Annotated in this window: 105 protein-coding genes and 1 pseudogene (2 of these 106 running past the window's edge); 48 read left to right on the forward strand and 58 right to left on the reverse strand. The window is 60.3% G+C overall.

All coding sequences use genetic code 11. The features are described from left to right. The 6 genes and pseudogenes from gmtY to ACRWA7_RS12040 form a co-directional block, all read left to right on the forward strand. Positions 1-255, forward strand: partial view of a gamma-mobile-trio recombinase GmtY gene (gene gmtY, locus ACRWA7_RS12015; protein WP_438391217.1) — the final stretch only. 1149 nt of this gene lie to the left of the window's left edge; the window shows 255 of its 1404 coding nt (coding positions 1150-1404); its start codon lies beyond the left edge, outside the window; the stop codon is at positions 253-255. Between the two features lie 6 nt (positions 256-261). Beyond that, positions 262-3333 carry a gamma-mobile-trio integrase GmtZ gene (gene gmtZ, locus ACRWA7_RS12020; RefSeq protein WP_438391218.1) on the forward strand — a complete coding sequence of 1024 codons (3072 nt, stop codon included), beginning with the start codon at positions 262-264 and terminating at the stop codon, positions 3331-3333. Positions 3334-3343: 10 nt separating this feature from the next. Then, complete coding sequence (gene gmtX / locus ACRWA7_RS12025) at positions 3344-4006, forward strand: gamma-mobile-trio protein GmtX (RefSeq protein ID WP_438391219.1); 663 nt, start codon at positions 3344-3346, stop codon at positions 4004-4006. A gap of 85 nt (positions 4007-4091) precedes the next feature. Further along, a pseudogene (locus ACRWA7_RS12030) lies at positions 4092-4409 on the forward strand (DNA/RNA non-specific endonuclease); the annotation flags it as partial. Continuing rightward, positions 4402-4662, forward strand: coding sequence for a hypothetical protein (locus tag ACRWA7_RS12035; RefSeq protein ID WP_438391220.1), 261 nt, complete (start codon positions 4402-4404; stop codon positions 4660-4662). The pseudogene ACRWA7_RS12030 and the gene ACRWA7_RS12035, both read left to right, overlap by 8 nt. Before the next feature lie 39 nt (positions 4663-4701). Then, entirely contained in the window at positions 4702-5205 is a 504-nt protein-coding gene (locus ACRWA7_RS12040; RefSeq protein WP_438391221.1) for a methylated-DNA--[protein]-cysteine S-methyltransferase, read from the forward strand. A 118-nt stretch (positions 5206-5323) separates the two neighbouring features. On the opposite strand, the gene ACRWA7_RS12045 is transcribed toward ACRWA7_RS12040, so the two are convergent. The 3 genes from ACRWA7_RS12045 to ACRWA7_RS12055 all read right to left on the reverse strand — a co-directional run bounded on the left by ACRWA7_RS12045 (position 5324) and on the right by ACRWA7_RS12055 (position 7600). Continuing rightward, positions 5324-6025 (reverse strand): OmpA family protein, encoded by a 702-nt coding sequence (locus ACRWA7_RS12045; RefSeq protein WP_438391222.1) that lies wholly within the window; start codon positions 6023-6025, stop codon positions 5324-5326. Positions 6026-6419: 394 nt separating this feature from the next. Further along, entirely contained in the window at positions 6420-6908 is a 489-nt protein-coding gene (locus tag ACRWA7_RS12050; RefSeq protein ID WP_438391223.1) for a DUF2968 domain-containing protein, read from the reverse strand. A gap of 413 nt (positions 6909-7321) precedes the next feature. Then, positions 7322-7600, reverse strand: a complete 279-nt coding sequence (locus ACRWA7_RS12055) for a hypothetical protein (protein WP_438391224.1) — start codon at positions 7598-7600, stop codon at positions 7322-7324. Between the two features lie 366 nt (positions 7601-7966). Between ACRWA7_RS12055 and ACRWA7_RS12060 the strand changes: the two genes are divergently transcribed. The 4 genes from ACRWA7_RS12060 to ACRWA7_RS12075 all read left to right on the forward strand — a co-directional run bounded on the left by ACRWA7_RS12060 (position 7967) and on the right by ACRWA7_RS12075 (position 10553). Beyond that, on the forward strand, positions 7967-9466 hold the full coding sequence (locus tag ACRWA7_RS12060; protein WP_060818549.1) for an ATPase domain-containing protein: 1500 nt from the start codon (positions 7967-7969) through the stop codon (positions 9464-9466). Continuing rightward, positions 9463-9819, forward strand: a complete 357-nt coding sequence (locus ACRWA7_RS12065; RefSeq protein WP_060818548.1) for a response regulator — start codon at positions 9463-9465, stop codon at positions 9817-9819. The genes ACRWA7_RS12060 and ACRWA7_RS12065 overlap by 4 nt, the downstream gene beginning before the upstream one ends. 105 nt (positions 9820-9924) lie before the next feature. Continuing rightward, entirely contained in the window at positions 9925-10179 is a 255-nt protein-coding gene (locus ACRWA7_RS12070) for a CsbD family protein (protein WP_060818547.1), read from the forward strand. Positions 10180-10319: 140 nt separating this feature from the next. Beyond that, entirely contained in the window at positions 10320-10553 is a 234-nt protein-coding gene (locus ACRWA7_RS12075) for a hypothetical protein (protein ID WP_060818546.1), read from the forward strand. A gap of 43 nt (positions 10554-10596) precedes the next feature. Here the strand turns inward: ACRWA7_RS12075 and ACRWA7_RS12080 are convergent, their stop codons facing one another. Further along, entirely contained in the window at positions 10597-10863 is a 267-nt protein-coding gene (locus ACRWA7_RS12080; protein ID WP_438391225.1) for a hypothetical protein, read from the reverse strand. Positions 10864-10940: 77 nt separating this feature from the next. Continuing rightward, positions 10941-12362: an AarF/UbiB family protein gene (locus ACRWA7_RS12085; RefSeq protein ID WP_438391226.1), complete on the reverse strand. Its 1422-nt coding sequence runs from the start codon at positions 12360-12362 to the stop codon at positions 10941-10943. A gap of 1031 nt (positions 12363-13393) precedes the next feature. Between ACRWA7_RS12085 and ACRWA7_RS12090 the strand changes: the two genes are divergently transcribed. From ACRWA7_RS12090 to ydiK, 4 genes are all read left to right on the forward strand, one after another. After that, complete coding sequence (locus ACRWA7_RS12090) at positions 13394-13951, forward strand: hypothetical protein (protein ID WP_060818543.1); 558 nt, start codon at positions 13394-13396, stop codon at positions 13949-13951. 226 nt (positions 13952-14177) lie between these two features. Beyond that, on the forward strand, positions 14178-14543 hold the full coding sequence (locus ACRWA7_RS12095; RefSeq protein ID WP_060818542.1) for a hypothetical protein: 366 nt from the start codon (positions 14178-14180) through the stop codon (positions 14541-14543). Positions 14544-14647: 104 nt separating this feature from the next. Further along, positions 14648-15487: an alpha/beta fold hydrolase gene (locus tag ACRWA7_RS12100; protein ID WP_438391227.1), complete on the forward strand. Its 840-nt coding sequence runs from the start codon at positions 14648-14650 to the stop codon at positions 15485-15487. A gap of 45 nt (positions 15488-15532) precedes the next feature. Continuing rightward, a complete protein-coding gene (gene ydiK, locus ACRWA7_RS12105; protein WP_244164008.1) occupies positions 15533-16648 on the forward strand; it encodes an AI-2E family transporter YdiK in 1116 nt (371 codons plus the stop codon). Here the strand turns inward: ydiK and ACRWA7_RS12110 are convergent. Continuing rightward, complete coding sequence (locus ACRWA7_RS12110; RefSeq protein WP_438391228.1) at positions 16645-18066, reverse strand: PLP-dependent aminotransferase family protein; 1422 nt, start codon at positions 18064-18066, stop codon at positions 16645-16647. The genes ydiK and ACRWA7_RS12110 overlap by 4 nt on opposite strands. Positions 18067-18210: 144 nt before the next feature. Between ACRWA7_RS12110 and ACRWA7_RS12115 the strand changes: the two genes are divergently transcribed. The 6 genes from ACRWA7_RS12115 to ACRWA7_RS12140 all read left to right on the forward strand — a co-directional run bounded on the left by ACRWA7_RS12115 (position 18211) and on the right by ACRWA7_RS12140 (position 25253). Next, a complete protein-coding gene (locus ACRWA7_RS12115) occupies positions 18211-18525 on the forward strand; it encodes a DUF2917 domain-containing protein (RefSeq protein ID WP_438391229.1) in 315 nt (104 codons plus the stop codon). Positions 18526-18584: 59 nt separating this feature from the next. Continuing rightward, a complete protein-coding gene (locus tag ACRWA7_RS12120) occupies positions 18585-19814 on the forward strand; it encodes a pyridoxal-phosphate-dependent aminotransferase family protein (protein WP_438391230.1) in 1230 nt (409 codons plus the stop codon). A 496-nt stretch (positions 19815-20310) separates the two neighbouring features. Then, on the forward strand, positions 20311-21594 hold the full coding sequence (locus tag ACRWA7_RS12125; protein ID WP_438391231.1) for an MFS transporter: 1284 nt from the start codon (positions 20311-20313) through the stop codon (positions 21592-21594). Positions 21595-21664: 70 nt separating this feature from the next. Continuing rightward, a complete protein-coding gene (gene guaD / locus ACRWA7_RS12130; protein WP_438391232.1) occupies positions 21665-23011 on the forward strand; it encodes a guanine deaminase in 1347 nt (448 codons plus the stop codon). Positions 23012-23185: 174 nt separating this feature from the next. Next, positions 23186-24199 carry a porin gene (locus tag ACRWA7_RS12135; RefSeq protein WP_438392770.1) on the forward strand — a complete coding sequence of 338 codons (1014 nt, stop codon included), beginning with the start codon at positions 23186-23188 and terminating at the stop codon, positions 24197-24199. A gap of 112 nt (positions 24200-24311) precedes the next feature. Further along, positions 24312-25253, forward strand: a complete 942-nt coding sequence (locus ACRWA7_RS12140; protein ID WP_438391233.1) for a LysR family transcriptional regulator — start codon at positions 24312-24314, stop codon at positions 25251-25253. 13 nt (positions 25254-25266) lie between these two features. Here the strand turns inward: ACRWA7_RS12140 and ACRWA7_RS12145 are convergent, their stop codons facing one another. Together ACRWA7_RS12145 and ACRWA7_RS12150 are read right to left on the reverse strand one after the other, a co-directional pair. Beyond that, entirely contained in the window at positions 25267-26211 is a 945-nt protein-coding gene (locus tag ACRWA7_RS12145) for a cupin (RefSeq protein ID WP_438391234.1), read from the reverse strand. 134 nt (positions 26212-26345) lie between these two features. Continuing rightward, positions 26346-27125, reverse strand: coding sequence for an IclR family transcriptional regulator (locus tag ACRWA7_RS12150; protein WP_438391235.1), 780 nt, complete (start codon positions 27123-27125; stop codon positions 26346-26348). Between the two features lie 105 nt (positions 27126-27230). Here ACRWA7_RS12150 and ACRWA7_RS12155 point away from each other — a divergent pair, with 105 nt between their 5' ends. After that, positions 27231-28415 (forward strand): fumarylacetoacetate hydrolase family protein, encoded by a 1185-nt coding sequence (locus tag ACRWA7_RS12155; protein ID WP_438391236.1) that lies wholly within the window; start codon positions 27231-27233, stop codon positions 28413-28415. A 31-nt stretch (positions 28416-28446) separates the two neighbouring features. Here the strand turns inward: ACRWA7_RS12155 and ACRWA7_RS12160 are convergent, their stop codons facing one another. Continuing rightward, positions 28447-28821, reverse strand: coding sequence for a hypothetical protein (locus ACRWA7_RS12160; RefSeq protein ID WP_438391237.1), 375 nt, complete (start codon positions 28819-28821; stop codon positions 28447-28449). A gap of 157 nt (positions 28822-28978) precedes the next feature. On the opposite strand from ACRWA7_RS12160, the gene ACRWA7_RS12165 reads away from it, so the two are divergent. Further along, a complete protein-coding gene (locus tag ACRWA7_RS12165; RefSeq protein ID WP_438392771.1) occupies positions 28979-29188 on the forward strand; it encodes an FmdB family zinc ribbon protein in 210 nt (69 codons plus the stop codon). Between the two features lie 303 nt (positions 29189-29491). Here the strand turns inward: ACRWA7_RS12165 and ACRWA7_RS12170 are convergent, their stop codons facing one another. Together ACRWA7_RS12170 and ACRWA7_RS12175 are read right to left on the reverse strand one after the other, a co-directional pair. Next, complete coding sequence (locus ACRWA7_RS12170; RefSeq protein WP_438391238.1) at positions 29492-29731, reverse strand: hypothetical protein; 240 nt, start codon at positions 29729-29731, stop codon at positions 29492-29494. A gap of 229 nt (positions 29732-29960) precedes the next feature. Continuing rightward, positions 29961-30833 (reverse strand): DUF72 domain-containing protein, encoded by an 873-nt coding sequence (locus ACRWA7_RS12175; protein ID WP_438391239.1) that lies wholly within the window; start codon positions 30831-30833, stop codon positions 29961-29963. 239 nt (positions 30834-31072) lie between these two features. Here ACRWA7_RS12175 and ACRWA7_RS12180 point away from each other — a divergent pair, with 239 nt between their 5' ends. The 6 genes from ACRWA7_RS12180 (at position 31073) to ACRWA7_RS12205 (ending at position 35213) form a co-directional block, all read left to right on the forward strand. Further along, positions 31073-31405: a BufA1 family periplasmic bufferin-type metallophore gene (locus tag ACRWA7_RS12180; RefSeq protein ID WP_438391240.1), complete on the forward strand. Its 333-nt coding sequence runs from the start codon at positions 31073-31075 to the stop codon at positions 31403-31405. 64 nt (positions 31406-31469) lie between these two features. Next, positions 31470-32351: an MNIO family bufferin maturase gene (gene bufB, locus ACRWA7_RS12185; protein WP_438391241.1), complete on the forward strand. Its 882-nt coding sequence runs from the start codon at positions 31470-31472 to the stop codon at positions 32349-32351. A 5-nt stretch (positions 32352-32356) separates the two neighbouring features. Continuing rightward, positions 32357-33334, forward strand: coding sequence for a hypothetical protein (locus tag ACRWA7_RS12190; protein ID WP_438391242.1), 978 nt, complete (start codon positions 32357-32359; stop codon positions 33332-33334). 136 nt (positions 33335-33470) lie between these two features. Next, positions 33471-34220 (forward strand): HvfC/BufC N-terminal domain-containing protein, encoded by a 750-nt coding sequence (locus tag ACRWA7_RS12195; RefSeq protein ID WP_438391243.1) that lies wholly within the window; start codon positions 33471-33473, stop codon positions 34218-34220. Continuing rightward, positions 34217-34717 carry a DoxX family protein gene (locus ACRWA7_RS12200; protein ID WP_438391244.1) on the forward strand — a complete coding sequence of 167 codons (501 nt, stop codon included), beginning with the start codon at positions 34217-34219 and terminating at the stop codon, positions 34715-34717. The genes ACRWA7_RS12195 and ACRWA7_RS12200 overlap by 4 nt, the downstream gene beginning before the upstream one ends. After that, on the forward strand, positions 34710-35213 hold the full coding sequence (locus ACRWA7_RS12205) for a DUF3331 domain-containing protein (RefSeq protein ID WP_438391245.1): 504 nt from the start codon (positions 34710-34712) through the stop codon (positions 35211-35213). Before ACRWA7_RS12200 ends, ACRWA7_RS12205 begins: the two co-directional genes overlap by 8 nt. 32 nt (positions 35214-35245) lie before the next feature. On the opposite strand, the gene ACRWA7_RS12210 is transcribed toward ACRWA7_RS12205, so the two are convergent. Continuing rightward, entirely contained in the window at positions 35246-36184 is a 939-nt protein-coding gene (locus ACRWA7_RS12210) for a helix-turn-helix domain-containing protein (protein WP_438391246.1), read from the reverse strand. Between the two features lie 293 nt (positions 36185-36477). Here ACRWA7_RS12210 and lpdA point away from each other — a divergent pair, with 293 nt between their 5' ends. Then, the gene (lpdA, locus tag ACRWA7_RS12215; RefSeq protein WP_438391247.1) at positions 36478-37878 is read left to right on the forward strand and encodes a dihydrolipoyl dehydrogenase; all 1401 of its coding nucleotides are present in this window, start codon (positions 36478-36480) and stop codon (positions 37876-37878) included. A gap of 14 nt (positions 37879-37892) precedes the next feature. Here the strand turns inward: lpdA and ACRWA7_RS12220 are convergent, their stop codons facing one another. From ACRWA7_RS12220 to ACRWA7_RS12310, 19 genes are all read right to left on the reverse strand, one after another. Continuing rightward, positions 37893-38573, reverse strand: coding sequence for a helix-turn-helix domain-containing protein (locus ACRWA7_RS12220; RefSeq protein WP_438391248.1), 681 nt, complete (start codon positions 38571-38573; stop codon positions 37893-37895). A 466-nt stretch (positions 38574-39039) separates the two neighbouring features. Then, positions 39040-40527 (reverse strand): MdtP family multidrug efflux transporter outer membrane subunit, encoded by a 1488-nt coding sequence (locus ACRWA7_RS12225; RefSeq protein WP_438391249.1) that lies wholly within the window; start codon positions 40525-40527, stop codon positions 39040-39042. Continuing rightward, positions 40520-42604, reverse strand: a complete 2085-nt coding sequence (locus ACRWA7_RS12230; RefSeq protein ID WP_438391250.1) for an FUSC family protein — start codon at positions 42602-42604, stop codon at positions 40520-40522. The genes ACRWA7_RS12225 and ACRWA7_RS12230 overlap by 8 nt, the downstream gene beginning before the upstream one ends. 9 nt (positions 42605-42613) lie before the next feature. Further along, positions 42614-43675 carry a multidrug transporter subunit MdtN gene (gene mdtN, locus ACRWA7_RS12235; protein ID WP_438391251.1) on the reverse strand — a complete coding sequence of 354 codons (1062 nt, stop codon included), beginning with the start codon at positions 43673-43675 and terminating at the stop codon, positions 42614-42616. Positions 43676-43688: 13 nt separating this feature from the next. Then, positions 43689-43979, reverse strand: a complete 291-nt coding sequence (locus tag ACRWA7_RS12240; protein ID WP_438391252.1) for a YtcA family lipoprotein — start codon at positions 43977-43979, stop codon at positions 43689-43691. Positions 43980-44485: 506 nt separating this feature from the next. Then, the gene (locus tag ACRWA7_RS12245; protein WP_438392773.1) at positions 44486-46552 is read right to left on the reverse strand and encodes a sigma-54-dependent Fis family transcriptional regulator; all 2067 of its coding nucleotides are present in this window, start codon (positions 46550-46552) and stop codon (positions 44486-44488) included. A 544-nt stretch (positions 46553-47096) separates the two neighbouring features. Beyond that, positions 47097-48734: a molecular chaperone GroEL gene (locus ACRWA7_RS12250; protein WP_438391253.1), complete on the reverse strand. Its 1638-nt coding sequence runs from the start codon at positions 48732-48734 to the stop codon at positions 47097-47099. A 45-nt stretch (positions 48735-48779) separates the two neighbouring features. Further along, the gene (locus ACRWA7_RS12255; protein ID WP_438391254.1) at positions 48780-49571 is read right to left on the reverse strand and encodes a metal-sulfur cluster assembly factor; all 792 of its coding nucleotides are present in this window, start codon (positions 49569-49571) and stop codon (positions 48780-48782) included. Beyond that, positions 49568-50587, reverse strand: a complete 1020-nt coding sequence (locus ACRWA7_RS12260) for an amidohydrolase family protein (RefSeq protein WP_438391255.1) — start codon at positions 50585-50587, stop codon at positions 49568-49570. The genes ACRWA7_RS12255 and ACRWA7_RS12260 overlap by 4 nt, the downstream gene beginning before the upstream one ends. A gap of 89 nt (positions 50588-50676) precedes the next feature. Next, the gene (locus tag ACRWA7_RS12265; protein WP_060818517.1) at positions 50677-51030 is read right to left on the reverse strand and encodes an MmoB/DmpM family protein; all 354 of its coding nucleotides are present in this window, start codon (positions 51028-51030) and stop codon (positions 50677-50679) included. A 43-nt stretch (positions 51031-51073) separates the two neighbouring features. Next, positions 51074-52159: a toluene hydroxylase gene (locus ACRWA7_RS12270; protein WP_438391256.1), complete on the reverse strand. Its 1086-nt coding sequence runs from the start codon at positions 52157-52159 to the stop codon at positions 51074-51076. 61 nt (positions 52160-52220) lie between these two features. Further along, positions 52221-53312, reverse strand: a complete 1092-nt coding sequence (locus tag ACRWA7_RS12275; protein WP_438391257.1) for an NADH:ubiquinone reductase (Na(+)-transporting) subunit F — start codon at positions 53310-53312, stop codon at positions 52221-52223. A 68-nt stretch (positions 53313-53380) separates the two neighbouring features. Continuing rightward, complete coding sequence (locus ACRWA7_RS12280; protein WP_060818515.1) at positions 53381-55051, reverse strand: aromatic/alkene/methane monooxygenase hydroxylase/oxygenase subunit alpha; 1671 nt, start codon at positions 55049-55051, stop codon at positions 53381-53383. A gap of 507 nt (positions 55052-55558) precedes the next feature. After that, positions 55559-55762 (reverse strand): hypothetical protein, encoded by a 204-nt coding sequence (locus ACRWA7_RS12285; protein ID WP_060818514.1) that lies wholly within the window; start codon positions 55760-55762, stop codon positions 55559-55561. A 39-nt stretch (positions 55763-55801) separates the two neighbouring features. Then, complete coding sequence (locus ACRWA7_RS12290; RefSeq protein WP_438391258.1) at positions 55802-56893, reverse strand: WD40 repeat domain-containing protein; 1092 nt, start codon at positions 56891-56893, stop codon at positions 55802-55804. Beyond that, positions 56890-57894 (reverse strand): CobW family GTP-binding protein, encoded by a 1005-nt coding sequence (locus ACRWA7_RS12295; protein ID WP_438391259.1) that lies wholly within the window; start codon positions 57892-57894, stop codon positions 56890-56892. The genes ACRWA7_RS12290 and ACRWA7_RS12295 overlap by 4 nt, the downstream gene beginning before the upstream one ends. Continuing rightward, the gene (locus ACRWA7_RS12300; RefSeq protein ID WP_438391260.1) at positions 57891-58208 is read right to left on the reverse strand and encodes a hypothetical protein; all 318 of its coding nucleotides are present in this window, start codon (positions 58206-58208) and stop codon (positions 57891-57893) included. Before ACRWA7_RS12300 ends, ACRWA7_RS12295 begins: the two co-directional genes overlap by 4 nt. A 24-nt stretch (positions 58209-58232) precedes the next feature. Continuing rightward, a complete protein-coding gene (locus ACRWA7_RS12305; protein ID WP_438391261.1) occupies positions 58233-59276 on the reverse strand; it encodes an NAD(P)-dependent alcohol dehydrogenase in 1044 nt (347 codons plus the stop codon). 299 nt (positions 59277-59575) lie between these two features. Then, positions 59576-60325 (reverse strand): GntR family transcriptional regulator, encoded by a 750-nt coding sequence (locus tag ACRWA7_RS12310; protein WP_438391262.1) that lies wholly within the window; start codon positions 60323-60325, stop codon positions 59576-59578. A 144-nt stretch (positions 60326-60469) separates the two neighbouring features. Here ACRWA7_RS12310 and ACRWA7_RS12315 point away from each other — a divergent pair, with 144 nt between their 5' ends. The 4 genes from ACRWA7_RS12315 to ACRWA7_RS12330 all read left to right on the forward strand — a co-directional run bounded on the left by ACRWA7_RS12315 (position 60470) and on the right by ACRWA7_RS12330 (position 66193). Continuing rightward, positions 60470-61648 carry a mandelate racemase/muconate lactonizing enzyme family protein gene (locus ACRWA7_RS12315; protein ID WP_060818508.1) on the forward strand — a complete coding sequence of 393 codons (1179 nt, stop codon included), beginning with the start codon at positions 60470-60472 and terminating at the stop codon, positions 61646-61648. A gap of 162 nt (positions 61649-61810) precedes the next feature. Continuing rightward, positions 61811-63133, forward strand: a complete 1323-nt coding sequence (locus tag ACRWA7_RS12320; protein WP_438391263.1) for an MFS transporter — start codon at positions 61811-61813, stop codon at positions 63131-63133. Between the two features lie 212 nt (positions 63134-63345). Further along, positions 63346-64911: a methyl-accepting chemotaxis protein gene (locus ACRWA7_RS12325; RefSeq protein ID WP_060818506.1), complete on the forward strand. Its 1566-nt coding sequence runs from the start codon at positions 63346-63348 to the stop codon at positions 64909-64911. Positions 64912-65023: 112 nt separating this feature from the next. After that, positions 65024-66193, forward strand: coding sequence for an L-dopachrome tautomerase-related protein (locus tag ACRWA7_RS12330; RefSeq protein ID WP_438391264.1), 1170 nt, complete (start codon positions 65024-65026; stop codon positions 66191-66193). A 48-nt stretch (positions 66194-66241) separates the two neighbouring features. Here ACRWA7_RS12330 and ACRWA7_RS12335 read toward each other — a convergent pair whose 3' ends face one another. Continuing rightward, positions 66242-67171: a 3-hydroxyacyl-CoA dehydrogenase gene (locus ACRWA7_RS12335; protein ID WP_438391265.1), complete on the reverse strand. Its 930-nt coding sequence runs from the start codon at positions 67169-67171 to the stop codon at positions 66242-66244. A gap of 41 nt (positions 67172-67212) precedes the next feature. Next, entirely contained in the window at positions 67213-68298 is a 1086-nt protein-coding gene (locus ACRWA7_RS12340) for an ATP-NAD kinase family protein (protein WP_438391266.1), read from the reverse strand. A 155-nt stretch (positions 68299-68453) separates the two neighbouring features. Between ACRWA7_RS12340 and gcvPA the strand changes: the two genes are divergently transcribed. Further along, the gene (gene gcvPA / locus ACRWA7_RS12345; protein WP_438391267.1) at positions 68454-69854 is read left to right on the forward strand and encodes an aminomethyl-transferring glycine dehydrogenase subunit GcvPA; all 1401 of its coding nucleotides are present in this window, start codon (positions 68454-68456) and stop codon (positions 69852-69854) included. After that, positions 69847-71400, forward strand: a complete 1554-nt coding sequence (gene gcvPB / locus ACRWA7_RS12350) for an aminomethyl-transferring glycine dehydrogenase subunit GcvPB (protein WP_438391268.1) — start codon at positions 69847-69849, stop codon at positions 71398-71400. The genes gcvPA and gcvPB overlap by 8 nt, the downstream gene beginning before the upstream one ends. A 45-nt stretch (positions 71401-71445) precedes the next feature. Here the strand turns inward: gcvPB and ACRWA7_RS12355 are convergent, their stop codons facing one another. Continuing rightward, positions 71446-72855, reverse strand: coding sequence for an aminotransferase (locus ACRWA7_RS12355; protein ID WP_438391269.1), 1410 nt, complete (start codon positions 72853-72855; stop codon positions 71446-71448). 147 nt (positions 72856-73002) lie between these two features. Here ACRWA7_RS12355 and ACRWA7_RS12360 point away from each other — a divergent pair, with 147 nt between their 5' ends. From ACRWA7_RS12360 to ACRWA7_RS12395, 8 genes are all read left to right on the forward strand, one after another. Next, positions 73003-74460 carry an NAD-dependent succinate-semialdehyde dehydrogenase gene (locus tag ACRWA7_RS12360; RefSeq protein WP_438391270.1) on the forward strand — a complete coding sequence of 486 codons (1458 nt, stop codon included), beginning with the start codon at positions 73003-73005 and terminating at the stop codon, positions 74458-74460. 65 nt (positions 74461-74525) lie between these two features. Further along, positions 74526-75323: an IclR family transcriptional regulator domain-containing protein gene (locus tag ACRWA7_RS12365; protein WP_438391271.1), complete on the forward strand. Its 798-nt coding sequence runs from the start codon at positions 74526-74528 to the stop codon at positions 75321-75323. A gap of 166 nt (positions 75324-75489) precedes the next feature. After that, positions 75490-76245: an SDR family oxidoreductase gene (locus ACRWA7_RS12370; RefSeq protein WP_438391272.1), complete on the forward strand. Its 756-nt coding sequence runs from the start codon at positions 75490-75492 to the stop codon at positions 76243-76245. Between the two features lie 36 nt (positions 76246-76281). Next, the gene (locus tag ACRWA7_RS12375) at positions 76282-77049 is read left to right on the forward strand and encodes an SDR family NAD(P)-dependent oxidoreductase (RefSeq protein WP_438391273.1); all 768 of its coding nucleotides are present in this window, start codon (positions 76282-76284) and stop codon (positions 77047-77049) included. Between the two features lie 147 nt (positions 77050-77196). After that, complete coding sequence (locus ACRWA7_RS12380; protein ID WP_438391274.1) at positions 77197-78000, forward strand: transporter substrate-binding domain-containing protein; 804 nt, start codon at positions 77197-77199, stop codon at positions 77998-78000. Positions 78001-78089: 89 nt separating this feature from the next. Further along, on the forward strand, positions 78090-78764 hold the full coding sequence (locus ACRWA7_RS12385; protein ID WP_438391275.1) for an amino acid ABC transporter permease: 675 nt from the start codon (positions 78090-78092) through the stop codon (positions 78762-78764). Continuing rightward, positions 78764-79510: an amino acid ABC transporter permease gene (locus ACRWA7_RS12390; RefSeq protein ID WP_438391276.1), complete on the forward strand. Its 747-nt coding sequence runs from the start codon at positions 78764-78766 to the stop codon at positions 79508-79510. Before ACRWA7_RS12385 ends, ACRWA7_RS12390 begins: the two co-directional genes overlap by 1 nt. Beyond that, the gene (locus ACRWA7_RS12395; protein ID WP_438391277.1) at positions 79431-80171 is read left to right on the forward strand and encodes an amino acid ABC transporter ATP-binding protein; all 741 of its coding nucleotides are present in this window, start codon (positions 79431-79433) and stop codon (positions 80169-80171) included. Before ACRWA7_RS12390 ends, ACRWA7_RS12395 begins: the two co-directional genes overlap by 80 nt. 9 nt (positions 80172-80180) lie before the next feature. Here the strand turns inward: ACRWA7_RS12395 and ACRWA7_RS12400 are convergent, their stop codons facing one another. From ACRWA7_RS12400 to ACRWA7_RS12410, 3 genes are read right to left on the reverse strand one after another with little or no spacing between them, the layout of a single operon-like run. Further along, positions 80181-81317 (reverse strand): NAD(P)/FAD-dependent oxidoreductase, encoded by a 1137-nt coding sequence (locus ACRWA7_RS12400; protein ID WP_438391278.1) that lies wholly within the window; start codon positions 81315-81317, stop codon positions 80181-80183. 27 nt (positions 81318-81344) lie between these two features. Next, on the reverse strand, positions 81345-82484 hold the full coding sequence (locus tag ACRWA7_RS12405; protein ID WP_438391279.1) for an NADH:flavin oxidoreductase/NADH oxidase: 1140 nt from the start codon (positions 82482-82484) through the stop codon (positions 81345-81347). Positions 82485-82491: 7 nt separating this feature from the next. Further along, the gene (locus ACRWA7_RS12410; protein WP_438391280.1) at positions 82492-83433 is read right to left on the reverse strand and encodes a dihydrodipicolinate synthase family protein; all 942 of its coding nucleotides are present in this window, start codon (positions 83431-83433) and stop codon (positions 82492-82494) included. Positions 83434-83850: 417 nt separating this feature from the next. Between ACRWA7_RS12410 and ACRWA7_RS12415 the strand changes: the two genes are divergently transcribed. Further along, complete coding sequence (locus ACRWA7_RS12415) at positions 83851-84981, forward strand: porin (RefSeq protein WP_438391281.1); 1131 nt, start codon at positions 83851-83853, stop codon at positions 84979-84981. Positions 84982-85051: 70 nt separating this feature from the next. Here ACRWA7_RS12415 and ACRWA7_RS12420 read toward each other — a convergent pair whose 3' ends face one another. The 11 genes from ACRWA7_RS12420 to ACRWA7_RS12470 all read right to left on the reverse strand — a co-directional run bounded on the left by ACRWA7_RS12420 (position 85052) and on the right by ACRWA7_RS12470 (position 97129). Further along, positions 85052-86242: an NAD(P)/FAD-dependent oxidoreductase gene (locus ACRWA7_RS12420; RefSeq protein ID WP_438391282.1), complete on the reverse strand. Its 1191-nt coding sequence runs from the start codon at positions 86240-86242 to the stop codon at positions 85052-85054. Further along, positions 86239-87954, reverse strand: coding sequence for an FAD-dependent oxidoreductase (locus ACRWA7_RS12425; RefSeq protein WP_438391283.1), 1716 nt, complete (start codon positions 87952-87954; stop codon positions 86239-86241). The genes ACRWA7_RS12420 and ACRWA7_RS12425 overlap by 4 nt, the downstream gene beginning before the upstream one ends. Before the next feature lie 24 nt (positions 87955-87978). Then, a complete protein-coding gene (locus ACRWA7_RS12430) occupies positions 87979-88704 on the reverse strand; it encodes an SDR family NAD(P)-dependent oxidoreductase (protein WP_438391284.1) in 726 nt (241 codons plus the stop codon). Continuing rightward, a complete protein-coding gene (locus tag ACRWA7_RS12435) occupies positions 88704-89486 on the reverse strand; it encodes an SDR family oxidoreductase (RefSeq protein WP_438391285.1) in 783 nt (260 codons plus the stop codon). Before ACRWA7_RS12435 ends, ACRWA7_RS12430 begins: the two co-directional genes overlap by 1 nt. Before the next feature lie 52 nt (positions 89487-89538). Further along, on the reverse strand, positions 89539-90957 hold the full coding sequence (locus tag ACRWA7_RS12440) for a diaminopimelate decarboxylase family protein (protein WP_438391286.1): 1419 nt from the start codon (positions 90955-90957) through the stop codon (positions 89539-89541). Positions 90958-90997: 40 nt separating this feature from the next. After that, entirely contained in the window at positions 90998-91903 is a 906-nt protein-coding gene (locus tag ACRWA7_RS12445; RefSeq protein ID WP_438391287.1) for a dihydrodipicolinate synthase family protein, read from the reverse strand. Between the two features lie 31 nt (positions 91904-91934). Next, positions 91935-93062: an ABC transporter ATP-binding protein gene (locus tag ACRWA7_RS12450; RefSeq protein WP_438391288.1), complete on the reverse strand. Its 1128-nt coding sequence runs from the start codon at positions 93060-93062 to the stop codon at positions 91935-91937. A gap of 54 nt (positions 93063-93116) precedes the next feature. Beyond that, complete coding sequence (locus ACRWA7_RS12455) at positions 93117-93947, reverse strand: carbohydrate ABC transporter permease (RefSeq protein WP_438391289.1); 831 nt, start codon at positions 93945-93947, stop codon at positions 93117-93119. After that, positions 93934-94860 carry a carbohydrate ABC transporter permease gene (locus ACRWA7_RS12460; protein WP_438391290.1) on the reverse strand — a complete coding sequence of 309 codons (927 nt, stop codon included), beginning with the start codon at positions 94858-94860 and terminating at the stop codon, positions 93934-93936. The genes ACRWA7_RS12455 and ACRWA7_RS12460 overlap by 14 nt, the downstream gene beginning before the upstream one ends. A gap of 111 nt (positions 94861-94971) precedes the next feature. Continuing rightward, the gene (locus ACRWA7_RS12465) at positions 94972-96339 is read right to left on the reverse strand and encodes an ABC transporter substrate-binding protein (protein WP_438391292.1); all 1368 of its coding nucleotides are present in this window, start codon (positions 96337-96339) and stop codon (positions 94972-94974) included. Positions 96340-96880: 541 nt separating this feature from the next. Then, the gene (locus tag ACRWA7_RS12470; RefSeq protein WP_438391293.1) at positions 96881-97129 is read right to left on the reverse strand and encodes a hypothetical protein; all 249 of its coding nucleotides are present in this window, start codon (positions 97127-97129) and stop codon (positions 96881-96883) included. A gap of 230 nt (positions 97130-97359) precedes the next feature. Here ACRWA7_RS12470 and cynR point away from each other — a divergent pair, with 230 nt between their 5' ends. Beyond that, on the forward strand, positions 97360-98274 hold the full coding sequence (gene cynR / locus ACRWA7_RS12475) for a transcriptional regulator CynR (protein WP_438391295.1): 915 nt from the start codon (positions 97360-97362) through the stop codon (positions 98272-98274). 659 nt (positions 98275-98933) lie between these two features. Here the strand turns inward: cynR and ACRWA7_RS12480 are convergent. From ACRWA7_RS12480 to ACRWA7_RS12500, 5 genes are all read right to left on the reverse strand, one after another. Next, entirely contained in the window at positions 98934-99152 is a 219-nt protein-coding gene (locus ACRWA7_RS12480; protein ID WP_438391297.1) for a hypothetical protein, read from the reverse strand. Between the two features lie 14 nt (positions 99153-99166). Further along, on the reverse strand, positions 99167-101818 hold the full coding sequence (rpoD, locus tag ACRWA7_RS12485; protein WP_438391298.1) for an RNA polymerase sigma factor RpoD: 2652 nt from the start codon (positions 101816-101818) through the stop codon (positions 99167-99169). An 82-nt stretch (positions 101819-101900) separates the two neighbouring features. Continuing rightward, positions 101901-103781: a DNA primase gene (gene dnaG, locus ACRWA7_RS12490; protein ID WP_438391300.1), complete on the reverse strand. Its 1881-nt coding sequence runs from the start codon at positions 103779-103781 to the stop codon at positions 101901-101903. 24 nt (positions 103782-103805) lie between these two features. Continuing rightward, on the reverse strand, positions 103806-104261 hold the full coding sequence (locus tag ACRWA7_RS12495; RefSeq protein ID WP_060818502.1) for a GatB/YqeY domain-containing protein: 456 nt from the start codon (positions 104259-104261) through the stop codon (positions 103806-103808). A gap of 384 nt (positions 104262-104645) precedes the next feature. Further along, a complete protein-coding gene (locus ACRWA7_RS12500) occupies positions 104646-105857 on the reverse strand; it encodes an NAD(P)/FAD-dependent oxidoreductase (protein ID WP_438391301.1) in 1212 nt (403 codons plus the stop codon). A 112-nt stretch (positions 105858-105969) separates the two neighbouring features. Between ACRWA7_RS12500 and tsaD the strand changes: the two genes are divergently transcribed. After that, entirely contained in the window at positions 105970-106998 is a 1029-nt protein-coding gene (gene tsaD, locus ACRWA7_RS12505; RefSeq protein ID WP_438391302.1) for a tRNA (adenosine(37)-N6)-threonylcarbamoyltransferase complex transferase subunit TsaD, read from the forward strand. 13 nt (positions 106999-107011) lie between these two features. Here tsaD and folE2 read toward each other — a convergent pair whose 3' ends face one another. From folE2 to ACRWA7_RS12525, 4 genes are all read right to left on the reverse strand, one after another. Next, a complete protein-coding gene (folE2, locus tag ACRWA7_RS12510) occupies positions 107012-107818 on the reverse strand; it encodes a GTP cyclohydrolase FolE2 (RefSeq protein ID WP_438391303.1) in 807 nt (268 codons plus the stop codon). Positions 107819-107930: 112 nt separating this feature from the next. After that, positions 107931-109859 (reverse strand): 1-deoxy-D-xylulose-5-phosphate synthase, encoded by a 1929-nt coding sequence (gene dxs, locus ACRWA7_RS12515; protein WP_438391304.1) that lies wholly within the window; start codon positions 109857-109859, stop codon positions 107931-107933. An 87-nt stretch (positions 109860-109946) separates the two neighbouring features. Further along, the gene (locus ACRWA7_RS12520; protein ID WP_438391305.1) at positions 109947-110846 is read right to left on the reverse strand and encodes a polyprenyl synthetase family protein; all 900 of its coding nucleotides are present in this window, start codon (positions 110844-110846) and stop codon (positions 109947-109949) included. Continuing rightward, positions 110843-111154 carry an exodeoxyribonuclease VII small subunit gene (locus ACRWA7_RS12525; protein WP_060818497.1) on the reverse strand — a complete coding sequence of 104 codons (312 nt, stop codon included), beginning with the start codon at positions 111152-111154 and terminating at the stop codon, positions 110843-110845. Before ACRWA7_RS12525 ends, ACRWA7_RS12520 begins: the two co-directional genes overlap by 4 nt. Positions 111155-111452: 298 nt before the next feature. Between ACRWA7_RS12525 and ACRWA7_RS12530 the strand changes: the two genes are divergently transcribed. Both ACRWA7_RS12530 and ACRWA7_RS12535 read left to right on the forward strand, forming a co-directional pair. Next, the gene (locus ACRWA7_RS12530) at positions 111453-112559 is read left to right on the forward strand and encodes an aromatic ring-hydroxylating oxygenase subunit alpha (protein ID WP_438391306.1); all 1107 of its coding nucleotides are present in this window, start codon (positions 111453-111455) and stop codon (positions 112557-112559) included. A 130-nt stretch (positions 112560-112689) separates the two neighbouring features. Continuing rightward, complete coding sequence (locus ACRWA7_RS12535; protein WP_438391307.1) at positions 112690-113559, forward strand: sulfurtransferase; 870 nt, start codon at positions 112690-112692, stop codon at positions 113557-113559. A 45-nt stretch (positions 113560-113604) separates the two neighbouring features. On the opposite strand, the gene ACRWA7_RS12540 is transcribed toward ACRWA7_RS12535, so the two are convergent. Then, positions 113605-114308 carry the 3' portion of a dienelactone hydrolase family protein gene (locus ACRWA7_RS12540; protein WP_438391308.1) on the reverse strand. 172 nt of this gene lie beyond the right edge of the window, so the window shows 704 of its 876 coding nt (coding positions 173-876); the start codon falls outside the window, past its right edge; the stop codon is at positions 113605-113607.

Here is a 114308-nt window from a genome sequence, read left to right on the forward strand (position 1 = left end):
GCTGTCGAGAGAATTGGCCTTTCTCCTTCTAGACCAGACGGCACGACATCTCACGGACATCGCCACGCTTACGGCCGCTTGCTTAAAAGACTCGGTCTTTCAGAAAAGGAAATCATGGTGTGCATGCACCATTCCGTTCCCCAGTCCCAGCATGTATATACGACGCCGACGGTTCCTGAGGTCCATCAAGCGATGCACACACTAGTCGAGCCGACTTCCACATTCGATTTGCACGCCGAGTTTTCGAGGATTTAACGCTCTGTGAAAAATCATATTGTCTATCTCCAACCCTACCGCGTGGTCACGTCATATCTAACCAATCGCGACGTTATCCTTAACGACTCGCCCGGATTCTTAATTCCCCCAACATTTGAAATAGCAAATTTTCGTCACGCTCTAACTACACTTTCGAAGCTGCTTGAGAAAGGGATCGATAAGCGTGGGCGCAACAATTTTATGACCTCTATGATCGATGAGCTCGTGAAGTTGCAGACAAAGGAAGAAGTCGCTCGGCGCATCGCTAAAATTGTCCGCCAACGGCAATCTTTCGGTGTAGCTAGAGGGTGGGAGGGGGCACGAATCCGGGATCTTTTTGTCCTCCTTTGGGGAGAGGGCTGTCTCATTTTTCCACAGACAACAGCGAAACTATTCAAACTAGTCTTCAATGGTGCCTTACCTTGGAATAAGCAAGCAACGGACATGATTTCCAAACTTACTTCACGCCAAGAGAAAGACAAAAGCGGTGAAGCGAGGCTGCGCGGATTCCGGCTCCTGTTGCTTTCACGAGGAGGTGTTCGAAGCATAGGTGACCTCACACCCGAGGCCTGCGGTGACTACTTCGTCAATCACATGGTCCGAACGGGCGTCCGGGCAAGTACTGTCAGTGATTTGGTTACGTTGCAGAAGGTTGTGCACAAAAGCAAAGTAGTACATTCCATTCTCGACTATGGGCCCGTTGCGAGATCCGCTGTTCGGTCCGACAATACATTCATGTGGGTGGTAAACAACGATGCGAGTCTCGCCAAGTGGACCGAGGTCGCTCGCCAATACATGACAGAAAAGCACCGAAATCTGTCCGCATGCCGAGGCGCATGGAACAAATTTTTTGACTTCTTAATTCAATGTCCTGACATCACCAGAAATCCTCTCGAATACTTGCATTTAGAATACTCCCGTCCGCGCACCTTAGAGCTCATATCCAACCAAAACCAAGAAATCCTTCGAAATATTTTTGAATGGATGCTCGACAATATATGTGTGTACGAAGATGAGTATGGGAGGAAGGCGATGCTGCCTGGCTACGGCAACCCGCTTTCCGGGAACATAGCAAAGCGGAGCCGCGCCGCAGAGTCCCCCCGCGACCCAATGCCCCACTATCTGGTTCAACGACTAACCGAGGTCCTAACCGAAAATGACTACGCGTGGCCACGGCGATACGGCATCCCGAGATGGAATCGCAAGGGGGGCGACTATATACAGCACTTTGACCTAGCGTCTAAACGATATATTAATGTGTGGTCCCCCGTCAGGGCGATTTCTATATTCGTGAAGCTTAAGTTGCCTCCTCGAACATTTCAGGTACGTGTACTTGATAGTGGCGAGGCCGATCGTGAAAAATTCTATGGAATGGGGAAAGGCTGGCGCTCCAATGACGACCCTTTAGCCAAAGCTAATAAAGCCGGAACGCGACGTGGTGTTTTTTATAAACATATTGACCAAGACGGCACAATTTATACATTTCTTTATTTTAACACGAGCAAAACGGGGGATATAGATAAAGACTCAACTGAACAGGGTTACGTGATGCAGTGGCAGCATCGCGAGGTCTTGGATGCGCTCGTCTATCTCAGGAATTGGCAGACGGAATACAACCCAATTTTGGCTCCCACACCTTGGACGGCGATAAAAGAGGTGGGCATCAGCGCTGCTCAATCCCAAGAGGTTCTATCGCTACGCGGGTCCAACTGCTTCTTGTTTCGCGATGCGTGTTCACCCTTCAAGGAGCAGCCTGTCACTGACATGCGCATCAACACGTTCTGGTTGAATCTCAATGCCGAGTTGGAAAAGCGACTGCGTGATGCCGGTGAGGTTGGATCTGATGGTAAGCCAATTATGCTCGTGACCAGGAACAGCAAGGGCGTGCCGTGCAGGGCCCGCTTTGACCTCCACTCCTTGCGTGTCACTCACATAACCGCATATGCAGAATCTGGCGTGCCCATCCATATCATAATGAAAGTTGTTGACCATAAATCGGTAGTCATGGCGCTGCACTATATTAAGATCAGTCCTTCACATATAAGCGAGACACTAAACGCAACGAGTCACTCGATTGCAAAGCGGGAACAAGAAGAATGGCTCGAGTGGCTCTCCGGCCAAGCCAGATCCACCCTTATTACAGGGGCTGCGTTCTCCCATTTTGATGCTATCGACGTGCTATCAAGGTCATCCGCCGCCGGATGGGTGGTGCGCGACCATGGAATTTGTCCAGTTGGCTGTGCCCGCTGTAACGAAGGCGGACAATTAATTGTAGACACGAAGGCGTACAAGAAGTATTCGGGCGTCCCCGGAGGGGCAAATAACTGTGTGCGCTGCCGATTCTTTATTACCGGCCCGGCGTTCTTGCTTGGGCTTCAGGCTCACTTCGACAAAGTCGGATTTCAACTGCGTGACTCGAGTCAACGATACCAGATCAGTAAGGATAACTATGAACAAATGGAATCGAAATTCCACATGCTCCGCGAACGCGGGGAGCCAATACCAGCCACCAAACTCCGGGACTTGGAGCACGCGTCCGGAGTGTATGAACAAGACACGCATGCAGTCGACGATAAGGCTCTGTCGTGGCATGCCACCTATCGTCTGATCGGTCAATGCCTTGCGATAACCAAGCGCGGTGAGCAGTATGCTGATACAGAATCAAAGGGTGCGTTTCCGCTCGTGGCGACTGGCGGAGTTCAAACCGTCGAAGCAGTCATTGAAGAGTCGACCGAGTTTGAGTTGGTTGACCGAGTATGCCAATCGGCTGTGTTCTTTTCGGGAATTGACGCCGCAGTGCCGAATTTGAGGCGCATGAGGGCGTTCGACGCAATGTTGAACAGGCAGGGGCTGGCGCCATGTTTCTTTGAGATGGACGAACAACAAGCTTTAGTAGCTGGAAACCAGTTAAGTAAGCTGCTGTACGCAAAGGTTGGCAGAGCGAATAGCCAACAGCTGATGCTGGGTCAAACCACGTTGTCCCGACTGGGCATTGCTGCCGATTTTGAGCGCTTTGCTATGGAAGCCATCGGTGTGCCTTTAATCTCTTCCAAGTCGACAAGCAATAATCTTAAATGAGATTCGAAAGATGGCCGACCACGACAACATTTCCGTCGACTTGACTCGTTCGAAAGAGCTACTTCGCAAACTCCAAGCCGACTCCAGAAAATCCAAACAAGATGAGTTAGATCGTCTTTGGACGGTCTTGCGAGATATGCAGCGCGCCGGAGTAATTGACTACACCCTTGCAAAGGTTGGTGCCAGGCTTGAACGCGCTGGAGGACTCCGCACCCAATCTCTACGGAATAGGAATGGGGAAGACTATCGACAATTGATCGCTGCATTTGCGAACGACGTCTCAGGAAAGAGCACGCATTTTAATCAGCGCCGCTTCCCTCCGCCAGACTGGCTCGACAGCATCTCCGATATTCAGTTGCGTGCATGGGCGCGCCAGATGGTCGAACAAAACAAGGTGCTTGAGCGTCAAGTGAACGAGCTAAAGTCAGCATTTAAGGCCCTGCGCGTCAGTGAACCCACTGCGCAGGTTCGGGCACCAGCTAGTAGATCCGAAGCGAAGCAACCAAGCCTCTGCGCCTCCGACCTCCAAGTTTTTCGGAAAAGCTTCGACCCGGCCCGATTCGCGGAAAACGGGTGGACTGTCAGCCCGGATGGTGCCGTTATCGATGACATCGGGGTCACCGTTTTCCCCCCCGGGTTTATGGAGGCAGTTAGCAAACTAGCAACTTTCTAGAAGCAGCGAATCGATTATAACCAACGAGTATATACCGCTACAACTCATTGATTTGTATCATATGGTATGCCCTTGGGGTGGGGCCTTGTGGGCGCGTATCGAGCAAGCGGTGCGGCGGCTGGTCGAGCAATCCGGCGATGTCTACGTCGTGACCGGCCCGCTTTTTTCCGGACGGCAGTTGCAGACCATCGGCGAGTCGCGTGTGCTGGTGCCCACTCAGTTGTATAAGGTCGTGTATTTGCCGCAACGCAAGCTGGCGTTCGCCGTGGTCGTCGACAATACGCCGACGAACCAATACACCGTCAAGACGGTCCACGAGCTGGAGGCCATGAGCGGACTGCAGTTTCCGGGCATTCCGGATTCGCTGAAAGATCAACGCATTGGAGGACTAAAAGGTGTTTAAGCCATTCTCAAACGATACCGACACGCTCAACATCAATGGCGACGCACTCGTGATTGCCAATGACCCGGCGCGCCTGTCTGTTTCCGGCGACCTGACGATTACCCGCGACAAGACCGGCCTCGCGACGGCGCTTGCGTTGCAAAAAGCAGTGAACGCGATTGTCGATGCATTGCAAAGCGACGCCGCGCTGCCCGCCAAACTTGCCGCCGATCCGGCAAAGGCCGCCGGCAAGACCGATAATCCCTTTATCTAGGCTTGAAATCGAGCCGCTTGAAATGGCTGGGAGAGACTGTTGATCGAATGTCACGTTGCACCAAGTCCGCTGGGCCACCTCGCGTATCGCGCTGAAGATGAACACCTTACGGGGCTGTTTTTTATCGGCCAGAAACATTTCCCCAAAGGTCTCGCCGATACCGGCACGACGCGCTCGCGTGTCGTCGCAGAAGCGATGGAGCAGATCGCCGAATATTTCGCCGGCGAACGGACCGTGTTTTCCGTCAAGTTGCGTTTGAATGGAACAGAATTCCAGCAGCGCGTGTGGGCTGCGCTTCAGGAAATTCCATTTGGAAATTCGTGGACATACGGCGATCTCGCGCGTCGCATGGGATATGCGCCGGGCGCGTCGCGAGCCGTGGGCGCTGCGAACGGACGCAATCCGGTAGGCATTATCGTGCCGTGTCATCGCGTGATTGGCGCGGACGGCGAGTTGACGGGATACGCGGGCGGTGTGGAGCGCAAGCAGCATCTGTTGACGCTGGAAGGCGGCCCGGGAAGGGCACAGTTAGCGCTGTTCTAGCCGACCAGAACATTAGCCGTCCCGGACGCACAAAAACCCCGCAAGCGCTACGCGCTGCGGGGTTTTTGCATCGGAGCGTTAAAACTAGAGCCCGAAGCCCCGGCTAACGCCGATCCGATTACTGCGTGCTGACGCGAATCTCCACGCGACGGTTCTTTGCGCGACCTGCGGCGGTCGAATTCGACGCGACCGGGTTGGCAGCGCCGAAACCTTGCGCCTTGAAGTTTTGCGAACGCAAGCCGTTGCTCTTCAGGTATTGCATCACCGATTCCGCACGACGCTGCGACAGGCGCAAGTTATGCGAAGCCGAGCCCGTCGAGTCGGTGTAACCCGCCACTTCGACTTGGCGCAGTTGCACGTTCTGCCCAGCGGCGACGAACTCGTCGAGCGTGTTCTTGGCGGTCTGCGTAAGCGTGGCACTGTCGGTCGCGAAGTTCGCGTCGCCGCTCAGATCGATCTGACGCGGCATTTCCGGGGCGACCTGCGGCACGGGCGCGGGAGCCGGCGCGGGCGCCGCTTCCGGCTGAGCCGGCGCGCCGCACTGGAACGTCAGGACGCGCGGGTCCATGGCGTCGTCCGACGGAGCGCGCAGGCGTTCCATGGTTTCAAGCTTGTATGCGGGCTTGTCGCCGCAGATCTTCTGCGCCTGCTTCACGCATGCAGCGACGCCTTCGAACAAACCATGGCATTCCACGCGATAAACCTGCGCACCATTAGCGGTTTGAATCTGATTGGCATTGAAGGTGGGGCCCGAAGCGCTGGAGCAGCCAGCGAGCGCACCAATTGACAACAAGCCTGCAGCGATTAATTTATTAGACATCCTGTTTACCATTTCGAAATTACGTGTGACTGAGATATCGAGACAAATGCGTACTGGTCGGGCCATCAGACAATTACCCGATTTCCACAGCCACTTTATTCGCCTCAAGCCTTCGATCCGGATATCAAAAATGATCTGGAATCCGAAATCGCGCGGCATGTTAGCACGCGTAATCAAGCATTCCTTACTGGATAATTCTTAATTGATGAAACAGTTTTGAACGATTTTGGAAACAACTGTTAAACGTTAATTATCGGAAAAGTTTTAGCGGCTTATTACTGCGATGGCAATAAAAAACGGCCGCGATGGCGGCCGTTTTTACGGTGCTTGAAACGCTGCGCGCGTGCGGCAATGGCTGCACCATGACTGCAGGGTTTGTATTGTCAGGCGCGAGTCACTTCGGAAACGGCAATGGCATCAGGTCGGTATCCGACTGGCGCTGAAGGTCCTGCACCTTGGTCTGCAACGCGCGCAATTGCGCTTGCGCCGCATCCTGCTCCGCGCGCAGCGAACGAATGGCCTCTTGCTGCTCGGCCTGGCGGTCCACCACCTGGCTTTGCTGGGCCCGCGCGACTTCCAGGTCGGCCTGCAAGCGGTTCGCACGCGATTGCTGAACGGCGATCAACCGGTCGGCAAAGTTCTTTTCGGCCTCGAGCTTGGTGCGGCGGATTTCCGTATCGGCAAGCGCGGCGCTGTTCTTCGCAAAGTCCGCGTAAACTGTTTCCGCACGCGCGTCAGCCTGTGTCTTGACTACGCGCCAGAATTTCTTTTGCTGGAACAATGCAATATAAAAAGTCATTTCGTCCGGGTAAAACAACATGCTCGCGCCGTAACTCCCGTTATACGTGGTGCGTAATTCCTTTACCTTTCCGTCGCGGATCATTTGCTGCAATTCCGCGATGTTGCCATTGGCCGTTGCCTGCGGTTCGTCGGCAGCGCCGTTGGTCAGCAGACTGCGGCGCGCGCCCGAACCACCTAGCGCATCGGCCGTTGTGGCGCTGCCTTGCGCGGACGCTGTGCCCGGCAGCGCACGCCGCGCCGCACAGGATGAACCATGCCAAGACCAGCGCCCCGCCTCTCGTTGTTTTGTTGGAGTTCATGGAATTTCCGGGTTGAACGCAATTAAGAATGCGAAAGCACGGGAATTATGGCAGATAGAAAAGGTAAAGCGGAAAATGCGTGAGGCCGCTTTTTGTATCTACTTCGTCACTTGAAACACTGCATGCTTTGGAGCAATTCCTGAAGCGATTCTTTAGCAACTCCCGTAGAAATTCTTCAAACGTTTCAAGCCGCGCTTTAGAGATCGTGGCGCAAACGCACACGATCCGAATCAGGCTGACGCGGATGTATGTCGCCCATATTGCTCACGGGCGAAAAGATACGGGCATCATCGGTCCGGTCAGGCACAGCCGACAAGATTGCGCGATCCGACCGAAACGCGAATGGCGCGCCGGAGTAAATACCCGGATCGATGGATGCCGCGGCCGTGCCTGGCCCGGCGTGGGCCAAACCGCCAAGCGCGAGCAGGCTTGCGGCAATGAAGATGGAACGCAACGACGTTGTACGTGAGGACATTGGCGGTCTCGCAGCAGGAATGCCTGCGCGAACGGCCAGAGAACTGCGGACTCGTACAGGCGTGAAACGAACGGAAGAACGCGGCTGCGCGTCAGGTCGACGCAACACGCGTACGCAAACCAAGATGAGACCATCGGCACGCGCGGCGAACCATGAGCGAGTTCTTAATTTCTCCGAGACAACATCGATAAACTGGACACTGTGCGAAGCGTCGGCCGCGTGAAATGCGTGCCGCGGGCCTTTGCCGGCCGCTGCTGGATCAAAAACGATTGCGCAAAAATTTACAAATACCGATATCGTGCGGCTTCTCGGCGATAATCACGTTTTACGCGCCACCGTTACCGGGCCAAGCCACCCGAGATATTCATGACCGATCAAGCAATCGCACCTACCCAGCCAGATTCCGATCCGAACACCGTCACCACGGGCGTGCCCGGCCTCGACGACATCCTCGGCGGCGGCCTGATCAAGGGCGGCTTGTATCTGATAGAAGGCATGGCGGGCGCGGGCAAGACCATCCTGTCGACGCAGATCGGGTTTCATCGGGTAACCGAGGGCGATACAGTGCTGTACATCACGCTGATCGCGGAATCGCATTCGAAGCTGCTGTCGCATCTGAAGGCGCTGTCGTTCTATGACGCGGACGCCATTTCGGACAAGATGTTCTTCGTTTCCGGCTATCACGAACTGATTCGCGACGGCCTCGGCGGATTCCTGGCGCTGATTGCTTCGACCATCAAGACCAACCGGCCGCGTTTCATGGTCATCGACGGTTTTCGCAGCGCGCGCGAATTCAGTTCCACCGAACTCGAGCTGTCGCAGTTCATCCACGAACTGAGCGCCTTCGTGTCGGCGGCGGGCTGCACGACGCTGATCCTCGCACCGCTGTCGGGCAACGAGCCGCATCCGGAACACACGCTGGTCGATGGCTTGGTCGAGTTGAACCGGTTCGCGACAGGCATGCGGCGCGCCCGGGAAATCGAAGTGCACAAGCTGCGCGCCCGCGATCATCTGCTGGGCCGGCATTTCTTCAAGATCACGGCCGACGGTTTGGTGACCTTCCCGCGTCTGGAAGCACGTTCGAAACTGCGCGAAGGTGCGCCTGATCTGAAATCGAAACTCGCGTTCGGATTGCCCGAGTTCGACGCCATGCTTGGCGGCGGCGTGGTCAGGGGCTCGACCACGACTCTAATCGGGCCGTCGGGTATCGGCAAAACGCTGATTTCGCTGAAGTTTCTCGAAGCGGGTCTCGCGCGTGGCGAGCGCTGCGTGTATTTCGGCTTCTACGAATCGCCCGAGCGGCTGGTCGCGAAAGCGGAATCGGTCTCGATCAAGCTCGCCGACGCGGTTGCCGACGGCCGCATGATCCTCGAATGGCGTCCGGCAGTGGAACTCGCCATCGACGAACTCGCGGCCGAGCTGATTTCCGTGGTGAAGCGCACGGGCGCGTCGCGGCTCGTGGTCGACGGCATCGAAGGATTCCACGACTCCGCGAACCGCATGGAGCGCTTCGGCCTGTTCCTGAACGCGCTCACACATCGTTTGCGCCAGGAAAGCGTCACCACGCTCCTGACCGAAGAATTGCCGCTGTACGGTGACGTGACGCACAGCAGTTCCATCCGTGCGTCGGCGATGACCGAGAATATCGTCCTGTTGCGGTATATCGAAACCGCTACGTCGTTGTACCGGATCGTCTCGATCGTCAAGCAGCGCGAGGCCGCCCACGATTCCTCGATCCGCCGTTTCATCATCGATGAAAACGGTTTGCATTTCACCGATGATCCTGTGGGCACGACCAGGCTGTTATCGGCGCGCGGCACGATCACGCCGGTCGTGTCATCACAGGACGCCGGCACGCGGACATGAAAAAGATCCTCGTCGTCGACGATGAATTCGACCTGCTGACCACCTGGAGGCTGGTGCTCCAGATGGAAGGCTATCAGGTCGTCACCGCGTCCAATGGCTTGCTGGCACTGGAATCCGTGCGCGCAAACCCGCCCGATCTGATCATCACGGACTGGATGATGCCGACCATGGACGGCCTCGCGCTCTGCCGCGCGCTCGCCTCCGACGATACCTTGTCGCAGATTCCCGTGGTCCTCTCCAGCGCCGCCGCGCGCATACCGGACGTCTCGCATCCCAGACTGGAGTCTCACCGCAAGCCGCTTTCCATCGACTCATTGATCGAGATTGTCACACGCCTGATCGGTCCGGCTTGACGCTGTTTTGGTCCCGTCCTGACGCCTGGGCACGAACCCTGCTCAAATGAACGCTCCGGTACGCCGGATTCTTCAATAAACCGCTTCAATAGAACGGGAGGCACCATGGTGCAGGATCAGGTAGAAGGCGCGGCGCAAACCGTCGTTGGCAAGGTTCAGGATGCGGTAGGCGGACTGACCGGCGATGCGTCGACGCAAGCGGAAGGCAAGGCGCGTCAGGCGCTCGGCACGATTCAACGCAATTACGGCGAGACGCTCGACAACGTGCGCGAAGCGGTCATTGCACAGCCGATCAACGGCGTGCTGGTCGCCGGTGCGATCGGGTTCGTGCTGGGCGCGATCTGGGCACGGCAACGGTAATTTATTTGCCGGGTTGTTGCTGGATAAGCCGGACGCGCCTTCACGACGCGGCCGGTTTTTTTTCGAGTTGATCTTTATCTGGCCACGGATCGGGCCCGCTTGATGCTGCCTGAAAGAACAAACATCTTCGGGAGCAATTTATGGCAATCACGGCAAACCGGTTATCTGACACAGAAGTGCTGGTAGAAACAACCGTTTATACATTTTCGGACAGCACGGTCGCGGATGCTTTCATGCGCTGCGTCGGCGAGGAATCCGTCGATACGTGCAGCACGAATCACGCACCGGTCGCGACGCGTGCTGCAAACGATAGCAAGCCGGATGATCTGGCACCGGGCAGCATCATTTCGCCTTCATTGGGCGGTATGCCCTGATCGCCTGTAATCACAGCGGCCGCCTGAAAAGCGGCCGTGGACATTATTTTTCAGGTTTGTTGCTCACTTGATCAGTGGCAGGCAAATCCGATTTCCTCGAAGTACCCTTCGATACCCCTTCCGGCTCCGAACTGTGTGAACCAAAACCGCCGGTGCCGCTAGGCTCGGGCGCGTCGCCACTGCCCAGCGGCACTTCGGCCGTCTGCTTCGGATCTTGCGTCAGCTTGCGTTTATCGGGTTCCCCCGGTTCTGCCTTGATGTTGCGGGACTGCGACGAACGGGAATCCGGTGGCGGCGTGGTTGTAGTCATGATTCGCTCCTGTTTGAAGTTTCAGGAGTTATCGAGCAACACCCGTTCCTCGCCTTGGCCAACGCCCGCCGCCCGGATCAGGGCGTGTGATCCGGACGCACGCCCTGGCCGCGCCGGTTTTGACGCGCCATCCAGCGCGCCAGCAGATTCGGCACGCGTGGCAACGCGTGAGGCCAGTGCACCGCCTCCTTGACCACCTGCGCCACCAACCCGTGCGAGCTGAATTGATCCAGCGCCAAGCGCACGATCACACGCCGCGCAATCCGCCAGACATCGATATCCGGTGCAATCCGCTGCGCCATTTCCTCGATACTCTGCGCCGATCGCGCCAGCAACGCCGCCTGCGATGCAATGCCGGTATGGGCATCGGCGAATGTGTGTTCAAGCGGGCCCTTGCCAAGCGCGGTAAATAGATCGGCGACAGTGCGGTGGCGGTGCGCATCGCCGGCAAAACGCTCCGCTTCCCGGCGATAGGTTGCTTCCACACGCACCGCGTGCTGGGTTTCGTGGGCGTGAGGTACGCCCTGACGCATATGTTCGCGCGCTGCCGCCTTGTGGTCGCCGCGCAGCAGTGCGTCCGATCCGGTTACCAGGAAGCTGCGCTCGTGAGCCGCAAAAAACGTCAGCGGCGAATCACCGTCGAGCACCAGCCGGCCGAACGTATCCGGTTCAATGCTGACCGCCGCGCCAGCAGCCTCCAGCCCCGCGTGATAGATGCCCTCGCCCAGCGTTATCTCGAAGAAAGCCTCGATCCACGTGGCGATCAAATCGACCGGCTCGATCCCGTGCGCGCGCAAGGCGGCGACGTCTGAAAGCGGCACGCTGCGCACGGCGCGAGTTACCAGTACGGTATCGCTGCAAAAATCCCACAGCACCTCGGGCACGACAACGCGATCGTCGCCGTTCACTTCACGCAGGCGGTAGCGGAGGAAACTTTGATCGGCGGCGCGTTGGCGCAAGTCGAGCATCGCTTCGACAGCGTCGCCCAGGCGCGTGATCAGCGAACTCACGTTCTGCTCGCGCACCTCGCGGGAGAACCGTTCGGCGAGCCGCGCCGCCGCGCTGGATATATCGAGGTCCTGTGCCAGTTCCGCGCGGGTATCGGCGCGAATCAGCGTGATCCGGGCGCTGAGGGCCGGCCTCATGATTCCCGTGCCGGTCGTTAAATCCACGTTTGCATTCGGCCGCAAGGAAGCTCGATGCGTCTGCTCCGCGATACCGCACCGCTCGGGTTCCTCTTCGATCTCGATCAACGCAGCGGCGCGCCCGGGCGGCAATGCGGCGTCAAGCGCGTGCCGCAACGGCGCACCTTTTAATGGCGTCTTCAATGTATTCAGTTCGGCCAGCGCAACCCGCACGGCTGTCTCCGATAACGCCGGATGCTGGGCAAGCACACCCGAGGCCATGCTCAGCACGCCCGAGAGATTTTGAAGCAGGGGCGCGCGCTGTGACAGACTGGTGGCGCCATGAGTGCGCACGCCAGCGGTTAACGAGCGCATGACGCGGTGCAGCGGCTCGGTCCGGCCAGACGCTGACGCTGTTATGCGGCTTTCACGAACGAACAAGTTGGCAAGGCGCCAGATGCTTCGCAAACGGGGCGTCAAGGCGTGGTCCGATGAAGAAGCGTGTAGATGATTTCCTGCTCCTTATATTGGGTCTGACCGGTGCTTTCAGCACAAATTAGACCTCAGGCCGAGACGTTGCGCAATTTGTCCTGCACGCAATCTTGTGCTTTGTCCGCCGCTAATCCGTTGCGGCCCGCCTTTGCGAAAACACAGGCCGACTTTTCACGCGACTATTGCGATACGAGAAAAGATAAACAAGCGTTCATTAGAAAGCCGTTCGATATCCCAAAATAACCATGGTCGCTTGCGAGGCGGAAAACCGGGAAATTTGGCCGAATTGTTCATCTAATCGGGCTATGAAGCGGAATTAAATAGCAATTCCGCGCGCTCTTTTGCCGTTTTTTCATGCGAACCGTCGTCGAGGCATGCCCACTTGCCGTTGGTTGTGGCACAAAGTAAAAAAACGTCCAATTTCAGCGTGCAAACTAAGGTTCCGTTTCGGACATTTAGTTTCACCTCCGAAATTGTTATCCTAGAATTGGGATATCGGATGTCGCCGTTTCATAATCTCGCTTTGTCATAGTTCCAGGCGAATCTTTCTTGCGCAATTCCGTGAATAATAAACTTTTCCTTTAATTTTTCGCTGGAACCGGCAACATCATTTTCATACGGTACGCTATTTCAGAATGAATTTCAGTTTCAGATCAAAACAATCAGTTTGTGTACATCTTTAAAATCTGGTCCGGACGGGAACAGCGTCGAACCTGCGCGCATGGTTCGAAGTATATTTAAAACAGACTGCATCGCGCACATGAAATAGATTGATTAGTCGTTTCATTTTACATAACGGAAATTTCTTTTTTATGCAGCAGCTCGTTTCTTTCTGAAAATGTCAAATCTACTCAAATTGCTATCATTCATTTTATCTTTCACCCATGCCAATAATCCAAGTGATAGAAACACATATGACGGCTTTCAGCGCGGTTCTTGCAGAATGCACTGCGCTTAAATATCGCGTTGAAACAGAACGGGAGGCAGTATCCGCAATCACCGCCGCACTCGTTGACGCCAGCGAAACCCTCGTGCTGCACGGTTGGGCAACCCCGCAAAAGATTCAGGGGCTGACTGTATCCGTGGAAGAAAATGCGCTCGACCTGAAAGCTGCGCTCGATGAAGTCGACGCGTCCATCAGCACCGCTATTGCGCCTGTGGAAGTATTCGCGCAGGCGACGGAGCGTCTGCGCAACGCGCGGAAACACGAATCGGCATCGCTTGGCCCAAGCACCGGCGAGCCTGGTTCGCCGTCGCCTGCCCTCCTGGATACGGTCGCGGCTCAGTATTCGGCATTGTGCGAAAAACTGCTTCGCAACGTCCGCGAACTGGCCACCATCGCTGCTGGCCGGCTGGACGACCTGCGGGAAAAAATCAGCTTGCTGCAGTCGTCGTTTGGTGAAATCACCATGGCCATGGCTGCTCCGGATTTTTATCGGGGAACCGCTACCCGTTTTGTCACGCATCACTAGCATCCTGCGGTACGTTTCAGTCGTTACGTAACGTGTGCCGCCTGACTCCTCTCCGTCGCGGGCGCAGCCGAATCACGGGCTGCCGGAACCCGGACATCGTGGAGTTTTGCGAGGCCTCACACGTATAGCGGAAATGGGTAATTCCGCATTGCACTGTGGCGTGCTATCGTTTTCCTATCGGAATCGAAACTTCCGGAAAACATCAATCATCTTCGTGAGCAATGCCATGAACGATGTACGCCACAATCTCGGCCCGAACGACCGTGTGGAATTGCTCTGCTGGCTCACTTGCGGGAGCCTCGGCGCGTATTACCTCAACGGTTCCTGGCCCACCGCGGCCTTCCATGTGCAAGCTGCTCACAAATGGCTCGACAGACATCAGCGACAAGCCGAATGGCTCGCCATTGCCAAGCTGTCGGCCATTGCGGCCGACCTTGCGCAGCGGCATTCGGAACTGGTCGACGCGGACTGGGCTCGCGACGCGGTCGAAGAAATCCTCGATAGCGACGACCTCAACTACCAGTCGGAACTGGTGCTGCGTGTTCTCGACGAATGCCGGAGAGCCCTGGCCGATAAACGCCCCGCCGACTAGCTGAACACAGCGAGCCGGCTTTGATGGAGCGCCGGAGCCCACGCGAGGGCGGCCGGCGGCTGTCCTCAACCGGCGAGCAATCCACCAACCTCCCGCCGCAAATCATGGATCGTCTGGCATCGCAATCATCCCGCACGAGCACGTCCTCCTTCGCGCAAATACCGGCGAAGAACGGCGAGGCGCTGAAGATTGAATATAGATGGTTGAACGAGGACCGGCTGGACGCCCCGATTGCGGTGTTTCTACATGAAGGTCTGGGCTCGATCACCATGTGGAAGGACTGGCCGCAGGCGCTTTGCGACCAGCTCGGCTTTCGCGGACTGGTTTATTCGCGGCCCGGCTATGGCGCATCCACGCCGCGTGAGTCCGGCGCGAAATGGCCGGTCGATTTCCTGCACGTTCAAGCGCAGGACGTGCTGCCGGCGTTACTCGATACCCTTCGAATAGATCACGCCGAGCGCGCCCGGATGTGGGTGATCGGGCACAGCGACGGCGGGTCCATTGCGCTGCTCCATGCATCAGCGTTCCCCGATTCGCTCGCTGGGGTTATCGCGATTGCGCCGCATGTGTTCGTGGAAGATCGGTCGGTGACGGCAATCGGGCAGGCGAGCGTTCAATACACGCAAGGCGATTTGCGCCAGCGGCTGTCGCGCTATCACGCCGATGTCGACTCGGCCTTCTACGGATGGAACGATATCTGGCTGAGCCCGGAGTTCAGGCACTGGAGTATCACCCGGCTTTTGTCGTCCATAAGATGCCCGCTTCTCGCAATTCAAGGCGAGGATGACGAATATGCAACGATGGCGCAGATCGACATCATTCCAGCGCATGCGCCGCACGCGAAGCTCGTGAAGTTGCCCGCTTGCGGTCACTCTCCGCACAAGCAATGTCCGGAAATGCTGGACGCCGCAATCACGGCGTTCGTTATTAAGACGGCGGCTTAAAGGCATTGAGGCACAATGCTGGCAAAACCTAGTCGGGAGTACCAAGTGAACCCACGCCAGCCAGTCGATATCGCGCGACATCTGCTCGTGATCGTGATCCTCATGGGATTGATGATCGGCAGCATCTATATTCTTCGGCCATTCATTCCGGGCCTGATCTGGGCGACGACCATCGTGGTCGCAACGTGGCCGGTCATGCTCGCGGTGCAGCGCCGCTGCGGCAATCGCCGTTGGGCGGCGACCGCGATCATGCTCATCATGCTGGTGATCGTGATCGTCCTGCCGCTCTACAAGGCGATCTCCACCCTTGCGCTGCACGGCGGCGAGATCATGGCCGCCATCAAGAGCCTGCCCAACTACGCGCTTCCGCCGCCGCCCGGCTGGATTGGCGATATCCCGCTTGCAGGCCATCGGATCGCGCAGGAATGGCAAACCTTGTCCGACTCCGGCCCAGGCGGCATTCTGGCGCGGCTCGAACCGTATGTGACCATCGCCGCGCGCTGGCTGCTCGGCCATGCCGCCATAGTCGGCGTGTTCGTGATCCACATGTTCGTGACCATCATCATTTCGGGCATTCTCTATAGCCAGGGCGACCACGCAGCCCGGTTCGTCACGCGCTTCGCCACACGGCTCGCAAACCAGCGCGGAGCCGAAGCGGTCAAGCTCGCAGGGCTCGCCATTCGCGCGGTGGCATTGGGAATCGTCGTGACGGCTGTGGTGCAATCCACGCTGGGCGGGATTGGCCTGTGGATCGCGGGCGTGCCTGCAGCCGGCATCCTGGCTGCCGTCATGCTGATGCTGTGTCTCGCGCAGATCGGGCCCTTGCTGCCCTTGCTTGGCGGCGTGGCCTATCTCTTCTGGCACGACTCGCAACTCGCCGCCATCCTGCTGCTGGTGTGGTCTGTCATGGTCGCCATGCTCGATAACTTCCTTCGGCCCATGCTGATCAAACGCGGCGTCAATCTCTCCATGCTGCTGATTCTATCCGGCGTGCTCGGCGGCATGTTCGCGTTCGGAATCGTCGGGCTGTTTATCGGGCCGGTGATTCTTGCTGTCACGTCCACCTTGCTGACGGCGTGGATCGACGAACCCGCGCCGGTGGCGCGCCTTGCCACCGACGAAGAGCGCGCCGTGACCACGGAACACGCAAGAAAGGTCTAGCGCTTTCCCCGATAACCCGCCATGTGCTCGAAGAAACGCAGCGCTCGCGGGTCGTCGGCGTGAGCCGTATTGATCCGCACCCAGGGCGACGCCTCCCCGTTCGGCCGATAGTAACTCCCTGGCGCAAGCGTGATCCCGAACTTGAGCGCCTGCTCGACCAGCACCATGGAATCGTCGACATGCGGCACGCGCGTCCAGACGAAATTGCCGCCGCTGGGTTCATCGAACACTTCCCAGCCGTGTTGCTCGAGCCGCTGCACCGCCGTCGATAACGTGTCGCGGATCCTTCGTCGCAACCGTTCCAGATACTTCCGGTAGGTCCCGCGCTCAAGCAGCGCCGCCACCACGCATTCGCTGAAACGCGAACCGCCAAGGCTGGTGAGCACTTTTACATCGACGAGATCCTTGACCAGCTCGCGCTTCGCGGCAAGATAACCAATGCGCAGCGACGACGACAACGTCTTCGATAACCCGCCGAGATAAATCACGTGATCGAGCTGGTCGAGAGACGCGAGCCGTTGCGTGGGCGTTGCCTGGAAGTCGGCGTAGATATCGTCTTCCACGATGGTGAAGTCGTGCTGCTGCGCGAGTTGCAGCAACTTGAACGCCACTTGCGGCGCAACGTTGGTCGCGGTCGGGTTATGAAACACCGTATTGATGAAGAAGAGCTTCGGCTTGATGCTCTTGAGCAGATGCTCGGCGAAATCCACGTCCGGCCCGCTCGCCAGGCGCGGCACACCGACAATCTTCACCCCCTGCAGCTTGAGCAGGCCGAACAGGTTGTAATAGCCGGGATCTTCGACCAGCACGGTGTCGCCGGGCTTCAGCATGAAGCGCACGACCAGGTCGAGGCCCTGGCTCGCGCCGCTCGTGACAATGATGTTCGACACATCCGCCTCTACGCCAACTATCGCGAGGCGCATCTGGATCTGCAGGCGCAGGTTGGCGTCGCCATGCGGCATTGCGTAGTCGACGATGCTGCTCGGATCCGTGCGCATGACCTGCCGCACGGTCTGCGTGATGCCTTCCAGGTCGCGCCACGCTTCCGGCACGAAACCGCTGCTGAGTTTCAGCGTCTCGCCGGGATAGTTGAACTGCTGCAGGATCTGGTTCGATTCCTCTTCGGCCAGCCGCGGATCCGATCCGCCGCCGGCGTCCTCACCGCCCATATGGTTCGCGACAAAAAATCCGGAGCCGTGCCGGGGCACGATCATTCCCAGCGACGAAAGCCGGTCGTACGCCTCTATCACCGGGAAACGGCTGATCTGCTGGCTCGCCGCCAGCGCGCGAATCGACGGCAGTTTTGCGCCCGAGAGCAACTGACGCGTGCGGATCAGGTGCGTGATTCCCGATACGAGCTGGTCGGTCATGGGAACGCCGCTGCTTGCATTGATTGTGATGTCGGTGGCGGGATCCATGGTCTGATCTCTTGAAGTGTGCAGGGAAAATTACTGAACAGTGCGGCACAACTGTTCGTGACTGTACATTTTCAAGATTGGAGTTTAAATAAATAATGCCGTCAAGAGCCGTCTCTTTGTGAGCGGCCAGGATGGGAGAACGACATGCGTGAAATCCGCACTTTGGAACAGCAACCCAGCGAAGCGCCAGCGTGCTGGCTGATTGATCGGCCTCATACCCTGACTGTGTGCCGGGGAACAGTGTGGCTTACCATTGAGGGCGACACTGCGGACTGGTGGCTGCGCGCAGGCGATACACTGGAACTCGCGCCGCGATCGAAGGTCTGGATCAGCGCATCGGAATCCGGCAGCCGCTTTGTGCTGGCATCGGCGCCCGTGTTTTCGAGCACGCGCCGCTTTGCCTTGTCGCTTTACTGGATGCTGGCGCGCCTGGGCCAGCGCCGATCGCGCGCAATCTGAACGGCTGCGGGCGTCGCGGGGCGGAACACCATAACCATTCAACAAGCCGATAAAACGAAATGAACGATCGAATTCCGTCTTTTAGCGCGTCCAGTGCATTCAGCGTGGCCTGCCCTTCGGTGCTGCCGCTTTCGTCGATACTGCCTGAAGAGCCGCTCCTCATGATGGGCGCTGGCCCCGTGCCGATCCCCGACGCGGTCGCGAAAGCCAATGGCGTCGTGATCAATCATCTTGGCTCGACCATGGCGGCGGTCATCGGCCAGGTGAAGACGATGGCGCGCTATGTGTTCCAGACGGAATCGAAATGGGTGATGGGCGTGGCGGGTCCGGGATCGGGCGCGATGGAAATGGCGATCACGAATCTGGCCTGGAAGAATTCGCGCGTGCTCAGCATTTGCAATGGGTTTTTCAGCGAGCGCATGGCGGAGATGGCGCGGCGCACGGGCGCGGTCGTGGAGACGCTCAAGGTCAATGACGGCACCGCCGCCGATACCGTGAAGGTCGCCGAGGCTATAGAACGGTTCCGGCCGGAAATCGTCACCATCGTTCATGGCGAAACGTCCAATACAGTCTGGAATCGCAGCCTCGAAGCCATTGCCGGCGTGGCGCGGGTGGCGGGCGCGCTGGTCGTGGTCGACGCGGTGTGCACGCTCAGCACCATGCCGCTGCCCATGGACGCGTGGGGTATCGATGCGGTGATTACTGGCGGCCAGAAAGGGCTTTCGTCCATTCCGGGGGTGTCGCTGCTCGCATTCTCCGAAAAGGCGTGGCAGCGCATCACGGCGCGTTCCGTTCCGCCTACGCACTGGTGCTTCGATGCGTCGCTGGCGGCCAATTTCTGGCACAACGCGTCCTATCACTACACCGCGCCGGTTTCGGGCGTGCTGGCATTGCACGAAGCGTTGCGCCTCGTGTGCGCGGAGACGCTGGAACGGCGTTTTGCGCGGCATCTGCGATGTTCAACGGCGCTACAGGCGGGCGTCGAGGCCATGTCGCTCGAACTGTTCGTGCCCAAGGCAAGCCGCCTGAACTCGGTTGTCGGCATAAAGGTGCCTGAGGGCGTGACCGGCGCCGATATCTGCGCGCACATCTCGCGCAAACATCACGTGGAGATTGCGGGCTCGTTCGGCGCGCCGATTGTACGAATCGGGCAAATGGGCGAACAATGCCGCGAACATCATCTGTTCCGTACCATCCACGCGCTCGGCCGCACGATGGTCGATCTCGGCGTTCCAGTCGATCTTCCGGCCGGCGTTGCGGCGCTGGAAAGGTCGTTATCGGCGGCGTGAACCTGCCAGTTCGACTGATAATCAGTATCGATTTTACAGCCCGCTATTGCGGGCTTTTTGTCGAGCCATGAAAAATGGCATTGAACAAATATTAACCGGTTCGATATATCCAATTATTAAAACAATCGAATCCCGGCATGACGCTTCCAGTTACCCCACAATTAAAATAAACCAAGCCACTTCAACCTTTCCCGTCAACCTTAAAATTAAAAGCTTGTAGAAGCGCGGGCCAGTTGTTAAGTTAGGCGAATTCCCAACCGCTCCGTACGCAACCGCTCGAACCCGCAGCACGAGCGTGTATGCGCGCCACATGAAGCGTACCGTTCAACAAGAAGCAACGTATCGCATATTAATTCGCTCATGAAAAATCCGTAATCAATGCCGTCTTTGTGATTAATTCGCCGCCTTATCGGCGTGAAGCTCCGGAATATTCCTTGATTCATTTTCAAATTGCGATCAATCGATCGCGGAGTTGCTTTTCGCCTGGAGAAAGTCCATGAACACGGTTTCATCGAAACAAACACCGGTTGCATCTTTTCAACTTGGCGGTCCGCGCGCCTGGTGGATCTGGGCGCTGTCCGTGGCGTTCGTCATCTATCTTTTCAGCGTGCAAACAGGGTATTCGATTGTTAATCCGGAAGTGAAGAAAAGCGCGTCGCTCAGTGTGGAACAGGTCGCCACCATTGCGGCGGTCTACACATGGGTGTTCGCGATCTGCCAGTTCTTCGGAGGGGCGTTGCTCGACCGCCTCGGCGCGCACAAGGTTTTGCCCATATCGGTCGTGCTGGTGACAGCCGGCGTGTTCCTGTTCGCGAACGCGGGGAGTTATGGCACGCTGCTCGTCTCCCAGTTCGTGATGGCCGTGGGCGCGTGCACCGGCTTTGTGGGCGCGGGTTACATAGGGGGGCAGTGGTTCGGCATGGGGCGCTTTAACTTCATGTTCGGGCTGGTGCAGTTCTGCGCCTCGCTGTCTTCTGCGTTTTCGGTCAATGCGCTGCAATGGGGCTTGAGCGAGATGCCGTGGCGCGAACTGTTCAATTTCGTCGGCGCGGCAGGCATCGTGCTCTCGGTGCTAGCGTTCCTCTTCCTGAAAAATCCGACACCTGTGGAGTCGTCCGGCGCAGGAGGCCCTGTCGCATTCATTCATTCCGTGCTGGACGCCCTGCTCCAGGTCGCCAAGATTCCGCACGTCTGGATCTCGGCGCTGATCTGCTCCGCGTTATTCGGCAGCATGCTCGCGGGCGGCGTGGTCTGGACGCCCATGCTCATGCAAACGCGCGGTGCTTCCCCCGCCACGGCAGCGTTCAGTTCTTCACTGCTATGGCTTGGCCTGGCGGCTGGATGCCTTGTCATTCCCGCGCTTTCCGACAGGATCGAGCGGCGCAAGCTGCCTATCGTGATTGGCATTGCCGTGCAGCTTGCGTGCCTCGGCGCGCTGCTGTACCTGCCGTCCATATCGATTCCGTTCGCGATGGTGCTCAACTTCCTGTTCGGCTTCGCGAACGCCGCGCACATGCTCACGTTCAGCAGCGCCGCCGACGTCGTCCCGCCCCAGTTGATCGGCACATCGGCGGCGTTCGTGAACGGTCTCGCGTTCATCGCGGGCGGCATCATGATTGCGGCGCCCGGCTCGAGAGTGGTGTCCGGCGTCGCGGCCGGGTTGACCGACCACACGCTCGCTATCGCGGAATATTCGGCGGCGCCGATTACCTACTCGCTGATCGCGTCGTTCGTTCTTGCGCTGATCATGAAGGAATCGCATCCCGCCCGGCGACGCTGATTTCCTGCTGCCGACTGCCTCCTTCCACACGAAGCCGGCTTCACGGCCGGCACACTTCCAGGAACTCGACATGACTGCACTCAAAGCCTTGTGCGCCGATGTGGTGACCTTCAGCGGCGACCCGTTTCTTCAGTCGCCCGAGCAATGCCTCGTCCATATTCCCGACGCGATCGTCGTTATCGACCAGGGCCGGATCACCGATGTCGGACCGGCCGCCGAAGTCGCGGCGCGCTTGCCGGCGGGAACGCAGGTCCAGCACTATCCGGACGCGATCATCTCGGCCGGGTTTATCGATACACACATCCACTATCCGCAGACCGAGATGATCGGCGCGTATGGCGAGCAGCTTCTTGAATGGCTCAACACGTACACGTTCGTCGCCGAGCAGAATTTCGCCGATAAAAACCACGCCGACATGATCGCCCGGGTGTTCCTGCGCGAACTGCTGCGCTCGGGCACGACAACAGCGGCCGTCTATTGCACGGTGCATCCCGGCTCGGTGGACGCGTTCTTCGAGGAGTCGTCGCGGTTCAACACGCGCATGGTCGCGGGCAAGGTGCTGATGGATCGAAACGCGCCCGCGGCGTTGCTCGACACCGCCGAGCTTGCCTATTCCATGAGCTCGGACCTGATCGCGAAGTGGCACAAGCGCGGGCGCCAGTTGTACTGCATCACGCCGCGCTTCGCGCCCACCAGCACCGACGCCCAGCTCGACGTCTGCGGCACCCTGCTCAAGGAAACGCCCGATGCCTACGTGCAGACGCATTTGTGCGAGAACGTCGATGAAATCGCGTGGGTCATGGATTTGTTCCCGCAGCGCAAGAGCTATCTCGATGTCTACGCGCACGCGGGCATCGTGGGGCCGCGCTCCATCTATGGGCACGGCATTCACCTCACGGAAGACGATTTCTGTACCTGTCACCAGACCGGCGCGGCGCTCGCGCATTGTCCGACATCGAATTTCTTCCTTGGCAGCGGCCTGTTCCGTCTCTTCGACGCCAAGAACCCGAAGCGTCCGGTGCGCGTCGGGCTCGGCACCGACGTGGGCGCGGGCACGAGCTTTTCGCAACTGCAATCGCTCAACGAGGCCTACAAGGTCGCGCAGATGAACCAGACCAAGCTCAACGCGATCCAGGCGTTTTACCTCGCCACGCGCGGCGGGGCGGAAGCGTTATACCTACAGGACAGGATCGGCACTGTCGCGACGGGATACGAGGCCGATCTCGTGATCCTCGACCGCAAGGCGACGCCGTTGATGTCGTTCCGCTCGGGCTATTGCAAGGACATCGTGGAACAGCTTTTCGTGCTGATGACACTCGGCGACGACCGCGCGATCAAGGCCACGTATGTTGCCGGGGAACAGGTCTACGAACGCAGTGCCTCGGGCGATGGCTTCCGTTATCCGCTCGCGGCCTGATTTCTGGCGCTGCTTTTTTGCTTTCACGCAGGCTCGAACGACCGATCCCCACCGCGCGGTGCGTTCCGCGTTCGTTCGCCTGCACTTTCCTGTTCGGGGGAATGCGTGAAGAACACCCGTTTTTATTTTGCATCGAAGGGCGCAAAGGCGCTTTTATCCGTGCTGGCGACCGGCATGTTGTGCAGCGGCGAGGCCAGTGCGCAATCGAGCGTGCAGCTCTACGGACAAGTGGACGCCTGGGTCGGAGCGCAGAAGTTTCCTGGCGGCGAGCGCGCCTGGACGCTGGGCGGCGGCGGCATGTCCACGTCGTATTGGGGCTTGAAGGGCGCAGAGGACCTTGGCGGCGGATACAAGGCGATCTTCGCGCTCGAAGACTTCTTCCGTCCGCAGAACGGCGCCTACGGCCGCTTCGATGGCGACTCGTTCTTCTCGCGCGACGCGTACGTGGGCATCCAGTCACCCTACGGAACGGTGACCGCGGGCCGGCTCACCACGTCGCTCTTCGTCTCGACCATCCTTTTCAATCCCTTCGCCGATTCATACACGTTCTCGCCGATGGTCTACCACGTGTTCCTCGGCCTCGGCACGTTTCCGGCCTATACGACAGACCAGGGCGTGGTGGGCGATTCGGGCTGGGACAACGCAATCTCGTACGCGACTCCGGACTACCACGGCCTGAGTGGCTCAGCGATGTACGCCTTTGGCAACAAGGCCGGCGAGGCGGGCCAGCATAAGGTGAGCGGGCAGTTCCTGTATTTCAGCGGACCGTTCGCGGCAACCGGCGTCTATCAATATGTCAATTTCAACACCCAGCCCGCCGACCTGAGTTCGCTGGTTTCCGGCATGCAGAGCCAGGCCGTGGCGCAACTCGGCGCGTCCTACGACCTTCGCGTGGTCAAGCTTTTCGGCCAGTACATGTACACCGACAACACGGTGCGCACCGGCAACTTTCATATCAACACGGCACAAGGCGGCGTGACGGTTCCGCTTGGCCCAGGGACCGTGATGGCCTCCTACGCGTACTCGCGCGACGCGGGCGGACTCGATCAGACCCGGCAAACCTGGGCGCTCGGTTACGACTATCCCTTGTCCAAGCGCACCGACCTCTACGCCGCCTACATGAACGACCGTATCACCGGCCAATCGACGGGCGACACCTTCGGCGCGGGCGTGCGGGCCAAGTTCTGACGCACGCTGGGCCACGTGGGAGAGTTGCGAGCGCGGTTGTAAGGTCCAGAACAGGTTTTTGCTTTAGTCTTGGCGTTTCCCAGAAAAACGCTCCAGGCAAAAGCAGGAATCCATGGATTACTTCGCAGCGGTACGCGCGTTCGTCCACGCAGCCGAACGGGAAAGCTTCAGCAAGACGGCGCTCGAATTGGGCGTCAAGACGTCGACCGTATCGCGCTATGTGAGCGAGCTGGAAAAGGATCTCGGCATCGCTCTCTTCAATCGATCCACACGCGGGCTCGTGCTCACCGAGGGCGGCCGCGTGTTCCGCGAACATGCGCTCATCGCGTTGCAGGCGCTCGACGACGCCCGTGAACTCACGTCGTCGCTGAACCAGACGCCGCAGGGCGCGCTGCGCATCACCCTGCCCGTGGCGTTCGGGCATAGGCATGTGGTGCCGCATCTGCCGTCGTTCATGCAGCGTTATCCGGAAATTGGCGTGGATCTCGTCGTGACAGATGAAACGCTCAATATGATCGAAGGTGGTATCGATGTCGCGGTGCGGATAGGCGCCCTGCCCGATTCGCTGCTGATGGCGCGGCGGCTGGCGCCGCATAAGCGGATTGTCTGCGCAAGCCCGGCGTATTTCGAGCGCCACGGTACACCCTCGCAACCCGGCGATATCGCGCATCACGAATCGCTGCGTCTCGCGCTGCAACCCGACGACAAATGGTTTTTCACGCGGCGTGCGAACCCCCTTGCTGCACCAGAGCAAGTGCTTGTGGAACTGAAAGGGCGCTTTCGCGGCGACGATTCCGATGCCGTGCTGCAACTGGCGCTTGCTGGTTGCGGTCTTGCGCTGCTGCCTACATGGCTTGCCGCAACGGCGTTGCGCGATGGACGTCTGATACCCGCACTCGGCGATTGGGAGGCGCGCACGGGACGCGCCGAGCCGGCAATCTGGGCGGTGTATCCGCCGAAGAAAATCGTGTCGTCCAAGGTGCGGGCGTTTGTCGATTTCCTCGCCGAAGTGATCGGCGAGCCGCCGTACTGGGACGACGGACTCGCCCTGTGACATACCTATGCTTTTAGCGCGCGAAGCGGATGTCGAGCGTGCGCAAGTAGGTCTGCAACCCGGCGTCCTGGATCGGAATCACATAAGCATCGCCATCCGATTCGTTGAAGTGCGCGTGCCAGTACCCTGGCGGCGTGACGAACGCCATGCCCGGTTCCCAATCGACGCGCGTCGGGTTTGCAATCTTGCCGTTCTCATCCAGTTCCGTGCCAACGAGCGTGTAGCAACCCGGCTCGCAGCCGGCAATGAAGTCGAGTGCAATCGACTGATGCCGATGCGGCTTTTGCTCCGACTTTGGCGTGACGACGCCGAACATCGCCCAAAGCGTATGGGTAACCGTTCGCGTCTGCGGGAAATGAACGTTGCCAAGCAGCACGCTGATACGGTTGCGCCGGCTGGCGTTCGCGTCATCCCTCACCTTGCGCAATTCGGCCTGCGCCCGCGCCGCCGGATAGAGCGTCGCGGCGAACCGCGGCTTCACAGAACTCACGCCAAGATAGGTCAGCAACGGTGCATCGTTCACGTAGTAGAACGTGGCGGTGGTATCGGCGCGGAGATTGGCGGCCTCGCCCCCGGGCAGCGTAAAAAAATCGCCCGCTGCGAACGGGAAATTCGTTTCGCCCTGGGTCACATTGCCCGCGCCGCGGATCACATAACAAACCTGCGAGGTTGCGATGGGCGCGAATTCGAGTTGATCGCCTGCGTTGATGCGCACGAAATTTGCGCTGAGGCCGGGACCGGTCGCGGGACTCGGGCACTTCAGTTCCGCCGACAAATCCAGCGGCACGATACGCGTCGCACCATCCGCGTAGAGCGACGGCGAAAAGTTGCGGAACGGGACGCGCGAAATGAGCTTTGCGCCGATCGGATTCGCCGACGACGTGTACTCGAAGTACTGCGCGTCATCCGTAGCCGACGATGCTTCGGCAAGCGCGGCGGGGGAGGTTTTGTTCAGCATGGTGAGCTCCTTTCGAGTGGATGTTCATGGGGTAACGCCACTTTAGGGAGCGGATGGCGGGCGCAGAAGCGCCCTGCATCGAAATCACCTTTGCAAATAAAGGGGTATCGCGGGTGCAGTCGTTCCAGAACCGCTCAGGCTTGCGCGCAATTCGCGCCGATCTGCTGCGCCATACGCGCGATCGCGATGCAAATGCGTTTCTCGCGGCGCGCGTCCATGCGGCCCGTGGGCACGCTGGTGCTCACCGCAAGCCGCTTGCCGTGCGGCGTCTCTCCAACATACGCCGCAAAACATGTCAGCCCGGCCGCCGCTTCCTCGCATTCGCTCGCGAGTCCCGTTTCCCTCACGCGTTCCAGTTCCCGCAGCAAGGCTGCGCGCCGCGTGATGGTGCGCGGCGTTGCTGCCGCGAGCCGGTCGGGCAGCAACTGGAGCAATTGTTCATCGGGGAGCGTTGCGAGCAAAGCCTTGCCAAGCGCGCAGGAATGGGCCGGCAGCCGGGACCCCAGATCCGATACCAGCCGCACCGCCCGGCGTGAATCCTCGCGGGCGATGTACACCACGTCCCGGCCATCGAGCGTCGCGAGTTGAACGACTTCGTTGTGCGTTGCGACGAACGCCGCCGCCTGCGCCCGGAACGCTGCCTGAAAACCATCGTGACGAACAAAGGCGCTGCCCAGTTCGAACAGCTTCACGCCAATGATGTAGCCGTCGCCCCGCTTTTCAATCCAGAACTGGCGTTCAAGCGAGTCCAGCAACAGATACAAAGTGCTGCGCGACAGACCCGTCGCTTCATGCAACGCCGACGCACGCACGGGCACGCGCGCGTTGGCGAGAACGTCGAGCACGTCGTTGGCGCGCCGCAACGCGGGCACTTCGTAAGGGCGTTCGGCGGCGCCGTTTTTCATCTTATCCATTCTTATTATGTCCAACAGGTTGGAATTATCTACATCATAATAGACAACCCGATATCCCGATAATACGATCAAGGCCCCGATTTCCACTAGCCCGGACTCAAATTCATGGCCTCGTTCTCTCCATCCGCCTGCCTTCCCGATGACCCCGATCGTGCCGTGCTTATCGGCCGTGTATGGCGCCCGTCGCCCGTCAACGGGCCATCAGTGGTCTGCGTTCGCGGCGGCCAGGTTATCGACATTACGCATATCGCGCCCACCACAGCCGATCTGTTCGAACGCGCCGATGCACTCGAAATTGCGCGCAATGGCGAAGGCGAATTGCTGGGAACGGTCGAGGATCTCGTGCGCGCGAGCTTCGATCCGGCATCGGCCGGGCTCAGGCTTCTCGCGCCGTGCGACGTGCAAGCCATCAAGGCATGCGGCGTGACCTTCGCGGTCAGCCTGCTCGAGCGCGTGATCGAAGAACAGGCGGGCGGCGACGCCAGCAAGGCAAAGGAAGTCCGCGAGACAATCAACACGCTGATTGGCGCGGACCTTTCGAAGATCGTGCCGGGCTCGGAAAGCGCCGCGAAGCTGAAGGCGGAACTTGAACGGCGCGGCGCGTGGTCGCAATACATGGAAGTTGGCATTGGCCCGGATGCCGAGGTATTTTCCAAATCGCAACCGATGTCGTCTGTTGGCCTGGGCGCTGACATCGGGCTTTATCGCACGTCGATGTGGAACAATCCGGAGCCCGAGATCGTTCTGGCCGTGAACAGCAGCGGAAAAATTGTCGGCGCCACCTTGGGCAACGACGTCAACCTGCGCGACATCGAAGGCCGCAGCGCACTGCTGCTCGGCAAGGCGAAGGACAACAACGGATCATGCGCGATCGGGCCGTTCGTCCGCCTCTTTGACGGGCAATTCACGCTCGATTCGGTCCGTCAGGCCAGCGTGTCATTAAGAATAGAAGGCGCCGACGACGGCTTCACGCTCGACGGCATCAGCCACATGAGCGAGATCAGCCGCGATCCCGCCGACCTGGTCCAGCAGACATTGGGCGCGCATCACCAGTATCCCGACGGCTTGATGCTGTTCCTTGGCACCATGTTCTCGCCAATCAAGGACCGCGATACCCCCGGCGGCGGCTTCACGCATCACATGGGCGACGCCGTGATCATCTCGGCGCCGGCGCTCGGCGCGCTGGTGAATACAGTGCGCCGGTCGGAAGAGATCACGCCATGGACCTTCGGCGTGCGCGCGCTATACGCGAATCTGGCGGCGCGCGGTATTTCGTTCGGCCAAAAATAAAAGCGTCCAAACGCACGCGCCGATCCGCATCTTATTCCTTCGGACGCGGATTCTTCTCGATGGTCGAGGGCAACGCCGCCTCCGTCGCGGTCTGGGGCCTTGGGCTGTTGGCTGAATCGCCTTCGGACGAAGCCGGGCCTTTCGCCTCGTCCGCCTGAGCGTAATTATTTTTTTCCATGGGCGTCGGCGGGCGCCTGGCCGCGTCCGTCTCTCGTTTTGCTTCGGCGGTAGCGAGTCTCGGATCGGGTTCTTGCAGCGGTACGTCGGGCGAACGCACACCTTGCCGCGCGTCACCACCCGTCGCGGCCGCACCCGGCAGATTGCCGACGGAACCACCGCCGCTCGCGCCCGATCCGGCGTCACCCAACGGCTTGCCACTGGTTTTCTCGCGTTCTGTCTGAGTCATGATGCGTTCCTATCTGTTGGCAATAATCATACAGACAGCAACTCACATTCCACTACCGCAACGCCGGTTGCACTACTTCCCGATATTCGCCGGAGAAGCTACGCTAGGGGATCTGAGTCCCATTCCTACAGCACACCGCCTTATTGCCCTTGAAACCATGCCCGTTTACGACTACGAATGCCCGGAATGCGGCCACTTCGAAACCGCGCGACGTATAGCCGAACGCAATGACGCCATCCCTTGCCCTCGGTGCGGATTAACCGCGCAGCGGGTTGTCGTGAGCGCACCGTCCCTGTCAGGCGAAGCTGCGGAGTCTGGTGGAGGATATGGGATGCGGCATACGGGCGGATGCGCGTGTTGCCGATAAACCAAGAACGTTATCGTCTTTTTAGTATTGCAACTGGACGGGCCGTATCAAGTTGCGTGTCGCACCATATCTCAGCCCAAACGCGCGCGTAATTGATGGCTTGCAACGATGTCGGGAATAATTTCAACGTGCCTGACTCAAATGGCTCGTCACGGTCATTCGATACACGCCAGACCGACGCGCGGCCAGCGAAACCAGCGCCGCCAAGCAAGGCAGCACATTCGATGTTGAATCCGCGATATTCGAACCGCATGCACCCTCCGTTTCTCCAGTCACATTCATGGTCCGCGCCGCTGAACAGTCTCAGGACGCGCGCAACAGAGACGCGTTGAATGGTGAGCGCGGCATAGGTTGTCCATCGACAAAGGCTGTTGCACAGCGCACCGCAAAGGCATAAGCGCAGTCGTAGTTGGCGAACTCGCCAAGGTCTCCGAGCGAGGTCGCTTCGCCGTCCTCTTCCAGCAATGAAACCCGCGCGATATACGTATGACCACGCCGGGTCACCGAGGGCTGAATCGCAGCCCCGCGATGGTAAAGAATCATTGAACGCTCCGGCAATGAAGGCAATGTCGTGCAATACAAATAACGTCGTATTTTATGCAGAGGCAGGAACGTTATTCGCTAAGCTCGTGCTTAATAACGATTAGCGCAACAAAGCGTTTAGCACCTCCATTTTGCTTTTTTCGCGGGTCTACCGGTTCGATTTACGATGCTCACATTCAATGGCTTTCGTACATGTCGAAAATACCGCTTCTACTTAATTCCCCCTGACTCACGAACCACCGAGGCGCATCATCAAACGTTGAGCGTCGAATGGCGCCTGGACCTTTTGGTCGTTATCGAAGTAACAGAATACATCGCGGCTTTTTCTTGGACGGGCGCGGGCGGCGGAAAACAGTTTGGGGTCGGCAGGTTCGTTACCTTTAGACCAATCGCGAATCCTGCTCGCCCAATGGTCAAGTGCCGCGTCGGTGTATGAGCCGCCATATAGCGTCTCGGCGCCGTGAAGGCGCATGTAAATGAAGTCAGCCGTAAGATCTTCGGCATACGGCCAGCCTGCCACAGAGTCGGACACGACGAGCGCAACACCGTGCTTGCGCAATGTCTTTATAAAGTCAGGGCTTTCAAAACTGGGATGCCTGACTTCGATTGCATGGCGAAGCTTGCGGTGCCGCCGAACATCGAACCATGGTTCCTTGACTCTTGCGTCATGTTGATCCGCAAGCGCCGCGGATTCACGCGTGTCACGTGGCAGCATGTTTAGAAAACGATCAAGACGCTCGGGGTCAAAAGAATAATTGGGAGGAAATTGCCAAAGAAACGGTCCGAGCTTTTCTTCAAGGGCAAGCACACCTGACGCGAAAAAGTTCGCCATGGCGGGGCGCGCCGAATCATCGCGAAAACGGAGCATGTGGGTAAGGTATCGCGGTCCCTTTACGCTAAACACGAAATGCGCAGGCGTTGCCGCATGCCAGGTTTTATAACTGGCCAGGGTTTGCAACGAATAATGCGAGCCATTTATTTCGATGGTCTCCACAATGCGCGAAGCGAATTCCAACTCGCGCGCCTGCTTCAGATCCTTCGGATAGAACACACCGCGCCACCCCGCATAGCGCCAACCAGAAATCCCGATTCTCGTAGCCATCGAATCTCGCTTTTTGTCGTGATGTTCATGTCTTCAAGTTACGCGCCGCCAATCCTCTTCTTTAATTCAAGCCGCGTCCGCTTCGAATTACAGGGCACGCGCGTTGAAACGCAATTCCGTACCAAATGGCACAAGACCGTGCAATCTTCCGTTGACTCCTGTTCCGTATGCTGACGCTGCATCTCGTAGACACGAACATTAGCTTAATCGCTGCTCTCTTTTAACGTTGGAGAAATCGTATGGCCGATTACAAAACCACCACCCTTGTCGCCGGCGCGTTCGCCGCCGCTCTCGCCGCCCTGACGGCTACCTCTGCCAATGCACAGGAATTTACCGCGGCACAAAAGAAGATTCAGGCGGAGCACACCGCGCTCGTCAAGTCAGGCAAGGTCGAACCGTGTTTTGGCACGGCGCTGAAAGGGCAAAACGATTGCTATGCGGGTGCAGGCACCACTTGCGCCGGAACGAGCACGGCTGACTATCAGGGCAACGCATTCAAGCTGGTGCCCAAAGGAACCTGCACGACCATCTCTACCCCGAGTGGACCCGGAAGCCTGTCTCCCAAGGTCTAATCTGTCAACGGCCGGGCATCGTCAAGCCCGGCCCCGCAGTTCAACTCGCGAACAACGGTTGGCCATGTCAGAGTCACTATCCCTGGACGCCCGACGGAGCCTGCCTCGCCACGCCGGGGTAGGGCTTAAACCCGAGCATTACCGCACAATCCTCGAGTCGCGGCCGGACATCGGCTTCTTCGAGGTTCATGCTGAAAATTATATGGGCGCAGGCGGGCCGCCACATCGGTTCTTGTCGGCCATTTGCGAATCCTATCCGCTCTCCATTCACGGTGTCGGCCTGTCGATTGGCGCGGACCGGCCTCTGGATCCAGATCATCTCGAACGGCTGAAGTTGCTCATCGCTCGCTATACACCAAAGCTGTTTTCCGAACACCTTGCCTGGTCCAGCCATGATTGTGGCTTTCTCAACGACCTGCTGCCGGTTCCGTATACCGAAGAAAGCCTGGCGCGTGTCGTGGACCACATCGATCAGGTGCAAGATGTCCTCGGCCGGCAGATGTTGCTGGAAAACCCGTCTACCTATCTGGCTTTCGAGGAAAGTACGTACTCGGAGACCGACTTCATTGCTGCTGTCGCACAGCGCACCGGATGTGGCCTTTTGCTAGACATCAATAACCTATACGTTGCATCGATCAACCAGCAGTGGGACCCTTTTTCATATATCGATGAATACCCGCTCGCGGCCGTGCAAGAGATCCACCTGGCCGGCCACACAGAGGAGGCGGACGAAAAAAACCGTCCGTTGCTTATCGATACGCACGACCGCCACGTCGCTGGCATCGTATGGGATCTCTTCGCATACGCGATCCGCAGGACCGGCCCAATTCCTACATTGATTGAATGGGATTCGAACATACCCGGCTGGCAAACCCTCAAGGCAGAAGCAGAGCGCGCCAATACCGTCATTGAGGCAGCCACGCACCACTATCTGACAGAGGCATAGACAACATGATCAAGCGGCACGTCATGGTTTATTACGCGTGGAGCCGGCCAGCGGAGAACGGCGCGCCTCTCCATGTGATCGAAGATCGATTTCCGGCGCTCTTTGAAAGCCGCAGGATGGGCTTTCCGAGATTCCACGAATTCTCAAACGTGCGTCAGTTCGACCAGAGCATTGCGGGTTTCCTCGACCACATCATGAAGCGCAACTTCACCGACTTCGTAGAACTGGCGAAGGCGCTGACCGGGCAGAGCGTCACGGAGATCGAGCGTGTAACGGACGACGGGACGCTCACGCCGCTCGATGCGAATCTTCTCAGCAGCATCGATACGCTGATCGTCATCAGTTTCGACTCGCTCAGGACGGCTCAAACAGCGGGAAGCCCGGAAATCGAAGCGCTTCGCACGTTCCTTGGACACCCGGATCATCTTGCCTTCATCTGTCCGCACCACGACATTGGCGATGTAACGGACCTCCCGGAAAACGATCAGTTGCAACGTCAGATCGCGGAATTCGAGCATCACGGCGACAAGACCATTCCGCCACGGCAACGATTCGGCGGTTTTGCGCGTTCGCTGCTCGCGGGCCTCGGCGTACCGGTGGAAAACCGCTTTGGACTGAGACCAGCGCCCGAAGCAGACGGAACGCCGGCACCGATCGAACGCGATACAACACTGGATCGATTAGGTATCCTCCAGAACGTCGGTACTTTCAATCTGCATCCCCATCTGCCGCAACTCGAGCGGCTAGGCGAAACTGTCGACAAGCTCGACGTCCTTGCCCGCCAGCGAATCGATCCCACCGCCCCACAGCACCCCTTTACACGCGAGCGCGCAACATTCGACGCGCTCCTGCAATCGCGAGCGGACACGTTCGCCGGCAGCTTGCTCGTCAGCGATACCACGCTCTGGAGTTCAACTGCCGGTGGTGTCGACAGTCTTCGCGAGCTCTGGACGAATGTCGTTCAGCGCCCGCTTCGGTCGTGAGCGCGCAATGACACGCCAGGAATCATCTCGACTGTGCGCCAGAACGTCGGATAGCAACGGTAGCCGCACGGGGCCGAACCGTGGCTGCTTGCGCGAACGCCAGAGGCACTTCGCTGCGGCGCTGCTGGACCCCGGCATGCCTGTCCCGCTCGGCCTGATTGGACCGGATCTGCAGCCAAGCAAAAAACGCTTCAACGTCTATCGGAACAATGTAGTTGCCGGTCTCGTCGAGGCATTGAAGGCTGCGTTCCCCGCCGTGCGCCGTATCGTGGGCGATGAATTCTTTGCGGCGATGGCGCGCGTCTACGTCGCGCTTGAACCGCCAAGGTCGCCCATCATGCTTGACTATGGTGATACGTTCCCCGATTTCATCCGAACGTTCGAGCCGGCGAAGAGCGTGCCGTATCTGCCTGACGTCGCGCGACTCGAGCGCGCGTGGGCCGAGTCGTATCACGCCGCCGAGATGCCGCCAGCCGACCCGGTTCAGCTTTCCACGATCGATCTCCAAAGCCTTTCTGAGATCAGGCTTAGGCTGCATCCTTCAGTGCGCGTAGTACGGTCGGCTTTTCCCATTGTCCATTTATGGCTGATGAACATTGACTGCGGTGTTCCCACTGCTATCGACCCTTCCAGCGCAGGTGAGCATGCGCTCGTTGTGCGCCCGGTTGCTGACGTCGAGGTTCGCCGGCTGCCTGTTGGCGCAGCGACCTTCATCCTCAGCGTCGCAGCCGACGCGCCGGTAGGCGACGCAACAAAAATCGCTCTGGACGAAAGCGCCGATTTCGACCTGACCGGTACGCTCCGCGATCTGTTTGTTGCCAACGCAATCGTCGGCTGGAAAACACGCGAAGATTCGGTGTTCAGCCCGACTGCGAGGTATGCATGAGTCAGCTCAACGCACGAACGAAAGGTCGCTTCGAACGGCTGATTCGCACCGCTCCGGAGCAAATCCAGGCGTTTGGGCGCGCCCTCGCTCCGCCAATGCTGCGCATTGCTCTCGCGCTTCCGTTCTTTCGATCCGGCCTCACGCGATGGGACGGATTCCTGTCTATTTCTCCAGCGACACTTTTCCTGTTCGAGAATCAATTCAAAGTTCATATCTTTGGCGGCGCATATAGCTTCCCCTCGCCTGACACGGTCGCATTTGTCGTTGCCGTAGCAGAAATAGCCCTCCCTGTTTTGCTTGTGCTGGGATTCGCGACCAGGATCGTGGCTCTTGCTCTACTGGTCATGACGGCTGTGATCCAATTGGTGTTCCCTGACGGCTGGGCCAATTTCCATCTCTATTGGGCATCGCTCGCCGTCGGGATCATGGCGCTTGGCGCAGGACCTCTGTCGCTGGATCGCCTGATAAACCGATGGTTATATCCAGGCAATGGTTGAACATACCGGCAACGCCAATTACGCTGACAAAAAAGCAATGGACACTCCGCAAACCGTCGATGCGTGGAAGTACACGGTCGACTTGCTGCTGATGATGCAACGGGCAAAACTCTCATGCGTTACGAGCGGCGAAAAGCAGGCGTATTGCACCGCCTTGGGCAATCAACGCAATCGACGCGCTCGCCTCGACCACGAGCGAGTGATCCATCTTCATATCGTCGAGAAATGCTCGACTTCAACCGTAACGGTCTGCTGGCGGGATGCAACGTCCGGATGCTACGAGGAGCAACTATGGAAGATGATGGTTGCGCGGGCCGTGTCGACTTGTGCGTTAAGCGGCTTGCAGATTCGTCCTGGCGATGCCGTCTTCCGGCCTAGCGCACGCGGCTATAAACCGGCTAATGGCGACTCCATGATCCTAGTTTCCGCCGTGAAAGACATGGCACGCAATGAGCAAGGCGAATTGCCTGGCCGGAAAAGCCGGGCACTACGATAATCACCTGCTGAGAATTCGTGGGATGCCGGCAGTCAATTCGCCGCCCCCTTCACTGCCCGTCGCCGGCCATGCTCCCGCGCAAATGCGGCAGGCGTGCAACCCACGTGACGATGAAAACGCCTCGTAAAATGACTCTGATCCGCAAAACCCGTAATGAGTGCAATTTCTGAAAGTGGAATCGTCGTTTCAAGAATCAGAGATCGAGCGCGACGAATCCGGCATTGCTCGACAAAGCCAATGGCCGTCATACCCGTGCTCCGCTTGAAGAGACGAGTAAAGTGAAAACGGCTCACATTCACTATGCCTGCAAGTTCGGCGAGTCCAATGGGTCCGTCCAGATTGTCTTCGATGTATTCAGTGAGACGAGCGACTTCGACTCTGCTTAGCGCGGGCAATACCGGTGACACAACGGACTCAAACACGTTGTAACTTCGAAGCAGATGCGCTGCCAGCGCGAACGACACATGATCGACAATCAGGGTCTGCGCGGGGTGAGGCTTGCGATCGATTTCTTCAATAAGTACCTGCGCCACGTGCTCGATGACGGGATCTCGCGTCTCGAACACGTTCCGGATCTCGACCTTCGAAATGCTGTGACGTCCAATTTGCTCGCCCGCGGATGCAATCAGAGACGTTGGGATGCGCAACCTTGCCGTGGCAGACGCACTACCCTCCCAAAGCGAGTCGCATCCCGCCGGCATGATCATTGAAACGCCTGCGGAGATGAGACTTTCGTGGACAACGCCATCTCGTCCCTGAACAAGCCGTGCATTGCCGGTCGGGCAATAGCAGATCAGATGATGGTCGAGCGCGGGGTATCTCTCGGATACGTTGGGGAGTGGAGCATACATATCCACGGTGACACCTGGCCACGCGCGCTCGCGCGTGGTCGCAATGGGACGATGCGACAACACACGCACGATCTCATCAATGCTGACAGGCTTATCGGCGGTTTGGTAAGTCGTTGACATGTTGCAGTGCCGGATTCGAGCAGAAATGCTATCACGAAAATATTCCCGGTCGAGGTAGCAACAGGCGATATCCAATACCCATGACGTCAGGCACTATCCGGCATTCGCCGCTCCGCTTGTATGGCTCATCAAGTATCGACCAACGTGCGCAAGAGTGTTCAATTCGTCTTTCCTTTGTCCTGATACGCTACGGCCCGTAGTCTCCATGCCGCCGCCGGAATTGATGGGCCGCAAAGGCGGATTCCAATGCCGTTCATTCTTCTTCCTTAGTAAGAGTCCAGGGCGCAAGGCTGATGAACCATTACGACGTCATCGTCATCGGTTGCGGCGCGGGCGGCTATAACACCGCCATTCGGGCGGCGCAGCTTGGGTTCTCCGTCGCCTGTATTGAGCGAGCGTCGAACGTGGGCGGAACGGGCATTCGAACCGGCTGCATTCCGTCCCGATTGCTGCTTCATACCTCTGAGATATACGATCTGGCCAGCAAGGGGAAGAACGCTGCGCTTGGCGTTGACTGCGCACCGGCGCTCAACCTGATGCAGATGATGGCCTATAAGACGGCGGCCGTTGAACAGATGTCGAAGAGCATCCACAAGCTGTTGCGTAAGCATGGAGTGACACTGATCTACGGCAATGCCCTGCTCGCCGCAGCAGGACAGGTTATCGTCAGGAAAGCGGACGGCTCGCAGCAAACGCTGTCCGGAACTTCCGTCGTTATTGCCACGGGCTCGGAGCCGGTCCCACTTCCATTCGCCTCTTTCGATCACACGCGGATTCTCCATTCCGCGGATGCGTTGTCGCTCGACCGGGTGCCGCGGCATCTGGCGATCATCGGCGCAGGCGCCGTGGGTGTCGAGCTGGGTTCAATCTGGCGACGACTCGGCTCGCGTATAACCCTCATTGAGCGCCATGATCGCATCTGCCACTGGCTCGACAGCGACGTCACGGCCACTCTGGAGCGCTCGCTGAAGCGGCAAGGCATCGATATCAGATTGTCGAGTAACGCTATTGGAATCGATAAGCACTCCAACAGTGTTTCCATCCAACACGGTACAGCCGAATCCACTGAGATCACTACACTCGACGCGGACATGGCCCTTGTCGCTATCGGCCGTCGGCCCTTGACGACCGGACTGAACCTCGCGAACCTTGGCATTCAGGCCGATACGGAAGGCGCATTGCCTCAACAGGGACCAATGACAAACGGCCTCGGAATATGGGTGGTGGGTGACGCCGCAACTGGCCCGATGCTTATGTCCAAAGCCGAAGAAGAGGCGATCGCTTGCGCCGAGCGTATCGCGGGTCTTCCCGGATTCGTCAACTATTCGTCAATCCCGTACGTCCTCTATACAAGTCCTGAGGTCGCCGCGATCGGGAAAACCGAGGACGAACTTCGTGAAGCTGGAGCCGCGTATAGAGTCGGCTACTGCTCGCTCGCCGCGAGTGCGCGCGCCGCGATCTGCGGCGCCTCCGAGGGATTTGTGAAGCTGCTGGTCGACTCCGGTACGAACCTCATCGCGGGCGCTCATCTCGTCGGGCCAGGCGCCGCCGATCTGATTTCACAGGTGACCATTGCGATGGAGGCGTCCATGATTTGCGAAGACTTCGCGCGAATCTGTCATCCGTATCCCGTCTTGTCGGAGGCGTTACGTCAGGCGGCAATGGCCGCGGGCGGGTGGATGATGCACGCGTAGCACGGCGGCTAGGGTCAACTCTCTCCGTCCAATCGCGCTGCTCGGAACCCCGAGCGCCGCCGTCCCTGTTCGCGCGCGAAAACCGCTGGCGTGCATCCGACGTGGCGATGAAATCGTCTGGTGAAATGGCTTTGGTCGACAAAGCCCACCGTCAGCGCGATCTCAGCGAGCGGCAGATCGGTGTCGGTAATCAGCGTTTGAGCCTGCCGAATCCGGCACTGCTCTACAAAGCTGATGGCAGTGCAACCTGTGCTGCGCTTGAACAAACGGCTGAAATGGAAGCGGCTGACGTTCACTACCGACGCCAGATCCTCAAGGGTGATCGTCTGATGAAGATTGCCTTCGATAAACTCAGTCAACCGGGCAATTTCAACCGCGCCAAGCGATCGCTCCCGTGCGCACTCCACCGCCTCGAAAGCGTTATAGGCGCGCAGCATATGAGCAACCAGCGCTGTGGATATGGCATCGACAATCAACACCTGGACGGGATGCGCTTTTCTATCCAGTTCCACGAGCAAGATCTGTGTGAGGCGCTCGATCACCGGATCGCGCGCCTGAAACACGTTACGGATTTCCACCTGGCTTTTTCTGCGGCCAAGCTGCTCCGCCGCCAGGGCGACAAGCGAGGGTGGAATGCGCAGCCTGGCGGACAGCCCCGAATCGCCTTCCCAGGTCGACTCGTAACCGGCAGGCATGATGTACGAGGTCCCCGCCGTGATCACGCTCTCATGAACGACTCCGGCTCGGCTCTGAACCAGTTTGGCGCTACCCGAAGGGCAGTAACCAATCAGGTGATGATCGAGACCCGCATAGCTTTCGGCGCAGCCGAAGTAAGGCCGATGAAGATCGGCCGTCAGCCCATTCCAGCCGCGCCCGCGCGTAGTTGCAATCGGCCGCTGGGGTCGTGCGGTCAGGATCTCGTCAATCGAGATCAATTTCGGACGGCATGGCAATGACAGAACGTTCTCGGCCATCGTTCGATCTCCGGGCGTGGATTCCCTAGGGCGTTTCGTTTCCTTTGCGGCGCAGGATCTTTCTCGCGGTCTGCACGAGCTTTCCTGAGCAATGCGGTGCGACGCTGGTAACAACGCGTCCCGCCTATTTAATCCTACCGCTTGATTGTGTCACGAGTTGCGGGTATCGCACATTCCAGCAGCGCGATCATCGCGGCTTCAGCTCGACCGGCGGATCAGCCCGATATCCGCCGCCAAGTGCCTTCACCAACGCGATCTCCTGGCTGAGGCGCTGTCCGTCGATCTCAAGAAGCGCAAGCTGCTCGGCAATCACCGGCTTTCGCGCGTCCATCGCGGCCAGCCTGTCAGCGAGTCCACGCCGATAGAGCGCTTCGGCGCTTTCATGCGCAAACGAGACCGCCTGCACCTTCTGCGTCTGCAGTTGCGCTTCGGTATTCAGGTCCTGCAGGCGGCTGCCGGTTTTCGCGACGTCACGCACCGCGTCGAGTACCGCCTGATCGTATTGCTCGATCAGCAGGTTGCTCTCTGTGCGTGCGCCACCCAGGTTCGCGTTCAGGCGGCCGCCGTCGAAAATAGGCAGGTACACGCCCGGTATGAGATTGAACTGCTGGCTGGCATGTGTGAACAGATCGGCGAGATGCAGCGCGTCGACGCCGAAGAACGCCTTGATGTCGAAGCTCGGATAAAACGCGGCCTTCGCAGCATCGATCCTGTCGAACGATGCCTGCACATACCAGCGCATCGCTTGCAGATCGGGCCGGCGAGCGAGCAATTCGTACGACAGCGTCGAGGGCAACGTGGCGCGCGATTCAGGCAGCGGTACAGGCTCGATCGTGGGCAAGTTGTCCGCGCTGGCGCCAAGCAGCGCGCGCAGCGATTCGCGGAACTGCTGGATCTGCGCCCCCGCGTTGACGATCTGCCGCTGCACGGCTAACTCGTGTGCTCGCGCATCTTCAACAAAGATGCGCGACTCCAGGCCCCGCGCCACGCGTGCCTCGTGCGCATCAATCGCGAATGCCGCTATCTGCCGCAACTGCTCCAGCAAATCAATCAACTGGTATGTGGTCTGGATTCCGAAGTAAATCTGTGCAATATCGGTCGAAATCTCAAGCTCAACCGCAGATGCCTCCGCGAGCCGCGCGTTCTGCACGCCGAGCGAGGCCGCAACCTGCGCGCGCTGTTTCCCCCATATATCGATGTCCAGACTCGCGCCCAGCCCCACGATTCCCTCGGTGTACCACGGGCCGGAGAAGCCCAGCGCCGGATCGTTCAGTGCGAACGGCCCAAGAAAGCCATTCGACGACACCCGCTCGCGGTCGATCAAGCCCAGCGCGACAACCTGCAGGTTGGAACCTGCCTTGACGAGCTCGACGTCCGATTTCGCCCGCACCACGCGCATGCGCGCGATCACCATCGTTGGCGCATCGGCGAGCGCCCGATCGATCAGTATGTCGAGCTGCGCGTCGCCGTAACCCGTCCACCAATTCGCCGACGGCCAGCCATCGCGCGCAAGATGAATATCGTCGGCGAGGCGAATTTTTTCTGGCGCAATGGGCGTATAGGGCGCGGTATCGTGATGAATCAACGCGCACCCTGTCAATGCGCATGCAAGCCCGGCGAAAAGCGCGACGTTGTGCCGAAACGAACGCCAACGCAGACGGTCCGGTTCAGTCATGTTCGGCAGACTCGCGCAAGACACCGGGATGCGGCGCGGCAAGCTCCCAGTCCGGCAATCCGGCCACCTCACCCGCCAGTCGGCCCAAGCTCGCCCAAAGCGGCGCGTCGGGCAACTCGTCCGCCCTCGCAACGATCTCCATACGACGCGGCTGGCGGGCCGTGGGCGGGCTGGATGAAAGTTCACTTGCATAGCGGTCGATACGCGCGGCCGCCCGCTCCTGGATCGCGCGTACCGCGTCGACGGTCTCCCCGGTTGCGCGGGCATCGTAAGCATCGAGCGCCTTGTGAAGCGCATCGCCGGCCAGCATGATTTCCCGTCCCTGTGCGAGGACTACTTGGGCACGCATCGTCAAGTGAGCCTGCTCGCCCTCCTGCCAGTTCGGTTCGAGCGCGACCCGCGCCAGCATCGCCTCGCAGTCACCCAGGACGGCCCAGGTCTGCAACTGCTGCTGCGCATAGGATAGTTGTCCGCTCGCCCCCACGTCTCCCGGGGCCACGCGCAACAGCGCGGCGACGGGGCGAAGCATGGACGCGAGCTTCAAACGCAGCACGTCGCCCTCGGCTTCTCGCCAGAACGACATCTGGATGAAAGTCGCTATGCCAACGCCGAGCAGGATACCGACCATGCGGTCGCGAATTTCGGTGAGGTTGGTGGTAGGCCCGAACTGGCCAAGCACCGCGAGCGAGAACGTGAATAGCAACTGCACCCCGGCATAGCCGATGCGCTCCGATCCGGCCGCGATCCACGCAGCGAGCGCGGCGATCGGCAACGCCATCAGCAATAAGCCAGCAATACTATCGAGCTGGGGAATCACAAATACGACGACCAGCAGTGCAAGCGTGCTCCCGCCGAGCGCACCGGCCACGCGCAGCAGCGCGCGCTGCGTCGATGCGCCAAGGCTCGGCAGCGCGACGATAAGGCAGGTCAGCATGATCGTATGGATACCTTGCCAATCGGATGCGTTATAGAAGACATACGAAATGAGCACTGCGAGCAGTGTCTTCAGCGAAAAGCGTGCGTATGCGGGGTTGGTCCATGCGTCTAGCACGATCATTGGCTCTTTCACCGGCGGACTGGCGGCCGGCTCGCCACGCGCGCCGAAATCGCTCAACGCGCTGAGCGCGCGCTGCATCTCGATCACCGTATCTGCCCTGCCCACGGCGTCCGCGATGTCCGGCGTGGGCGCACGCTCGATGCTATAGGGCGCATCGTTGGCAAGCGCGGTGGCGAGCGCGCGGCAGTTCTCCCGCAGCGCGTACAGACTTGACCGCTGTTCACCGGCAACCAGCTGGCTCGCGCCCAGATGTAGACGCGTAACCGTGGCAATCGAGGCGAGGTGCCAGGCCTGCGTATCGCGGTAGCGGGAGTCGCGCATCGTGGCGAATTTGAGCAGCTTTTGCAGCGTAAGTGCGCCTTGCTGGACCTGAGTCGTTGTGATCGGGGCCGGCACTGGGCCGCCGTCGATCAGTTGCGTCAGACGTGTATCGACGGCTGTCAGTTGCCGCTCGAACTCCGCTTTCAATTGATGTTGTGGCTCCGCAGGCAGGAGCAGCGAGTTGATCACGAGTGTCAACGCAATCGGGTAGTTCACTGCGACCCACACCCACAGCACGGCGCGAATCAGCAACTCGGCCTGGTCTGTCTGGTCAACGAAAGTTTGTACGTAGATAATCACGATCGCAACAATGAAAAACACGATGCCGATCTTCAGCACGCGCATCAGGTAGACACTGCCGAAGAACAGCGCGCTAGCAACGACGATACGGACCAGCGGATAGTCAAACGTAAATTTCAACAGGAGGATGGAACTGCCGATCGCAATCGTCGACCCGATGATGAACATCAGCCCAACGAGCCGCGTGATCACCACATTCGACTGCGTGACGTAGAACACCACCAGCAGCGACAACGGCAGCTCCGGAACTTCGAGCGTCAGCGACATCACAATGACGATGGCACTGGTCAGCAGCGCGCGCAGCATCACGTTGACGCGTCCCGGAAACGGCGCAAGCTCGGCGCGCAGGAAAGCGATCCCATCGCGCAGCGTCTCCGGCAGAACGTCCACGAAGCTCATGTGCGCTCCTCAACGACGGCCGGCATTGATACCGCCTTCGGGATAGAGAACGGCGACCGCGGAAGTGCCGATGCGGAACAACTCCGGATCGGGATGCTCTACCCGGATTTTGACCGGAAAGCGCTGCGCGACATGGACCCAGTTGAGCGTGCGTTCGATACGCGGCAGGCCGCCCGGTAACGCTACGCCGCCTTCATTCGGCAGTACGCCGTAGCTGATCGAGTCGACCGTGCCGCGAAAACGCCGACTGGCGTCGCTCAGCAGATAGACCGTCGCCGAGGTCCCGACGTGGATACCTTTCAACTCGGTCTCGCGAAAATTGGCGACCACATACCATTGCCGTGTATCGATCAGCGTGAACACGGGTTTAAGCGCGGAAGCGAATTGCCCGGTCGATGTCTTCAGTGATGCTACGCGGCCGTCGAACGGCGCGCGCACCGTCGCGAATTCCAGATTCAGTTCGGCTATCGCGATCTCGGCCTCGACCATCGCCCGCTGGGCAACCAGTGCATCGACGCCGCTCACCGCCGCCGCGGCCTGCTGCGCCTGCAGCTCGGCGGCGGCGAGTTCAGCTTGCGTGGCGCGTTGCGCCGTGCGGGCAAGATCGACGTCCTGCGCCGACACATATCCAGGCGACAACAACGGTTCAGTCCGACGCAAGGTGTCCGTCGCCTGGATCGCCGCAGCTCGTGCACGTTCGACCGCTGCGTGAGCGGACCGTGCGTTGTATTGCTGCGCGTTGACCGCGCGCTGGCTTAGCGCAATCTGCTTGTCGAGCGCGACCAGACTCGCCTGTGTGCGCATCAACGCATCTTTATAAGGACGCGGGTCGATCTTGAACAGCAGGTCGCCTTGCTTGATCGCCTGGTTGTCGCGAACGGCCAGTTCGGCAATGCGGCCGTTGACTTCCGGCACAACGTCGATCGTGTCCGCATAGACGTATGCGTCGTCGGTACGCGGCTCACGATCGACGGCGCGAAGCACGAAGAGAAGTGCGAGCGCGGTCACTGCCACCAGTGCGATGGCCAGGTACTTCTTGTTCGATGCCTTGTTGGCTGTCGGCTCAGTCATGGCGTTCCCGTGCTCAAGCCGATTGCTGAAAGAAGACCAACCAGGTAACCAGCGCCAACAGCATGACGAGTGTGGGATAGATCACCGCAGAAGGCCCGAAACGGCGGCTGTCAGGCAGACGTGCGAGAACCTGGTAGATGACCACTGTCAGCACGACGCCCGCGACAATACAAAACAGCCAGTCCGGAAAATACGCGCCAAGCAAGTTGACGGACGGCGAATTCACGCACCCTGTCTCAAGCAAGGCCGAGATGGCCGCAGCGCTGATCACTCGCATGGCGCCGTGCCTTTCCGAAACTGCCATGTGATCACTCCAATGTCGAAAATCGCGTTCGGACCGGAGTCACGCATGGCTTTTCGCGAGCGTTTGAATTCGCTCAATCCTGGTCCGGAATGGGGGCGTCAAAACGCTTCCAGTGAGCGTGAACGGGTCGTGGCGATTAAGGATTTGCGCTCTTTTCAATTTCGATAGACGCGTGCGCTTCTGCCTGAGCAGTCTTTCAATGCCAGTTTTATAGACATGGTATTTTCAACAGGCGTCAGGGCAAGAAGCGACATGTAAGGATCGACTAGCTCGCCGACGTTAAAAGAGAGCAACGATCTCACGACATCGCGATTAATCTAATGTTCGTGCCTACGAGATGCACCGTCAGCATACGGAATCGGACTCAGCGGAAGATTGCACGGTCTTGTGCGATTTGGTACGGAATTGCGTTTCAACGCGCGTGAAGCAAAAACTCGCCAATCAAGGATTCGTCGGCGATTTCGCTACCGCTGCGTGGAGGTGTGGAGTGTGCACAAAAAAGCCTGTCACTCCGCGACAGGTTTGACAATGCCTTCCAGTTGATAGATCTGAAGCTTTCGATACAGCGTGCTGCGCGAGACGCCCAGCGCACGTGCTGCCTGAGCAAGATTGCCGTGAGCGCCATGCACGGCACGAGCAATGGCCACGCGCTCGGTTTCCTCCAGACTGGTTGACTGGATCGCCATCGTCTTCGGCGCGCCAATAGTCGCAGTCTCGGCGAGCAATTCCACAGGCAATTCATCGATCCCGACCTCTTCCTCACGCGACGTCAATAGCAAGTTCTCGATGATGTTGCGCATCTCCCTGACGTTGCCCGGCCATGAATAAGCGCGCAGCACGGCCATGACTTCCGGGTTTAGACGCCTCACCGGAACGCAGTGACGAACGGCAAGTCGACGGTTGAAATGATCGACCAGCAGATCGATGTCGATGTCCCGCTCGCGCAAAGGAGGAATCCGTATGCGGGTGACGCTGATCCGGTAATAAAGATCATCGCGGAATCGCCCCGATTTTACGTCGTCATGCAAATTACGATTCGTCATTCCCAGCAGGCGTACGTCGACGCGCCGGGGCTGCGTGTCTCCGAGCCGATATACCACCCCTTCCTCGAGCGCGCGCAACAGCACAGGCTGCAGTTCAAGCGGCAGTTCGCCAATCTCATCAAGACACAGGGTGCCCCCATGCGCCAGTTCGAACCTCCCAGGCCTTCCCTCCGCGGTTGCGCCTGTAAAGGCACCGCGGACGTGTCCAAATAATTCGCTGCCGATCAGTTCCTTCGACGCCGCCCCGCAGTTATAGGCAACAAAAGCGCCTCCGCTCCGTTCTTCTCCGTGTATGGCACGCGCGAACAGTTCCTTGCCCACACCAGTCTCGCCCTCGATCAATACCGGTACGCGTCTGCGGGCGAGTTGGCGCCCTCGATTGACGGCGGCGAGCATGGCAGCGCTCTGTCCGAGTATCTGAGCAAAACAGTTGCGTTGCGGATCGGCCTCGCTGCCGGGCTCGTTTCCTGGCCCGCTTGCGAGACCGCTTTCCGGGAAGCCTGCGCGTACATCTCGTGCTCCTATCCCTGCTCCGTCGCCCACATCACCCGCGCGTTCGTGCTCGGCGGCGCGGTGGCCCGAAGCACGGGATCGACCCGATGGAACAACGAGCATGGCCCCTATCGTGCTGCCTTCCACCACGACCGGATTGAACCATTCAGCGCGTAACCCACGCGGCAGGTGATGCGCCCAATCCTCCACGGCCGAGTTTTCATTCATGCCCGGGAACCGCTCTCCTATACCCACGGGCAGCGCTACCCTGCTCGTCGAATGGACGAGGCGGCCGCGCCGGTCGATGGCAATCATGCCAGCGCCATCGGACGATGAAAGCCGTTGCAGGCAAAACGCCAGCAACTGCATGTGCTGACGGGCCGACTGCTCCGCCAGCACCATTTCGACCTGGCGCGCCGCCGTGATCGCCAGCGTCAGGTTATTGATCTGATAAGTCGAAGGCGGTCCGGAAATATCTAGTACCCCTATGATCGCACCCGTGCCGGGTTCGCAGATCGGCGCGGCCGCGCAACTCCACGACTTGATGCCTTCGCAGAAGTGCTCGGAACCGTGGATGTAGGCCGGCTGCCCGGTCGCGAGCGCAGTACCGATACCGTTCGTGCCGGCCATTGCTTCACGCCAGTCGCCGCCCGTTGTCAGATGGATTTTTTCGCCGGCCGTGAGCGTGCGCAAGTCCCCTGCTGCCTTGAGGATCACGCCGTCCTGATTGGTTAGAAGCAGGATGGAATGCGAGTCCGAGAAGAGATCCGCGGTCGCGGTAAAAAGACGATCGGAGGCCGCCAGCAATTCCCGATGACGCCATCGCAAAGCCTCGACCGCATCACCTCGCACCGCGAACGGCGCAAGGTTTGCAGAAGGATTGACACCGGATTCCAGACTGCGTTGCCACGATGCAATAAGAGCCGATGGAACCGAGACGGCGGTCTCGCCCGCCAGAAAACGCTCCCATGCGCGCATGGTGTCGCTGTCTGAATGGAGGACGTCGGCGCGCTGCGCCTCGGCCATCAGACCATGCATCACCGCGCGATCGCCGGGACTTGATGCGCTCTCACTTTGATGTCTCGCCACAAGTCTCCTCCGATGCGATTGGTCAGCGCGAAACCCTGGACCCGTTAGGGAAGGCTTGGTCGCGACTCGCTTTTCCGGTATTGCGGCTGGCGCATCTCGTTATCAAATATGGCAAGCTGGCAGCAACACCGTGGACTAGTATATGCCTAGGTTTTGATCAGGTCCGCTCGGGAAAACACGGCCTGCCCGCAGTGATCGACTATTCTTTTTGAGGCCGCGCAGCTACTGTCCTTCACGCTCTGGCAGCGAAATTTTGGCAAAATCGACTCAACGGTTCCCGATGTAATAGCCCGCTATTACAAGGCGTACAAAGTGGGCCGCGCATGCACGTACTACGCGCTCGATACGGACCCAAAGGGTCGAAAGCAGGCGAAAGCAGGAAGCCAGCGGGACACGCCCGCCGGTTTTGGTGAAATATATCGATAATTGATTCGGATTGCGAACTATGGCAGGTTGTGCACAAAACTTTTATGCAATACCCGGTATCGTCCGACTATTTTCGGCCGTACGCCTCGGCTCCGCCGCCCAGCGCGGGCCCCGCCGTGGGATCGACCGTCTCCGGCTTCTTCGCAATCAGCGTCTGTGTCGTGAGGATCAAACCGGCAACCGATGCCGCATTGCGCACCGCGCTGTAGCTGACCTTCACTGGATCAATGATCCCCGCTTCCACCAGATTCACGAAGGCGCCAGTGCGCGCATCGAGACCCATGCCCGGCTTTGACCTGACCGCCTCGGTCACGATCGACTCACCATTCAGACCGCAGTTTGACGCAATGTGAAACAGCGGCTTCATCAGCGCCCGCTGTAACAATCTCGCGCCCTGCTGCACGCTTCCCTGCGTCCGCGAAACGACCCCTTCAAGTTCAGAGGACACCCGCAACAGCGCCATTCCTCCTCCCGGCACGACACCCTCGGCAATGGCCGCGCGCGCTGCATTGATCGCATCCTCGATCAGATGAAGACGGCGCTTCTGTTCGACCGGCGTAGCGCCACCGGCGAGGATCATCGCGGTGCCGCCGGATAGCTTGGCGAGGCGCACCTGGAACTTGTCCCGCTCGACATTCTCCGGCGCCATCTCGTACTGACGCGCCACTTGCTGACGGCGCGCGGCAATAGCGACCGGATCGCCCCCGCCAGCGGAAACGATGGTCTGGTTTGCGGAGATGCGTACTTGCCGTGCGCTGCCCAAATCTCTCAGTTCCGTTGTTTCGAGTTTTCCGCCCAGATCGCGGGCGATCACACGGCCGCCCGTCACGATAGCGATGTCCTCGAGCATCGCCTTGCGCCAATGTCCGTATTCCGGCGGATGGATGGCCGCAACAGGCGCCCCGCCGCTGTCCCCCCATGCGAGCAGGCTTACCACGCACGCGGGCGCAACCTCCTCGGCAATGATAAGCAACGGGCGTTTGCTGTCGCCAATGAGCGCACGAATGGCTGTGACCTCGTCGACCGACTGCAGGCGCTGATCGGTCATCAGGATCAGCGGGTTATCTAGCACAACCTGCATTCTCTCGAGATCGGTGACCATGTGATGAGACAGGTAACCCCGATCAAAGGTCATGCCGTCGACCACTTCGAGACGCGTTTCGACCGTCGTGCCATATTCGACATCGACAATGCCATCCGGTCCGACCCGTTCCAACGCTTCGGCGACCATTGCGCCCGTGACTTCGTCGTTGGCCGCCACAATGGCGACAGCCCGCACTTGCGCGCTCTCGCGCAGCGGCGTTGCCGTGCGCTTGAGCGCCGCGATCACCTCGGTGACGGCGGCCTCGAGGCCCTGGACCAGTTCAACGGGATTGGCCCCTTCCGCGAGACACGCGAGGCCATCCTGCACCAGTGCGTCCGCCAGCACGGTTGCCGTGGTGGTGCCGTCGCCGGCGACTTCATTGGTCTGCTTCGATACTTCCCTCACGACCTGCGCGCCGATGTTTTCGAACACGTCTTCCAGCTCGATTTCATTGGCGATGCTTACGCCGTCACGGGAGATTATTGGCGTACCGATCGGCCGGTCGATGATCGCATTCATCCCGCGCGGTCCGAGTGTTCCCCGAACCGCCTTGGCAAGCTTGGCGACGCCCCGTCCCAGCGCCATGCGAGCCTCGTCGTCGTGCAACATGATATTCGGCATGATTGCGTGTCTCCTATTATGATTGATTCGTATAGCGAATTATCTTCAAGCGGATCTGCCTGCACTGGCGGAACGGACGAAATGTATTGGCTTGACCTCCGCCGGAGCCGCTTGAGGCACGCATCCCCCTCCGTATCGGGTAGCCAGCAGACCACGGCACAGCGCGCTGTTGAATTCGGCGTTGACCCCGACCCGTCGCAACGCGCGCAAGTAGGCGTGCATCTGAGCGGCATCGAGCGACCCTCCCTCGATGTCGACAAAAGCCAGTCCGCCCGCATCCGACACCACGACCGGACGCCGCTCCAGATAACGCTCAATCAGTCGACGACCCGTTGAATCGCACCATAGGGCAGCAAGATCGGTCACTGTAAGCCGCAACAGAGCGGTTGGCTGATGCCCATGTCCAAGCAGATACGTCAACAGCGCTTCCTGTCTTCGCTGGAAAGCCTTGAGCAGGAAGGTCCGGCGAATCTCCTCCAGTTCGCCGCTGGCTTCGCCGCCGAAGGTCGCCTGGAAGGACTGGCCGGCCGCGACGCCGCGATTGATCTCGTCGGCATACATGTGCTCGCCAAGTCCCACGGTGACCTTCCTGACCCATGGCAAGGCCACAACGGCAACGCGCATGTCATCGGCCATCAAAAACGCGAAATTGGCGGCGCACCAGTAGGTCGGCAAGCGGAAGTCAATCTGAACGTGGGCGTCGGCACCGACCTCGACGCGGGTGACGAAACCCAGTTCCGTCACCGATTCGTCGAGTTCGGGATCGATCACCGACGCAAGCTGCGCCCACACTTGCGCAGTTCGATCATCCGCAGCAACGGCTGCCATGGTAGTCATACCGTAGCTGCCTGACGGGTATCGGCCAGCAACTTCTTCTGCGCTTCTATATCGATTCCATATAGCCGCGCGGCATTGAGTCCAAGGATTTTCTTTTTCGCGGTCATCGACAACTGGACCCCCGTTTCCTTGGCAACGGATTCAGGCAGTTCGAACGCCATGAATTTCTCGATCAGCCACTTCGGTGACCAGATGCCATAGTCACTGCCATACAGGATCTTGTCTTCACCGATCCAGAAAAGCAGCTCGGAGATCACGTGGGCAAAATATTCCGGGCGCGTGTGAATGAACGGCAGCACGACCGCAAGACCGCCATACACATTGGTTTCCTGTGTCGCAATCCAGCAAAAATCGTCCAGGCGCGGCAAGCCGCAGTGCTCGACAATGAAGTTCAGATTCTGGAAGCTGGTCGCTGCGTCGTCGACGTCCGCCACGTCGAACGCGTCGCGATTCAGCGGCAGGATGGTCGGCCCCTTGTGGACGTGAATGTTCTTGATGCCCAGTTTTTCGCAACGCTCGAAGTAGCGTTGCACGCCGGGGGCCGAGAGCTTGTATCCCTTGCTGTCGCCGCGCCATTCGGCGGTATAGAGCTTGACCCCCTTGATCTTGTAGCGCTCGGCGAGCTCGTCCAGCCGATCAAGCCCTGCCTCGCCGTCTCGCGGATCAAACGCGCCGTTGACGATGAACCTGTGCGGGTATTTACCCTTCAACACGTAGTTGGCTTCGGTCGTATTGAAGCCGTTCTTGTAGAAGTCCGTCAGATAGGTCGGCTGGCAGATGGCCATGTCGTCGTAGCCTTTGACGAAGAGATCTTCGTACATGGCTTCTTCCCCATACTTGTCGAACTTCTCCTTCGGCCACAGATACTCTTTGGGACTCAGGTTCGAATGGTATGCATAAAAGCAGTCGATGAACTGCTGGCCGTGCACGTTCTTGAGGTTCTCCTTGCTGCCGTCCCAAAGATGAACGTGTCCATCGATAATGAAGATCTCTTCACCGTCCGCGGTCCGATACATGACATTGTCTCCATGCTGATGCGAAAAGCGACCGGCGTCGTGACATGCGAAGCCGGTCGCGAGGGTGTGTTTCTATCGGGAATTCGTTGTTACTCGTAAGCCATGGCGTCGTCCATGTTACCGAACAGCACAACGGTGTCGTCGTCTATCATCACCATCCGCCCGTAGTGAGTCGAGGTAGAGATCTCGAACAGATGCGGCGTCATCTCGCGGCCAAGCGATTCGCTGATCTCGCTCATCTTGAACTCGATCTTTCCCTGACCGTCTATGCGAATCATCGCGGGCAGATAGGTCACCGTGATGCCGGGCTTATTCGCCATCAATTCCGCTATGGCGCGCGCCTCGACACTGTCATTCATGGTGACGCCGCATTGATGGGAAATAGTCTGCTCGAAACGAACGTCCTTCATCGACTTGAAGATGTTGTCGGTATGCACTGACATTGCGTACTCCTCTTCCCGGTTAGGTCGTATTGCAAAAAATCTCTCAGGCTTCGATCGACAGGGGAAACCGTATGCCGATTTCCCTGGCAATCATCTCGGCCCGTTCCACTGCGCTGTTCAGGCTGTCGGTGAACTGCACTGCCTTGACATGCGGAATGGACCAGATCGGTTGCAGGTGCTTGGCCGCATCGGATGCCAGCGCGCCATGCTTCTCCAGCCATTCGCCGAACAGCTTGCGGTTGGCGTCTCCGTGCTTCGGGTCGTTGGCCAGCATATGGAACAGCTCGACCGCGTTGGCCAGGTTGCGCTCGTAGTCGCCCTCGGCCGCCGATACGACCGTGGGCGTGAGGAAGTCATTCTGGGACGCCGCCATCTGCATGACGAAACCGCTACGGAACAGATCGGCCACCAGCGGCTCGAAGACCACGTTTACGGCGAAGTACTTTTCTAGGAAGTCGGTTGCACCGCCAATAGCCTCCACTGCCCGGCGGGTTCCCTGCCAGATCGGATCGTCGAGCCAATGCGACTTGCCAGCGTCCAGGTCCAGATTCGGCGCGTCGAGTGCGACTTCGCCCAAATACAACGTCAGGTCTTGCGCGAAGCGCAGTTTGTACGATGCATTCGTGAGAATGGCGCTGTTGATCATCTGCGTCACGCCGTAGCGTTGTGCGTGCATGGTCGCCGTCCCCAGGCCAAATTCCGCATGCTTGTATGCGCCCAGATGCTGCTCCAGCACCTTGAGCCAAGTCTTGTCGAAACGCTTCACAGCACCGGAGCGCCGCGCATTGCTGATCGCGCTGCTGATCATGCCGATGATGGTGGACTGGCGCTGATAGTGGGTACGCTCCCATTCTTCGTCGACCGCGCGGAATTTGTGCCAGTCCGTGCATTTCGCGGCGGTCCAGGTTTCCGAATAAGTCGGCGTGCCATCGGCGAACGAGATGATCCAGTCCTGCAGCAAGTATCGCTTCGGGTCCGGCTGGACGTCGACAGTCATGTCTTCGTAGTGGCTCGCCTTGCGGCCCTTCGGCTCGAAGTAGTTGTACTTGCGGCTGTCCCAGCCGGCGAACTGGGCTGCGCCGGCCGCGCCTGAAGCAAGCGGCGCCGGTTGCTCTGTCGTGGTGCTCATGTCGATCCTCCTTGGTCCTTCATTTACGGGAACTTCGGGTCTGCAGCCGGCTAGCGGCGAGTTATCGAACGGCCTGGGTAAACTTGTCGAAATACAGCCGCTCGGGTGAGACGCCGGCCATTTGCAGCACGGGCATCACCGCGTCGATCATGGGTGTCGGACCGCATGTATATGCGTCGATCTCGCCGGCAAGCGCTTCCTCACGCAAGGTCCGCCCAAGCACTTCGTGAATGAAACCGGTCTCGCCGGTCCAGTCGTCGCCGGGTTCCGCGTGTGACAGCGCAGGGATAAAACGGAAGTCCGGGAGCTTCGCCGCAAGCGCCGCGAAATCGTCGAGATAAAACAGGTCGCGACGGGTACGCGCGCCGTAGAAGAAACGCACCGGCCTGCGTTCACCGCTCTGGACGAGATCGTTCAGGATCGACCACAAGGGAGACATGCCTGAGCCGCCGCCGACCAGGACCATGGGCCCGGATTGATCTTCCCGCCGGAAGCATGTGCCGTATGGCCCCTTCGCCATCAACTTGTCACCCGGCTTGAGACCTTCGTCGAGCTGGGAAGAAAAAGCGCCGTTCGGATATTTCTTGATGATAAATGCGAGACTCGTCTGGCCACCGGGCTCGGCAGGCACGCTCGCCATGGAAAACGACCGGGTGATGTCCAATCCCGGAATGGTCAGGTCTACGTACTGACCGGCCCAGAACCTCATGGGCTGATCCAGTTCCACTTCGAGCAGCCTGATGTCGTGCGTCAAGGCAGTTACTTTCTTTAGGGTTGCCCCAAATTCCTTCACCGCAATGGAGCGGCGCATCAGGTCTTCGTCGTAGTTCAGCAGCTCGACCGTCAAGTCGCTGAACGCCAGCGTCCGGCACAGCAAGATGTGATTCGTCTCGCGCTCGTAGTCGGGCAGCGCAAAGGTTGAATACTTCTTCAGTTCGACGTCGCCCTCGATCAACAAGGACTTGCAACTGCTGCACTGCCCTTCCTTGCATCCGTGCATGACCGAGATGCCCTGGCGGAACGCGGCGTCCAGCACAGTCTCTCCCTCCGCGACCTCCATCTCGACGCCGACAGGCTCGAATCGCACGGTATGGACTGTCTGATAATCGACTGTTTCCGGCATGTCGCCCCTCTTTGATTGCATGTCGCTCATCGTGCCTCCCTGATCCGTCCGGAAGCGGTACGCTCACCGATCATTCGCTCCCGGACGGCATCGCTTCATCAATTAACCGGGTTGATCTTGAAGCCGGCCTTGTATTCAGCGATGTGCTTCTCGCGCTGCTCAGGCGTCATGCCCCGAAGCAGAACAATTGGGCTCTGGATCACGTGCCCGCGAACATGGTCGAGCGTCCACATGTTCCTGTCGTCGAAGCGAAGATGCGGTTGCGGCACCAGGGTCTTGCCGTCGCTGCGCACGAAGCCGAGATCCTTGATGCAATCGGCCAGGTCCCATCCGTGATAGACCTCCTCCCATTCGCGACGTCCGCTAAAGCGTCCCATGGCGGGCGTCGGCCGTCCTTCGTATTCCGGGGCGAACGCCACTTTGTGAGTCCAGCGGCACAGCTCCGAGCAATACGTGTACAACTGCCCGTCCACTTCATCGACCACGAAGTCTTCGCGGATCAGGCACGGCACCAGGCAACTCCAGCAGCGGTGCGGGTACACGTAACCGTTTTCCTGGTCGAACAACATGTTGGTCTCGCCAGGGACGCTCTTCTTCGCGTACCACTTCCAGTAGTCGCCGAACTCGGCGTACCAGCCCGGGTACTTGTGCTCGAACCACTCAAAGTCCTTTTCGGTCTGCGCTTCGATACGCCAGAAGTTGACCGGCCAGCCCACGGAGAAGAATTGCGCGACCTTGTGCACGTAATTCTTCTTGACCAGACGATCCCACGCGGCGCCCACGTCGTCGTGGTGAATCTTGATGCCATATTTTTCGAGCGGCAGCATGTAGGTACGGTAGTAATCCTCATAAATCCACCGGTGCCACAACTCCACGTACGATTCCTTGTTCTTGTCGCGATCCGTGGTGCCGTACTCGATGAACGTTCCAATGGCCGCGTCCACAATGGCATGGTTCTGCCAGAAGGCGTAGCGAAGATCGCGTTCCAGCAGCAGATGATTGTCGGGGTCGTTGATGATCGACATCACCAGCGAATGTCCGTTGCCTATATGCCGGCTTTCATCGGACTGCACGGACAGGAATACCGTTGGCAACGCATAGTCGCCGTTGCGCGCGGCTTCTGACGGCATGGCGACGAACAGGGTGTTCGTGAACGCCGTTTCAGCAACCACTTGCAGGAACACATTCGCCGCCGTCACTGCGTCACCGGTCAGGAAACCTTCGGCGAACTGGCGGCCAATCGTGGTCGCATAGCACTTGCCGAACGCCGCCTCCGTGATGTCGAATCCGGCCGGGTCGATGTAGTTCTCCATGTACCACTTCTTCAGGTTCATCTGAATAGTCGAATGCCGGAATTCATCGACCATCTGCATGGTGAAACCCGTACGCAGTTCTTCTCCTGGAGCCAGACGGCCGAGCATCGCCATTGAACGCGCCGCGGAAATTTCCGGGAACGGGATGATTGCAAGGAACAGCTTCATCCACTCGACCCAGCGCGGCTGCACGTTGCGAAACATGTCGCCGCGCAACGCTGCGTCGAGCGCACCGTAGACGCGGTTGTCCTTCTCTTCCTGCATTGGAAAATAGGAACGCAGCACCTGTTTCATCGGGTCGCGTGGCGCCTTGCTGATCTTGTAGTCAGTCGGGAAGGTCATTGCTTCCTGAACGTAACTGGGCGTCCAGCCGAGATCGGCAACGCGGCGTGCCGCCTCGCCAATGCTTATCCCACGCTGGGACGTGATCTTGTTGAGGGTTAATCCATCAGACATCGAGCTCTCCTTTTCCATTTCACGATTCACCGCCGGATTCGGATTTCGTACGGCGGCGCTATGGGGCTGGGCCAATTGACGCTTCGGCCGGAGTCAACAATCAACAACGCAGGCGGTGATTACTGTCGAGAACAAAAAAGTGCGCGGGAATATGGAACAGACGGATGTTTGGGTACGGTCTTCACGATCCATGCCTCCAGTCGTTTTGGTTATGCACTTCGGATCATCGACGCTTGGGTCTCGATCTGCTCTTGTAGAGCGATTTGCATGCCAACGAGGCGCATGTCTCGCGCTATAAGGCCGCATGGCATATGAGCTTGTCCGGGTGAGCATGGAGCCGCGAATTCTGTTTTGTTATGCGACATTTGCGTTTCGCCGATCTGTCCAATATTGGGACGCTCGTGGCTGTCGCGTGTTGCCCGTTCGGAACGCCGTAAGACAAAAGGCTCACGTCAGAACGTGACCATACATATGGATCCCGAACTATTTTTGAAAACCGGTCTGTAGCTACAGTCCCGGCCGTCCACCTTGATCGCCCGTATGAATCACGCTCTGTGCGTCTTCGCCATTCGGCTTTCTTTCGGCAATGAACCGGGCCGCAAGCACAAGGGCGCCCATTGCGAAATCACGACCGTAGGCCTCGATCATTTCGTCACCCATTGCGCCCAGCCGCTCGAAGAATTGATCCTTGGTTGGATGTGTATCGGCCATGATTGCCTCCGTCTTTATGTAATAGGAATGGCGTGTCCCTCAATGCGTGCCTTCGAAGTGAAACAGCGCCTCCGGCAACAATACGAGACCGATCTCGCCCGTTTGCGTGCCCATGGCCAGCCGGCGGCCATCGGGCGACCACGTGACGGCGCTGACAGGACTGTCGCCAGACGGCTTCACGAAAAGAATGTCACTGCCGCCCGGCTGGCACAGCAGTACCGCGCCGTTGTGATACCCGACCGCGATCAACGGATGCGCAGGATGGCAAGCAACACACGTGACGGGCGTCTTGCCCGCGATGCCGCACTCTCCAGGTTGATCGTCGCCGCCGGGGGGGTCGAACCGCCAGCAGATCACGCGCGGACCGCCGCTAGTCACCAGAACGCGGCTGTCCGCCGAAAACGATAACGATCGAGGTTGCCCGGGATACCCGCCCATTTCGATGTCGCCGCCATCGGGCAAGCGCCATCCGTGCAGCGCGTTCTCCTCCATGCCGCTCACTAGATAACGGCCGTCGGGACTCCACGCAACGCTGCGGTGGTAGCCAGGCCACGCAAGCGGGCGGAGAACATGAGAGTCGACTGGCCACAGCGTGACGCCGCCACGGTGCGCAATCGCCAACTGGTCGCCGGTAGCATTGAAGACGAGGGCCGTCGCCGATCCAGGCAGCGGCAGGCTTGCCGGCCTCGTTCCCAGCCAGTGCACCCGGCGACCGGTTGCATAAGCTCGCCCGGCAGACGTTGTGGCAACGAGATCGATCCATTCGCCGGCGGAATCGATGAGTACCTCGATCGTACCGTCCACATTCAAGTGAACAAGCCGGCCGTCGTCTCCGCCACTCAGAAAGCCGCCTTCCGGATCGGCAGCAAGCGCAAGACACGTACCGTCATGCACGCTGAAACGGGTTACCGGCGTCGGCGGTTCTCGCGCAGGCACGAATTCGACACCGCCGCCCTGCCGGGGCCTGACCAAGGGTCCACCGGGCCACGCGGCCGCCGTGAACGCCACTGTGCCGTCGCCCAGCGCGAACCCTGCGTGGCTTCCCGCGAAGTCCCACGCAATGGCGACAACGGCGGCATCCGTCACCGAACGCGCCCCGAGCAATTCGATCAAAGGCAGCGGCGCGTTCATGAGTCGCTCGTGCAACGCCCAATGCTCTCCCGCAATCCGCGCCCATCGAGATTGCGGCCGATAAACACCAGCTTGCTATCGCGTACTTCATCGGCTCGCCAGGGCCGGTCGAAATCCGTGTCGATAGTCATGTGCACACCCTGGAACACGAAGCGACGGTCCGATCCCGCGAGGTCGACAATTCCCTTGGCTCGCAGCAAATCCTGACCCTGTTCGACCACTAACTGTTGCAGCCACGGAAGGAACCGGCTGCGCTCCAGCGGCTGCTCGACGCACAGCGACACGCAGTCTATGCCGTGGCTGTGACGGCCCGGATTCGTGGATATGCGACTGAATGGCCGCTCATCGCCCAAATGCTTCCGGACGTAATCCGGCGACGCGTCGATATGCAGGCGTCCAAGGTCAAACGCGCCTCGATCGAGTAATTGCGCAAGCGGCACCGCGCAGCGCACGCTGTGCAGCAACTCGGCGGTTGGATTGATTCCACGGATCGCCGCTTCTACCGACGCCAGGCTGGTTGCATCGACGAGATCCGTCTTGTTTAGCAACACGATGTCCGCCTGCGCCAGTTGTTCCGCAGGCTCGCGGCTATCGGCAAGACGTGATTGCAGATGCAGCGCGTCGGCCACGCAAATCACACTGTCGAGCCGTGTGCGCTGACGAATCTCGTCGTCAATAAAGAATGTCTGAACCACGGGCGCGGGATCCGCCAAACCAGACATCTCGATCAGGATGCCGTCGAAGCCGCCCTTGCGCTTGATTAATCCCGACACCACGCGGATCAGGTCCCCGCGCACCTTGCAGCACACGCAGCCGTTGTTCAGTTCTACTACTTCATCTTCCGCGCCAACGACGAGGCCTCCGTCAATGCCCAGTTCGCCGTATTCGTTGACGATAACGGCATAACGCCGGCCGTGCTGCTCGCGCAATATGCGATTGAGCAACGTGGTCTTGCCTGCGCCGAGAAAGCCGGTGAGCACCGTGACCGGAATTCGGTTCATTGCAACGCTCCGGGTTTTTTGCCGGGTTCCGCATTATCGAAATTCGCCAGCTCGTGCTCGAGCCACGCACGCTCGGCTTCAATCGCAAGCAGCTCGCTTTCGGATGCGCTCAAGCGCTCCCGCAATTGCGCGATATCCCGCGTCCGGTCCGGCGTGACGCCTTCGCGTTTCTCGCACGCAAGAGCGCATGCCAACTCGATCTCCGCGCCAGCGCAACGATTTTCGCCACGCAAATAGCGGGAATTCACCTCGGTCAATGCAATGACCAAGCGCACGCGCTCCGGAATTGGCGGCGAGTCTTGCGGTGGCGTCACGGCGTCCTCCCGACGGATTCATCGCTATGGAATGAGCACCGCACGGCCCCTGACCTTGCCGTGATGCAGGTCCTTGAGCGCTTGATTCGCCTCGCTCAGGCGGTATTCCTTTGTGGCCAGATGAACCAGTCCACGGTCGGCCAACGCCATCAGTTCGACCAGTTCGGGATACGTCCCGACCAGATTGCCGACAATCGTCTTCTCGCTGGTGATCATGTCGATAGTGGGCAACTCGATCTTGCCGCCATAACCGACGATGTAATAGAAGCCGCCGTTGCGCGTCATGTCGAGGCCTTTGGAAATCGCATCGCCTTCACCGACGAAATCGATGACCGCCTCCGCGCCATTGCCGCCGGTCAACTCGAGCACGCCTTGCACTTCGTCTGTCCCGCCCTTGACCGTATGATCGGCGCCGCATTCCTTCGCGAGTTGCAGCGCAGTTTCCGAACGGTCGACAACGATGATTTCAGCTGCGCAAAGCGCCTTCAAGACCTGAATGCCGATATGCCCCAGGCCCCCGGCGCCAATCACGACCGCAAACTGGCCCGGCAGCAAATGGCGCGATGCTTTCTTGGCCGCGCGGTACGCGGTCAGTCCGGCGTCGGTATAAGGCGCGACATCTTTAGGCGCCAGCGACGTGGGCAGTTTGATCAGGGACCGCTCGCCTGTCAGCAGGTATTCCGCGTATCCGCCATTCGCATTGATGCCTGGGAAACTGCTATCGGTTGCATGCATGTCGTCACCGCGCCGGCATGCAAGGCAGTGACCGCTGGTCACGAGCGGATGGCAGATCACGGGGTCGCCGACCTTGATGCTTTCCACGGCGGAGCCTACCGCCTCGACCCAGCCCGCGTTTTCGTGACCCATGATGTAGGGCAGGACAACGTCGACCTTGCTGCGCCAGATGCCTTCGACAACGTGCAGGTCGGTACGGCAAACACCCGCGCCTCCAATACGCACGATCACGTCTGTGGGGCGCGTGATTTTCGGATCCTCGACATCCTCATAACGCACGAACTCATCGCGGCTCAACGATTCATCGTATGCATGCAGCACGGAAGCTTTCACGTTTCGTCTCCTTGTCACGGCTTGACGGGGACATTTGGCCGGACGAACCGGGCGGGTTCTCCCGCGTTCCCTGTCGCGTTTTTATCGGTGTGGACTATGCAAGCTTTATGCCGATGGAACGCTCTTGAACCGGGCCAGGCGCGAAGCTTGGTGGAGAGAGGGGATGAGTCGCCGCTTCGGGTTTTCGGGTTTCGCGGACTGTCGCAGAATCGGACGCTTGATCGATAAGCGGACGCGGACGCTGTCGCGAAATGAAACACATGGACGCCGCCGCGTGCGTCACGATGTCTGGTCCATGCTCAGGGCAGTTCGTCGCCTGCAACCCAGCGCAATTCGCTGAGATAGTCTTGTGTATCGGTGATCGTCCATGAGCGGCGATATTCAACAGGCGCGCCACGCAGGTCGAACGCGGTGCGGACGGACAGCAACACCGGATGACCTGCAGGCAGGCCGAAGTCCTGCGCCACATCATCGGGCAGCAGACACGCCTGCAGGCGATCCTCCACGCGGCTCACCGACACGCCGCACTGCTGTTCCAGAAACGAATAGACAAGATGCGCGCTCGCGCCGTCGTCGCCCCATTCCTGCTCGCCCACGCGCGCGTGAGGAAAGGTGATCGTCTCGACGACGAGCGGGGTATCGTCAAGCGTGCGTCGCCGCCGCAACCGATAGACCCACGACCCCGCCACGAGCTTCAACGCGGCGCATTCGCCGGCGTCGGCCGTGGCGCGTTCGCGCAGCAGAATTGTGTCCACCGGCAAACGCTTCACGCCATTCCTTCGGTCGACAAGACGAAAGAAGCTCGTGAATGCACGCTCATTGGTCGCCCGCGCCACGAACGTGCCGCGCCCGCGATGTCGCGTCACGAGGCCCTGCCCGCTGAGTACGTCGAAGGCCTTGCGCACAGTGCCCACGCTGACTTTCAACTCCTTGGCAAGCGCCTCTTCTCCCGGCAGCAACTGACCTGGCAGCCATTCGCCGCCGACAATACGTTCGCGCAGATGCCTTGCCAGACGCACAAAGGCCGGGCTGAGATCGAGAGGGTCCATGCGCGAATTCTATATAGAATGTAGAAGCAACGCTACAGAATTTGATTCCCAAAGCCCGGCGTTCTTCATAAAGTTCATCTCGACGTTCACAGGGCGCGAGACCGCGTCCTGTCGACCCAGACTTTCACGCCGTCGAGACCCTTAATGAATCAAAACGTCCATCGCATCACCTCCGTCGAAGCACTGCACATCGGCCAGTTCCTTTATGCCCGCATCCGTACCGAAGCCGGTCTCACGGGCTATGGCGAAGCGGGCTCGTGGGGACATATCGAAGCGGCCAAGGCGGCGCTCGAGAAGTTCGGCAAATATCTCGTCGGTCAGGACGCGAACCAGATCGAGCTGCACTGGAACGTCATGCAGCGCTTCTCGCACTTTCGCGGCACCGCGGTCAACGCGGCGGTATCGGCTATCGATATTGCGCTGTGGGATCTGCTCGGCAAGCGCCTGCAAGTGCCGGTCTGGCAACTGCTTGGCGGCGCTTATCGGAACAAGCTGCGCGTGTACGGCCACGTCTATGCCGAAACGCTCGACGAAGTGCTGGCGGAATGCCGCCGTCTGCGCAGCGAAGGGTTCACCGCGGTCGGGCATATCAACCCGTTCCTCGACGAACCCGAAGGCGAGGCGTATTTCCGCTCGCACGCGGGCAAGGTGCGCGACGCGAAAGAGCGCGTGATGGCGTTCCGCGAGGCCGTTGGTCCGGACGTCGACCTGCTGATCGAAATGCACCGCCGGCTTTCGCCGGCCGAAGCAATCGCCATCGGCCAAGTGCTCGAGCCGCTCACTCCAATGTGGCTCGAAGACCCGTTGCGCCCCGAGTTCTATCCGCAGATGACGACAGTCGGCCACGCGATCCGCGTGCCGATTGCGACGGGCGAGCGCTTCTCCACACCGGCCGAGTTTCATTTGCAGCTTGCGGGCGGCGGCGTGCGCTATGCGCGCACGTCGGTGTGTGTGTGCGGCGGCATTACCGGCGCGAAGAAAATCGCGGCGCTCGCCGAAGCGCAGAACGTCGACATCGCGCCTCACAACCCGCTCTCGCCCATCAGTCTCGCAGCGTGCATGCAGGTCGCGGCGGCCGTCCCGAACTTTGCGATCCAGGAGTATCCGACGGGCTTCGAGAACCTCGTGCTGAAGTCGGGCCAGAAGCTGCTTGGCTCGGATCTGGTCAAAGGCCATCCTGTGCCGAAAGCGGGCTTTATCGCGGTGCCGGATGCGCCGGGGATCGGTGTCGAATTGCACGATAACGTGGAAGCGCTGCGCGAACCGCTCTATCGGCCGGTATCGATGCGTCGCACTATCGACGGCGCGCCACTCGATCAATAACGCAAACGGCGCTCACCATGCTTCATCTCATCATCGGCCTTGCGTCCTTGCTCGTTGAGTTCAACGAAGCCGCTGCCGGAAGCGGTGAGATGGCCGAGATGGGCGGCGGCCCGCGCTGTTCGCGAGCCGCACGATGAATAACAAATCAACCAGGAGACCGCCATGAACCACACGACGACAGAGGTCCAGGGCGTCGGCAGGAATCGTTGGCTCATCGTGTTGCCGATGACTTTCGCCGTCTACATGCTGTCGTATTTCGACCGCGTCAACATCGCCATGGCATTGCCGCACATGTCGAAGGAACTCGGCCTCACATCGGTTCAGGCCGGCTGGGTTGGAGGCGCTTTCGCGTGGGGCTATGCGCTCACGCAACTGCTCGCCGGCTGGCTCTCGCTCAAGTTCGGCGCGCGCCGCCTTGTCGCAATCTGCCTTGTGTTGTTCGGGGGCGCGGCCATGCTGACAGGCATCGCGCATTCGTTCTGGCAAATACTGGCTGTGCGCATACTTCTCGGCTGCGCCGAAGGCCCAGTCTACGCGGCGACCTCCATGCTGCTCGCGCAATGGTTCATGAAGGCCGAGCGCGGACGCGCATTCGGCATCTGGAACCTGGGCGCGCCGCTCGGCGGCTTTCTCGCGGGTCCCATTTCCGGCGCGTTGATCTCGCATTACGACTGGCGCGTGATGCTTATTGCCGAAGGCTTGCCCGCCTGGATCTTCTGCGCCGTCTGGTTCAAGGCGATTCCGCCGAGCCTCGACCTTGCGCGCTGGCTTGGCGGCGAGGATCGTGCGTTCATCCAGCGCGATCTCGTCGAAGAGCAGGCCGCTTACGCCCAGCCCGAAAGCGATCCGTGGTGGACCATCTTCAGCGAGCCGGCCGTGTGGCTTTTGACCGTCGGCTTCGGGCTCAATACAATCCTGCTCTACGGTACGACCTTGTGGCTGCCGTCCATACTGAAGTCGTATGGAACACTAAGCGAAACGACCATCGGCTTTCTCGCTGGCGCGCCCTTCGTGATGTCGATGCTCGGCATCTACTACATCAGCCGCCGCTCCGACCGTCATGGCCAGGAACGCCGCTGGCATGCCGCCGTGCCGACCATGCTGACCGGGGTCCTGATGATCGTCGCCGCTTTCGTGCCGGCGCCGCTCTTCTGGCTGCAGATCGCGCTCTTCATTGCGCTGGGCTTCACGCTGAAGATGCTGATGCCGCTTGTGTTCGCACGTCTCACGGAAATCCTCCCTATGCGCAAGGCCATGCCGGCGGTGGCGTTCGTGAGTGGTGTCGGCAATCTGATCGGCCAGTTCCTTGGGCCCTTGATGGTCGGCTACGTGCGCTCGCTGTCGGCCGACTATAAGCTGTCGCTGCTGGCGCTTGGTCTGTCGGCCCTTGCTGGCGGGATCGCAATCGCGCTGTCGAAAACGGCTGCGGAACGGCTGCCGGGTCACATCCAGGCAGGCATGCACGCCGCCGACGAAGCGAAATAGCATAAGCCGCCGCATACCCGATCCAACCGTTCAAAAGCGCATTTCCATTCCGTTCATGGAAGGAAACAGCGAGACAGGTTGATCGGGTAACCATGCGCCCGCGTCCCTCCTCCGTGCTTCATGGCATCGACAATTCGTGTTGCTGCCGCACTCAAGTTTTCCGCTCAATGGTCGTAAACCATGGATCGAGACATTCAGGCAAAGGCGTGACTATGAAACGATTAGGCATCGGCGGCAAATTGTGGATCACGCTGGGAATCATGTGGGTGGGCCTTGTTGTGCTGGGCGGCTGGGCGTCGCTGAAAAGCAAAGACTCGATGCTCGAAGAGCGGGAAGCAGGCGTCAAGAATATCGTCGAGAGTTCGCTCAGTATTCTCAAGGTGTATGACAACAAGGTCGCTGAACATGCGTTGTCCCTGCAAGAGGCGCAAAGCGCGGCGCTCAAGGAGCTTGGGTCCATCAGATATGGCAAGGACGGCTATCTGTTCGTCTTCGATCCGCGGCCAGTCGTCCTCGCAATCGGAAATGCCTCGGTCAAGTCGCTGATTGGCCAAAACGTTTCGGAGCGTGCAGACCCCAACGGCAAGCACTACTACGTCGATCTTGCGAAAGCGGCTGCGGCCGGAGGCGGTTTCGTCACCTATTCGGGCGTCGCGCCCGGTAATGGGGCGCTCGTACCGAAGGTCAGCTACGCGGCGCAATACACGCCCTGGGGATGGAACGTCGGATCGGGCGTGTTTCTGACCGATATCGACGCAGCATTCAAAGCAAATCTGATCAAATATCTGGCGATACTTAGTTGCATTGGTTTGCTTGTCTCGGTCGTCATGTTCTTCGTGATCCGAAGCATCAAGAGCAGTCTCGGTGGCGAGCCTGCTTATGCCGCAGGAATTGTCGAGCAGATTTCAGAAGGCGATCTGTCAGTACAGGTCAATCTCTCGAGCTCGGGTACAGAAAGCCTGCTTGCCGGCATGGACCGGATGCAGCGAAATCTCGCCGCCGCGGTGCAGACCGTCCGTGAAAGCGCAATGTCCATAGACGTGGCGTCGCGTGAACTTGCATCGGGCAACACCAATCTGTCCACGCGTACGGAACAGCAGGCTGCGTCGCTTGAGGAGACCGCCTCAAGCATGGAAGAACTCGCCGCCACCGTCAAACAAAACGCCAGCAACGCCCAGCAGGCAGCAGAGCTTGCGAGGGGAGCGTCGGAGTTGACGGCGCGCAGCAGCGGGTTCGTAGCCGAACTGGTCTCGACAATGCATGCTATCGGCCAGCAATCGGACCAGGTCGGGCAAATTGTGGCAACGATTGAAGGCATCGCCTTCCAGACCAACATTCTCTCGCTGAATGCTGCCGTGGAAGCCGCTCGCGCCGGCGAACAGGGACGCGGCTTCGCTGTCGTGGCCAATGAAGTCAGAACCTTGGCCCAACGCTGCGCGGCCGCGGCCAAGGAGACGCGCGCGATCATTGATACATCGGCGAGCACCGCCCTGGGCGGCTCCAGCATTGCCGATAAAACCGGCGCCGCCATGCAGGACGTCGTTGATGCGATTACCAGCGTAGCGCGCATCGTGGCCGAAATCTCGTCTGCATCCGACGAGCAGCGAGCCGGAATTGAACAGGTTCATCAGGCGATCAATCAGATGGACGAGGTCACGCAGCAAAACGCTGCGCTCGTCGAGCAAGCCGCGGCAGCCGCGGGTTCGCTTACCGATCAGACGCGCAGCCTGCAGGACGCAATGTCCGTTTTTAAACTTTTGGATACCGCGAGGGCATAACCAGGGCCTTGGCACGGATTGCGCACTTCGATGCTTGCCTCAAAATCGATTCCGTCTTCGCGCGTATTATGGGTCGCTTCTATCTGCTACACCTTTAAACAAAGGAGACAGCATGAAGAGCGTCCCTACACGGTTCAACGTTCGCCGCCAGGTGTTGGCAAGCATCGGATTGCTTGGGCTCGGCACGGTCCTGCCCGCCCATGCATCGGGCAATCGTGAGCCGAAGCTGGAAACCGTCGCCAGCTTCGACGATGACTTCCGATTAGTCGGTATCGCGGTGTCCCGCACGGGCCGTGTGTTCGCTACAGCGCCCGCGTCTGTCAAGCGATCGCGCTACAGCATGGTCGAAGTCGATCCCGCTACAGGCGCGCTCCGGCCGTTTCCCGATGAAAGCTGGAACGTCTTCAAGCCTGCGGAAAGCGGGCACCGTCAGTGGATTTCGGTGCAGGCGCTTTGGGTCGACGAACAGGATCATTTATGGGCGCTGGATTCGTCGCTGCCATCGGTCGATCAAAGCAGCCAGCCTCCCAAGCTGATCGAGTTCGATCTCGCAACGAACCAGATCGTGCGTGAGTTCAGCTATGAAAAAGTGGCAACTCCCAAGGACTCGCTCAACGATATCCGCGTGGATCTCAAACATGGCTACGCGACAATCAGCAACGCGGGCAATCAAGGCGGGGTGGTATTAACGAAGCTCGATAGCGGCGAATCGCGCATGGTTCTGGCGGGCGACCGGTCGAGCGTCTCCGATCCAAAACAGCATCTGATGTTCGGCGACAGGATAGCGCGCAAGCTGGACGGCGGCGTGATCGTGTTGCAGACCGACGGGATTGCGCTGTCTCCCGATCGCGCGTGGTTATATTACAGGCCGCTAACCGATCACCACTATTGGCGCGTCCCGACCGCCGCGCTCTACGACACATCGCTATCCGCCGATGAACTCGCAAAGCGCGTGCAATACCTGGGCGACTACGCGCTTACTGGCGGCCTCATCATGAGTGGCGACGGCGTGCTGTATGGCGGCGATCTGGAGAACCGGACCGTTGTCGCGCTCAACGTGGTCGAGCGCAAGGGCAAGCCCGCGCTCAAGCAACATACGCTGGTCGGGCGTCACGACGAATTGTCGTGGGCGGACGGCTTCGCCATACAAAACGGTTACTTGTACATTGCGGACTCTCATCTGCACGAGACGAATTTCTCGAATGGATATCCGCGCAAGGGCAAGTTCGCGATCTTTCGGGTTCGGCTACCTCGCCAGCCGGCGAATCTGCCGGCGGGTTGAACTGAACGCGTTGGTCTCTGCAAAAGGCGGGGTCACGTATCCGGGCGATTATCGCGCCGCATTGCGCTCGCGAATGAGCGCCATCAACCGGCGATCCCGCCATTGCACGCGCGCGTCCCATTCATCGAGCGGCAAGGCGGCGCGCCGTTCGCTCGCAACCTGTGCGACCAGATCGGGCGTCCATGGGTCATGCTGTCCACGCGCAGCGCCCATGCGGGCATACGCCGGCCCCATCTTCTGCGCGTGTGAAGCAATGCCGCCACGTGTATTCAGGTCCACGGTTTCAAACGGTCCCGTAACCGACCAGCGCAAACCCACGCCATCGCGCATCACGCGGTCGATATCCTCGGCCGATGCAATTCCGTCACGGACCAGGCAATACGCTTCGCGCAACACAGCGCCTTGCAAGCGGTTGAAGACGAAGCCCTCGATCTCACCGCATACGCGCACCGCCTGCAGGCCGGCGGCTTCATAGAGTTCGAGCGCGCGGCGAACCGCGTTGTCCGATGTAAATGGCGCAGGCACGATCTCTATGACGGGGATCAGATACGGCGGATTGCCCGGGTGCGCGACCAGACACCGTTCACACCCATGCAGCGAATCGGCGAACGACGAAGCCACCAAAGCCGACGACGAACTGGCAAGTACCGTGTCGGCTGGAACAAGCGCATCCAGTTGCGCGAACAACTCACGCTTGAGGTCCAGACGTTCGGGCGCGCATTCCTGTACCAGGGCGGCGTCACGCACCGCGTCAGCAAGCTTGTCGACTACAGAGATGCGTGCAAGCAATGATTCGGGCGCGTGATCGAGCAGACCGAATTCCTGCAGGTCCTCGAGCCGGGCGCGTACTTCCGGCACGACAGCGCGACGGCGGCCGTCGTCCGGATCATAGAGCTTCACGGTGAAACCCGAGCGCGCGAATACAATGCAGAACGCCACGCCTATGCTGCCGCCGCCAACTATCGCGACTGTCGACATCCATCCTCCTTTTCCGCTATTCGGGTTGAAACCGCCATGCGTCAATTCATGACCCGCATGACCATGCTGCGATTGGCGCCCGTGCGAATCCGCAAGGGGCCCGCAAGGGCGCGGTCGATGTCCGCGTCGCCGGTATCGACAAAGAGCCGGCCGTCCGCGAGCGACAACAGCTTGGCCACGCTCGCGACTGCCTCGATGCGATTACGCGGTACGCGCGCCAGCACGCGGGCGCTGATCGGCTGATTGCCGCGGCCAAACAGACAACCCTGGCGTCCGATGACACCGACCACAATCGCCGCCGACGGCCACTCATCGAGCAGGCCGAGCAGGGTCGCCTCGGACGCGTCGGCGGCAATCAGCCGGCCATCTGCAATGGCATCCACGCCCAGCATGGTGCCCTTCACGCCCGCGTGTCCGCAAAGCGTCGCCATGGTCGTGCCGGGTCCCACGATATACAGCGTGCCGTGCTCGAACTGCGCGGCGAGTTGCCGGCATGCGGCGTCCGTGTCGGCACGGTCGTTGGCCGGCATCTGCGCCTTGCTGCCCTGCATGCGCGCGCGGTCAACGGGCGCGAGCGCGTAACCGTGCAGACGCGATGAACTCCGGTCGGCGCGCAGCATGCTTTCGTCGATATCGAGCAGTTCCACGGCCTGCACGTCGAATGGTCCGCGCGCGCAACGCGCCGCCAGTTCGCCGGCGCGTGATGCGTTCATTGCGAACACGCCGGAGTACATCTTCACGCCGCAAGGCACGCCAATCAGCGGCACGTCCATGGCGGCGGCCGTGGCGACGTCGCGGGCCGTGCCGTCGCCGCCGGCAAACAGGATCAGCTTCGCGCCTGCATCGATAAACGATTGGCACGCCGCACGCGTATCCGTCGGCGACGTCACGGCGCTTTTCGGCCATGCAACCACGCGCGCCGGCAGGCCGGCCTCGCGGCACGCGTCCTCGCCCATCGGCCCCGCGGCGGTCACGATCTGTACGCCGCCAAGTTTCAGCAGCGCCGGCATGGCGCGCCTCGCGGCACCGAAGGACGCATTGAGTTCGCGCGCCGCGGCGACCGTGTCCGCTCCGTCGCTGCCTTTCAGTCCGACCGCGCCGCCCACGCCGGCAAACGGATTTATCACGACACCTATGCACAGTGACACGACGCGTTTTTTGGCCTTGCGGCATCAAATTGATCTGGCTATATTGTGCGCCATATAAACAAATGTGCGCAACATAAAATCGTTGGGCGTACATCATTGGAGCAATGTGAATGCGATCCTGTCCGCATCCTTTCATGGCCAATTCCATCGACGCGATTCAGCAGGAAATGCTGACGGCTATCGGCGCGAACAGCGTCGCGGAATTGTTCGAGCAGATTCCCGGCGAGCACATGACCCGGAGACCGGTCGCGCTGCCGCCCACGCTGAGTTCCGAAGCCGCGCTGCGGCGCCATCTGATCGATACCCTGAGCCGCAACGATCATTGCGAAAGCCATCTGAGCTTTCTGGGCGGCGGCTGCTGGCGTCATCACGTTCCGGCCATCTGCGACGAAATCGCGCGCCGCAGTGAATTCCTGACGTCGGTATGGGGAACGCCTTCATCGGATCAAGGCCGCTATCAGGCGTGGTTCGAGTTCTGCAGCCAGCTTGGCGAACTGGTCGATTGCGATCTCGTCGGCCTGCCCGTCTACACGTGGGGCTGCGCCGCCGGGCACGCGCTGCGCATGGCGTCGCGGCTGAATGGCCGGCGTACCGTGCTCGTGCCCGAAGCAATCGATCCCGAGCGCCTGGCCGTGATCCGCAATTACTGCGAACCGCCGGAGATGCGCGAGCATTTGAACGTCGTGCAAATGCGGTTCGAGCCGGCGACGGGCCGGATCGATCTGGCCCACCTCGCCCATCTCGTCGATACCGCCGCGAAAGCCGGCGCCGATCTCTCCGCCATCTACATCGAGACGCCCAATTATCTGGGCGTGATCGAAGAAGACGCCGAACAAATCGCGCAAATCGCCCACGCGGCAGGCGCGGAAATGATCGTCGGCGTGGACCCTGTCTCGCTCGGCGTGCTGGCGCCGCCGCCCGCTTACGGCGCGGATATCGTCGTTGGGACCACGCAGCCGCTTGGCGTGCACATGCTTGGCGGCGGTGGACTTGGCGGGTTTATCGCGACTCGCGACGAAGAGCGTTATGCGCGCGAATATCCGACCTTGCTCGTGAGCCTGACCGGCACCAGCCGGCCCGGCGAAATTGGCTTTGGGCTGTCGCTCGCGGAGCAGTCGTCGTATGGATCGCGTGAGAACGGCAAGGACTGGACGGGCAATTCGGTTTATCTGTGGGCGATCGCGAACGCGGTGTATCTCTCGCTGATGGGCCCGCAGGGCTTCGAGGACATAGGCCGGCTGATCATGGCGCATGCGCGCTATGCAGCAACGCGCCTCGCCGGCCTTCCCGGCGTCAAGGTGCCGCTCGCCGGCAGCGCGTTCAAGGAATTTGTCGTCGACTTTTCAGCAACGGGACGCAGCGTAGCCTCGATCAACCAGTCGTTGCGCGCGCGGGGCATTTTTGGCGGTCACGATTTGTCGCCCGATCTCCCCGCGCTCGGCCAAAGCGCGCTCTATTGCATCACCGAACTTCACGAACGGCGCGATATCGACCGTTTGATCGACACGCTCAGCGAGATCCTGAACCATGAATGACACGCCAGCCTTGCGCCGCTATCACGCGGCCGTGTGGGACGAACCCATCGTCATGGACATGTCGCGAGCGGGCCGGCGCGGCGTGCTGTTTCCCGCCATCGATACCGCCATTACAGACGTCGTGGGCGATCCGGAACAGCTCGTCCCGGCATCCATGCGCCGTGCGACGCGTCCCGCGCTGCCGGAAATGTCCGAGCCTGATGTGCTGCGTCATTACCTGCACCTGTCGCAGCAAACGCTCGGCATGATGGGCATTTCGCTCTTCGGCACCTGCACGATGAAATACAACGCGCGGCTGAACGAAGCCATCACGTCCCGCGATGAAGTCGCCGAACTGCATCCGCGCCAGCATCCCGACACACTGCAGGGAACGCTTGAAATCATCCATTCGCTCGATCTCGCGCTGCGCGAACTCTCCGGCATGGACCGCTTCGTATTCCAGGCGGCGGGCGGCGCGGACGCAGCCTACACGCACGCGTGCATCACGCGCGCGTATCACGCCGCGCGCGGCGAGCTTGAAACGCGCGACGAGATCATCACGACCATCCAGTCGCATCCGTGCAATCCCGCGACCGCCGCAACGGCGGGTTTCAAGGTCATCACGCTGGCGCTGGATGCGGACGGCTATCCGTCGGTCGAGGCGCTGAAGTCGGTTGTATCGAATCGCACGGCTGCGCTGATGGTCAACAATCCGGACGACATGGGCATCTATAACCCGCACATCAAGGAATGGGTTCGGATCGTGCATGAAGCGGGCGGCCTGTGTTTTTACGACCACGCCAATTTCAATGGCGTGATGAGCCGGATCCGTGCGCGCGAACTCGGTTTCGACGCCTGCATGTTCATGCTGCACAAGACCTTCGGCGGTCCAAAGGGTGGCGGCGGCCCGGCGGTCGGCGCATACGGTTGCACCCGTGCGCTCGCGCCGTATCTGCCGGGCCCGCTGGTCGTGCGCCGCGGCGACGCCTACACGCTCGAGGCGGGCGCGGAATCGAGCATTGGCCGGGTGCGCGAATTTCTCGGCAATGTGCAGACTGTCGTGAAGGCCTACGCGTGGATTCGCGCGATGGGCGCCGAAGGCATCGCCACGGCGGCCGACCTGTCGGTGCTCGCGAACAACTACATGACGCAGGCGCTCTCGAAGATTCGCGGCGTGACGTGCTCGCACCCGCACATCGGCGCGTGGCGCATGGAGATGACGCGCTTCAGCCTTGAAGTCATGGAACGGGAAACCGGTGTGAGCGTGTTCGACGTCCAGAACCGCATGGTGGATTTTGGTATCGATGCATTCTGGCTCGCGCACGAACCGTGGATCGTGCCGCAGCCGTTCACGCCGGAAGCGGGGGAAATGTGGTCGAAAGAGGATATCGATACATGGATTGCCGTGCTGCAGCGCATTTCCGACGAAGCCTATTGCACGCCGGAAATCGTGCGCACCGCGCCGCATAATCATCCGGCCGGTCGTATCGATACCGAACCGCTCGAAGATCCGTCGCGCTGGGCGATGACGTGGCGCGCGCATCTGAAAAAACGCGCGCAAGCCTGATACGGCAATGCGGCGCCGCCCGTAAGCGGCGCCTATGCAATAGCGTCAGCCTTTCCAGTGCCCTTCGGCCTTGAGCTCGGCAAACACCTTGTCCACCGAGATTCTCGCGCGCTTCACCATCTCCGCGATCTCGTCCTCCGAAATGACGAACGGCGGCGAGAACGCGATCGAATCGCCATCGGGCAAGCCTCGTGTAATCAGGCCGTTCGCAAGCGCCGCCTTCGCCACGCGCACGCCCACTTTCAACGCGGGATCAAAGCGTGTTGCCGGATTGCGCGCGGCAACGAACTCGACCGCGCCGATCAGCCCGAAGCCGCGCACGTCGCCCACCGCCGGATGATCCGCGAACGCCGCACGCAAGTGCTTGTGCATGACTTCGCCGCGCGCGCCTGCCTGGGCGACCAGGTTTTCATCTTCGATGAGCTTGAGGTTGGCAAGCGCCGCCGCCGCCGCAACCGGATGGCCGCTGTAGGTGAAGCCGTGGCCGAACACGCCGAGCTTGTCGCTGCCCGCGCGGATGCCCTGCCACACTTTCTCCGACACCAGACTCGCCGACAACGGCACGTAAGCCGACGTCACGCCCTTCGCGACCGTGATCAGGTCGGGCTTCATGCCCATCGCCTCGGTGCCGAACAGGGTGCCGAGCCGGCCAAAGCCGCAGATCACTTCGTCGGCAATCAGCAGGATGTCGTATTTGTCGAGGATCTTCTGAATGGCCGGATAGTAGCCGGCCGGCGGCACGATCACGCCGCCCGCGCCCATCACGGGTTCCATGATCATGGCGCCCACGGTGTCGGGGCCTTCGGCAAGGATCAGTTGCTCGAGGTCGTTCGCGAGCTTCGCAACGAACTCCGCGTCGCTCTGACCGGGCTCGGCTTCCCACAAACGATGCGGCGCCGTGGTGTGCTTGATGAAGGACAGCGGCAGGTCGAAGCCGTTATGCAGCCCGGGCAGCCCGGTCATGCCCGCCGTCACCACGGTCACGCCGTGATAACCACGCCTGCGCGCGATGATCTTTTTCTTGAGCGGCAGGCCCCGCGCATTGTTGTAATACCAGACGAGCTTGACCTGGGTATCGTTCGCATCCGATCCCGAATTGCCGAAGAAAACCTTGGACATGGGCACCGGCGACATCTCGATCAGCTTCTGCGAAAGCAGGATCGGGAGGTCCGTCGACATCGATGCAAACGTATGGTAGTACGGCAGCTTCAGCGCCTGCGCGTGCATGGCGTCGGCAATCTCCCGGCGTCCGTAGCCAATGTTCACGCACCACAAGCCCGCCATGGAATCAATGTAGCGCTCCCCGCGATTGTCCTCCAGCCATACGCCCTCGCCCTTCACCATCACCAGCGGCCCCGCGCGCTCGTGATCGCTCAATGCCGTGAACGGATGAAAGAAGAACTGCCGGTCCAGATCGTTGAGATCGGGCGCTGGGCCCGCGACGGGGAAACTCATGAACATTCTCCAGGTTGGCGACGCATTGCGATGCATCCATGACAGCATCGAACGCACATTTGTGCGCATTGCGTCATTTTGGGCGATATGAGAACATAAATCAACGAATCGAAAATGCTTCGAAGCCCAAACAGGAGGATTTCAATCATGCTGCAACTCAACGATCCCGCTCTTCTCAAGCAAGCGCTGTTTTTGAACGGCGAATGGATAGCCAATACAGACAAGGGTTTTATCGATGTAACCAATCCGGCGACCGGAGCGCTGGTCGGGAAGGTGCCAAAAGCCAGCCGCGAGATGACAGCGACGGCTATCGAAAAAGCTCAGCAGGCACTAGCCGCATGGAGCGCGCGCCCTGCGGCAGAACGTTCGCAAATCATCAAGCGGTGGTTTGATCTAATCGTGACGCACGTCGATGACCTGGCGCGGATTCTCACCGCCGAACAAGGCAAGCCGCTGGCCGAAGCGCGTGGAGAGATCCTTTACGGCGCAGCATTTTTCGAGTGGTACGCGGAGGACGCGAAGCGACTGCACGGCGAAGTGCTGCAGGCGCCGGCAGCGGGGCGCCGCATGCTCGTGCTGCGGCAGCCGATTGGCGTATGCGCGGCGATCACGCCGTGGAATTTTCCAATGGCGATGATTCCCCGCAAAGCCGCTCCGGCGCTCGCGGCGGGCTGCACCATGGTGCTCAAGCCCGCGAGCGCCACGCCCTTTTCCGCGCTCGCGCTGGCCGAACTCGCGCACCGCGCCGGCGTACCGGCGGGCGTATTCAGCGTGATGACGGGCGCGGCCTCGGAAGTGGGCGACGAACTCGCCACGCATCCGCTCGTGCGCAAGCTCACCTTCACGGGTTCCACGGAAGTCGGCCGGTCGTTGATGCAAAAGGCATCGGGCACGATCAAGAAGGTGGCGATGGAACTCGGCGGCAACGCGCCGCTGATTGTTTTCGACGACGCGGACATCGACGTGGCCGTGGCCGGCACGATTGCATCGAAGTTCCGCAACATGGGCCAGACGTGCGTGTGCGCCAACCGGATCTACGTGCAGTCGGGCATTCACGACCGTTATGTCGATGCGCTGGCGAAGGCGGTGAATGCGCTGAAAGTGGGCGACGGCTTCGCGGACGGTGTGACTCAGGGACCGCTGATCGACGGCCAGGCGGTTGCCAAGGTCGAGGAACACATCAGCGACGCACTGGCGCAGGGCGCCAGGGTCGTGGCCGGCGGCAAACGCCACACACTCGGACGATCGTTCTTCGAACCGACGGTACTGACCGACGTCACGCCGTCGATGAAAATCGCCATCGAGGAAACGTTTGGTCCAGTTGCGCCGGTGTTCCGCTTCGACACCGAAGCCGAAGCCATCGCGTCCGCCAACAACACCGAATTCGGTCTCGCCGCGTACTTTTTCACCCGCGACAATGCACGCGTCTGGCGCGTCAGCGAGGCGCTGGAATGCGGCATCGTGGGCGTCAATACCGGCGCTACATCGTTTGAGGGCGCGCCTTTCGGCGGGGTCAAGGCTTCGGGCGTCGGACGCGAAGGATCGAAGCATGGCATCGAGGAATTTACCGAGCTCAAATATGTGTGCATCGCGGAAATCTGCTGATAAACTTTGTAAGTTGCAGGTTTTGTGCGCCATGCGCCCACTGCTCTTATCTGAAGGGAAAACATATGACCGCGTACGAGACGGCCCTGGAAGACGACGACGAAGTACGTGATCGCGACTACGTCGGCTCGTTCGCACGGGGCCTTGAAGTCATCAAGGTGTTCAACCGGCACACACCGCGGCGCACGCTCAGCGAAGTGGCCGAGGCCAGCGGCATGACGCGCGCCACGGTGCGGCGCTTCCTGCTGACGCTCGTGCGCGAAGGGTATGCCGAGACCGACGGCAAGTACTTCAATCTCAAGCCGAAGATCCTGGAGATCGGTTTTTCGGCGTTGTCGTCCATGAACATCTGGGACATTGCGCAACCGATCATGAACGCGCTGTCTGCGAACGTGCAGGAGTCATGTTTCGCGGCCGTGCTGGATGGCGATTCCGTGATCTACGTGGCGCGGGCCACGTCGAACCGGATCATGAATGTCGGCATTTCCATTGGCAGCCGCACGCCCGCGCATTGCGTCTCGACCGGGCGCGTCCTGCTCGCAGCGCTACCCGACGCGGAGTTTCATCAATATCTGGGAAGCGCGAAGCTGCATAAGTTCACGCCCAATACGGTGACGTCGAAGGTCAAGCTGCGTGAACTGGTCGAAGAAACACGCTTGCGCGGATGGTCCATCGTGGATCAGGAACTCGAGATCAGCCTGCGGTCCATTTCCGTACCCATTCGCGACCGCGACGGCAAGGTGGTGGCCGCGCTGAACGTCTGCTGTCCCGCCGAACGGGTGACGCCGCAAGATATCAGTTCGCGGATTTTGTCCGCCATGCTCGAGGCATCGAAGGACATTACACGGGCTTTGCAGGCCTGATTCGCCAGGCTCCGCGCGTTTTTGGACGGCACGCAAATGCGTGCCGTTTTTTTCGCCCTCGACGCGCTCATTTGCCAACTTTTAATGACACGATGTTTACATGGCGAACTTTTGTGCGCTAATATCGATGCGCCGTCGTGAGACGTAACCATCGGAGCCATCGTTCATGCAGTGGTCATTGAAGGATAAGGTCGTAGTGGTCACGGGAGGCGGACGCGGGCTGGGTCACGCCATTGCTGCCCGTTTCGCGGATCAGGGCGCGCTAGGCGTGGTGGCCGATCTGCCTTCGTCCACACGCATGGAGCCGCCGCACGGCATGGTCGCTTTGGACTGTGATGTCAGTTCCGAAGCCAGCGTCAACGCCTGCGTGGCGGCCACGCTCGAGCGTTTCGGCAAGATCGACGTCGTGATCGCGAACGCCGGAATTGTCCCGGGATGGCGCGCCACCGAAGACCTCGACTTCGACGAATGGGACCGCGTAATGGCCGTCAACGCGCGCGGCGCCGCGCTCACGATTGCGAAGACAGCGCCCGCGCTCAGCGAGACGCAAGGCGCGATTGTCGTGATGGCGTCGATCAATTCATATGCGTCCCACGCCCGACAGATGCTTTACACCGCGTCGAAGCACGCCGTGCTCGGCATTGTGCGGTCCGCCGCGCGCGATCTTGGTCCGCAAGGCGTGCGCGTCAATGCGCTCGCGCCTGGCCCGATTGCCACCGACGCGCTGCTCGAACGCATCCGGCATCGTGCAAGCACGGGCGGCGCGCCCGCCGAAACCGCACTGCACGACCTGGCGAACGGCAACGCGCTGCGTCGGCTCGCCACCCCGGACGAGGTTGCAAAGGCCGCGCTGTTCCTGGCGTCGGATCTCGCGAGCGGTATCACCGGCGTGCTGCTTCCCGTTGATGCCGGCCTGCAGTAAGCCTTCGTTCTTTCCATTCTCTCAAGCCAATCAGCCATGTTCAGTCTGGAAAACAAGACTGTGCTCGTCACGGGCGCGTCGAAAGGAATTGGTGCGGCAATTGCCACGGCGCTGGGCAATGCCGGCGCGCACGTCGTGGCGCATTACGGTCAGGATCGCGCGGGCGCGGAGCGGGCGCTGGCCGCCGTGCCCGCTGTTCGAAAACATTTCGTGCAGGCCGACCTGAAAGACCTTGCGGCCGTGGAAGCACTGTGGGACGCGGCCGAAGCATGGCGCGGGCGAATCGATGTCTACGTCAACAACGCGGCCATCATGCTGTGGCACGGCGGCTTTGCAGCCAGCGACACCACCTGGGACGCCGTCTGGGAGGAGACGCTCGCCGTCAATGTGCTCGCGCCCGCGCGCTTGATCCGGCGCGCGGTCAAGCATTTCCTTGACCAGCGCGGCGGCGTGCTTATCACCATTTCAAGCTGGGCCGCGCAGCGCGGCATGACCAATCCCGACACGATTGCCTACGCGGCATCGAAGGCTGCCGTGCGTTCGATGACCCAGACGGTCGCCCGCGCGCATGCCCGCGATGGCTTGCTGGCGTACATCGTCGCGCCGGGTGTGGTGCGCACGCAGATGTCCGAAACGTTCGCCGCCACGCAAGGCGGCGAAGCGCAAATCACCGCCACCCTCGCCATGGGCGAATGGGTTCCGCCCGACGACATTGGCGCGCTGGTGGCTTTTCTCGCGAGCGGCAAGGTGCGGCATCTGAGCGGAGCGACGCTGGACGTCAACGGCGCCAGCTACGTCCGATAAACGCCACCATGCCTATTGAGAACACAAGTGCGCCTTGCGCACATTTTCTTTGACATCGTTTTTTGATGAAGCGACAATTTTTGCGTGGACCGACGATCAAGCCGCGCGCCAACCCGGTTTTCCCTTGCCCTTTCTGGAGAGTTCGCAATGCTTAGAGCAGTATTTCTCGTGCTGGCAGCGGTTCTCGCGACGGTGACCTCGCAGGTCACCGAAGCCCGCACACTCGATCAGGTCATCAAGAGCGGCACCATTCGCATTGGCGTGAACCCGAACTTTCCGCCCATGAGCTCGTATAACGCGACCAACCAGCTGGCCGGCTTCGACATCGACATTGGCAACAAGATCGCCAGCACGTTGAATATCAAGGCTGAATTCGTGCCAACGGAAGCCGCGCAGCGCGTGCCGTTCCTCGTGTCCGACCGCATCGACATTTCGCTGGGTGCGCTGACGCGCTCCGCCGAACGCGCGCAGTTGATCGACTTCACGGTGCCGCTGCATACCGAGTCCATGTCCGTGCTGACCACCGACAAGCTCAAGGCCGCGAAGTGGACCGACTTGAATTCGCCATCGGTCACGCTGGTCGACATGCGCGGCAACTGGTCGGTCGATTACGTGAAGGACAAGCTGCCGAAAGCCAAGATGCTGCTGGTCGAATCGATAGCGGATACAGTGCGCGCCGTTGCGCAGGGACGCGGCGACGCAATTGTCGAGAACATCGACTTCTTTCAGAACTTCACGAAGAACTATCCGAACATCAAGTGGCGCACGCTGAACGATCCCATCTTCGTGAACTACGACAGCATTGGGGTATCGAAGGGGAATTTCACGCTCAGGGATTACCTGAACGTCGTGCTGTATGACCTGCATTCGTCGGGCTTCGTCAACGACACATGGCAAAAGGCGTACGGCACGCCAATGCAAAAGCCGATCGTCGCGAACCCTTATTTCTGAGCCTTGCCCGGGCGGCCGCCTGCGGCACGCCCGGGGCTCCATGACGCCGCGTGCCTGTCCGGGCACGCCGTCGTTCGATCCGGATGGCCATGACTTACACCCTTCAATATGCCGATGTGCTGCGCCAGTTGCCGTATCTCGCGGCCGGCGCCGTGCTGACGCTCGAGATTGCGTTCATCTCTTTCTGGCTGGGTTGCACGATCGGTCTTGCCGGCGCACTCGGCAAGCTGCATGGCGGCGGGATCGTGCGGCGGGCGATCGCCGTTTATGTGGTTGTGCTGACCAATACGCCCGCGCTCGTGCAGATCTTCTTTCTCTTCTACGCACTGCCCGACGCCGGCATCACGCTCTCGCCAATGACCGCTGTGTTGATCGGATTGACGCTCAACTCGGGCGCCTATCTCACCGATATCCTGCGTTCAGGCATCAGTTCGGTACGCGCTTCCGAAATGGAGACGGCCGAGACGCTCGGCATGTCCCGCCTGCAGATGCTGCGCTACGTGATCCTGCCGCACGTGGCGAAGACCATCTACGCGCCGCTGTGCAACTTCTTCGTCTGGCTGGTGCTCGGGAGTTCGATTGGCGCCATCTTCGGCGTTGAAGAACTGACAGGCCGCGCGATCAATATCTCCAGCGCCAACATGCGCACCATCGAAACCTTCTCGGTCGTGGCCGCGCTGTACGTGGCCCTCACCTTCGTGGCTTCGATAGCGCTCGCGCTGACCGGGCGCTACGCCTTTCGCGTCAAAGCGAGGATCTTCTGATGCTCGAACAGATCATTGCGCAGTTCCCTACGTTCTTCACACGCTTCACCTTTCAGTTCCTGCTCGAAGCAATGGGCCGCACGCTGGCGATGACCGCGCTTGGCTGCGGTGTCGGCATTGTGCTTGGTGCGGTTATCGCGGTGACGCGCACCACCCGGGGCCGCGTACTCGCACCGCTGCGTTTCGTGCTGACCGTGCTCGTGGAAGTGTTTCGCCGCATTCCGTTTCTGGTGAATCTCTTCATTGTGATGTTCGCGTTGCAGGGTTTCGGCTCGGACATTTCGTTGTTCACCATTGCGACCGTTTCGATCTGCATCGTGGCGACTGCGTTTTTGTCCGAAGTCATTCGCGCCGGTTTGGAGTCGGTGCCGCGCCAGCAGATAGAGGCAGCCGAAGTGATGAACTTCGGTTTCATGCGCACGCTGTTTCTGGTGTTGCTGCCGCAGTCCTGGAAAGTGATCCTGCCGCCCGCGTTCGCGTTCATGGTGATGTTTATCAAAGACACGTCGCTGGCGTCGCAAATGGGTGTCGTGGAACTGACCTTCACAGGCAAGGTCCTGATGAACCGCGGTTTCTCGCCCTTCCTGGTGTATGGCGCGGTGCTTGCCGCCTACTTCGTCCTGTCTTACCCGCTCAGTCGTCTGGGTGCTCATCTGGAGAATCGCCTTGCCTCACCTCGCAGTCGAAAAACTCTCAAGCGCGTACGCTCAGCAACAGGTTCTCCGCGACATCACACTCTCGGTTGAACGGGGCGAAGTCATCAGCCTGATCGGGCCGTCGGGATCGGGAAAAAGCACGCTGTTGCGCACGCTGGTTGGCCTGATGCCGCCAACCGCCGGCCGGGTCGTGCTCGACGACGAACCGCTCGATTATTCATCGCGCAAGAGCGTTCGCGCCGCGCGCGACAAGATGGCGATCGTGTTCCAGCAGTACAACCTGTTTCAGAACATGGACGTGCTGGGCAACGTGACCATCTCGCCCATCAAGATCAAGAAGCGGCCGCGCGACCAGGTCGAAACCGAAGCCAAGGAGTTGCTGCGCCGCGTGGGGCTGGCGGAAAAGCACAAGAGCTATCCCGATGAACTCTCGGGCGGACAGCAGCAGCGCGTGGCGATTGCAAGAGCGCTGGCGCTCAAGCCCGAACTCCTGCTGCTCGATGAAATCACGGCCGCGCTCGATCCGGAACTCGTGAACGAAGTGCTCGACACCGTGCGCACACTCGCCGGCGAAGGCATCACCATGCTGCTCGTATCGCACGAAATGTCGTTCGTGCGCGAGGTGTCCACGCGCGTGGTGATGATGGACAAGGGTCAAGTGGTCGAGATCGGTACGCCGGCGAAGATCTTCGGCAATGCCAGCGAAGCCCGCACGCGGGACTTCGTCGGCAAGATCCTTCGGCATCACTGATTGCAAAAGTCAGACACTCGCCAGCAGGAACGGCGAAAGATCGACATCGAACGGCGCGGCTTTGCCCTGCACCAGGCTCGCCACGATCTGCGCCACTGCGGGCCCCGCGGTAAAGCCCATCCACGGAAAGAAGTTGATGAAGAAGCCGGGCATGCCCGGCACTTCGCCAAGGATGGGCTTCCAGTCATCCGTGCCATTGACGACGGCGGCCCAGGTCCGGATCACGCCCAGCGCACCGAGCGCGGGCACCGTGGCAAGCGCGACCGCCATGTTGCGTTCGAGCGAGACGGGGTCCGTGGACGGATGGCCGCGACTATGCCAGCGCGCCGGCCAGCCGCCGCCAATCAGGATCGAGCCCGCCTGGTTCTGCTTGAGCGTGAGCTTGTCGCCTGCCGAATAAACCAGATGCGGGATCAGGGGCGCCACGCGCTCGGTGACGGCAACCTGGATCGCGAAACCTTGTACGTCGATTTCCATGCCGAGCATGGCCGCGATCCTGCCCGCGTCGGCGCCGGCTGCGTTGACCACGCGCCTCGCACGGTGAACGCCCGCCGTTGTGGTTACCTCGAAGCCATCGCGCGTTCCGGTCATGCCCGTCACCGCCGCATGACGCTCGAACCGGACGCCGAGCGCCCGCGCAGCGCGCGCGTAGGCAAGGGTGGCTGCAAGCGGACTTGCCTTGCCTTCGTCCGGACAGAAGGCGCCGCCCACGATTGCATCGGAGAGATACGGCGCGAGCGTGCGGACGCCCTCGCGATCTAGCAGACGCACGTCGAGTCCCTGCGCGCGCTCGACCTCGGCCTTCGCCGCGATCGCGTACATCTGCGCGTTGTCTGTGGCAACCAGCAGGCCGCCTTTGAGCGACACCTCAAGATCCGCGCCGAGTGTGTCCGACAGGCCGCGCCAGACATCGATAGAGCGGCGCAGCAGACCAATGGTCGGTGCGAAATTACGCGCCCATTCCGAGCCGCGATTGACAAAGGGATCGTGCGGAATCTGCGCATGAAGGCTGCCCGCATTCGACCCGGACGCCTGCGTATTCAGTTCGTTGCGTTCGAGCACGGTGACGGCCACGCCGTCGCGCGCCAGATAAAAGGCTGTCGCACAACCGGCAAGACCGCCGCCGATCACAATCACGTCGTTCATCGGATCAGGAGATAAGTTGAAAAAGCGCTAGGCCGATGCCGGATCGTGCGCGGGTTTTGCATGCATGTTACGCCGTGCCAGGAAAAACGCGAACGTCTCGGGCAGCACCGTGTGCGGTTCCGGATGACCCAGCGAGCGCGCCGCGCGATATGCGAAGTTCGGGTCGGCCAGAAGCTCGCGCGCCATGGCGATCATGTCGGCGGACCCTTCGCGCAAGATGTTTTCGGCCTGTAATGGATCGGTGATGAGACCTACGGCCATGGTCGCAATCTCCGCTTCACGGCGGATACGCTCTGCGTACGCGACCTGGTGCCCGGGCGCTTCCGGACGCGTGGAACGGGCAACGGGACCCCGGATACCGCCTGCGGAACAATCGATCAGGTCAATGCCCGCCTGCTTCAGCCGCCGCGCCAGTTCAATGGTTTCATCGAGCGTGATGCCGCCTTCGCTTTCGTCCACGCACGACGCCCGATACCACACCGGCATCTGCTCCGGCACCGCTTGCCTGACCGCCCGCGCCACTTCGAGCGCGAAGCGCGTGCGATTGTCGAAGCTGCCGCCATGGCGATCCGTCCTGAGATTGGCTATCGGCGATAAAAACTCGTGCAGCAGATAGCCATGCGCGCCATGCACTTCAACGAAATCCAGACCGGCGCTTGCAGCACGTTTCGCAGCGGCGGCGAAGGACGCAACAATGCGCGCGATACTTCTCTCGTCCAGCGCGGCAGGGACGGGCCAGCCGTTCGCATGCGCTATTGAAGAGGGCGCGACTGTCGGCCAGCCGCGCGGCGGTGTTGCGCCAGCAAGCGGCCCGGCTCCGTCCCATGGACTGGCTGAACTGCCCTTGCGGCCCGCGTGGCCGATCTGCACGCCGACCGGAATGCCCTGCTCCTGGTATAGCGCGGCAATCTTGCTGAAACCCTCGACCTGGCTGTCGTCCCAAAGGCCCAGACAGCCTTCGCTGATCCGGCCGTCTCGTTCCACCGCCGTTGCCTCGATCACCGCCCCGCCCACGCCGCCGAGCGCGAAGCGCGCATGATACGCGAGATGCCACGCATTCACGTGGCCTTCGACCGCGCGATACTGGCACATCGGCGAGACGACTATACGATTGACGAAGCTCGTGCCGCGCGAACTGAAAGGCGTGAAGAGGCGGATGTCGTGCATTGTTGGCTCAGGCTCTTTTTTTCGCACATTGCGCGACATAGGCGTTGATCTCGCCAATTATCGCGACAATTTTCGCACGCCGTTCCACGCCCTCGCTGCCGAGCGCGGCGAACGGAGTCAGCGGCGGGCGAACGTCGCCGACCGGATAACCCTGCGACGCCGCGAGCGCTTTCGAATAGCACTGGTGTCCATAAGTCGGATGCCCTTCTGCGATGATCCGGTCGAAGCTGGCGATCATCTTCTGGATGGTCTTCGCTTCCTCCATTTCGCCGTCGACCAGGGCGTCCCACAGCCGCGTCGATGCTTCCGGTATGTAGTTCGCGTAGGGGTTCACGTAACCCACCGCGCCCAGCAGGAAACTCTCGACGGGCCGCTCGCCAGCGAACACGTTCATCACGCCGTCGGTTGCCTCGATCACGTCGTAGACGCGGCCGACATCCATGCTCGCCTCCTTGATATAGCGGATGTTGTCGAACGCTTTCGTCAGGCGGGCGACGAGTTTCGCCGACATGTCCACGTTGGTCGTGACCGGATTGTTGTAGAGCATGATCGGCAGCGACGTGGCTTCGGAAATAGCCTTGTAATACTCGAAGATCTCGTCGTCCGTCGGCGTGTAATAGTAAGGCGGCACGATCATGAAGCCGTCCACACCCAAGGCCTCAGCCTCGCGCGTGTACCGCACGGCATTGGGCGTCGACGCATTCATGGTGCCAACCAGCACGTCCATGCGCCCCGCCACGTGCTTGACCGTTGCCTCTACATATTGCGTGCGCTCTTCGTCGCTGATGGTCAGAAACTCGCCAGTGGTGCCGAGGATGATCACGCCGGGTGAACCGGCTTCTATTTGCCAGTCCAGAAAACGTTTGAGCGCCTTTTCATCGATCGACTTGCCGTCGGCCGTAAAGGGCGTCACGGTCACGCCATAGCTGCCACGAAAAACTTTACTCACGTATTTCTCCATTCAATTCGTTTGAAAGTGTGCGCGCCATGCGCACAATTTAACGCGTCGAGTTAATCGTACGCCCGAGTCATACCACGCGATAAAACCTTGGTAAAGCGCACCGGTCGGCAGTTTCACCCGAGCAGCACCTCAAAAATCGCCCCTGCGACTCCGTTATTTCCCTTAATTTGCCGAAAATTTCAGAATCATTTTTGTTCACATGGCGACTGAATGTTAGCATGGCGCACGTTTTGTCACAAAATGTCTGTGCCAGATTTCATCGATAAGCCAGACCGTCGTGACGACCCGAGACGTGCAAACCACGTAAGCAGGAGGCACGAGCCGGAGAAAAGCCCGCACGCGCTGCGAGGTGGCTTATTCGTACTCCGAATTTTCAGCAGCATCAATTCAGGGGAGTTGAGTGGCATGAGAACTATCAGGCGAATCGCGGCGCTCGTAGGCGTGGCGGCAACGGGTTTGGCTCACGCGCAAAGCAGCGTCACGATGTACGGCGTGATCGACGTAGGCCCGACCTACGTGAGCAACGAAGGCGGCGCGCACAACATCAAGATGGACGATTCGATTGCCTCGGGGAATCGCTGGGGCATCAAAGGAACGGAAGATCTTGGCGGCAGCCTGAAGGCCATTTTCGACCTTGAAAACGGTTTCGACGCCCTGAACGGACAGTTCCGCCAGGGCGGCCGCGAATTTGGCCGCCAGGCATGGGTAGGATTGCAAAACGATTACGCAGCCATCACGCTCGGGCGGCAGTACGACCTGGTCTATGACTACACCGCGAACTATGCAATGAGCGCGTGGGCAAGCGGGTACGCAACACACCAGGGCGACCTGGACAGAATGGGCTGGGAACGCCTGGACAACGTGATCAAGATCAAGAGCGCGGATTTTCATGGCCTGCAAGGTGGTGCGATGTACTCATTCGGCAATGTTGCCGGCAGCCTGCACGACCAAAGTGCGTGGTCGGCGGGCGCTCAATACAATCACGGCCAGTTTTCAGCGGGCGCTGTGTATCTGCGCATGAACAATCCGAACGGCTCGAACGCCATCGATCCGTATGGGTCGATGGGCGTATCCAGCTTCCTCGGCCAGACCACCGCGACGCGCGATCCGGCAACCGGCAAGGTCACGGACCTGTTCGCAGCCACGCCGCTGGAAATCGACAGTCAGAGCGTGCTCACGCTGGGCGCGAGTTATGTGTTGTCCACCGTCACCTACGGAATCGCCTATTCCGATGTCTGGTTCAGGGGCTTCGGCCGGACGTCGGCATTGCGCACGTATGACGTGGGCGCCTCGTGGCAGGTGACGCCTTCGTTCAATGCGGCAGCCGGCTACTTCTATTCGACCTTCGAAGGCCACCACTACAACGAAGGCAGTCTCGGTCTCGACTACGCGTTTTCGAAACGGACCGACGTTTATCTGCAGGGCTCTTACCTGCGGGCGTCGTCGGGCGTGGACGCGGTACAAGGCTTCCTGTTCACGCCATCCACAACCAGCACGCAGGCAAGCGTGCGGCTTGGCTTGCGTCATCGGTTCTGATGTAGCGGAAAAGCGCCGCGCGACTCCTGGCACTCGCGCGGCGCAATTCGAAGCCAGTATGAATACAGCGTTATGCGCCCACAACGGAGCGCAATGTTTCCGGACGCAGACGCGCCGGTGAATAGGGCGTCACATCAACACCCGGATCACGGCCGGTCATCAAAGCCGCGACCACGCGCGCGGTCAGCGGTCCCAGCGTATACCCCGCGTCTCCCGGTATGGCCGCGTGCAGCCCCGGCATGCCCGGCATCTCACCCAGGACGCCTCGCCCGTCGACTTTCGAATTGACGCCGGCCCAGGTTCGTATGATCTGCAGCGATACCAGCGCCGGCACCATGAACCGTGCAAGCGACAGATTGCCAATCATGCTGACAGGATCGACGACCGGATACTCCGTCCCTTCGGCAAGCTTCGCCGGCCAGCCGCCGCCGATCACGATCTGCCCCGTCGCCAACTGCTTCAGTGTGATCGACCGTTCCGCATGCTGCACAAGATGCGTGATCAGCGGCGGCGCGGCTTCGGTGATATTCATATGAAGCGGCTCGGCTTCCACGGGAAGATACGCACCCGCGCTATTCATCAGCGCGCGAGCACCGGGGCCCGCCGCCACGGCCACTTGTTTCGTGGTGAGCGCGCCGTGCGGCGTGTTCAACGTGAAGCCGGGGTTACTGGCGTACAACCGTTCGACCTTGCACCGGTCAACTATGGTCACGCCCATCCGGGTGGCCCACGCCCTCACCTGCGCGTTGCATTTGAGCGGATTGAGCTTGCCTTCGTCGGCGCATAGCTCGGCGCCAAAAGCGCTTGCGCCAAGATACGGCGCGATCCGTTCGAGCTCCGCGCGATCAAGCAATTCAACCGACAAACCCAGCTCCCGCTCCCGCCTGCTCTTCGACACCAGGAAATCGAACTGCTCGGGCGTCTCGGCGATCATCAATCCGCCCGACACCTTCATTTCGAAGTCTGCGCCGATCGCGCGTTCGAACTCGCGCCAGAACGCCACGGCTTTTGGATACAGGGGCAACTGCTGTTCGAAGCCTGCCACGCGGTCCGGGAACAATCGCATGAAGCGGCTTTGCATCTGGACATGAAGGCTGCCGGCATTGGCTGTCGACGCGGCAGAACCGCCTGCATCGATCAGGACAACGTCACGTCCCGCTTGCGCCAGAAAACCTGCAAGGCAGAGTCCCACAATACCCGCGCCGATTACCGCCACATCGACATGCCGGCGCGGCAAGGCCTCTTCACTGGACGCAATCATGATTCGTCGCCATGCCCCGCGAGTTCTGCAATTGACACAGGCTTGACCGGCACGCGCGGCGCAAAGCCGGACATCTCGTCGCGCTCGCGGCCGAAGCGCGCACACACGATTTCATCGAGGACGGGCGCGCAATATCGGCCCTGGCAACGTCCCATGCCAATGCGTGTGCGGCGCTTGATCGCGCCAACAGTACTGAGGCCTTCGTCGAGCGCGATGTCGAGTTGTCCGAACGTTATCTCTTCGCAACGGCAAATAACGGTGTCGCCGCAACGCTTCTCAGGCGCTGCAAGCGCGCTGGCGTAGACCGTCCAGAGCGCTTGCTGAAAGCGCTTCTGCCTGGCAAGTTCGACCACCGCTCGATCGCGTTCCGCCGTGAGCGACGCAACGAGCGCGTGCCCAAGCGACATCGCCACCGCCGCACCCACGATTGTCCCTTCCGCAAGCGCCGCCTTCGCGCCGCCGAGCCCGGTACAATCGCCTAGCGCGTACACGTGCGCGATGCTAGTCAGCCCTTGATCGTTGCGACGCGTAACAAGCTGGCGGCGATGTTTGTCGAAATCATGTGCGCAGCCGAGCGCCCTCAGCAGTTCGTTGGCGGGCTCGAAGCCGTAGCCGAGACAGACCGCATCGACCTCGATCTTCTGCCTGGCCACAGCGCCGGGCATGTCCGGCACGCGGACCAGCTTGACGGACAATCCGGCCGCCGTCTTTTCGATCGACTCGATCACGGTCTCGTTGAAAATGCGCACGCCATGACGCTTCACGGTGCGCTGATAACCGAGTCCCTCGACTACGAGCGCGGGAGCGGCAAGCGCCATGGTCGCGAGTGAACCAAGGGTCGCGAGTCCGGGTGCGCGGGCTGCTTCGACAACTGCGGCTATCGTCGCGCCTCCGCTCACAAGCTCAGCCGCGAGCTGCAAGTTGAGCGGGCCGTTACCCGCAATCAACACGCGCTTGCCCGGCAATCGCCGCGAGGTTCGCCACAAGGTCTGCGCTGCGCCGGTCGTCATGACGCCGGGCAAGGTCCAGCCGGGAACCTGCCAGCCGCGCTCATACGCGCCGGTGGCAACAATGCTTGCGCGCGGCCGGAAGCGGACAGATCGCCCGCCCACCGCCGCAATGAACTCGTTCGGTTCGAATGCACCCCAGACGAGCGCATCGCGGATGATCTCGACACCTGCCTTGAGCGCGGCATCGATCAATGCTGCGCCGCGCTGGTGCTGCGCATCGGGAGGCGCGACGCCATCGGATGACGCCGATACACCCAGTTGCTTGTAGTACTGGCCGCCGGGCTGGCTGCGTTCATCGAGCACGGTCACGCGCGCGCCGGCGCGCCGCGCCATGAGCGCCGCCGACAACCCACCCGGCCCCGCACCGATCACAAGCACCTCGGGCTCGCGCACTTCGGGCTCACGCGCTTCGACGTAGCCGCCCGAAACCTTCGGCACCGGCAGCGCGCGTGCATGCGCACCGCGCCGCACCGAGACCGGCTTCACGATCTTGGTCATGCACGCACGCCGGTTCGCCACGCCATCCACTTCGACAAGACAGTCCTGACACACGCCCATGCCGCAAAACACGCCACGCGGCTGACCCGAAGCCGTCGTACGAAAATCCTGGATGCCATGCGCGATAAGCGTCGCCGCCAGCGTTTCGCCGGGACGCGCTTGCAGCGTCTCGCCGTCGAACTGAATTGCAATGGTTTGGGTCATGTCGATACGTTACGTGTTACCGGCTCAAAGCGAAGGCTCGAGCCGCGTGTTCAGGACGAGTTCCGCCACGGTTGCGTTATTGGGAAGCGTCAGCAAAAAGGCGATCGTATCAGCGACAGTTTCCGGGCGCAGCCGGTCCGCCACGGGACTGGCGCTCGCGAAGTGCGCGATCAGTTCGGTGTCCACAGCACCTGGACACAGGGCCGTGGCGCGTACGCCGCTATCCCAGCCGTCGAAGCGCGCCGCGTGCGTGAGCGCCATGACCGCGTGCTTGGTCATGGCGTAGCCCACCGAATCCGTCGGCCTATACCGCTTGCCATCGGTCGACGCCACGTTGATCACCCGGCCTCGTCCGCTCTCCTTGAGTGCCGGCATGGCCGCGCGGATCGTGCGGAACGGGCCCTTGACGTTGACTTCCCACATGGTGTCGAGCGCGGTGTCATTCCCGCGATCCAGTGTGATTTCAAGGAGGATGCCCGCGTTGTTGATCAGCGCGTCGAGACGCCCGAAGCGTGCGAGCGTGGCGTCCACCCACGCGGCCGGCGACTGTGGATCGAACGCGTCGTAGCGCTCGACCAGCACTCTTTCCGTATCCGCGGCAAGCGTCGGTGCGACGCTTGCCGGATCGCGCACGCCCAGCGACAGCGTGTAGCCGTCGTCGTAGAGACGTTGCGCAATGGCAGCGCCAATACCGCGTGACGCACCCGACAACATCACCACGCCGCGCGCCGGTTCAAAACGTTTCGACATCAGAACAGCCCCTGGTAGACGCCACCGTCGTTGACGATATTCTGCGCGGTCATGAAGCCGTTCTGCGCGCTGCACAGGAACGCGATCAGGTCGCCACACTCGGCCGGATCGGCGAAACGCCCTGCCGGGCAATGCTTCAACCGGTCCGCGACAATCGCCTCATAAGTCGTGTTGCCGCGTGCCGCGTGGCCGTGCAGGTTCGTGATGAGCGCATCCGTTTCGAACAAGCCCGGGCACACGCTGTTGATCACCACGTTGTGCGGAATCAGTTCGCGCGACATGGCGGCAATGGCGCCCGCGAGCGCCAGCCGCGCTGCGTGACTGGGGCCGAAGCCCACTTGCGGGAACTTGATGAAGCTCACGGACATGTTCACGATCCGGCCAAAGCCCCGCTCGCTCATGCCCGGCACGACCGCGCGAATCAGTTCGAGCGATGAATAAAAATGCGCTTCCATCCAGCCGTCCCAGCCTTCGCGCGTGATCTTGCGAAAGTCGTCAGGCACTTGCCGTATGCCGGGATTCGCAATCAGAATATCTACGATGCCCGCTTGCGCGAGAACCGCCGCGCGTCCCTCTTCTGTGCCGAGATCCGCGCTGACTTTCGTGACCTTCACGCCGGTTTGCGCCACGAGTTCGCGCGCAGCGGTATCGAGCGTTTCCTGGGACCGTGCAACCAGTGTCAGGTCCACACCTTCCCTCGCGAGCGAACGCGCCGCCGCCAATCCCAAGCCTTTACTGCCGCCGCACACGATCGCGCGGCGTCCTCTGATGCCCAAATCCATGTTGTCTCCGTGCGGCGCTTTCAGGCGCCGGCTTGTTGCAAGCGGCTTCTTTTCAAACAGTCTTAGCAAACGATGCCGCGAGCAGCCGCGGCGGCACTTTGAAACGTCCAGCAACGTCGCGCCATTGCTCGCGCACTGTCGTGACCTCGGCCATGTCTCCTGCAACCAGCACGGTCGCTGGCAAGAGTTGTGCGTTGTAACGCGCGGCGCCAGATTCGGTGTAGCCGCCGGCATCGAGGAATGCAACGAAATCGCCTCGTGCAAGCGGCGGCATGGTCCGATCCGCGCCGACCTCGTCGGAATTGCAAAGCGGTCCCACCAGATCGACGTGCTCCGTGGCCGGGCGCGCCGTGTCCTTCGCGGCCACCGCGTGGTAGTACCAGTCGAGCGCCGATGCCCATGAAAGATGGTTCGTCGAGAGATCCAGGTTCACCCACTTCTTCCTGGCGCCCTGCTTGATCGCGCCGACCCGTCCAACCGCAACGCCCGACGGCCCCGAGATCGCGCGGCCGGGTTCAATGCGCAGCTTCGGAAACGGCAGCTTCAGGCGCTCAGCCTCCTCGCGAATCGCCGCGCCGCACAGACGGCCGTATATTTCCGGCGTGGGCGCGGCGTTATCGTCTATCTGCGAACGCGGTCCCGTCCCGTACCACTTGCCGAACGTCCAGCCGCCGCCTATGTCGATGCACGGCGGTGTCCAGCCGGTTTCATCGCGCAGGAAGCCGGACCACGTGATCATCTCGCGCGCCATGATCGCGAAATTTTCTGGATCGTTCGACATGCGGCTCAAGTGAAAATGTGTTTCCTTCAGTTCTATGTTGGGCATCTGCTGCGCCCGCCTGACGATCTCCACGGTCTGCTCGCGCGTCATGCCCCACTTGGTCGAGTCGCTTTGTTCCTTGAGCGTGCCGGGACCGTGCATGGCGACACCCGTGCGTCCCGCGAGCGGCAACAGGTCAAGCTTCAGCCGGATACCGACAGCGACCTTCCTGCCAAGCCGCTTTGAAATGGCATCGATTCGATCGAGTTCGTCCATGGCGTCGATATTCACGCAAATGCCGTTCGAGATCGCCATCTCAAGTTCTTCGTCCTGCTTGTTCGAACCGTTCAGCACGAGCTTTTGAGGATCGGTTCCAGCCAGCAGCGCAATATACATTTCGTTCACGCCGAAGCAGTCGCCGCCCGCGCCTTCCTGATTCAGGATGTGGCGGATCGCAAGACCATTGTTCGATTTGTTGGCAAACAGGATCTCGACCTGCGGATAGTGCGCAAGAAACCCGTCGCGAAACGCGCGATACCGGTCACGTAGTTCGTTTTCCGAAATGATATAGAGCGGTGCGCCGTGCGTTTCGGCGAGTGCCTGCACGTCGCAGCCATCGACCCAGAGATTACCGTTCGCGCCAATGCCGATGTATTTGCCGTACTGCACGGAAAACCCGCAGGGATTCGCGTCGGTCCGTTGTTCTGTCATTGCCTTCTCCTTCCTGGGTTTCGAATTCGGCGAGTCGTGGTTACAGCAGGCCTTCAGCTTGCAACCCGGCGGCCAGTGAATCGCGCTGGCTGGAATCGAGCGCACGCAGCGGTGCCCGTGGTTTCCCGCCGCCTGGAATGCCAAGCAGATCCATTGCGGCTTTCGTCGATGGATACAGCGTGCGGCCGTCGCTCGTGAAAAGATCGGTCAGGCGGCGCCCCGTTGCCTGCAGCCGTGCCGCGAGCAGCGTGTCGCCATTGCGGGCAGCCTCGAAAAGCATCTGGCCGCCTTCGTCCCAGACGTTCGGAAAGCAGTCGATCACACCATCGGCGCCGAGTTGAACAGCCGGCACGCCAAAGACAGAAGAGGGGCCGCAAAACACACGCAGGGTTTCGTGCACGGCGAGGAACGTGCCGTAGAAATTGTTCCAGTCGCCCGAGCTTTCCTTCACCGCGACAACGCGGTCGAGCGTGCCCAGCCGCGCGACCAGTTTGGGCGTCAGGTAATTCACCGCGTTGCCTGGAATGTTGTAGAGCATGACCGGCAAGCCGGCATGCGCGGTAACGTCGGCGTAATGCGCGAAGATCTCGTCGTCGGTGAGCTTGACGAAGTATGGCGGCAGGATCAGCGCGCCATCGCATCCCGCTTTTTCAGCCTGCAAGGTCAACGCAATGGTGTCCTCCACACCAATCATGCCGGTCCCTGCAATCAACGTCCCACGCGCACCCATGACGTCTTTCGCCGCCGCGAACAGACGGGCGCGTTCGCCGGCGCTCATTGCCCAGAATTCGCCGGTGCAGCCGCCGACCACGACCCCGGTTGCGCCAAGCTTCAAATGCCGTTCGATCACATCGCCGAGCTCGGCCTCGTCGAGCTTGCCGTTGTCGTCGAATGGCGTGGTGATTGCCGGCATGGCGCCGGCCCAGTCAACGCTATCTCTATTCATGCTTTTGACCCATGTTGGATGGTATGAATGTTCATGCTGCGTCCCGCGTGCGCTTGATCGACGTGACGTTGGTGTCGTCGCGGTTCATGCGCTGCCCGCTTTGACGCGAGAAAATATGCAGCCGCGCGAGCGTGATCTCGAAGGGCACGCTTTGGCCGGCGCGCAGTTCTGCTGCAAGCGGCACGTCACTCGCAATGCGTGTGCAGAGCGATGCCCCGCCGCAATCCATCAACACGATGGACTCGTGCCCCGTTGGCTCGACCACCTTGATCCGCGCACTGAGTGTCCCGCGGCCCAACACAATGTCCTCGGGCCGGATGCCGACACAGACCTCGCCGCTTGCGTCCGCGCGAAGCGCGGCGTGAGGCAGACGCACTGTGACGCCGCCTGCGTGCAACGAGAAGCCGGTATCGTCGCGCTGCAGGTCGCCATCGATCAGCGACATCGCGGGCGTGCCGATAAACCCCGCCACGAACTGGTTTGCCGGCCGGTAATAAATTTCATCAGGCGTGCCGAACTGCTGCAGCACGCCGCCGTTCATTACTGCAATGCGCGTGGACATGGTCATTGCTTCAAGCTGATCGTGCGTGACGTAGACAGTAGTCGTCCCCATGCGCTGATGCAGCTCGATCAGCTCAGCGCGCATATGCGCGCGCAATTTGGCGTCGAGATTCGAAAGCGGTTCGTCGAGCAGGAACACCTTGGGCTTGCGGATCAATGCCCGACCCAGCGCAACGCGCTGCTGCTGTCCGCCTGAAAGCTGCTTGGGCTTTCTTTCGAGCAACGGTTCGAGTTGCAGCAACTGCGCAATGTTGTTCAGCATCGCGGGCCATTCCTGCTTGGGAACACCGCGTTTTTTCAGCGGATACACAATGTTCTGCGCGACCGTCAGATGCGGATACAGCGCGTAGGACTGGAACACCATTGCTATGTCGCGCTTCGCCGGCGGTAACTCCTGTACTTCGGTTCCGCCAATATGGATCGCGCCGCTCGTCGGCTGCTCGAGACCCGCGAGCATGCGCAGCGTGGTCGTCTTGCCGCAACCCGAGGGGCCGAGCAGACAAACGAACTCGCCGTCGCGGATATCGAGGTCGAGTGAAGGAATCGAGACCGTCTCGCCAAACACCTTGCGTACATGCTTGAAACTTACTGCTGCCATTGAGGTGCTCCAGATTGCTAGCCAGTGTGTCGTCGGTGCGCATCCCGCGAGCGCTCAACCCTTCACGCCGCCTGCGCCAAAACCGCTTGTCAGGTAACGCTGGAGGAAAGCGAAGAAGAACAGCAACGGCACGCTCATCATCACGGAGGCCGCCATCAGCAGCGACCACTCGATGTTGAACGACGACACGAGCATGTTCATCACGCCGGTGGTAAGCGGTCGCGTCTCGTCCGTATTGACCATCACGAGCGCATACAGGTACTCGTTCCACGCAAGAATAAACGTGAACAGTGCGGTCGAAATGATTCCGGGCAAGGCTTGCGGCAGGATCACGTCGGCGAACGCACCCAGCCGGCTCGCGCCATCCACGAGCGCGGCCGCTTCGAGATCGTCGGGAATGCCTGCCATGAACGAACGCAACAGCCACATTGCGTAAGGCAGGGAAAACGTGGTGTATGAGATCACGAGGCTGGTCAGCGTATTCTGCAAGCCCAGTTTCACCATCATCAGGTAAAGCGGAATGATCAGGACAACGGATGGCATCAGATAGGTACAGAGAACCGCCGTGGCGATTGCCTCGCGTCCGCGATACGCGAAGCGCGCGAGGCTGTAGCCGCCAATGGTGGCGACCGCCATCACGACCACGGTGGTCGCCACTGACAGAACGATCGAATTCCAGAAGTAGCTGAGGAATGGCGTGTCCTCAAGCAGCCGCCGATAATGTTCGAACGTCACGTGTTCGGGCAGGAGCTTGATCGGATAAACGAACAATTCGCTTTGCGGCTTGATGGACGTCAGCACCATCCAGATCAATGGGAACACCATCAGGATCACGATCACCCATGTAGCAAGTGACGCGGGAAGATTCGTTCTACCGGCTCGCATCGTGGCTCCGTGTGCGTTGTGCGCGATAAAGATAAGCCGCCATCAGCACGCCCATGACAACCATCATTCCAACCGCGGAAGCAGAAGCCGCGCCCATCTGGTTCAGACCGAATGCCTGTTGATACACGAGCAGCGGCACCGACCGCGTCTGGTTGACCGGACCGCCGCCCGTCATCAGATACAACAGGTCGAATTCCTTGAAGTCCCAGATGATGCGCAACAGGATCACGACGCCCAGCACTTCGCGCAACTGCGGTAGCGTCACATCGAAAAAACGGCCGAACGGACCTGCGCCATCCATGCGCGCCGCTTCATAAAGCGCGAGCGGAATGGTCTGCAGTCGCGCCAGCACCGCAATCACCACAAACGGAAAGTACTTCCAAGTGCCGACCAGGACAATGCTGATCATTGCATTGGGCATTTCGCCGAGCCAGTTCACAGGGCTGCTGATCACATGGAGTTCGAGCAGGATCTGGTTAAGCACGCCATACAGGTCGTTGAAGAGCCACCGCCAGACCAGCACGGCGACCACCGTGGAAACGAAGTAAGGAAACAGCACCAGGCTGCGCGCTGCCGAGCGCATGGCTATCTTTTCGTTGAGCAGCAGCGCCATGCCCACACCGCACAGTATCTGCAAGACAAGGGTCGACGTGGTCCAGACGATGGTCACCCACAACGAGAACCAGAATGTCGACGAACCAAGCATGTCCCGATAGTTCGCCAGACCCACGAAGTTCGATGTCTGCGTGGGCGTGTACACCGAGTTCAGCGAAAGCCACAGCGCGTAAAGCAGCGGATACACGATGGTCGCGATCAGCAGCAACACTGCCGGCGCGATCAGCAGGATGCCCAACCTGCCATACGTCGATTCGAGAGAACGAACGCCCATGCGGGGCAACGAAACAGTGGCCATGCGCTTTTCCAGTACGTGCCCAGGCGAACCCAGACCGGGCATTGACGGACAAAAGAAGAGATAACGAAACGCACGGCGCACCGGGCGCCCTGCGTTTGCACAGCGGCCGTGTCAGGCCTTCATCAGCGTTTCGAGCTTCTTTGCGGTTGCACCGACCACGGCCTTCGGCGCTTCATTGCTCAGCACGACGCGCTGGACCATTTCGGCCAGGACATTGCTCGCGACGATCTCGTTCGCCCGGCGGTTTGGCTTGTGCGCCGGCGATTCGAAGCCGAGGTTGTGACCGGACGCTGCGGCGGCAGACATCAATTCCACTTCCTTCGGGTACTTCTTGATGATCGGATTGCTGTTGTACCGAGGATCCGCTGCAATGGTTTTCAGCACCGGCAGCAAATGCGCGGGCGCACCCAGCAACTCGGAGATATACCCTGCCGGGTCAAAAAGATATTCCGCGAACATTTTGGATGCCGAAATATTCCTGGCCTTCTTTGGAATGAAGACGCACGGGAAGTCGTTGTAAGTCCATGCCGGCACCGACTTCGAGATGGTCGGATACGTGGCGCAAGTCACGGAGTCGGCAATGGCTGGATTCTGCGCTGCGATGTTGTCCAGCACACGGCCGCCATAGATACCCGTCGCGGTCGATCCGGAGACAAACGCGGTCAGACTTTCTCCCCAGCTATAGCCGGTCGCGCCGGGCGGGCAGAACTCACGCATCGACTTGTAGAAGTCGAGGGCGTTGAGCGTCGCCTGACTGTCGATAGCAACTTGCAGGTCCGGCGTGAAGACTTGGCCGCCCGCGCGATGAATAAAACCAAGCAGGATCAGCGACGTCATGCTGTTCAGGCCATACGGCAGCGGCGCGCCATAAATGCGGCCGCCCTGCATTTTCTTGCATGCGGCGCGAAGTTCGTCCCATGTCTCAGGCACCTTGTCCACACCCGACTTTTGCATCAGGTCGCGGCGGATCCAGAGAACATCCGCGGCCGTATTCGCCAAACCCGTGGCGCAAAGCTTTCCGTCAGCGGTCCTGAATACATCGTTTGCGTTCGGATAATACTTGTCGACACCAACCGCTGCGACGACGTCATCGACCGGTTCGACAAGCCCGTCGGCGTAATACGTTTGTGCCGCATACGAGGGCAGGTGAGTGATGATGTCGGGCACCTGATTCGCCGCGAACGCCGCTGCAAGCTGCGCCGGATAACCCTCGTCAGAGGTTGCTTCGAATACCACCTTCACGCCTGGATGCGCCGCCATGAATCCGGCGATCTGCGCTTTATAGGCTTTCAACTGGTCGGGCGCAGCCTGGGTCGACCACCAGCGCAGCGTGATGGGATCTGCCGCGAATGCGCTGCTTCCGAATGTCAGCCCCCCGATACCCGCGGACATACCCGCCGACGCTGCCAATTTGAGCAAATGGCGGCGTTTTGCCGAATGCGTGGCTGTGTCTACCTTCCGATCCCCGTCGAACGTCATTCAGCTTCGCTCCCGATAAATTGTGCGCCTGTCGCACCAATGTGCGTATTTATACATGAGCAATAAATGTCACACAACGGGTTTTTCCGAGATTTCAGGGGTGGGTCGCGGTTAATGCGCAATGACTTGATTATCTTTGTTCGCCTGTCGCACACTTGATAGCGAGATATCTGACAATCGACTGAGAGCTTGGCTGACTTCCGGGCATGGAGCGTCGCCCATCACCGGATGACTTATCCGGCATTAACGGCGAGTTTGAATGGGCGTATCGACTAGCATCGAATGCCCGCGCTTGATGGTCCGTGAGCGTGCGGCCCCGCGCACGAACGGCAAAAATCGATTCGTTTGGACGGGAGTTATCTGTTTAGCGCGCCGGTCTGCACGACGGCGGCCAAATGCACGATCTATCGGGATATCTCTTTGCCTTAACGGAAGAGTTCGCACATCGATGTGCTGAGAGAAAATCTACGAGATCGATCGCGAGCGCATGACGTGCTCGCGTGGCATCGCCGTGATCGAATGGTGCTGCGATTAAAGGCAATTATCTTGGAGCATGCCGCGAAGTTCTGGCGTCGGCAGCAAGTCGCCCAATTGCAGCCGGATGCGCTGGCGATGCCCGGCGCACGGAGCCCGGCGGTTTTGCCGAGACCTCCGCATTTGCGAGACCCGCGAAGCGGCCATGTTCCTCGGCTTTTGCCAGGACTTCCTGAGGAAGCAGTTGCGCAATCGCGAACGTAGCAAACGCGCCAACCGCGACAAGAACGATTGAAGCCACAACGACAGTTTCCATCTTGCTCCCCTTATTACTGATTGCCACGGGACTGTTGACTCGCGCGTCCGGCTTTGCAAGACGGCTGCGCCTATACAATCAGCACCGAAGCCAACGCCAATCCAGAAGGTGAGCCGCTAAACAGAGGCTCAACGGATATCGCGGAATAGAGGTGATTTTGCCGCGTGCGATTCGCGTCGTCCAAGACTGGATACGGATGGAGGCTATAACAAGAGCTTATGGAGACCATCATGCTGCTTCGCCATATTCGATACTTGATGGCAGTCGCCGAGCAGGGCAACTTTACGCGGGCAGCAGAGACGCTTCGCGTGTCGCAGCCCGCGCTGTCGCAGCAAATCCGCCAACTCGAAAGTGAACTGGGCGGGCAGCTTTTCGACCGCAGCGGCAGGACAGTCCGGCTGACCGATTTCGGCTCCGCCTATGTGGACTACGCACGGCGCGCCCTTCTCGACCTTGAGGCGGGACGGCGGGCACTCGACGACGTCAGGGACCTCACGCGTGGACACGTACGGGTCGCCGTGACACCGACGTTCACGGAATATCTTGTCGGACCGCTTGTCGGGCAGTTCCGGAACCTGCACCCCGGGGTAAGTATCGAGCTGTCCGAGAGTCCGCTGGAAGGCATTGAGACAGCATTGAACGATGATCAGATCGATCTCGGGATTGGCTTCTCCGACGTGCGCTCCGAAGACATTGAAGTGGAACCGCTATTCAGCGAGCGGCTGACGCTGGTGGCGGGCGGCGCACATCGCTTGACGCGCACGTCGTTGGCCGTCGTACCAAGCCAGCTCGCGGAGGTTCCGCTTGCGCTCCTGACGGGGAACTTCGTGTCCCGTCGTTATGTGGACGACTATTTCCTGGCACACAGGATCAAGCCGGACATTGCGTTGCAGGCAAATTCGATCAGCGCAGTGCTCAAGCTTGTCCGGCGCGGCGAGATTGCGGCGATCTTGCCCAGCGCCATGCAGCACGAACATGGCGACCTGTCGTACGTGCCGCTCGACCCGCCCTTCCCCACTCGCACGGTCGCGCTGCTTCGGCGACGGCACGCTTATCGCACGGTGGCGTCGGTCAGGTTCTGCGCGCTGTTGACCGAGATGCTGCTGACCGGAGAGCTTTCGAACCTGAAGACTTTTGCGGCGTGAGCGGCATTCCGTGCGCATGACGCGAAATAGACCCGATGGGCTCGACCGAACGTTGCAACGACCGGGCTGACGAGGCTGAAATGGTGAAGTGTGCAACACATGCAAGCCGAGTCCGTCATTGCGCGTGAAGCGCGCGCCGACTTACCGGAATCCGACGTCATGCCCGAAGTAGCCGTCGGTCAGTCCACGCGACATCATTTTCCAAGGCTGCTTCCACTGCCTCTGCCTAAGCGGGAACTACATAAAACTACAAGCAAAAAAGCCACTCCGAAGAGTGGCTTTCAGGTGTTTGGTGGGCCTCCCGTGAGTCGAACACGGCACCAACGGATTATGCTTACCAAACTATGTCTTTCGACACCCTTTTCAGGTTTGTGGTCTGGACTGTCTCTTGTCTTTACGACTCGCCCGTACAGTCTCTACACCTTCCCAATTCCTTCATTGGGCTTGGCTCGGGATTGGCATTGTGACTGGCACAGAAGCGTTCCCCGACTTTGAGCGATTCTACCAAGGGGCAGAGCTAACTTGCCCCAAGGCAACCCATTCATGGCTCACCATGCCGTGGTGCATGGTTTAGGTGAGCCTTTGCTAAGTCCGCTGCTCTAACCAAGCATGAGCTAGAGGCCCGAGTTCGCTATTCTACCTAGGAACGGGCGCGCAGCCTAGAGGCAGCCTGACTGCAAAACAGCTAATCGCGCCTCGCCCGGCCTTATCCAGCAAGGTTTCCAGAAACATGCCAGAGGATCATGGGCCGACAGGTTATACGAATCAAGCTTGCGGCCCTGTGCACCATGCAGCATGCGGATGAATGCCGCCGTCGTGGTGAAGCGGGCTGTAAAACGAATGCGGCGGACAAAGTCCGCCGCATTCGGATGCTTCATTCACGCCTCAACCATCAATTCCCTTCAAGGAACGACTTCAGCTTGTCCGAACGGCTCGGATGGCGGAGCTTGCGCAACGCCTTCGCTTCGATCTGGCGAATCCGTTCACGCGTCACGTCGAACTGCTTGCCCACTTCTTCAAGCGTATGGTCCGTACTCATCTCAATACCGAAACGCATGCGCAGCACCTTCGCTTCGCGCGGCGTCAGTGAATCGAGCACGTCCTTCACCACGTCACGCATGCTGGCGTGCAAGGCGGCGTCGGCGGGGGCGACCGTGTTCGTATCTTCGATGAAATCTCCCAGATGCGAATCGTCGTCGTCACCGATCGGCGTTTCCATGGAGATCGGTTCCTTCGCGATCTTCATGATCTTGCGGATCTTGTCTTCCGGCATTTCCATCTTTTCGGCAAGCGTCGCCGGATCCGGCTCAAGACCGGTTTCCTGCAGGATCTGCCGCGAAATACGGTTCATCTTGTTGATCGTTTCGATCATGTGAACCGGAATCCGGATGGTGCGCGCCTGATCGGCAATCGAACGCGTGATGGCCTGGCGAATCCACCACGTGGCATACGTCGAGAACTTGTAGCCGCGCCGATATTCGAACTTGTCCACGGCCTTCATCAAGCCGATATTGCCCTCCTGGATCAGGTCGAGGAACTGCAAACCGCGGTTCGTGTATTTCTTCGCAATCGAAATTACGAGACGCAAATTTGCTTCCGTCATCTCGCGCTTTGCCTGACGCGCCTTCAGTTCACCCGCCGCCATCTGGCGATTGGTTTCCTTCAGGTCCTTGAGCGGCAACACAACGCGCGCCTGCAAGTCGAGCAGACGCTGTTGCTGCTCACGAATCGCCGGGACGTTGCGCGCGAGGATCACGCTGTATCCATGATTCTCGGCGACCACTTTTTCCGACCATTCGAGATCCGTCTCGCTACCCGGAAAACGCGCGATGAACTCCGCGCGCGGCATGCCGCATTTATCGACGACGGTATGCAGGATCTGACGTTCCACCTGGCGCACTTCGTCCACTTGCGCCCGCAGCGTATCGCACAGACGTTCGACCGTGCGCGCCGTGAAGCGAATGGTCATCAGCTCGCTTTGAATGGCTTCTTGCGCCTTCAGATAAGCCTTCGACTTGTAGCCTTCCTTCTCATAGGCGCGGCGCATCTTGTCGAACCATTCGCTGATCAGCGAGAACTTCTCGAGCGACGCGCGCTTGAGCGCTTCCAGTTGCGCGGCGTTGGCGTTGGCTTGCGCCGTGCTCTCGTCGACTTCTTCCTCGTCCTCGTTGCTTTCCTCAGCTTCCTCTTCGTCCTCGCTTTCAATGGCTTCCGCTTCCTGCTCGGAGAAACCATCGGCATCGGCGGCGTTCGGGTCGATCAAGCCGTCCACCAGCTCGTCCACGCGCGTTTCCTCGTTTTGCACGCGCTCGGCCATGGCAAGAATGTCGGCGATAGTCGTGGGGCACGCCGAAATAGCCATCACCATGTGCTTGAGGCCATCTTCAATACGCTTCGCGATCTCGATTTCGCCTTCGCGCGTCAGCAGTTCGACCGTTCCCATTTCACGCATGTACATGCGCACCGGATCGGTCGTACGACCAAATTCGGAATCCACGGTGGACAGCGCGACTTCGGCTTCTTCCTCAACTTCGTCATCCGACGACGCCGCCGGCGCGTTGTCGTTGAGCAGCAGCGTCTCAGCGTCCGGCGCCTGCTCGTAGACAGCCACGCCCATGTCGTTGAAGGTACTGATGATCCCTTCAATAGCTTCCGTTTCCGTGAAGTTATCGGGCAGGTGGTCGTTGATTTCCGCGTAAGTCAGGAAACCGCGTTCCTTGCCGAGCTTGATCAGCGCGCGCAGCTTCGCACGGCGCTCTTCAAGCTCTTCCACCGTGCCGGGCGCGCTCGAGGCAAATGCGTCCTTCAGCAGCGCTTTTTCCTTCGCGCGGCGGTCGCGCGCCTTGACCTTTTCGACCTTGGCGGGAGGCGCGGCTACGGCATCCGCTGCGGGCACCGCAGGCTCGGCCTGGACGTTTTGCGCGTTTTGCGTTGCGTCGTCATCGACGGGTACTTCGTTCAGCTTTTTCGTCATGGAGTTCGCCGTACCGGCATTAGTCTCGACTCGCGGCTGCTGGACGACAGCCGATGGAACCGTGGATACTGAATGTGCGCGCGCTGCCTCGTCCTGCGTCGACACGACTTTCCGGGCACTACGCCGTCCGGGGTCCTGCGCCGGACCCCGCTTCACGACGCGCATGCGAGTCTGCTTCGACTCCTGCTTCGTGACGCGTTTCCGGCCCGCATTAGCAGCCGCTTCCGTTGCACTCGCTTGCTTGCCGGCCGAACTTCCGGCCTTCCCCGCCTCGCCCGCCACACCTGACTGGCCGGAAATCCTGCCGGCCCGACCTGTCGACTGACCCAGCGTCTTTTTGCCTGGCGGCCTGACGGCTTTCGCCGCCCTGGCCGGCCCCGCACTCACCGCCGATGCAACCGAGCCTTGCTTCTTAGTGCCCAACGCAGGCGAACTGAAAGGTGACTGAATGACTGCCGCACGGTTTTTGGACGCTCCGGAGGAAGGAACTGACCGGCTCTGGGCCACTGCCCGTCTTGACTCGTTCGAGCCACGTGCCGTTGTTTTCTTCCCGCTAGCAGTCTTAACCATGCGTGTCTCACCTCTTTTCGCAAATGAGCACAAAAGTCAAAAAAACAACTTGCTGAAAACCTTTAATTGTAGCATGCAAGATTTATATGTCCCGACTCACCCCACGTGCCGCCTTGATTTGAGCAGCTTTAACCGATAATTCCGAAAATTCGGCAATTTCTTCTGCCGTCAAGCTGGCTTGCTGCGCCAGTTGATCCAGCCGGCTTCGATAACTATCCTGCCGAAGCTTCACGACGGTTGCCTGCAACTCTTCCGCCAGATGCTTTTTTTGCTCCTGAACGCGCTCGTTCGCCGCTTCATCGGCGGGATCGCGCATCAGCAGGTCTCGTACATTTTCATCATAGGCGAGAATTTCCTGGAAGATATCCTCGTAAGTCGCCGCGTTTGCGGCATTGCGCAACAGATCCGACAACATCTGGAATTCCGCCGCCTCGCCCAATTCCCGCGCGTGCCCGATCACCTCGCTGAACAATTCGCCGTGCTCCGTCATGGTCACGAGCGACTGCTCGCTTTCATGATCGAGCGTTGTATAGATGGACGGATACATCACCAGATTGCGCAACGCGCGTTGCTCATGTCCTTTCACGCGCCGCCGTTCGCTCTTGGGCAACGCGGCCCGGGCAACCGCCGCCGCGCGTGAATCGATATCGCACAATGCCGCAATTTCACCAAACGGCGTATTCAGCCGATCGGCCAGCATGTGCAGGATCTGCACGCGCAGTGCGTTGGCCGGCAGCGCCTGCAGCAACGGCTTAGCGTCGAACAGCGCCTTGGCGCGGCCTTCGGGCTGGTCGAGTTCCTTGTCGTTCAGGATCTCGTTGAGCAGAAACTGCGACAGCGGCATGGCGTGGTCGATCTGTTCGCCAAACCCGTCCGCGCCGAACTCACGCACGTAACTGTCCGGATCATGTTCTTTCGGCAAGAACAAAAAGCGGATCGTGCGGTTGTCCGCGGCATGCGGCAGGCAGGCTTCCAGCGCCCGGCGCGCCGCGCGGCGGCCTGCGGAATCCCCGTCGAAGCTGAACACCACGGTTTCGGTCTGACGAAACAGCTTTTGAACGTGGACTGGCGTGCAAGCGGTGCCGAGCGTGGCAACCGCGTTTGCAAAACCAAGCTGGGCGAGCGCGACGACATCCATATACCCTTCGACGACCAGCACGTAGCCAAGTTCGCGAATCGCAAGCCGCGCTTCGAACAGCCCGTATAGCTCGCTACCTTTGCTGAATAGCGGCGTTTCCGGCGAATTCAGATATTTGGGTTCGCCGCCATCGAGCACGCGTCCGCCAAAACCGATCACGTTGCCCTTCACGTTGCGAATAGGGAACATCACGCGTTCGCGGAAGCGGTCGTATCGGCGGGATTGGCCCTGGTTGTCGTTTTTTTCGCTGACGATCACCAGTCCTGCTTCGACCAGGTTGTCGTTCTTGTAATCCGGAAACGCGCTTTCCAGGTTCTGCCAGCCATCCGGCGCATAGCCGAGTCCGAAGCGCAGCGCGATCTCACCGGTGAGCCCACGCTTTTTCAGATATTCAATGGCGCCAGGCGCCCCGCGCAATTGCTTCCTGTAAAAGTCGCACGCAGTCTGCATGACCTCGGTCAATGCAACGCTGACCGCCTTGCTCGGTGCGGGCGAGTAAGCTTCGCCACCTGACCCGCCCCCAAGCCGCGACGGTTCTTGCGGAACCGTCAAGCCGACCGATTGGGCCAGTTCCTGTACGGCTTCGGGGAAAGTGAGCGCCGTGTGCTCCATGAGAAAGCTGATCGCCGTGCCGTGCGCGCCGCAGCCGAAGCAGTGATAGAACTGCTTGGTCGGGCTGACTGTGAATGACGGGCTTTTCTCGTTATGGAACGGGCACAGGCCCATGAAATTCGCGCCACCTTTCTTCAACTGGACGAACCTGCCCACCACGTCGACAATATCGACGCGGTTCAGCAAGTCCTGAAGAAACGAATGCGGAATCACTAAATTGGGTCTTTTGCGATGTCTTTATGAAGCCTGTTTGGCGAGCGCCGCTTTCACGAGGCCCGATACCGCCGTCATGTCGGCACGGCCGGCAAGCTTTGGCTTGAGCACGCCCATCACCTTGCCCATGTCCTGCGGGCCCGCGGCGCCGGTCGCCGCCACGGCAGCCTGGATCTCGGCGTTGATGTCGTCGGCCGATAACTGCTCAGGCATGTAGGCAGCCAGGACGCCCAGCTCGGATTGCTCCTTCACTACGAGGTCGTCGCGTCCGGCGGTCTGGAACTGGCTGATGGAGTCCTTGCGCTGCTTGATCATCTTGTCGATGACAGCCGTGATCGCCGCGTCGTCCAGCGTGATGCGCTCATCGACTTCGCGCTGCTTGATCGCCGCCAGCAATAGCCGGATGGTCCCGAGGCGCTCGGTTTCGCGCGCGCGCATCGCGGTTTTCATGTCGTCGGTGATCTGGTCTTTAAGGCTCATTGCTTGGGAACTCTGCTGATGCTGTGTTGAAAATATCCGGCCGTTCACGGCTCAATGCAAAAACCCGCTTGGGACGTTTCCTCAAGCGGGATCATGAACAGGATGTTGCGAATGCTTGTCAAGCGGGCTCGCGCAGCGCCGGACGCGCGGGTTCAGCGCGGTTTCGGAAGGGATCGAATTGTCTTTCATGGATCACCACCCCGTTTGCACTTGATTTGCGCTCGGACTGCTTGCTTTGCGCCGATTGCCGCTATGAACGAAGCAGTATAGCAGGTCGAAAACAGGATTTCTAAGCCGGGAACGCGCTTTCCCCTTACCGGATGCTACAAGCGAAAACCATGCTGGTCATGGGTTTGCGGCATCGAGCACCCGCCTCGTGCACGTTCAGGCGCGAACCTGTTCGGCCGCCGCCTTGCCCGCCGCCGCACCCGACGCCCATGCCCACTGGAAGTTATATCCGCCGAGCCAGCCGGTGACGTCGACGGCCTCGCCGATAAAATACAAACCCGCAACGCGCGCGCTCATCATGGTGGCCGACGAGAGCTCGCGCGTGTCCACGCCGCCGCGCGTGACTTCGGCTTTCCGGTAGCCTTCCGTGCCGTTGGGCGTGAGCGTCCAGCGCGACAGGGATTCGCCGAGCCGGCGCAGCGTTTTGTCGGGGAGATCGGCGAGACGGGCATCCGCCGGCACGCGCTGAACGTCCAGCCAGGTTTGCGCGAGGCGCGCCGGAACTCGTTCCGCGAGGAACGTGCCGACCTGCTTGCGCGATTCGCGCTTGGCGGCGATCAAGTCGCCGGTGGCATCGGTTCCGGGAAGCAAATCGATGCAGATCGGCTCCGACGGATTCCAGTAGCTCGAAATCTGCAGCACGCCCGGACCGGATAAACCGCGATGCGTAAGCAGAAGATCCTCGGCGAATTCGGTACGCTGGCGTCCGGTTCCGGCGCTCAATTCCACGGGCACGGACAACCCAGACAACGCCGCGAACGGCTCCCAGTCGGCGGGTGCGAAGGTGAGCGGCACGAGGGCGGGCCGGGTATCGACGAGCTTGTGGCCGAACTGCTTGGCCACGCGATAAGCGAAGTCCGTTGCGCCGATCTTCGGGATGGACAAACCGCCGGTCGCCACCACAAGCGCCGCAGAGGAGATCGCGCCCGCGGTGGTCGCGAGCGTGAAGCGGGCGCCGTCGTGACTGATCGTCTCAATGGTTACCGGCCGCCGCCAGGTCACACCGCCCGCGTCGCATTCGCTTTTCAGGACCTGGATGATCGACTCGCTGGAGTCATTGCAGAAAAGCTGGCCTTTGTGTTTCTCATGCCATGCCACGCGATGCCGCTTGAGCAGCGCGAGAAAATCCTGTGGTGTATAGCGGGCGAGCGCGGAGCGGCAAAAGTGCGGATTCGCCGATAAAAAATTGGCCGGCCCGGCGTTGATGTTCGTGAAGTTGCAGCGGCCGCCGCCGGAAATGCGGATCTTTTCCGCAAGCCGTTCGGCATGGTCGATCAACACCACTCGACGGCCGTTTTGCGCGGCCACGGCGGCGCACATCATGCCCGCAGCGCCCGCGCCGATGACAGCAATATCGTAAGTTTCCATGGCGCGCATTGTAGCGTTTTGATCACCGGGCGACGGCCCGGCCGGCATGAGCGGCAACGCGCCCCGCTGGTATACTGTTTTGCTGCACCAAAAACCCGGAAACCCCCACGCCATGCTTGTTTTAGGCATTGAAAGTTCCTGCGACGAAACCGGCCTCGCCCTCTACGACACCGAGCGCGGCCTGCTTTCGCACGCACTGCATTCGCAGATCGCCATGCATCGGGAATATGGCGGTGTGGTGCCCGAGCTGGCTTCCCGTGACCATGTCCGCCGCGCGTTGCCGCTGCTCGAACAGGTCATGGCCGAAGCCGGAACGGCTCCCGCCGACATCGATGCGATCGCGTTCACGCAAGGCCCCGGCCTCGCCGGCGCGCTGCTGGTCGGCGCGAGCGTGGCGAATGCTTTGGCCATGGCTTGGGATCTGCCGGCTGTCGGCATTCATCACCTTGAAGGACATCTGCTGTCGCCGCTGCTGGTGAGCAAACCGCCGCCGTTCCCGTTCGTTGCGCTGCTGGTATCGGGTGGACACACGCAGTTGATGCGGGTCACGGACGTCGGCGAGTACGAAACGCTCGGCGAGACGCTGGACGACGCCGCCGGCGAAGCCTTCGACAAAACCGCGAAGCTTTTGGGTCTCGGCTATCCTGGCGGCCCGGAAGTCTCACGGCTGGCTGAATTCGGCACGCCGGGCGCCGTGAAACTGCCCCGCCCGATGCTGCATTCCGGTGATCTCGACTTCAGTTTCAGCGGATTGAAAACGGCGGTGCTCACGCACAGCCGCAAGCTTGGCGCGAACGTCTGCGAGCAATCGAAGGCGGATCTGGCGCGCGGTTTTGTCGATGCCGCCGTCGACGTGCTGACGGCAAAATCCATCGCGGCATTGAAACAGACTGGCTTGAAACGGCTGGTGGTGGCGGGCGGCGTGGGCGCGAACCGGCAATTACGCGAGGCGCTCTCTGCAGCCGCGAAAAAGCGGCGCTTCGAAGTGCACTACCCCGACCTGTCGCTATGTACCGATAACGGCGCCATGATCGCGCTAGCCGGTGCGTTGAGGCTCGCGCGCTGGCCCGATCAGGCTGTGCGCAACTACGCGTTCACGGTAAAGCCGCGCTGGGATTTGACGTCGCTCGCGGCGGCGTAGATCTTAGAAAAATTCAGGAAACCCGCTTGTCGCGCTCGATCACCGCGTAGGCGCTGTGATTGTGGATGGACTCGAAGTTCTCCGCTTCCAGCACATACGCCAGGATTCGCTCGTCGGCATTCAGGCGCGTGGCGACATCGCGAACCAGATCTTCTACGAACTTCGGGTTCTCGTAGGCACGCTCAGTCACGAACTTCTCGTCGGGCCGTTTCAACAAACCCCACAACTCGCACGACGCCTCTTCTTCCGCAATCCGGATCAGGTCTTCAATGGCCAGATCGCCCGTGAACTCGGCGCTGATGGTCACGTGCGAGCGCTGGTTATGCGCGCCGTACTGCGAAATCTGCTTCGAGCACGGGCACAGGCTTGTCACCGGCACGAGCACCTTGAGTGACACACGCGTCTCGCCCGCGCGCATCTCGCCGGTCAGCGTGACCTCGTAATCCATGAGGCTTTGAACGCCCGAAACCGGCGCGGTCTTCATGACGAAATACGGAAACGACACCTCGATACGACCCGAATGCGCCTCGAGCTTGAGAAGCATCGCGGCGAGCATCGTCCGGAAAGCGGCCTGGTCGAGCGGTGCGCGATGTTCGTCGAGCAACGCGACGAAACGCGACATATGCGTGCCTTTCTGGTCGGCGGGAAGATGCACGTCCAGATTCCAGACGCCCACGCCCGGCTGCAGTTCGCCAGTCGATGTCCGGACGGTCAGCGGATATCGAACCGCTTTTACGCCCACACGCTGAATCGGGATTTGCCGGATGTCGAGCGAACTCTGGACATCGGGCATTGCAAAGGCGGGATTCATCTGGTTCATTGTGTTTCCTTGTCCGTCGCGCGGTTTTTGGTCTGTGGCGCGCGAGGATGCATGCGTGGACGCAATCCGGCGGACGTCCCCGACGTCCGCCGTGGCACTGCATTCATCAAGTTCAGGCGACGCGTTTCGTCAGCTTGCCTGTGTTGTTCTCGACTTCGCGCGATACGGCGTCGTTGAGAAAACGCTCGCGGATCGACTTGGCGATACCCGCGCCGTCCAGCCCGCACGACGCCAGCAACTTGACCGGATCGCCGTGATCGATGAACACGTCCGGCAGCCCAAGCTGCAGCACCGGTTTCACGACGGAACTCGCCAGCAGGCTTTCCACGCAGGCCGAGCCCGCGCCGCCCATGATCGCGCCTTCCTCGACGGTCACGAGGAAATCGTGGGTTGCGGCCAGTTCGCGCAGCAATTGCGCATCGACCGGCTTGACGAAACGCATGTTGGCGACCGTGGCGTCCAGTTCCTCGGCGGCGGCCAGCGCCGGGGCGACCATCGTGCCGAATGCAAGAATGGCGATACGCGTGCCGGAGCCGGCCTGCTGCGTCGATTCACGGCGGATTTCGCCCTTGCCGAGTGGAATGGCGGTCATCTTCTTGACCGTCTTCACGCCCGTACCCGCGCCGCGCGGATATCGCACGGACGTGGGATTCGGCTGCTGCAGCGCCGTATAGAGCATCTGGCGGCATTCGTTTTCGTCCGACGCGGCCATTACCGTCATATTCGGTATGCAGCGCAGGAACGCGAGATCGTAGTTACCAGCGTGAGTCGCGCCGTCCGCGCCAACCAGACCCGCCCGGTCGATGGCGAACACCACCGGCAGGTTCTGCAACGCCACGTCGTGAATCAACTGGTCGTACGCGCGCTGCAGGAAAGTGGAATAAATCGCGACGACAGGGCGCATGCCATCGGCGGCGAGCCCGCCCGCGAACGTCACGGCATGTTGTTCGGCGATGCCGACATCGAAATAGCGATCCGGAAAGCGTTTCTCGAACTCCACCATGCCCGAGCCTTCGCGCATGGCCGGCGTAATGCCGACGACGCGGGAATCCTGCTCGGCGGCGTCGCAGAGCCACTCGCCGAAAACTTGCGTATACGTTTTCTTCGATGGCGCCGCAGACGGCTTGATCCCTTCAGCCGGATTGAACTTGCCGGGACCGTGATACAGGACCGGATCGGCTTCGGCGAGCTTGTAGCCCTGCCCCTTCTTGGTCACCACATGCAGGAATTGCGGGCCGCGCAGTTCCTTGATGTTCTGCAGTGTCGGAATCAGCGATTCGAGATCGTGACCGTCAATTGGCCCGATGTAGTTGAAACCGAATTCCTCGAACAACGTGGCCGGCACGATCATGCCCTTCGCGTGTTCCTCGAGCTTGCGGGCGAGGTCGAGCATGGGTGGCGCGACCCGCAGCACCCGTTCGACGCCGGCGCGCGCCGCCGCATAGAACCGGCCCGACATCAGGCGCGCCAGATGGCGATTCAACGCGCCGACCGGCGGCGAGATGGACATGTCGTTGTCGTTCAGGATCACGAGCAGCGGCACGTCGTCGGCCACGCCTGCATTGTTCATGGCTTCGAAGGCCATGCCGGCAGTCATGGCGCCGTCGCCGATCACCGCGATGGAATAGCGGTTGTCGCCCTGCAGCTTGCTCGCGATCGCCATGCCAAGCGCCGCCGAAATGGACGTGCTGGAGTGCGCTGTGCCGAACGTATCGTATTTCGATTCGCTGCGGCGCGGAAAGCCGGAAATCCCGCCGGCCTGGCGCAGCGTTTTCATCTGGTCGCGGCGTCCCGTCAGGATCTTGTGCGGATAAGTCTGATGACCGACGTCCCAGACAATGCGGTCATTCGGGGTATCGAACACGTAATGGAGCGCGATCGTGAGCTCGACCGTTCCGAGATTCGACGACAAATGCCCGCCCGTCTGCGACACGCTGTCGAGCACGTAGGCACGCAGCTCTTCGGCCAGCGGTTTTAGTTCGTGGCGGTCCAGCGCGCGCAATGCGGCCGGATCGTCGATAGTTTTCAGCAAGTCGTACATCGTCGTCCCATTTTAGGAAAACTGGCGAAAGCCGGTCAGTCCGCAAGCATCTTGCACGCCCGCCGGTTTCGCGTTTTATCGTATGTTTCAGTGCACCCGGTTCACAACCAGGTCGGCCAGTTCGCCCAGCCGGGCGGCCCGCGGGCCATACGGCGAGCCAAACGGCGCCAGCGCAGCGTGGGCGTCACGCCCAAGTTGGGCTGCCAGTTCGCGCGATGCATCGAGCCCGATGATCGACACGTACGTCGGTTTGTCGTCCTTCGCGTCCTTGCCCGCCGTCTTGCCGAGCGTGGCCGAGTCGGCGGTGACGTCCAGAATGTCATCCACCACCTGAAACGCCAGGCCGACTGCGGCCGCGTAGGCGTCGAGCGCGCTCATGGCGGCCGCATCCGGCGCTTCGCCACAGAGTGCGCCCATTCGCACGGCCGCGCGCAGCAAGGCGCCGGTTTTCTTTCTGTGCATGGTTTCGAGCTCGGGGCGCGACAGCTTGCGCCCGACGCTCTCCAGGTCGATGGCCTGCCCGCCCGCCATGCCCACGGACCCGCTTGCGAGCGCCAATTCGCGCGTAAGCGCGGCCTGCTGGGCGGCGCTCAAGCCGTTATTGTCCGCCGTCAGCGCGACGAACGCCTGCGATTGCAGCGCGTCGCCAACAAGCAGTGCCGTCGCTTCGTCATATTGCACATGTACCGTTGGTTTTCCGCGACGCAAGGCGTCGTCGTCCATGGCCGGCATGTCGTCATGAACCAGCGAATACACGTGAATCATTTCAAGCGCGGCGCTCGCGGCTTCCAGCGCGGGCGCGGTTGCGCCGGTCAGCTCTCCGGCGGCGTGGCACAGGAGCGGGCGCACCCGCTTGCCGCCGCCGAGCACCGCGTAGCGCATCGCTTCGTGCAGTTTTGCGGGCGCGACGTCCGTGCCCGGCAGGTAATGTTCCAGCGCCGTTTCCACGCGATCGAGGCTCGCGCGCATCCATTGGTCGAAAGTCATAAGTCGTCCCCGTCATCTGCCGATGTGTCCGCGCCCTGGGTGGCACGCTGAACCTCGGCGGGCAGCGGTTTTAATGTGTCGCCATCGAGCACGCGAACCTGCTGCTCGACCTTTTCTAGTTGTTGCTGGCAAAAGCCGACGAGCGCCGCGCCGCGCCGGTACGCGGCAAGCGATTCCTCGAGGCTCAGCGCGCCGCCCTCCATGCGCGCCACAAGCCCCTCCAGTTCGGCCAGCGCCGTTTCGTAATTCTCCGGGAGCGGCGCGTTCTCCGCGCTAGCCGAGCCTTCCTGCGTTGCGGTCTTCGCCATGAATCGTGGGTGTAATGTCGGATTTTGGGAACAAGTCGGACATTCTACGGCAAAAGCCGCTTTTCCGGCCTCCACCGTGCGCTCACCCATGCCTGTGGCGCGTCTCAGGCTCCCAGCGCTCATCCTTGGGAATTCTCCGCAGTCCGGTAATTTTCCCGGAACTCTGCACCGGGATTTGACCCAAAACAAGTCACCGAACGCCCCATTGAAAGGGTTTTCGTTATAATTCGCGGTCTCCCTAAATCGAATTTTCGATGGTTGGGTTGTTCACTGCTTTCACGTCTTCACGGGAGTGGGAATGTCCAATCTGAGCAATGCATTGCAACTGAACGCCATTCACAGTCAGTTGCCAGTCACGGCTTACTTTGACGAAGCGCTTCTCAAGCGCGAAATCGACACGCTTTTCAACCGCGGTCCACGCTACATCGGGCACGAACTCATGGTGCCCGAGGCGGGAAGTTATTTTGCTTTGCCCGGCGAGGGCGAAGGGCGTCTGCTCGTCCGTAACAAACAGGACGAAATCGAGCTGTTGTCGAACGTGTGCCGCCACCGCCAGGCCATCATGCTGAACGGGCGCGGCACGGCGGAAAACATCGTCTGTCCGTTGCACCGCTGGACCTACGATCTCGACGGACAGTTGCTCGGGGCGCCGCATTTCGCCGACAAACCTTGCCTCAACCTTGGCAAGTCAACTTTGCAGAACTGGCAGGGGCTGCTGTTTGAAGCGAGCGGGCGCGACGTCGCGGCCGACCTCGCCCGGCTTGGGCCCGCCAGGCATTTCGACTTTTCGGGCTTCATGTTCGATCACGTCGAAGTGCACGAATGCAATTACAACTGGAAGAGTTTTATCGAGGTGTATCTCGAGGACTATCACGTGGCGCCGTTCCATCCGGGTCTGGGAAGCTTTGTTTCCTGCGACGACCTGACGTGGGAATTCGGCGACTGGTACAGCGTGCAGACAGTTGGCGTGCACAAGAATCTTGAGAAGCCGGGCAGCCCGATCTATCGCAAATGGCACGACGAGGTGTTGCGGTTCCGCGACGGCAAGCTGCCCGAATTTGGCGCGATCTGGATGGTGTATTACCCGGGCATCATGATCGAGTGGTATCCGCACGTGCTGGTGGTGTCGTGGCTCATCCCGCAAGGGCCGCAAAAGACCACCAACATTGTGGAGTTTTATTATCCTGAGGAAATCGCGCTGTTCGAGCGCGAGTTCATCGAAGCCGAGCGAGCCGCGTATATGGAAACGGCGCGCGAGGACGACGAAATCGCCGAACGCATGGATGCCGGCAGGCGCGCGCTGATGAATCGCGGCGAGTCGCAAGTCGGGCCGTACCAGAGTCCGATGGAATCCGGCATGCAGCACTTTCACGAGTTCTTGCGCCGGCAGTTGGGCGAGATTTGAGGGTGATGCGGTTTTGTTAAGAAAGACGGGCTTTGGCCCGTCTTTTTTTGTTTAGACTTGAATCTTAAGTTTCGCAACGCGCCTTATGCCGCTTGAGCAACGGTGGCCGCGCGTTGCTTCGGGAGCCGTCATGCCGCACACGCACTACACCACGCTTATTTCCGCGGCCAATCTTGTCGAGCGCATTGCCGCCGCGCCTGGCAGCGTGTTCATTGTCGATTGCCGCTTCGACCTTGCCGCGCCCGATGCCGGTGAGGCCGCGTACGCGTCGGGGCATATTCCAGGCGCGCATTATCTGCATCTCGATCGCGACCTGTCCGGCGCGAAGACGGGGAAAAATGGTCGCCACCCGCTGCCGGAGCGCGCGGCGCTCGTCGCGAGGCTCAAGGAAATCGGCTTGAACGAAGGTCAGCAAGTGGTCGCCTACGACGCCCAGGGTGGCATGTACGCCGCCCGCCTGTGGTGGCTGCTGCGATGGCTCGGACACGACTCGGTCGCGCTGCTCGACGGCGGCCTGCAGGCATGGCAAGCGGTCGGCCAGCCGCTCGATGCCGAAATGCCGGCGGCGTCGACGGGCACGTTCAAGGCAGGCGCGCCGCTCGCTGTGACCATCGACGTGGATGGCGTCCTGCGCAATCTGAATACGCACGAGCGCGTGCTGATCGACGCCCGCGCGGCCGACCGGTATCGCGGGGAAAACGAGACGCTCGATGCCGTCGGTGGTCATATTCCCGGCGCGCTGAATCGCTTTTTCAAGGACAACCTAGGCGCCGATGGCCGCTTCAAGACCGCGCACGAATTGCGCGAGACGTTTCGCGCGCTGCTCGGCGCAACGCCGCCGGATCGCGTGGTGCTGCAATGCGGATCGGGCGTGACAGCCTGCCACAACGCACTGGCGATGGAAGTCGCCGGATTGCATGGCGCGGCGCTGTATCCGGGATCATGGAGCGAATGGAGCTCGGACGCATCGCGGCCAGTGGCGACGGGCGCGGCGGCATAGGCAATTGCACGCACCCGGTCCAGACGGATCAGGCGCGTGCGCGAGTCACTTGACCCCGTGCTCTTTGAACCACGCAAGCGCGCGCTTCCAGCCATCCTCGGCATCCGCTTTCCGGTAGCTCGGCCGGTAATCCGCGAAAAACGCATGCGGCGCGTCATCGTAGACAACGAACTGCGAGCCGCGCGCCACCTCCGGGCCGGTCGCAATCGCCTGCTTCATCTGGGCCAGCGTGTCCTGCGGAATGCTTTGATCGAGCTTGCCGTATAGACCGAGAACCGGCGCTTTCAGATTCGCGGCAAGGTCCAGCGGATTCGCGGGATTGTTCGCGGTCTTCGCGCCAGCAACGCGCCCATACCACGCCACCGCTGCCTTGATGCGCGGATTGCGCTCGGCATACAACCACGTGATCCGCCCGCCCCAGCAGAAACCCGTAATTCCCAGCCGGTTCAAATCGCCGCCGTTCTCGCCTGCCCACGCAACCGTTGAATCGATATCCGATAACACCTGTGCATCGGGCACCCTGGAGACGAGCTGGTCGTTGAGCTGTTGCATCGACGGATACTTCGATGCGTCGCCCTCACGCACGTAGAGGTCAGGCGCGACCGCGAGATAACCGAGCTTCGCGAAGCGGCGGCAGACATCGGCGATATGCTCGTGCACGCCAAAAATCTCATGAATCACGATGATCACCGGCAAGTGCGTCTTGCCTTTTGGCTGCGCGCGGTATGCGGGCACCAGCGTGCCGTCGG

Source organism: Caballeronia sp. DA-9 (assembly GCF_051615025.1).
GTDB classification, from domain to species: domain Bacteria; phylum Pseudomonadota; class Gammaproteobacteria; order Burkholderiales; family Burkholderiaceae; genus Caballeronia; species Caballeronia sordidicola.

Coding starts and splice junctions, on each gene's coding strand:
- gmtX (WP_438391219.1), top strand. CDS start 3,344: ATGGCCGACCACGACAACATTTCCGTCGACTTGACTCGTTCGAAAGAG.
- ACRWA7_RS12045 (WP_438391222.1), bottom strand. CDS start 6,025: ATGTCTAATAAATTAATCGCTGCAGGCTTGTTGTCAATTGGTGCGCTC.
- ACRWA7_RS12050 (WP_438391223.1), bottom strand. CDS start 6,908: ATGATCCGCGACGGAAAGGTAAAGGAATTACGCACCACGTATAACGGG.
- ACRWA7_RS12055 (WP_438391224.1), bottom strand. CDS start 7,600: ATGTCCTCACGTACAACGTCGTTGCGTTCCATCTTCATTGCCGCAAGC.
- ACRWA7_RS12060 (WP_060818549.1), top strand. CDS start 7,967: ATGACCGATCAAGCAATCGCACCTACCCAGCCAGATTCCGATCCGAAC.
- ACRWA7_RS12065 (WP_060818548.1), top strand. CDS start 9,463: ATGAAAAAGATCCTCGTCGTCGACGATGAATTCGACCTGCTGACCACC.
- ACRWA7_RS12070 (WP_060818547.1), top strand. CDS start 9,925: ATGGTGCAGGATCAGGTAGAAGGCGCGGCGCAAACCGTCGTTGGCAAG.
- ACRWA7_RS12075 (WP_060818546.1), top strand. CDS start 10,320: ATGGCAATCACGGCAAACCGGTTATCTGACACAGAAGTGCTGGTAGAA.
- ACRWA7_RS12080 (WP_438391225.1), bottom strand. CDS start 10,863: ATGACTACAACCACGCCGCCACCGGATTCCCGTTCGTCGCAGTCCCGC.
- ACRWA7_RS12085 (WP_438391226.1), bottom strand. CDS start 12,362: ATGCGCTCGTTAACCGCTGGCGTGCGCACTCATGGCGCCACCAGTCTG.
- ACRWA7_RS12090 (WP_060818543.1), top strand. CDS start 13,394: ATGACGGCTTTCAGCGCGGTTCTTGCAGAATGCACTGCGCTTAAATAT.
- ACRWA7_RS12095 (WP_060818542.1), top strand. CDS start 14,178: ATGAACGATGTACGCCACAATCTCGGCCCGAACGACCGTGTGGAATTG.
- ACRWA7_RS12100 (WP_438391227.1), top strand. CDS start 14,648: ATGGATCGTCTGGCATCGCAATCATCCCGCACGAGCACGTCCTCCTTC.
- ACRWA7_RS12110 (WP_438391228.1), bottom strand. CDS start 18,066: ATGGATCCCGCCACCGACATCACAATCAATGCAAGCAGCGGCGTTCCC.
- ACRWA7_RS12115 (WP_438391229.1), top strand. CDS start 18,211: ATGCGTGAAATCCGCACTTTGGAACAGCAACCCAGCGAAGCGCCAGCG.
- ACRWA7_RS12120 (WP_438391230.1), top strand. CDS start 18,585: ATGAACGATCGAATTCCGTCTTTTAGCGCGTCCAGTGCATTCAGCGTG.
- ACRWA7_RS12125 (WP_438391231.1), top strand. CDS start 20,311: ATGAACACGGTTTCATCGAAACAAACACCGGTTGCATCTTTTCAACTT.
- guaD (WP_438391232.1), top strand. CDS start 21,665: ATGACTGCACTCAAAGCCTTGTGCGCCGATGTGGTGACCTTCAGCGGC.
- ACRWA7_RS12135 (WP_438392770.1), top strand. CDS start 23,186: ATGTTGTGCAGCGGCGAGGCCAGTGCGCAATCGAGCGTGCAGCTCTAC.
- ACRWA7_RS12140 (WP_438391233.1), top strand. CDS start 24,312: ATGGATTACTTCGCAGCGGTACGCGCGTTCGTCCACGCAGCCGAACGG.
- ACRWA7_RS12145 (WP_438391234.1), bottom strand. CDS start 26,211: ATGCTGAACAAAACCTCCCCCGCCGCGCTTGCCGAAGCATCGTCGGCT.
- ACRWA7_RS12150 (WP_438391235.1), bottom strand. CDS start 27,125: ATGGATAAGATGAAAAACGGCGCCGCCGAACGCCCTTACGAAGTGCCC.
- ACRWA7_RS12155 (WP_438391236.1), top strand. CDS start 27,231: ATGGCCTCGTTCTCTCCATCCGCCTGCCTTCCCGATGACCCCGATCGT.
- ACRWA7_RS12160 (WP_438391237.1), bottom strand. CDS start 28,821: ATGACTCAGACAGAACGCGAGAAAACCAGTGGCAAGCCGTTGGGTGAC.
- ACRWA7_RS12165 (WP_438392771.1), top strand. CDS start 28,979: ATGCCCGTTTACGACTACGAATGCCCGGAATGCGGCCACTTCGAAACC.
- ACRWA7_RS12170 (WP_438391238.1), bottom strand. CDS start 29,731: ATGATTCTTTACCATCGCGGGGCTGCGATTCAGCCCTCGGTGACCCGG.
- ACRWA7_RS12175 (WP_438391239.1), bottom strand. CDS start 30,833: ATGGCTACGAGAATCGGGATTTCTGGTTGGCGCTATGCGGGGTGGCGC.
- ACRWA7_RS12180 (WP_438391240.1), top strand. CDS start 31,073: ATGGCCGATTACAAAACCACCACCCTTGTCGCCGGCGCGTTCGCCGCC.
- bufB (WP_438391241.1), top strand. CDS start 31,470: ATGTCAGAGTCACTATCCCTGGACGCCCGACGGAGCCTGCCTCGCCAC.
- ACRWA7_RS12190 (WP_438391242.1), top strand. CDS start 32,357: ATGATCAAGCGGCACGTCATGGTTTATTACGCGTGGAGCCGGCCAGCG.
- ACRWA7_RS12195 (WP_438391243.1), top strand. CDS start 33,471: ATGCCTGTCCCGCTCGGCCTGATTGGACCGGATCTGCAGCCAAGCAAA.
- ACRWA7_RS12200 (WP_438391244.1), top strand. CDS start 34,217: ATGAGTCAGCTCAACGCACGAACGAAAGGTCGCTTCGAACGGCTGATT.
- ACRWA7_RS12205 (WP_438391245.1), top strand. CDS start 34,710: ATGGTTGAACATACCGGCAACGCCAATTACGCTGACAAAAAAGCAATG.
- ACRWA7_RS12210 (WP_438391246.1), bottom strand. CDS start 36,184: ATGTCAACGACTTACCAAACCGCCGATAAGCCTGTCAGCATTGATGAG.
- lpdA (WP_438391247.1), top strand. CDS start 36,478: ATGAACCATTACGACGTCATCGTCATCGGTTGCGGCGCGGGCGGCTAT.
- ACRWA7_RS12220 (WP_438391248.1), bottom strand. CDS start 38,573: ATGCCTGCCGGTTACGAGTCGACCTGGGAAGGCGATTCGGGGCTGTCC.
- ACRWA7_RS12225 (WP_438391249.1), bottom strand. CDS start 40,527: ATGACTGAACCGGACCGTCTGCGTTGGCGTTCGTTTCGGCACAACGTC.
- ACRWA7_RS12230 (WP_438391250.1), bottom strand. CDS start 42,604: ATGAGCTTCGTGGACGTTCTGCCGGAGACGCTGCGCGATGGGATCGCT.
- mdtN (WP_438391251.1), bottom strand. CDS start 43,675: ATGACTGAGCCGACAGCCAACAAGGCATCGAACAAGAAGTACCTGGCC.
- ACRWA7_RS12240 (WP_438391252.1), bottom strand. CDS start 43,979: ATGGCAGTTTCGGAAAGGCACGGCGCCATGCGAGTGATCAGCGCTGCG.
- ACRWA7_RS12245 (WP_438392773.1), bottom strand. CDS start 46,552: ATGCATGGTCTGATGGCCGAGGCGCAGCGCGCCGACGTCCTCCATTCA.
- ACRWA7_RS12250 (WP_438391253.1), bottom strand. CDS start 48,734: ATGCCGAATATCATGTTGCACGACGACGAGGCTCGCATGGCGCTGGGA.
- ACRWA7_RS12255 (WP_438391254.1), bottom strand. CDS start 49,571: ATGACTACCATGGCAGCCGTTGCTGCGGATGATCGAACTGCGCAAGTG.
- ACRWA7_RS12260 (WP_438391255.1), bottom strand. CDS start 50,587: ATGTATCGGACCGCGGACGGTGAAGAGATCTTCATTATCGATGGACAC.
- ACRWA7_RS12265 (WP_060818517.1), bottom strand. CDS start 51,030: ATGTCAGTGCATACCGACAACATCTTCAAGTCGATGAAGGACGTTCGT.
- ACRWA7_RS12270 (WP_438391256.1), bottom strand. CDS start 52,159: ATGAGCACCACGACAGAGCAACCGGCGCCGCTTGCTTCAGGCGCGGCC.
- ACRWA7_RS12275 (WP_438391257.1), bottom strand. CDS start 53,312: ATGAGCGACATGCAATCAAAGAGGGGCGACATGCCGGAAACAGTCGAT.
- ACRWA7_RS12280 (WP_060818515.1), bottom strand. CDS start 55,051: ATGTCTGATGGATTAACCCTCAACAAGATCACGTCCCAGCGTGGGATA.
- ACRWA7_RS12285 (WP_060818514.1), bottom strand. CDS start 55,762: ATGGCCGATACACATCCAACCAAGGATCAATTCTTCGAGCGGCTGGGC.
- ACRWA7_RS12290 (WP_438391258.1), bottom strand. CDS start 56,893: ATGAACGCGCCGCTGCCTTTGATCGAATTGCTCGGGGCGCGTTCGGTG.
- ACRWA7_RS12295 (WP_438391259.1), bottom strand. CDS start 57,894: ATGAACCGAATTCCGGTCACGGTGCTCACCGGCTTTCTCGGCGCAGGC.
- ACRWA7_RS12310 (WP_438391262.1), bottom strand. CDS start 60,325: ATGGACCCTCTCGATCTCAGCCCGGCCTTTGTGCGTCTGGCAAGGCAT.
- ACRWA7_RS12315 (WP_060818508.1), top strand. CDS start 60,470: ATGAATCAAAACGTCCATCGCATCACCTCCGTCGAAGCACTGCACATC.
- ACRWA7_RS12320 (WP_438391263.1), top strand. CDS start 61,811: ATGAACCACACGACGACAGAGGTCCAGGGCGTCGGCAGGAATCGTTGG.
- ACRWA7_RS12325 (WP_060818506.1), top strand. CDS start 63,346: ATGAAACGATTAGGCATCGGCGGCAAATTGTGGATCACGCTGGGAATC.
- ACRWA7_RS12330 (WP_438391264.1), top strand. CDS start 65,024: ATGAAGAGCGTCCCTACACGGTTCAACGTTCGCCGCCAGGTGTTGGCA.
- ACRWA7_RS12335 (WP_438391265.1), bottom strand. CDS start 67,171: ATGTCGACAGTCGCGATAGTTGGCGGCGGCAGCATAGGCGTGGCGTTC.
- gcvPA (WP_438391267.1), top strand. CDS start 68,454: ATGGCCAATTCCATCGACGCGATTCAGCAGGAAATGCTGACGGCTATC.
- gcvPB (WP_438391268.1), top strand. CDS start 69,847: ATGAATGACACGCCAGCCTTGCGCCGCTATCACGCGGCCGTGTGGGAC.
- ACRWA7_RS12355 (WP_438391269.1), bottom strand. CDS start 72,855: ATGAGTTTCCCCGTCGCGGGCCCAGCGCCCGATCTCAACGATCTGGAC.
- ACRWA7_RS12360 (WP_438391270.1), top strand. CDS start 73,003: ATGCTGCAACTCAACGATCCCGCTCTTCTCAAGCAAGCGCTGTTTTTG.
- ACRWA7_RS12365 (WP_438391271.1), top strand. CDS start 74,526: ATGACCGCGTACGAGACGGCCCTGGAAGACGACGACGAAGTACGTGAT.
- ACRWA7_RS12370 (WP_438391272.1), top strand. CDS start 75,490: ATGCAGTGGTCATTGAAGGATAAGGTCGTAGTGGTCACGGGAGGCGGA.
- ACRWA7_RS12375 (WP_438391273.1), top strand. CDS start 76,282: ATGTTCAGTCTGGAAAACAAGACTGTGCTCGTCACGGGCGCGTCGAAA.
- ACRWA7_RS12380 (WP_438391274.1), top strand. CDS start 77,197: ATGCTTAGAGCAGTATTTCTCGTGCTGGCAGCGGTTCTCGCGACGGTG.
- ACRWA7_RS12385 (WP_438391275.1), top strand. CDS start 78,090: ATGACTTACACCCTTCAATATGCCGATGTGCTGCGCCAGTTGCCGTAT.
- ACRWA7_RS12390 (WP_438391276.1), top strand. CDS start 78,764: ATGCTCGAACAGATCATTGCGCAGTTCCCTACGTTCTTCACACGCTTC.
- ACRWA7_RS12400 (WP_438391278.1), bottom strand. CDS start 81,317: ATGAACGACGTGATTGTGATCGGCGGCGGTCTTGCCGGTTGTGCGACA.
- ACRWA7_RS12405 (WP_438391279.1), bottom strand. CDS start 82,484: ATGCACGACATCCGCCTCTTCACGCCTTTCAGTTCGCGCGGCACGAGC.
- ACRWA7_RS12415 (WP_438391281.1), top strand. CDS start 83,851: ATGAGAACTATCAGGCGAATCGCGGCGCTCGTAGGCGTGGCGGCAACG.
- ACRWA7_RS12420 (WP_438391282.1), bottom strand. CDS start 86,242: ATGATTGCGTCCAGTGAAGAGGCCTTGCCGCGCCGGCATGTCGATGTG.
- ACRWA7_RS12425 (WP_438391283.1), bottom strand. CDS start 87,954: ATGACCCAAACCATTGCAATTCAGTTCGACGGCGAGACGCTGCAAGCG.
- ACRWA7_RS12430 (WP_438391284.1), bottom strand. CDS start 88,704: ATGTCGAAACGTTTTGAACCGGCGCGCGGCGTGGTGATGTTGTCGGGT.
- ACRWA7_RS12435 (WP_438391285.1), bottom strand. CDS start 89,486: ATGGATTTGGGCATCAGAGGACGCCGCGCGATCGTGTGCGGCGGCAGT.
- ACRWA7_RS12440 (WP_438391286.1), bottom strand. CDS start 90,957: ATGACAGAACAACGGACCGACGCGAATCCCTGCGGGTTTTCCGTGCAG.
- ACRWA7_RS12445 (WP_438391287.1), bottom strand. CDS start 91,903: ATGAATAGAGATAGCGTTGACTGGGCCGGCGCCATGCCGGCAATCACC.
- ACRWA7_RS12450 (WP_438391288.1), bottom strand. CDS start 93,062: ATGGCAGCAGTAAGTTTCAAGCATGTACGCAAGGTGTTTGGCGAGACG.
- ACRWA7_RS12455 (WP_438391289.1), bottom strand. CDS start 93,947: ATGCGAGCCGGTAGAACGAATCTTCCCGCGTCACTTGCTACATGGGTG.
- ACRWA7_RS12460 (WP_438391290.1), bottom strand. CDS start 94,860: ATGGCCACTGTTTCGTTGCCCCGCATGGGCGTTCGTTCTCTCGAATCG.
- ACRWA7_RS12465 (WP_438391292.1), bottom strand. CDS start 96,339: ATGACGTTCGACGGGGATCGGAAGGTAGACACAGCCACGCATTCGGCA.
- ACRWA7_RS12470 (WP_438391293.1), bottom strand. CDS start 97,129: ATGGAAACTGTCGTTGTGGCTTCAATCGTTCTTGTCGCGGTTGGCGCG.
- cynR (WP_438391295.1), top strand. CDS start 97,360: ATGCTGCTTCGCCATATTCGATACTTGATGGCAGTCGCCGAGCAGGGC.
- ACRWA7_RS12480 (WP_438391297.1), bottom strand. CDS start 99,152: ATGAAGCATCCGAATGCGGCGGACTTTGTCCGCCGCATTCGTTTTACA.
- rpoD (WP_438391298.1), bottom strand. CDS start 101,818: ATGGTTAAGACTGCTAGCGGGAAGAAAACAACGGCACGTGGCTCGAAC.
- ACRWA7_RS12495 (WP_060818502.1), bottom strand. CDS start 104,261: ATGAGCCTTAAAGACCAGATCACCGACGACATGAAAACCGCGATGCGC.
- ACRWA7_RS12500 (WP_438391301.1), bottom strand. CDS start 105,857: ATGGAAACTTACGATATTGCTGTCATCGGCGCGGGCGCTGCGGGCATG.
- tsaD (WP_438391302.1), top strand. CDS start 105,970: ATGCTTGTTTTAGGCATTGAAAGTTCCTGCGACGAAACCGGCCTCGCC.
- folE2 (WP_438391303.1), bottom strand. CDS start 107,818: ATGAACCAGATGAATCCCGCCTTTGCAATGCCCGATGTCCAGAGTTCG.
- dxs (WP_438391304.1), bottom strand. CDS start 109,859: ATGTACGACTTGCTGAAAACTATCGACGATCCGGCCGCATTGCGCGCG.
- ACRWA7_RS12520 (WP_438391305.1), bottom strand. CDS start 110,846: ATGACTTTCGACCAATGGATGCGCGCGAGCCTCGATCGCGTGGAAACG.
- ACRWA7_RS12525 (WP_060818497.1), bottom strand. CDS start 111,154: ATGGCGAAGACCGCAACGCAGGAAGGCTCGGCTAGCGCGGAGAACGCG.
- ACRWA7_RS12530 (WP_438391306.1), top strand. CDS start 111,453: ATGTCCAATCTGAGCAATGCATTGCAACTGAACGCCATTCACAGTCAG.
- ACRWA7_RS12535 (WP_438391307.1), top strand. CDS start 112,690: ATGCCGCACACGCACTACACCACGCTTATTTCCGCGGCCAATCTTGTC.